Annotated in this window: 78 protein-coding genes and 1 tRNA gene (1 of these 79 only partly in view); 43 read left to right on the forward strand and 36 right to left on the reverse strand. The window is 60.5% G+C overall.

What is annotated here, in order from left to right; genetic code table 11:
* The 8 genes from GGQ68_RS15005 to GGQ68_RS15040 all read left to right on the forward strand — a co-directional run.
* On the forward strand, window positions 1–212 hold the 3' portion of the coding sequence (locus GGQ68_RS15005; protein ID WP_183967386.1) for a SufB/SufD family protein. 1,066 nt of this gene lie to the left of the window's left edge; only the last 212 of its 1,278 coding nucleotides appear in the window; its start codon lies beyond the left edge, outside the window; its stop codon occupies window positions 210–212.
* 3 nt (window positions 213–215) lie between these two features.
* A complete protein-coding gene (locus GGQ68_RS15010) occupies window positions 216–749 on the forward strand; it encodes a YIP1 family protein (protein ID WP_183967388.1) in 534 nt (177 codons plus the stop codon).
* Complete coding sequence (locus GGQ68_RS15015) at window positions 746–1,336, forward strand: YIP1 family protein (RefSeq protein WP_183967390.1); 591 nt, start codon at window positions 746–748, stop codon at window positions 1,334–1,336. Before GGQ68_RS15010 ends, GGQ68_RS15015 begins: the two co-directional genes overlap by 4 nt.
* Window positions 1,329–2,549 carry a cysteine desulfurase gene (locus GGQ68_RS15020; protein WP_183967392.1) on the forward strand — a complete coding sequence of 407 codons (1,221 nt, stop codon included), beginning with the start codon at window positions 1,329–1,331 and terminating at the stop codon, window positions 2,547–2,549. The genes GGQ68_RS15015 and GGQ68_RS15020 overlap by 8 nt, the downstream gene beginning before the upstream one ends.
* A gap of 107 nt (window positions 2,550–2,656) precedes the next feature.
* Window positions 2,657–3,670 (forward strand): methyltransferase, encoded by a 1,014-nt coding sequence (locus GGQ68_RS15025; protein ID WP_183967394.1) that lies wholly within the window; start codon window positions 2,657–2,659, stop codon window positions 3,668–3,670.
* 64 nt (window positions 3,671–3,734) lie between these two features.
* A tRNA-Arg gene (locus GGQ68_RS15030) sits at window positions 3,735–3,811 on the forward strand.
* Window positions 3,812–4,495: 684 nt separating this feature from the next.
* Entirely contained in the window at window positions 4,496–4,891 is a 396-nt protein-coding gene (locus tag GGQ68_RS15035) for a hypothetical protein (RefSeq protein ID WP_183967396.1), read from the forward strand.
* Window positions 4,892–4,946: 55 nt separating this feature from the next.
* Complete coding sequence (locus GGQ68_RS15040; RefSeq protein ID WP_183967397.1) at window positions 4,947–6,365, forward strand: cryptochrome/photolyase family protein; 1,419 nt, start codon at window positions 4,947–4,949, stop codon at window positions 6,363–6,365.
* An 88-nt stretch (window positions 6,366–6,453) separates the two neighbouring features.
* On the opposite strand, the gene GGQ68_RS15045 is transcribed toward GGQ68_RS15040, so the two are convergent.
* Window positions 6,454–6,873 (reverse strand): hypothetical protein, encoded by a 420-nt coding sequence (locus GGQ68_RS15045; RefSeq protein WP_183967398.1) that lies wholly within the window; start codon window positions 6,871–6,873, stop codon window positions 6,454–6,456.
* 179 nt (window positions 6,874–7,052) lie between these two features.
* Between GGQ68_RS15045 and GGQ68_RS15050 the strand changes: the two genes are divergently transcribed.
* The 6 genes from GGQ68_RS15050 to GGQ68_RS15075 all read left to right on the forward strand — a co-directional run bounded on the left by GGQ68_RS15050 (window position 7,053) and on the right by GGQ68_RS15075 (window position 14,243).
* Window positions 7,053–8,261: an SAM-dependent methyltransferase gene (locus GGQ68_RS15050; RefSeq protein ID WP_183967399.1), complete on the forward strand. Its 1,209-nt coding sequence runs from the start codon at window positions 7,053–7,055 to the stop codon at window positions 8,259–8,261.
* A gap of 3 nt (window positions 8,262–8,264) precedes the next feature.
* Complete coding sequence (locus tag GGQ68_RS15055; RefSeq protein ID WP_183967400.1) at window positions 8,265–8,705, forward strand: TrgA family protein; 441 nt, start codon at window positions 8,265–8,267, stop codon at window positions 8,703–8,705.
* Window positions 8,706–8,707: 2 nt separating this feature from the next.
* Entirely contained in the window at window positions 8,708–9,823 is a 1,116-nt protein-coding gene (locus tag GGQ68_RS15060; RefSeq protein ID WP_183967401.1) for an NUDIX domain-containing protein, read from the forward strand.
* Between the two features lie 195 nt (window positions 9,824–10,018).
* Entirely contained in the window at window positions 10,019–11,047 is a 1,029-nt protein-coding gene (locus GGQ68_RS15065; protein ID WP_183967402.1) for a cysteine synthase A, read from the forward strand.
* On the forward strand, window positions 11,044–13,521 hold the full coding sequence (locus GGQ68_RS15070) for a DUF3772 domain-containing protein (protein ID WP_183967404.1): 2,478 nt from the start codon (window positions 11,044–11,046) through the stop codon (window positions 13,519–13,521). The genes GGQ68_RS15065 and GGQ68_RS15070 overlap by 4 nt, the downstream gene beginning before the upstream one ends.
* A complete protein-coding gene (locus GGQ68_RS15075; protein WP_183967406.1) occupies window positions 13,518–14,243 on the forward strand; it encodes an alanyl-tRNA editing protein in 726 nt (241 codons plus the stop codon). Before GGQ68_RS15070 ends, GGQ68_RS15075 begins: the two co-directional genes overlap by 4 nt.
* 58 nt (window positions 14,244–14,301) lie before the next feature.
* Here GGQ68_RS15075 and GGQ68_RS15080 read toward each other — a convergent pair whose 3' ends face one another.
* Window positions 14,302–14,715, reverse strand: a complete 414-nt coding sequence (locus GGQ68_RS15080) for a Fur family transcriptional regulator (protein WP_183967408.1) — start codon at window positions 14,713–14,715, stop codon at window positions 14,302–14,304.
* 122 nt (window positions 14,716–14,837) lie between these two features.
* Between GGQ68_RS15080 and GGQ68_RS15085 the strand changes: the two genes are divergently transcribed.
* The gene (locus tag GGQ68_RS15085) at window positions 14,838–15,719 is read left to right on the forward strand and encodes a DMT family transporter (RefSeq protein WP_183967410.1); all 882 of its coding nucleotides are present in this window, start codon (window positions 14,838–14,840) and stop codon (window positions 15,717–15,719) included.
* A 13-nt stretch (window positions 15,720–15,732) separates the two neighbouring features.
* Here GGQ68_RS15085 and GGQ68_RS15090 read toward each other — a convergent pair whose 3' ends face one another.
* From GGQ68_RS15090 to GGQ68_RS15105, 4 genes are all read right to left on the reverse strand, one after another.
* A complete protein-coding gene (locus GGQ68_RS15090) occupies window positions 15,733–17,151 on the reverse strand; it encodes a protein adenylyltransferase SelO (RefSeq protein WP_183967530.1) in 1,419 nt (472 codons plus the stop codon).
* A 138-nt stretch (window positions 17,152–17,289) separates the two neighbouring features.
* Window positions 17,290–17,736, reverse strand: a complete 447-nt coding sequence (locus GGQ68_RS15095) for a GNAT family N-acetyltransferase (protein ID WP_183967412.1) — start codon at window positions 17,734–17,736, stop codon at window positions 17,290–17,292.
* A 13-nt stretch (window positions 17,737–17,749) separates the two neighbouring features.
* Window positions 17,750–18,694 carry a nucleoside hydrolase gene (locus GGQ68_RS15100; RefSeq protein ID WP_183967414.1) on the reverse strand — a complete coding sequence of 315 codons (945 nt, stop codon included), beginning with the start codon at window positions 18,692–18,694 and terminating at the stop codon, window positions 17,750–17,752.
* 137 nt (window positions 18,695–18,831) lie between these two features.
* Entirely contained in the window at window positions 18,832–19,773 is a 942-nt protein-coding gene (locus GGQ68_RS15105) for a radical SAM protein (RefSeq protein ID WP_183967416.1), read from the reverse strand.
* Between the two features lie 210 nt (window positions 19,774–19,983).
* Here GGQ68_RS15105 and zwf point away from each other — a divergent pair, with 210 nt between their 5' ends.
* From zwf to pgi, 3 genes are read left to right on the forward strand one after another with little or no spacing between them, the layout of a single operon-like run.
* Window positions 19,984–21,438, forward strand: coding sequence for a glucose-6-phosphate dehydrogenase (zwf, locus tag GGQ68_RS15110; protein ID WP_183967418.1), 1,455 nt, complete (start codon window positions 19,984–19,986; stop codon window positions 21,436–21,438).
* A gap of 9 nt (window positions 21,439–21,447) precedes the next feature.
* Window positions 21,448–22,125, forward strand: a complete 678-nt coding sequence (gene pgl / locus GGQ68_RS15115) for a 6-phosphogluconolactonase (protein ID WP_183967420.1) — start codon at window positions 21,448–21,450, stop codon at window positions 22,123–22,125.
* A 32-nt stretch (window positions 22,126–22,157) separates the two neighbouring features.
* The gene (gene pgi / locus GGQ68_RS15120; RefSeq protein ID WP_183967422.1) at window positions 22,158–23,735 is read left to right on the forward strand and encodes a glucose-6-phosphate isomerase; all 1,578 of its coding nucleotides are present in this window, start codon (window positions 22,158–22,160) and stop codon (window positions 23,733–23,735) included.
* A gap of 76 nt (window positions 23,736–23,811) precedes the next feature.
* Here pgi and GGQ68_RS15125 read toward each other — a convergent pair whose 3' ends face one another.
* Window positions 23,812–24,255: a cupin domain-containing protein gene (locus GGQ68_RS15125; protein WP_183967532.1), complete on the reverse strand. Its 444-nt coding sequence runs from the start codon at window positions 24,253–24,255 to the stop codon at window positions 23,812–23,814.
* Window positions 24,256–24,354: 99 nt separating this feature from the next.
* Between GGQ68_RS15125 and GGQ68_RS15130 the strand changes: the two genes are divergently transcribed.
* The 5 genes from GGQ68_RS15130 to GGQ68_RS15150 all read left to right on the forward strand — a co-directional run bounded on the left by GGQ68_RS15130 (window position 24,355) and on the right by GGQ68_RS15150 (window position 29,005).
* Window positions 24,355–24,975, forward strand: a complete 621-nt coding sequence (locus GGQ68_RS15130) for a holin-associated N-acetylmuramidase (protein ID WP_246429380.1) — start codon at window positions 24,355–24,357, stop codon at window positions 24,973–24,975.
* Window positions 24,966–25,523, forward strand: coding sequence for a holin family protein (locus GGQ68_RS15135; protein WP_183967423.1), 558 nt, complete (start codon window positions 24,966–24,968; stop codon window positions 25,521–25,523). The genes GGQ68_RS15130 and GGQ68_RS15135 overlap by 10 nt, the downstream gene beginning before the upstream one ends.
* 134 nt (window positions 25,524–25,657) lie before the next feature.
* Window positions 25,658–27,634, forward strand: a complete 1,977-nt coding sequence (locus GGQ68_RS15140) for a heme lyase CcmF/NrfE family subunit (RefSeq protein WP_183967424.1) — start codon at window positions 25,658–25,660, stop codon at window positions 27,632–27,634.
* Entirely contained in the window at window positions 27,631–28,098 is a 468-nt protein-coding gene (locus GGQ68_RS15145) for a cytochrome c-type biogenesis protein (protein ID WP_183967425.1), read from the forward strand. Before GGQ68_RS15140 ends, GGQ68_RS15145 begins: the two co-directional genes overlap by 4 nt.
* A 130-nt stretch (window positions 28,099–28,228) precedes the next feature.
* Window positions 28,229–29,005, forward strand: a complete 777-nt coding sequence (locus GGQ68_RS15150; protein ID WP_183967426.1) for an enoyl-CoA hydratase-related protein — start codon at window positions 28,229–28,231, stop codon at window positions 29,003–29,005.
* A gap of 249 nt (window positions 29,006–29,254) precedes the next feature.
* Here GGQ68_RS15150 and gltA read toward each other — a convergent pair whose 3' ends face one another.
* Window positions 29,255–30,550, reverse strand: a complete 1,296-nt coding sequence (gene gltA, locus GGQ68_RS15155) for a citrate synthase (protein ID WP_183967427.1) — start codon at window positions 30,548–30,550, stop codon at window positions 29,255–29,257.
* Between the two features lie 83 nt (window positions 30,551–30,633).
* A complete protein-coding gene (gene gltX / locus GGQ68_RS15160) occupies window positions 30,634–32,040 on the reverse strand; it encodes a glutamate--tRNA ligase (RefSeq protein WP_183967428.1) in 1,407 nt (468 codons plus the stop codon).
* A 90-nt stretch (window positions 32,041–32,130) separates the two neighbouring features.
* Here gltX and GGQ68_RS15165 point away from each other — a divergent pair, with 90 nt between their 5' ends.
* Window positions 32,131–34,224, forward strand: a complete 2,094-nt coding sequence (locus GGQ68_RS15165) for a ComEC/Rec2 family competence protein (RefSeq protein WP_183967430.1) — start codon at window positions 32,131–32,133, stop codon at window positions 34,222–34,224.
* Here GGQ68_RS15165 and lexA read toward each other — a convergent pair.
* The 8 genes from lexA to GGQ68_RS15205 form a co-directional block, all read right to left on the reverse strand.
* Window positions 34,218–34,913 (reverse strand): transcriptional repressor LexA, encoded by a 696-nt coding sequence (lexA, locus tag GGQ68_RS15170; protein ID WP_183967432.1) that lies wholly within the window; start codon window positions 34,911–34,913, stop codon window positions 34,218–34,220. The two genes, GGQ68_RS15165 and lexA, sit on opposite strands and share 7 nt — an antisense overlap.
* Window positions 34,914–35,012: 99 nt before the next feature.
* The gene (locus GGQ68_RS15175; RefSeq protein ID WP_183967434.1) at window positions 35,013–36,188 is read right to left on the reverse strand and encodes a molybdopterin molybdotransferase MoeA; all 1,176 of its coding nucleotides are present in this window, start codon (window positions 36,186–36,188) and stop codon (window positions 35,013–35,015) included.
* A complete protein-coding gene (locus GGQ68_RS15180) occupies window positions 36,185–37,087 on the reverse strand; it encodes a GIY-YIG nuclease family protein (protein WP_183967436.1) in 903 nt (300 codons plus the stop codon). Before GGQ68_RS15180 ends, GGQ68_RS15175 begins: the two co-directional genes overlap by 4 nt.
* A 2-nt stretch (window positions 37,088–37,089) precedes the next feature.
* Window positions 37,090–37,566, reverse strand: a complete 477-nt coding sequence (gene moaC, locus GGQ68_RS15185; RefSeq protein WP_183967438.1) for a cyclic pyranopterin monophosphate synthase MoaC — start codon at window positions 37,564–37,566, stop codon at window positions 37,090–37,092.
* Window positions 37,563–38,366 (reverse strand): indole-3-glycerol phosphate synthase TrpC, encoded by an 804-nt coding sequence (gene trpC, locus GGQ68_RS15190; RefSeq protein ID WP_183967440.1) that lies wholly within the window; start codon window positions 38,364–38,366, stop codon window positions 37,563–37,565. Before trpC ends, moaC begins: the two co-directional genes overlap by 4 nt.
* Entirely contained in the window at window positions 38,363–39,007 is a 645-nt protein-coding gene (locus tag GGQ68_RS15195) for a uracil-DNA glycosylase (protein WP_183967442.1), read from the reverse strand. Before GGQ68_RS15195 ends, trpC begins: the two co-directional genes overlap by 4 nt.
* The gene (gene trpD, locus GGQ68_RS15200; protein ID WP_183967444.1) at window positions 39,004–40,020 is read right to left on the reverse strand and encodes an anthranilate phosphoribosyltransferase; all 1,017 of its coding nucleotides are present in this window, start codon (window positions 40,018–40,020) and stop codon (window positions 39,004–39,006) included. Before trpD ends, GGQ68_RS15195 begins: the two co-directional genes overlap by 4 nt.
* The gene (locus tag GGQ68_RS15205) at window positions 40,017–40,598 is read right to left on the reverse strand and encodes an anthranilate synthase component II (protein WP_183967446.1); all 582 of its coding nucleotides are present in this window, start codon (window positions 40,596–40,598) and stop codon (window positions 40,017–40,019) included. The genes trpD and GGQ68_RS15205 overlap by 4 nt, the downstream gene beginning before the upstream one ends.
* A gap of 172 nt (window positions 40,599–40,770) precedes the next feature.
* Here GGQ68_RS15205 and GGQ68_RS15210 point away from each other — a divergent pair, with 172 nt between their 5' ends.
* Complete coding sequence (locus GGQ68_RS15210) at window positions 40,771–42,216, forward strand: divergent polysaccharide deacetylase family protein (protein ID WP_183967448.1); 1,446 nt, start codon at window positions 40,771–40,773, stop codon at window positions 42,214–42,216.
* Here GGQ68_RS15210 and GGQ68_RS15215 read toward each other — a convergent pair.
* From GGQ68_RS15215 to GGQ68_RS15225, 3 genes are all read right to left on the reverse strand, one after another.
* Entirely contained in the window at window positions 42,213–42,869 is a 657-nt protein-coding gene (locus tag GGQ68_RS15215; protein WP_183967450.1) for a DUF1638 domain-containing protein, read from the reverse strand. The genes GGQ68_RS15210 and GGQ68_RS15215 overlap by 4 nt on opposite strands.
* Window positions 42,850–43,023: a hypothetical protein gene (locus GGQ68_RS15220; protein ID WP_183967452.1), complete on the reverse strand. Its 174-nt coding sequence runs from the start codon at window positions 43,021–43,023 to the stop codon at window positions 42,850–42,852. Before GGQ68_RS15220 ends, GGQ68_RS15215 begins: the two co-directional genes overlap by 20 nt.
* A 112-nt stretch (window positions 43,024–43,135) precedes the next feature.
* Entirely contained in the window at window positions 43,136–43,840 is a 705-nt protein-coding gene (locus GGQ68_RS15225) for a corrinoid protein (protein WP_183967454.1), read from the reverse strand.
* A 171-nt stretch (window positions 43,841–44,011) separates the two neighbouring features.
* Between GGQ68_RS15225 and GGQ68_RS15230 the strand changes: the two genes are divergently transcribed.
* Window positions 44,012–45,097, forward strand: coding sequence for a PA0069 family radical SAM protein (locus GGQ68_RS15230; protein ID WP_183967456.1), 1,086 nt, complete (start codon window positions 44,012–44,014; stop codon window positions 45,095–45,097).
* A gap of 22 nt (window positions 45,098–45,119) precedes the next feature.
* On the opposite strand, the gene bmt is transcribed toward GGQ68_RS15230, so the two are convergent.
* From bmt to guaA, 3 genes are all read right to left on the reverse strand, one after another.
* The gene (gene bmt / locus GGQ68_RS15235) at window positions 45,120–46,130 is read right to left on the reverse strand and encodes a betaine--homocysteine S-methyltransferase (RefSeq protein ID WP_183967458.1); all 1,011 of its coding nucleotides are present in this window, start codon (window positions 46,128–46,130) and stop codon (window positions 45,120–45,122) included.
* A 96-nt stretch (window positions 46,131–46,226) separates the two neighbouring features.
* Window positions 46,227–46,853: a YdcF family protein gene (locus GGQ68_RS15240; protein WP_183967460.1), complete on the reverse strand. Its 627-nt coding sequence runs from the start codon at window positions 46,851–46,853 to the stop codon at window positions 46,227–46,229.
* Window positions 46,854–46,903: 50 nt separating this feature from the next.
* Window positions 46,904–48,475, reverse strand: coding sequence for a glutamine-hydrolyzing GMP synthase (guaA, locus tag GGQ68_RS15245; RefSeq protein WP_183967462.1), 1,572 nt, complete (start codon window positions 48,473–48,475; stop codon window positions 46,904–46,906).
* Window positions 48,476–49,460: 985 nt separating this feature from the next.
* Between guaA and GGQ68_RS15250 the strand changes: the two genes are divergently transcribed.
* Window positions 49,461–51,005: a trimethylamine methyltransferase family protein gene (locus GGQ68_RS15250; protein WP_183967464.1), complete on the forward strand. Its 1,545-nt coding sequence runs from the start codon at window positions 49,461–49,463 to the stop codon at window positions 51,003–51,005.
* A gap of 70 nt (window positions 51,006–51,075) precedes the next feature.
* Here the strand turns inward: GGQ68_RS15250 and GGQ68_RS15255 are convergent, their stop codons facing one another.
* Window positions 51,076–51,363 (reverse strand): DUF6477 family protein, encoded by a 288-nt coding sequence (locus GGQ68_RS15255; RefSeq protein ID WP_183967467.1) that lies wholly within the window; start codon window positions 51,361–51,363, stop codon window positions 51,076–51,078.
* A 522-nt stretch (window positions 51,364–51,885) separates the two neighbouring features.
* Between GGQ68_RS15255 and GGQ68_RS15260 the strand changes: the two genes are divergently transcribed.
* Window positions 51,886–52,734 (forward strand): DUF6456 domain-containing protein, encoded by an 849-nt coding sequence (locus tag GGQ68_RS15260; protein ID WP_343055952.1) that lies wholly within the window; start codon window positions 51,886–51,888, stop codon window positions 52,732–52,734.
* A 477-nt stretch (window positions 52,735–53,211) separates the two neighbouring features.
* On the opposite strand, the gene GGQ68_RS15265 is transcribed toward GGQ68_RS15260, so the two are convergent.
* Complete coding sequence (locus tag GGQ68_RS15265) at window positions 53,212–54,705, reverse strand: catalase (RefSeq protein ID WP_183967471.1); 1,494 nt, start codon at window positions 54,703–54,705, stop codon at window positions 53,212–53,214.
* Window positions 54,706–54,998: 293 nt separating this feature from the next.
* Between GGQ68_RS15265 and lipA the strand changes: the two genes are divergently transcribed.
* Complete coding sequence (gene lipA, locus GGQ68_RS15270; RefSeq protein WP_183967473.1) at window positions 54,999–55,958, forward strand: lipoyl synthase; 960 nt, start codon at window positions 54,999–55,001, stop codon at window positions 55,956–55,958.
* 56 nt (window positions 55,959–56,014) lie between these two features.
* Here lipA and GGQ68_RS15275 read toward each other — a convergent pair whose 3' ends face one another.
* Both GGQ68_RS15275 and hpt read right to left on the reverse strand, forming a co-directional pair.
* Complete coding sequence (locus GGQ68_RS15275; RefSeq protein WP_183967475.1) at window positions 56,015–56,896, reverse strand: c-type cytochrome; 882 nt, start codon at window positions 56,894–56,896, stop codon at window positions 56,015–56,017.
* Between the two features lie 137 nt (window positions 56,897–57,033).
* Entirely contained in the window at window positions 57,034–57,576 is a 543-nt protein-coding gene (hpt, locus tag GGQ68_RS15280; protein ID WP_183967476.1) for a hypoxanthine phosphoribosyltransferase, read from the reverse strand.
* A gap of 79 nt (window positions 57,577–57,655) precedes the next feature.
* On the opposite strand from hpt, the gene GGQ68_RS15285 reads away from it, so the two are divergent.
* Both GGQ68_RS15285 and GGQ68_RS15290 read left to right on the forward strand, forming a co-directional pair.
* On the forward strand, window positions 57,656–58,099 hold the full coding sequence (locus tag GGQ68_RS15285; protein ID WP_183967478.1) for a type II toxin-antitoxin system RatA family toxin: 444 nt from the start codon (window positions 57,656–57,658) through the stop codon (window positions 58,097–58,099).
* Between the two features lie 326 nt (window positions 58,100–58,425).
* Window positions 58,426–58,971 (forward strand): hypothetical protein, encoded by a 546-nt coding sequence (locus tag GGQ68_RS15290; RefSeq protein WP_183967480.1) that lies wholly within the window; start codon window positions 58,426–58,428, stop codon window positions 58,969–58,971.
* 74 nt (window positions 58,972–59,045) lie between these two features.
* On the opposite strand, the gene GGQ68_RS15295 is transcribed toward GGQ68_RS15290, so the two are convergent.
* The 4 genes from GGQ68_RS15295 to GGQ68_RS15310 all read right to left on the reverse strand — a co-directional run bounded on the left by GGQ68_RS15295 (window position 59,046) and on the right by GGQ68_RS15310 (window position 62,550).
* The gene (locus GGQ68_RS15295; RefSeq protein ID WP_183967483.1) at window positions 59,046–60,224 is read right to left on the reverse strand and encodes an ammonium transporter; all 1,179 of its coding nucleotides are present in this window, start codon (window positions 60,222–60,224) and stop codon (window positions 59,046–59,048) included.
* A 246-nt stretch (window positions 60,225–60,470) separates the two neighbouring features.
* Window positions 60,471–60,944 (reverse strand): nicotinamide-nucleotide amidohydrolase family protein, encoded by a 474-nt coding sequence (locus GGQ68_RS15300; protein WP_183967485.1) that lies wholly within the window; start codon window positions 60,942–60,944, stop codon window positions 60,471–60,473.
* The gene (locus GGQ68_RS15305) at window positions 60,941–61,423 is read right to left on the reverse strand and encodes a phosphatidylglycerophosphatase A (RefSeq protein WP_183967487.1); all 483 of its coding nucleotides are present in this window, start codon (window positions 61,421–61,423) and stop codon (window positions 60,941–60,943) included. The genes GGQ68_RS15300 and GGQ68_RS15305 overlap by 4 nt, the downstream gene beginning before the upstream one ends.
* A complete protein-coding gene (locus GGQ68_RS15310) occupies window positions 61,420–62,550 on the reverse strand; it encodes a bifunctional 2-C-methyl-D-erythritol 4-phosphate cytidylyltransferase/2-C-methyl-D-erythritol 2,4-cyclodiphosphate synthase (protein ID WP_183967489.1) in 1,131 nt (376 codons plus the stop codon). The genes GGQ68_RS15305 and GGQ68_RS15310 overlap by 4 nt, the downstream gene beginning before the upstream one ends.
* A 239-nt stretch (window positions 62,551–62,789) precedes the next feature.
* Here GGQ68_RS15310 and dusB point away from each other — a divergent pair, with 239 nt between their 5' ends.
* The 10 genes from dusB to hflX all read left to right on the forward strand — a co-directional run bounded on the left by dusB (window position 62,790) and on the right by hflX (window position 75,301).
* Window positions 62,790–63,731, forward strand: a complete 942-nt coding sequence (gene dusB / locus GGQ68_RS15315) for a tRNA dihydrouridine synthase DusB (protein ID WP_425502984.1) — start codon at window positions 62,790–62,792, stop codon at window positions 63,729–63,731.
* Window positions 63,731–64,816: a two-component system sensor histidine kinase NtrB gene (locus GGQ68_RS15320; protein ID WP_183967493.1), complete on the forward strand. Its 1,086-nt coding sequence runs from the start codon at window positions 63,731–63,733 to the stop codon at window positions 64,814–64,816. The genes dusB and GGQ68_RS15320 overlap by 1 nt, the downstream gene beginning before the upstream one ends.
* Window positions 64,816–66,186: a response regulator gene (locus GGQ68_RS15325; RefSeq protein ID WP_183967495.1), complete on the forward strand. Its 1,371-nt coding sequence runs from the start codon at window positions 64,816–64,818 to the stop codon at window positions 66,184–66,186. Before GGQ68_RS15320 ends, GGQ68_RS15325 begins: the two co-directional genes overlap by 1 nt.
* A 195-nt stretch (window positions 66,187–66,381) precedes the next feature.
* Window positions 66,382–68,619, forward strand: coding sequence for a sensor histidine kinase NtrY-like (locus GGQ68_RS15330; protein WP_183967536.1), 2,238 nt, complete (start codon window positions 66,382–66,384; stop codon window positions 68,617–68,619).
* Window positions 68,616–70,034 (forward strand): nitrogen assimilation response regulator NtrX, encoded by a 1,419-nt coding sequence (gene ntrX, locus GGQ68_RS15335; RefSeq protein WP_183967497.1) that lies wholly within the window; start codon window positions 68,616–68,618, stop codon window positions 70,032–70,034. The genes GGQ68_RS15330 and ntrX overlap by 4 nt, the downstream gene beginning before the upstream one ends.
* Window positions 70,035–70,061: 27 nt before the next feature.
* On the forward strand, window positions 70,062–70,670 hold the full coding sequence (locus tag GGQ68_RS15340; protein ID WP_183967499.1) for a hypothetical protein: 609 nt from the start codon (window positions 70,062–70,064) through the stop codon (window positions 70,668–70,670).
* 63 nt (window positions 70,671–70,733) lie between these two features.
* Window positions 70,734–72,110, forward strand: coding sequence for a Trk system potassium transporter TrkA (gene trkA / locus GGQ68_RS15345; RefSeq protein WP_183967501.1), 1,377 nt, complete (start codon window positions 70,734–70,736; stop codon window positions 72,108–72,110).
* 39 nt (window positions 72,111–72,149) lie between these two features.
* The gene (locus GGQ68_RS15350; RefSeq protein ID WP_343055953.1) at window positions 72,150–73,667 is read left to right on the forward strand and encodes a TrkH family potassium uptake protein; all 1,518 of its coding nucleotides are present in this window, start codon (window positions 72,150–72,152) and stop codon (window positions 73,665–73,667) included.
* Window positions 73,668–73,793: 126 nt separating this feature from the next.
* Entirely contained in the window at window positions 73,794–74,030 is a 237-nt protein-coding gene (hfq, locus tag GGQ68_RS15355) for an RNA chaperone Hfq (protein WP_005860899.1), read from the forward strand.
* A gap of 17 nt (window positions 74,031–74,047) precedes the next feature.
* Window positions 74,048–75,301, forward strand: coding sequence for a GTPase HflX (gene hflX / locus GGQ68_RS15360; RefSeq protein WP_183967504.1), 1,254 nt, complete (start codon window positions 74,048–74,050; stop codon window positions 75,299–75,301).
* Between the two features lie 231 nt (window positions 75,302–75,532).
* Here the strand turns inward: hflX and GGQ68_RS15365 are convergent, their stop codons facing one another.
* Both GGQ68_RS15365 and GGQ68_RS15370 read right to left on the reverse strand, forming a co-directional pair.
* On the reverse strand, window positions 75,533–76,393 hold the full coding sequence (locus GGQ68_RS15365; protein ID WP_183967506.1) for a phosphotransferase: 861 nt from the start codon (window positions 76,391–76,393) through the stop codon (window positions 75,533–75,535).
* Window positions 76,390–78,864, reverse strand: a complete 2,475-nt coding sequence (locus GGQ68_RS15370) for a penicillin acylase family protein (RefSeq protein WP_183967508.1) — start codon at window positions 78,862–78,864, stop codon at window positions 76,390–76,392. The genes GGQ68_RS15365 and GGQ68_RS15370 overlap by 4 nt, the downstream gene beginning before the upstream one ends.
* 102 nt (window positions 78,865–78,966) lie before the next feature.
* Here GGQ68_RS15370 and GGQ68_RS15375 point away from each other — a divergent pair, with 102 nt between their 5' ends.
* Complete coding sequence (locus tag GGQ68_RS15375; RefSeq protein ID WP_183967510.1) at window positions 78,967–79,842, forward strand: NAD(P)-dependent oxidoreductase; 876 nt, start codon at window positions 78,967–78,969, stop codon at window positions 79,840–79,842.
* A gap of 90 nt (window positions 79,843–79,932) precedes the next feature.
* Here GGQ68_RS15375 and moaA read toward each other — a convergent pair whose 3' ends face one another.
* Window positions 79,933–80,940: a GTP 3',8-cyclase MoaA gene (gene moaA / locus GGQ68_RS15380; RefSeq protein WP_183967512.1), complete on the reverse strand. Its 1,008-nt coding sequence runs from the start codon at window positions 80,938–80,940 to the stop codon at window positions 79,933–79,935.
* Between the two features lie 74 nt (window positions 80,941–81,014).
* Here moaA and GGQ68_RS15385 point away from each other — a divergent pair, with 74 nt between their 5' ends.
* Window positions 81,015–81,548, forward strand: coding sequence for a hypothetical protein (locus GGQ68_RS15385; RefSeq protein ID WP_246429383.1), 534 nt, complete (start codon window positions 81,015–81,017; stop codon window positions 81,546–81,548).
* 36 nt (window positions 81,549–81,584) lie between these two features.
* Here GGQ68_RS15385 and GGQ68_RS15390 read toward each other — a convergent pair whose 3' ends face one another.
* Together GGQ68_RS15390 and glmS are read right to left on the reverse strand one after the other, a co-directional pair.
* A complete protein-coding gene (locus tag GGQ68_RS15390) occupies window positions 81,585–82,304 on the reverse strand; it encodes a DNA alkylation repair protein (RefSeq protein ID WP_425502982.1) in 720 nt (239 codons plus the stop codon).
* A 157-nt stretch (window positions 82,305–82,461) separates the two neighbouring features.
* A partial coding sequence (gene glmS, locus GGQ68_RS15395; protein WP_183967514.1) for a glutamine--fructose-6-phosphate transaminase (isomerizing) occupies window positions 82,462–84,138 on the reverse strand: 1,677 nt, incomplete at its 5' end.

The following is an 84,138-nucleotide window of genomic DNA, read 5'->3' on the forward strand; positions in this document are numbered from 1 at the left end:
ATGACGTGGCGTGTTCGCACGGCTCGACATCCGGCGCGATTGATGAGGACAGCCTGTTCTATCTGCGGGCGCGTGGCGTGCCGCGCGGTCTGGCAGAGGACATGATGACCGTGGCCTTCATCGCCGAAGCGGTGCAGGAAATCGACGACGAGAGCCTGCAAGACGAGCTGAACGAGCGTGTCACCGCTTGGTTGGCACGGCGGCGCACCTGAGCTTTGGCGGTCTCTTCTGACATCGCGGCCATGTATCGGTGTCCGGCGGAGGTGATCCGCCGGAAGCTGTCTCTTGACGAAAGCGAACCGCGCGCGCTGGCCTATCTGATGGCGGCCTGCGCGTTCATGTTTGTGGCGCAGTTGCCGTCGGTGTCGCGGCGCGTATCTCTGGCTGATCCTGACCGCTGGGCCGGCGACCCCGGCGCTTACCAGCAGGCGCTGCAACCGGCGCTGGGTGGGGCACTGCTGGCGACCATGATCTTTTGGCCGCTGATCCTGTATGCCCTTGCGGCGCTGGGGCAGATGATCCTGCGCGTGCTGAGGCAGCGCGTCTCTGGCTACGAGATGCGGATCGCGCTGTTCTGGGGCCTGCTGTCGGCCGCGCCCATTGCGTTGTTGGCGGGGCTGACGGCGGGCTTCGTCGGGCAGGGGATAGAACTGACGGTGGTTGGGGTCTTGTGGTTGCTTGCTGTTATGTGGTTCGTGGCCACCGGAGTGCGCGTCGCGCGGCGGCAACGGATCGAGGAAACGGTATGACGGCTCAGGGCTTTCTGAAACTGGCGATTGAAAGCATCGGCAGCCCGCGGGATGTGGCGCGTCTGTTGCTGTCCGCCAACATCAGCCGTGAGGCGGTCTGGACGGCCTTTGCCCTGGTGGTGGCGATGAATGCCTTTGTCTACGGGCTGGGGTTGGTGGTTGCGCCACCTGTGGGCGCGCTTCCTGTCTTTCTGGCGCAGCCCATCGGGTACGCCGTGGTCGAATGTGTGTCACTGGCCGGGATGATCGTGTCGATCACGCTGGTCGGGCACATGATGGGCGGGGCGGGGCGTTTGACTGACGTGGCGCTGTTGCTGGTCTGGGTGCAGGCGCTGAACATTCTGGTGCAGCTGGCGTCCACCGTGCTCATGCTGGCGATCCCGCCGCTTGCGGGCATCGTGGGGGTCATCGCCATCGCGATCGGCTTTTGGATATTGTTGAATTTTATCGACGAAGCACATGGCTTGGGCAACATGCTCAAGTCATTCTTTGTCTTCGTGCTGGCGCTGTTTGCGCTTGGCATCGTGTTGTCCGTGGCGCTGACAATGGCCGGGATGACACCGGAAGGGATGATGGGCAATGTATGACGTGAACGAAGTCCGGAAGGACTTCCCGATCTTGTCGCGTGAGGTGAACGGCAAGCCGCTGGTCTACCTGGACAATGGCGCGTCGGCACAGAAACCGCAGGTGGTGATTGACGCCGTGACACGCGGCTATGCCGAGGAATATGCCAACGTTCACAGGGGCCTGCACTATCTGTCGAACCTTGCGACCGACAAGTACGAAGGCGTGCGCGGCACCATCGCGCGCTTCCTTGGTGCGACGTCGGAAGACGAGATCGTGTACACCACCGGCACGACCATGGGGATCAACCTGGTGGCCTATGGCTGGGCGATGCCGCGGATGGAGGCGGGCGACGAGATCGTCCTGTCCGTCATGGAGCACCATGCCAATATCGTGCCTTGGCACTTTCTGCGGGAACGTCAGGGCGTTGTGATCAAGTGGGTCGATGTGGATTCCACCGGCGCGCTTGACCCGCAAAAGGTCATTGACGCCATCGGCCCCAAGACAAAGCTCGTCGCCGTCACCCAGGTGTCGAATGTTCTGGGCACCGTCGTCGACGTCAAAGCGATCTGTGCGGGCGCGCGCGCCAAGGGCGTGCCGGTTCTGGTGGACGGCTCTCAGGCCTCCGTGCACATGCCGGTGAACGTCGAGGAGATCGGCTGCGATTTCTATGCGATCACGGGCCACAAGCTGTATGGTCCGTCGGCCTCCGGCGCGATCTGGATCAAGTCCGACCGGATGAAGGAAATGCGTCCTTTCCTAGGTGGGGGCGACATGATCCGCGAGGTTCACAAGGACGAGATCACCTACAACGATCCGCCGATGAAGTTCGAGGCCGGCACGCCCGGTATCGTGCAGCAGATCGGCCTTGGCGTCGCGCTGGAGTACATGATGGATCTGGGGATGGAGAACATTTCTGCCCACGAGGCCATGCTGCGCGATTACACGGTGAGCAAGCTGGGCGGGCTGAACTGGATCTCGACCCAGGGCACAACCGCAGACAAGGCGGCGATCTTTTCGTTCACGATGGAAGGGGCGGCGCATGCGCATGACATCTCGACCATCCTTGACAAAAAGGGCGTGGCGGTGCGTGCGGGGCATCACTGCGCCGGGCCGCTGATGGATCATCTGGGCGTATCGGCCACCTGCCGCGCGTCCTTTGGCTTGTACAACACGACCGAGGAGGTCGACGCGCTGGTCGACGCGCTGGAGCTGGCGCACGATCTCTTCGGTTAATCCGCAGGCATCTGCCTGTTCTTTTTGCGACCCCAAGGTGTCGTTTCTAGCCATGTGCGCGTGAGTGCGCTACTCAATTGGCATCGAGACACACCTTGGGGGACCACATGACAGTTTTGGAAACGGCCGATCAGGTCTCGGAGATCGCTTTCGGCTTCATGGGGTCGAAGGCGTTGTTCGCGGCGCTCGAAGTCGGCGTTTTCACCGAATTGTCGAAGGGCCCGGCCACGGCGGCCGAGCTTGCCAGCCGCACACCCGTCGATACGGACCGGGCAGAGACGCTGCTGACCGCTTTGGTGGGGCTTGGTCTGGTGACGCGTAAGGGGGAGACCTACGCAAATGCCCCCGCAGCGGAGGCGTTTCTGGTCAAGGGCGCGAAGTATGATTTCGGCGATTACCTGCGTTTGCAGGTGGGGCGGCAGATGTACGGGCTGCTGGATCAGATCGACCGCGCCCTGATGGACACGCTGCCAGAAGGCGCGACGGCCTCTTACGCCGACTGGTTTTCCGACCCGGAGCAGGCGAAGCTCTATTCGGAATCGCAGCACGCCGGATCGCTCGGCCCGGCGCGGCAGTTGATCCGTAAGGTCGACCTGTCCGGGGCGCGCAGGATGCTGGATGTGGGCGGCGGCACGGGGGCGTTCGCGATCACGCTTTGCGGCGCCAATCCCAGCCTCAGCGCCACCATCGTGGATTTCCCCAATGTGGCGGTGTTGGGGCGGAAACATGTGGCAGATGCGGGCCTGTCGGACCGGATCGCCTATATCGAGGGCAATGCGCTGGAGGCCGACTGGCCCGGCAATCAGGACGTGATCCTCATGTCCTACCTGTTTTCCGGTGTGCCGGGCGATGTCCACACGGGGCTGTTGAGACGAGCTTATGAGACGCTTGCGCCCGGCGGGCGGTTGCTGATTCATGACTTCGTGGTGGAGGCTGACCGCAGCGGGCCGAAACTTGCGGCGCTTTGGCAGTTGCAGCATACGGCTTTCACGCCAAAGGCGCGTTCGCTGGATACGGGCTGGCTGACGGGGGCCCTTGCGAAAGCCGGGTTCGAGGCCGTCGAGATCGGAGAAATGATCCCGGAGATGACGATGCTTGCAGTGGGCTGCAAAGCTGTTTGATGCGCGTCGTGGGAGAAGAAACGCACTTGCAGCCGCGCTTCGGGCGCGGTAGATGCGTCCTCAGGCACCCGTAGCTCAGCTGGATAGAGCGCTGCCCTCCGAAGGCAGAGGCCATAGGTTCGAATCCTATCGGGTGCACCATTTGCAAACTAAACTTGTGCCAGAAACCCGCTAACGTCTGCGAAAAAGCAAGCGATAGCGTGCGCGACACGATGCCAAGAACGACATCAGAAGCGTTTTTTTTGAATTAAATTCAAGGTTTTGGTGTTTGCTTCAGCCGGCGAATAATTTCGCCTTTGCCGACTTCTTTTATGCTGATTTGAGAGCCGGAGTGAGCGGCCCTGACGACAACAGGGCCTAGCCGGTGAAGGGTGAATGTCCGGGTGGAAACGCTTTTATGGATGGAGCCTTCGACAGCGGAGAGCGGGTTTGCGTGAGATTTGAACAGGTGTGACCGGGACGGTTGTCGGTAAGTGATGCGCCAAAGGCCAACCCTTGAGCCCTCTAGAGCGCAGGCCAAGCGCGGCTGTCAAGAACAATAGGGTGGTGGCGGGCTCTTCATGCGCAGGGCCGATTCTGCCAGACGACTAAATACTCCGCCTTTTTGCCAAGTTCGCGAGGGTCGCCATTGATCGCGCGTAGGCGGCTGGACGATCCGCAGGCTGAAGCGACTGTTACACCGTCAAAACGACGCCACCGTCATGAGCGCGCGGCGACTAAATTATTGAATAACAATATCTTTATTGCGGGTTGTGGGGCGCGCTTGTGGGTCGCGTCTTGGCGTGTCACATAGTCGGCAAAGCCCGATGACAGGAGGCAAGGCAGATGGCCGATCCAACTCAACCCAGATTGCAAGAGATCGAACGTGAACGCGCCGCCATGTTCCGCGGGCCTTGGATTGCAAAGATGGCGCGCGGCGAGCTGTCGCTGGGAGAAACCTTCTGGGGCGGTTTCCTTGGGATGCAGTTGATCCTCATGCCGCTGTGGCTGGTGCTTGTTGCCTTCTTGCCCGCGTTCGTTCCTTCTGTTGGCTGGGCGACGCGGCTTGCGTTTTTCGTCTTGCAGGCCGTCTGGACGGCTGTTGTCACGCAAGCCGTTTTGCGCGTGGCCCCAAAATCCTACCAGGCTGGCGGCTGGCGCTGGGGCGCAATGATCCTGTCCGTGGTGATCCTGCTGCAGGTGCTCGTTTTGCTCGGAATGTGGTTGACCGGCGCACTCTGACCCTTGTCTTGCGGAGGGGCGCGCTAGGTTCCCCAGCGACATGACAGGAGGCCACATGACCACTTCCCCCACAATTCTTTGGGTGCGCCGCGATTTGCGACTGTCCGATCATGCGGCGCTTACGGCGGCGGTGTCGCGTGGCGGGCCGGTGATCCCGGTCTTCATTCGTGACGGTCTTGTGGACGAGCTGGGAGCGGCGCCGAAATGGCGGCTGGGGCTGGGGCTGGAGGGCTACGGGGAGGCGTTGACGGAGGCCGGGAGCCGCTTGATTCTGCGGTCCGGTCCGGCGCGCGAGGTGCTCGAGGAACTGGTCGAGCAGACGGGCGCGGGCGCGGTGTATTGGATGCGCGCCTATGATCCCGACAGCGTGGACCGCGATACCCGCGTCAAGGAGGCGCTGAAGGCGAAAAATGTCGAGGCCGAAAGCTACACCGGACATGTGATGTTTGAACCCTGGACGGTCGAGACGAAACAAGGCGGCTTTTACAAGGTTTACACGCCGTTTTGGAAATCGGTTGAAACCCGTGAGGTGCCGGAACCGCTCAGCCGCCCGTCTTCGATCCCGGCGCCGGACAATTGGCCGCAAAGCGATCATCTGGACGACTGGCACCTTGGGGCCGCAATGCGGCGCGGTGCAGAGGTTGTCCGACCTTACGTGCAATTGGGTGAGCAGGCCGCGCAGACCCGTTTGGGGGTTTTCATGCGCGACAAGGTGGCGGACTACAATGAGGCGCGGGATCGCGTGGCCGTTGACGGCACCTCGGCCATGTCAGAAAACTTGTCACTGGGCGAGATCAGCCCCGCACAGTGCTGGCACGCGGGATTGCGGGCACGCGACGCAGGCAAGGACGGGGCAGGGACCTTTCTCAAGGAACTGGTGTGGCGCGAGTTTGCCTATCATCTGATGTGGCACACGCCGCGCCTCCTGACGGAAAACTGGCGGCCTGAATGGGATGCCTTCCCATGGAACGAGGACGAGCGCCTCAAGGAGGTAAAGGCTTGGAAACAAGGCCGCACCGGTATTCCTTTCGTCGATGCCGGGATGCGGGAACTCTACGTAACCGGGCGGATGCACAATCGCGTGCGCATGATCGTGGCGAGCTATCTGACCAAGCATTTGATGTGCCACTGGAGCATCGGTCAAAAATGGTTCGAGGACTGTCTGATTGATTGGGATCCGGCCTCCAACGCCTTGGGCTGGCAATGGTCTGCGGGATCAGGCCCGGATGCGACGCCCTATTTTCGCGTCTTCAACCCCGTCACCCAATGCCAGAAATTCGATCCGAAACGTGCATACATTGATCGGTGGATCGCCGAAGAGCACGAGGCGCCGACCGACACCGCGCTGAGCTATTTCGACGCGATCCCCGAAAGCTGGCCCCTGTCGCCGGACGACAGCTATCCGGAGCCGATTGTCGATGTGAAAGAAGGCCGCCAAAAAGCGCTCGACGCCTACCAGAACCGCGACTTCTGACGCGCTGGCGGCGCCTTTGCTTTTCATATGCTCAAAATCGCGGCCGCAGGCCGCGCGGGTCGCCCCGGCAGTGCCGGGGGGAAACACCTTAGCGGGAGACGCCGGCCATTGCATTCATGGCCACCCAACCGCTGCGCCCATTGCCGAAATTCATCATGCACACAGGTTTGTCGTCATCGCAGGTCTGGATGAAGCCCCCTTCGCCCGGAAGCAGTTGCCCGGTCGACGTCGTCCGGTCCGACCCGTCATAAATTGCGATCGCATCGTCACCCATATTGAAATAGGCGATATTGCGCGGCAGATCGCGGCGCCAGTTCTGCGTCTTTGGCGCGGCTTGCTCAATGGGGGCCGGCGCGGAAAGGGTCGGCGTGCCGGACAGGGTGATCGGGCCACCGCTGGAAACAGTCCGATTCTGTGGCTGGGTCAGAGGTGCCACCGCTTTATTAACTTGTCCGCAGCCTGCCACGGTCGCAGCCGCGAGGCATATGCTAAAAATCTGTCGTTTCACGACTGTCTACTCCTGTACGGCATCGCCCGAGCCTCGTTAAGATATTGATCCGCTCGCGCGGGCCAGGCGTATAATTCTTAATAAAACACAAACTTGCCGGAATTCCCAAGCCCGAAGGCTTGCCGGTTTTCCAGACCAACATAAACTTCGTTGAAATAAATGAAAATCGAAAGCTGCACATGCACCTGACCTCACTTCAAGACCAGACCAACTTGCCGCGGTATTTCGCGCAGGTCTTTCAGATGGCCCAGAACATGGAGCGCGGCCGTCTTGACATCGTGTTGCCGGACGGCCGCATGTTTCGCGCCGACGGGGCCGCGCCGGGTCCGGTGGCAGAGGTGCATCTGCACAGCGACGATATTTTTGCCCGGCTGATCCGCGAGGGGGAGCTTGGGTTTTGCGAGGCCTACATGGATCAGGGCTGGACGACGCCGGATCTGATGGCCTTTCTGGACTTGGTGCATGCCAATGAGGACAGCCTGTTCGATGGCTTTCCTGGTCAGAAACTGTTGCAGATGTGGGAAAAGTTCCGCTTCTGGATGCAGCGGAATTCCAAGCGTCAGGCGCGGCGCAACATTTCCCACCACTACGATCTTGGGAATGATTTCTACAGCCTGTGGCTGGATGAAACCATGACGTACAGTTCCGCCCTGTTCGAGACCGGGCAGGAAAGCACCGAAAAGGCGCAAATCGCCAAATATGCCTCCATGGTGGATCAAATGGGCGCGAAACCCGGCGACCACGTCTTGGAAATCGGCTGCGGTTGGGGCGGGTTTGCGGAATACGCCGCCAAAGAGCGCGGTTTGCGTGTCACCGGCCTGACGATTTCCAAGGAACAACTGGTCTACGCGCAGCAGCGGATGCAGCGCGCCGGGCTGTCCGATATGGTTGAATTAAAGTTGCAGGATTATCGTGACGAGCGCGGTCAATACGACGGTATCGCGAGCATCGAGATGTTCGAGGCGGTGGGCGAAAAATACTGGCCGGTCTACTTTGACACGGTGCGGGACCGCCTGAAGCCCGGTGCCAACGCGACGTTGCAGATCATCACTGTGCAGCACAAGCGCTACGAAATCTACCGGCGCGGCGTTGATTTCATTCAGAAATACATCTTTCCGGGTGGCATGTTGCCTAGCCCCGAGGTGCTGCGCCTCGAAGTTGAGAAGGCCGGGCTGCAGGTGGTGCGGTCGCTCGAATTCGGCGAAAGCTACAGTCAGACTTTGCGCCGCTGGAACGAGAGCTTCAACGAGCGGTGGGACGAAATTGCGCAGATGGGATTCGATGATCGCTTTCGCAGGATGTGGAATTTCTATCTCTCCTCTTGCGCGGCGACATTTCACAGCGGTAATTGTGACGTGACCCAGATCACGATGCAAAGGCCCGTTTGATCCATGCCCACAGCCGCAAAACTTGTCGCAGCGATTTGTCTGGCTGTGGTGGCATGGTTTGCGTCTGAGGCAGTGAAACCCCTGTTTCCCGAGGGGCAGGACTTCGGGAACTTCAATTACTGGAACACGGCCATTGGGCTTCTTTGCGGCTGGGTGATCCTAGGGTCGCGGGCCGGGCGCGGCTTTTCCGCCGGTATTTCCAATGGAGCCACAGCCGTTGTGTCGATGACTTTGGTTGCTCTTTTCGTCTATGCCACGGACGAGATGATCAACCGTGCATTTCGCAGATTTTACGATGACCCGTTCGAAGCGGTGGTGGCGATCGCTGAAATGGCGTTGGAATTTGGGGTCAAGATCTTTGACGGGCAGGTCGTTGTCACGCTTCTGGTGGGGGGCATCCTGAGCGGTATTCTTACGGAAATCGCGGCGAAGCGCTGGAGATAGTTTTGAACAGCCTGTTTTGTTTCGGCACTTTGCGCGATGCGGCGCTGCGCGCGATTGTTCTTGGCCGAGACGTGCCTGTCAGTGATGCGTCCCTGTCAGGTCACGAGGTGATTGAAATCAACGGGCAGCCGTGGCCGGCCATGCGCGTCGGTCCGGGGACGGCCCGGGGTGTTTTACTTCAAGGGCTGACGGCGAACGATCATGCGCGGCTGGATTTCTACACGTCCGGGTTTGACTTTGACGCCCGTCCAGTGACGGTTCAGACTGAAACAGGCCCGGTTGAGACCCATGCCTATTTTCCTGCGGGGCAGGCGACGGAGGCGGCGCTCTGGTCGCTGGAGGCATGGCAAGCCTCCTGGGGGGAGGTCAGCCGGATCGCCGCAGGCGAGGTCATGGCGCGCTTTGGCAAACCCGGTGGGGAGAGCGCGGCCACCCTGTTGCCGTTCTTTCGCAACCGCGCCTGGTCTCAGGTGATCGCCCGCAAGGAACCGCCGCGCGAGCTGCGCACCACAATGTCGATGAAAGAAGATGTGGAGGTGCTGGAGACGCTCGACGGCTATGACGGGTTCTTTCGCCTGCAGCCGTTTCGTCTGCGATATCGTCGGTTTGACGGCTCTTGGGGCGACGAATTGCGGCGTGAGTGTTTCGTGGCCTACGACGTGGCGCTGGTGCTGCCCTATGATCCCCAGACCGACAAACTATTGTTGACGGAACAGTTGCGCTTTGGGCCAATCCATCGCGGCGATCCTGCCCCTTGGGTGCTGGAGCCGGTGGCGGGCATGATCGACGCGGGCGAAAGCCCGGAGGAGGCGGCCCGGCGCGAAACGGTGGAAGAGGCCGGGCTGGACCTGGAGGCGCTTTTGCCGATCTCTGCCGGATATGCCTCGCCCGGATACAGCACCGAATTTTACCACACGTTCATCGGCTTGTGTGACCTGTCCGAGCGGGAGGCGCAGTCCATGGCCGGCCTCGACGCGGAGCATGAGGACATCCGCAACCATGTCTTGAGCTTCGATGCGGCGTTGCATCTGATCGAGACCGGGGAGATCAACGCTCTGCCCTTGCAGATGATGATCTTTGCGCTGGGGGCGCGGCGCGCAGAGCTGCGAAAGAAATAGTATTGGTTTTGGGGAATGTGATGCGGGACGCCTGTTGGCGCGGCATTATCTGACGCAGAACCGGCGTCCCTGAGGCGGGCCAAAGCCAAAACGCAAGAACGTGCCCAGCCGGGTCTGGGGCATGGCGCGGCTCTTGAGTTCCCAAGGGCGCAGCCCTACACCTGTCAGCAACACGTTGATAAAGGATCGCAGCACATGCGCATTGCAGCCGACCTCGCCCAGGCCGTTGGGAACACCCCGCTGATCAAGCTGAAGAACGCATCCGAAGAGACAGGCTGCGAGATCCTCGGCAAGGCAGAGTTCATGAATCCGGGTCAGTCGGTCAAGGATCGGGCCGCGCTGTACATCATCAAGGACGCCATCGAAAAGGGCCAGCTGAAGCCCGGCGGCACCATTGTTGAGGGCACCGCCGGGAACACCGGTATCGGTCTGGCACTGGTGGGCGCGTCCATGGGGTTCAAGACGGTGATCGTCATGCCCGAGACGCAGAGCCAGGAAAAGAAGGACATGCTGCGTCTTGCCGGGGCGGAGTTGGTGCTTGTTCCGGCCGCGCCGTACAGCAACCCCAATAACTATGTGCGCTATTCCGGCCGTCTGGCCGAAGAGTTGGCGCAAACCACGCCAGAGGGGGTGATCTGGGCAAACCAGTTCGACAATGTGGCGAACCGTCTGGCGCATATCGAGACCACCGGCCCTGAAATCTGGGAGCAGACCGACGGCAAGGTCAACGGCTTTGTCTGCGCGGTCGGGTCCGGCGGGACGCTGGCGGGTGTTGGCATGGCGTTGCAGCCCAAGGGCGTGAAGATTGGCCTGGCCGATCCTGAAGGCGCGGGTCTGTACAAGATCTACACCGGCGAGGAAAACCCCGGCAACTCCATCACCGAAGGCATCGGGCAGGGACGTATCACGGCCAACCTCGAAGGGTTCACACCGGATTATTGCTGGCGTGTCTCCGACGCGGAGGCACTGCCGGTGGTCTACGACATGTTGCAGGACGAGGGCCTGTGCCTTGGCGGATCGTCGGGCGTGAACGTGGCCGGTGCGATCCGGATGGCCAAGGAAATGGGACCGGGCCATACCATCGTCACCATTCTGTGCGATTATGGCACACGCTACCAGTCCAAGCTGTTCAACCCTGATTTCCTGAAAGAAAAAGGCCTGCCAACGCCGCCTTGGCTGACGCGGGCCCCGGCCTCCATCCCTGGCGTATTCGAGGACGCATGACACGTATGGCTCGGTTGCTGAGCGCGCTGCTGCTTGCGGCGTCGTTTGTCGTGGGCGGGGGTTTTGCCCCCGCCTCGGCGCAGGATGTCACGCAACCCACCTACAGCGAATGGGAACTGCGGGCGCGCGCCGATGAGGTGAAGCTGGATCTGGGCACCGCATCGGTCACGGAGCTGGAGCGCATTCGCGAACGCATGGTGAATTGGCGGTCGCAATTCCTAGATGCGCAAACCACCAACGAGGCACGGATTTCCACAGTGCGGGCGCAGATCGACGCCTTGGGCGCGGCCCCGGCTGAGGGCGAAGAGGAACCGGAGGACATTGCGTCGCGGCGCAGCGCTTTGAATGCGCAGCTGGCGGATTTGCGTGCCCCCGGTCTGCGCGCCGAGGAGGCCTACACACGCGCCGACGGCATCATCCGCGAGATCGACACGATCATCCGTGACCGTCAGGCAAGCGAACTGCTGGAGCTTGGCCCAAGTCCGCTGAACCCGGTCAACTGGCCCGCTGCCGTGACTGGTTTGGTGGGCTCTGCCGTCGCGACATGGGGCGAGGTCAAGGCGAATGTCACCTCGCCCTCCTACCAGATGGAGGCACGGCGCAATCTGCCATTGATCCTTCTGCTTCTGGCGATTGGCGGCATGTTGATCGTGCGCGGCAAGACATGGGCGACCATGGGGGTCGACCGTCTGCGTGGCAACACGCGCCGTGGCACGGGGGTGTTCCGATTTCTCGTCTCTCTGGGTGAAATCCTGCTGCCTTATGCTGGCATCTACGCCCTGATCGAAGCCATTTCGGCCACCGGTTTCAGCGGCACGCGCTGGGAGTTTTTACTCAACCAGCTTCCGATCTGGGCGGCATTGCTGCTTGGCACGCGTTGGCTGGCAAATCAGACTTTTCATGAAATCGGTGACCGCAGCACGGTTCAGCTGAATGATCGAGCCAGGTGGGAAGGGCGGCGGCTGGCGAATGCGCTGGCGTGGCTGTACGTCGTGCGCGCGGTCGTGGAAGCGCAGGGAAACCTCGACGATTACAGCTCCGCCACAACCGCTGTGGTTGAGTTTCCGTTGCTGGTCTTGTCCGCCCTGGCGCTGTTCCGGCTGTGTCGTGTCATCAGCAAGGAAAGCAACGGAGAGGTTCCGGAAGGCGAAGACCGCAGTGTCTTTCGCGCCCGTCTCATGCGTTTGCTGGGCCGCGCGGGCATGGTCGTCGCGGTTGTCGGCGTATTGATGGCATCGGTGGGGTATCAGCGGTTCGGCGAGACATCGATCTATCCGTTTGTCGCTACCTTGGGCCTTGCGGCCTTTGTCATGGTGTTGCAGCGCTTCATCTTTGATTTGAACGACCTGATTTCAGACCGTTTTGGCACTGAAGGCGACGGATTGATCCCGGTTCTTGCGGCCTTCATCCTCAGCGCGGTGGCGCTGCCGTTTCTTGCGCTGATCTGGGGGGCCCGGACGGCGGACCTGTCCGAGGTCTGGACGCGGTTCCGCGAGGGGTTCGTCTTTGGTGACACGCGGGTTTCGCCCACCGACTTTCTGGTCGTCATCATTGTTTTCGTCATAGGCTACATGCTGACGCGGCTGTTGCAGGGGGCGTTGAAATCCTCGGTTCTGCCCAAGACGAAGATCGACAAGGGCGGCCAGACGGCAATCACATCCGGCATTGGCTATGTGGGGATCTTCCTTGCAGCGATCATTGCCATCACCTCTGGCGGGCTTGACCTGTCGTCGCTGGCCATTGTCGCTGGTGCGCTGTCCGTTGGTATTGGTTTCGGCCTGCAAACCATCGTGTCGAACTTTGTCTCCGGCATCATCTTGTTGGTGGAGCGCCCGATTTCCGAAGGGGACTGGATCGAAGTCAACGGCACCCATGGCATCGTCAAGGATATCTCGGTGCGCTCCACGCGGATCGAGACCTTTGATATGTTCGACATGATCGTGCCGAACGCCGACCTGATTTCCGGCACTGTCTCGAACTACACTCGCGGCAATATGCTGGGGCGGATCGTGATCCCGGTCGGTGTCGCCTATGGCTGCGACACGCGCAAGGTGCAGCAGCTGCTGTTGACCATTGTCCGGCGCCACGAGGACGTGTTGATGAACCCGGAACCGGGTGTGGATTTTATCGGATTTGGTGCGGATTCGCTCGATTTCCAGATCCGCGCGGTGCTGTACGATGTGACGATGGGCTTGGATGTCCGGACAGAGATCCGCCACCAGATCACCGAGACCTTCAAGAAGGAAGGCATCGAGATTCCCTTCTCGCAACGCGATGTCTGGCTGCGCAATCCGGATGCGCTGTCGCCAAAGCCCGCAAAACCTTTGCCCGAGGCGAAGGCGGAAAAGCCGACCAAGGACACGCCATTGCCAGACGCCGAGGACAAGCCCAAGCGCGTTCCCGGTGGCGGGCTCGATCTGCCTGAGGGGCGCGGTGATGGCGAGACGAGTGGCGATGGAGGAATAGACAAATGACAAATGGGCGTTTTCTTTACCATGAGGATGCTTACCTGCGGGAAGCACCGGGACGTGTCACCGCCCATACGCCTGAGGGCGGTGTGATCGTTGACCCGCCGCTGTTTTATCCAAAAGGGGGCGGCCAGCCCGGCGACAGCGGCTGGATCGAATGGGACGGCAAGAGCATGCCCGTTGCCACTGCCGTCAAGGCAGAGGATCGGCTGGCGTCGGTTCTTGTGCCGTCTGAGCCCATGGGCTTGCCCCCTGTCGGGGCGCATGTGTTGCAGGTGCTCGACTGGGATCGTCGGCATCGACACATGCGGGTTCACACCGCGCTGCATTTGCTGAGCGTGATCATTGCGCTGCCGGTAACTGGGGGGCAGATCGCGGCACAGGGCGGTCGGTTGGATTTCCTCATGCCGGAGCCGCCTACGGACCGGGAGGGTATCGAAGATGCGCTGAACGCGCTGGTGGATCGTGATCTGGAGGTCAGCGAAGGCTGGATCGCCGAAGAAGAACTGGATGCGCGTCCCGAGCTGGTGAAAACCATGTCCGTCAAGCCGCCGCGCGGTATGGGCAAGGTGCGCCTGGTCCGGATTGGCACCGGAACAGAGCAGGTTGATCTACAGCCCTGTGGCGGGACGCATGTGGCGCGCACCGGCGAGATCGGGACTCTGACCCTTGGCAAGATCGAGAACAAGGGCAAGCAGAACCGGCGCGTGAATATCTCGTTGAGCTAAACGCTGTCAGGGCGCGGGTTGATTGCTCGCGCCTCGGCCCAGCGGGGGCGTTCGCGGGTCAGCGCTTTTTCAGCGGGACGCCGTATAATTCCATGCGGTGCCCGGTCAGGCGATAGCCCAGCTTTTGGGCGATGCGCTCCTGCAAGGCTTCGATGTCGGGGTCGACGAATTCGATGACTTCGCCGGTAGCAAGGTCGATGAGATGATCGTGGTGTTCACGTTCTGCATCTTCGTAGCGGGCGCGACCGTCCCCGAAGTCCACCTTTTCGAGAATACCGCTTTCTTCGAGCAGCTTCACCGTCCGGTAGACGGTGGCAATGGAGATCCGGGAATCGCGGGCGGCGGCGCGGGCGTGCAGCTCCTCCACATCAGGATGATCGGACGCGCTTTCCAGCACCTCGGCGATGGTGCGCCGCTGCTCCGTCATGCGCAGGCCCTTGGCAGCGCAGCGTTCAGTGATTGTCTCGGTCATGATCTGGGGCCGCATCGTGTCGTCGTGGCCTCACTTGTAGGCAATGAGGCCGCTGAGGCCAAGGGGCAGCGGCGCGCGGGCGAAGTGATTGACGCGGCACTCTCCAGCGTGTCCTTGGGCTTATGAAACGCAAGGATTCTCTGGACCTCAATGGGGTCGTTGGTTTGGTTGGCTTTGCCGTTGTGCTGGCTTTCAACCAAGTGGTTATCAAGTTGATGAACGGCGGCTTCGGCCCGGTGTTCGGCGCGGGGGTACGGTCGCTGTTGGCGCTTGTCGTGCTGGGGCTGTGGATCGCCTTTGGCCGTGGGCGGATGGGGGCGCTGCGGGCGACTCTTTGGCCGGGGTTGCTGCTGGGCCTGTTGTTTACGTTTGAGTTTATCTTTGTGTTCACCGCGATGGATATGACGTCCGTGTCGCGGGCGTCCATCACGTTTTATTCGATGCCGATCTGGCTGGCGATTGTGGCGCATTTTGCCTTGCCGGGAGAGCAGTTGTCGCGCCGGCGTGCCCTCGGTCTTGGGTTGGCGATGCTGGGCGTGGGCTGGGCGCTGGCGGATCCGCACAGCCGTGCAGAGGGGGACTTGCGCGGGGATCTTCTGGCGCTGTTCGGCAGTTGGTGCTGGGCGGGCATCGCTTTGACGGTGCGGCTGACGCGGGTGTCAGAATTGCCCGCCTCCGGTCAATTGATCTGGCAGCTTGGGGTGTCGGCGGTGATGCTTCTTGCGCTAGCGCCCTTGATGGGGCCGCTGTGGCGTGATCCGGGGCTGCTGGAATGGTCGGCGATGGGCTACGGCGTTCTGACGGCCAGCATTGGCTTCACGTTCTGGCTGTGGCTTATGACCATCTACCCGGCCTCGGACATCGCGTCCTTCAGCTTTTTGACGCCGGTGCTGGCGGTGCTGTTTGGATGGCTGGTCTTTGGCGAGCCGGTCGGGGTGCAATTCGGTCTGGCGCTGCTTTTGGTGGCGGTCGGCATCGTGCTTATCAACAAGCGCCGACGCTGACCGCCTGTCCAGATCAGGTGCCGCAAAAGGTGGCGGCAACTTCTTCGTCGGGGGCAGGGGCGCGTTTAAGCCATTCGTTGTCGGCGCTGGTCTCGTAGGGGTGCGCCAATGCCGCGTGCAAGCGATGGAATGGGGCATCGTCACCGTTGGTCGCGGATTGAATCGCGGCCTCGATCTGGTGGTTGCGCGGAATGACACGTGGGTTGACCGCGGCCATCGTGACCTGAGGGGCGTCTTCCTCTGTCAGCCGGGTCTGCCAGTCGGCATGCCAAAGGTCGTAGGCGTCGCGGTCGGCGATCTGGTCGCGGGCGGTGCCGTCGGTGAGCGCAGCAAAGGTATTGGTGAAGTCCGAGCCGCCTTTGTGCATCATCTCCAGCAGGCGACCAATCAGCGCTCCGTCTGTTTCACGCGGTGCCGCGATGCCGATCTTGGCCGAAAAACGGCTCAGCCATTCGCGGCGCAACAGCTCTGGCATGTCTTCGATCATGGCCTGAAAACTTTCGATGGCGGCGGCCTCATCGGGCATCAGCGGGATCAGGGCGGAGGCCAGCTGCGCCATGTTCCAGACAATGATGTCGGCCTGCGCGGCGTAGGCATAGCGCCCCTGACGGTCGATGGAGGAATACACCCGGCGCGGGTCATAGGCATCCATGAAAGCGCAAGGCCCATAGTCGATGGTTTCACCGGACAGGGTGCAGTTGTCGGTGTTCATCACCCCGTGGATAAAGCCCACCGACATCCATTGCGTCACCAGTTTGGCCTGCTTCGCAATGGTCGCGCGCAGCAGGTCAGCGGGGGTTTCGGCGTCAGGCGCATGGCGTGCACAGGTGTGGTCGAACAAGGTGCGCAGGCTGTCTATGTCGTCACGTGCCGCGAAATACTGAAAGCTGCCGACGCGGATATGGCTGGAGGCCACGCGGGTCAGCACGGCGCCCGGGAGCGGGCGGTCGCGGATGATCTCTTCTCCGGTGCGAACGGCCGCCAGCGCTCGGGAGGTGGGGATGCCGAGGGCGTGCATCGCCTCGGACACAAGATACTCGCGGATGACAGGACCGAGCCAGGCGCGGCCGTCGCCTCGACGGGAGAAAGGGGTGCGACCGGAGCCTTTGAGCTGGATGTCAAAGCGGCCTTGCGGAGTTGCGACCTCTCCCAGAAGATGGGCGCGCCCGTCACCGAGTTGGGGCGAGAAACCACCGAACTGGTGGCCGGCGTAGACCTGCGCGATGGGCTCCGCCCCTTTGGGCAGCGTATGTCCGGAGAAGAGGCGCGCCAGCGTGGCGTCATCCTCCGAGCCTGTGATGCCGAGGTCGCTCGCCAGCGCGTGATTGAACGCGATCAGTGTCGGGGCCTCTGCGGGGGAGGGGTTCAGGCGGGCGAACAACGGACCCTCAAGGCGGGCGAAGCTGTTGTCGAAGGGAATGTGCAAGGTCATAGGCTGAATATAGGGCGTGGTGCGGGTGCGTGACAGAGGGGCGGTTGCGGTTTTCGCATAAGGCGCACTGTGCCGGTCTTGCTGCATTTCACAGGGACTGCTCGACGAGGCGTGGATCGAAGCGCGCTTTGTAACCGCTCAGAGCACCCGAGACATAAAGATGTAGCGGTCACGCGGCTTGAACCGGGCACGGGCGTAGAACTCTTTGGCGCGCTCGTCGTCGCGGTCCACTTCGAGATGGAGCGCGCGCACGCCCGCGTCCTTGAGGGCTTTGGCAATGCCATCGATGGCATCATGGCCCATGCCCCGCCCGCGCACGGCGGAACGAATGTACAGCTCATCCACGATAGCATCCAGGCCGCCATATTCAACGGACCAGCCAAAGGTGATCGCGATGTACCCCACCGGCGCACGTCGCAGTCCGATCAGCCAGATCGCCCCATGCGGAGAGCCGTCCAGCAGAGGGGCGATGGCACCCTCCTGATGTTCGGCGTTGGTGTCATACCCCATTTCTGCGTGAAACCCGGCGATGAGCGGCAGCAGCTTGGACAGGTCGTCCTGGGTGGCGAGATGGAGCGATTTCATCCGATGTGCTTTCTCAGAGACGTCCCAGACGGTCGGTGAGCAGGTCGAAAAATTGGTCAGCCTCCAGATCACCGATGAAATTGGCGTTGGGCGGACGATCCGTGACGCCCCACCAGTCAGCGACGGTCATGCCCATGGTCAGGGGCGACTGCGTTTCGATCTCGACATTGATGTGACGGCCAGAGAACATATGCGGCGCAAGCAGATAGCCAATGACGCAAGGGTCGTGCAGCGGGGCCCCTTCGGAGCCGTATTTCGCAATGTCGAAGCGTTCAAAGAAATCGGTCATCTGCGCCACAGCGGTGCCGACGGGGGAGTTCAGCGCACGAAAAGCGTCGTTTCGCTGCTTTGTCACCAGTGCTTTATGCGTGACGTCCAACGGCAAGACTGTGATAGGCGCACCACATTTGAAGACGATCTCGGCAGCATGGGGGTCAACGAAGATATTGAATTCGGCGGTCGGGGTGATGTTGCCGACCTCGAAATAGGCCCCCCCCATCAGAACGATTTCCGCGATCCGGGGCGCGATATCGGGTGCCTTTTGAAGGGCCGTGGCGATGTTGGTCAGCGGACCCAGCGGGCAAAGCGTGACGCTGCCTTCCGGCTCATTGCGCAGGGTGTCGATCAGGAAATCGACGGCGTGCTGATCTTCGACCGGCATGGTGGGATCGGGCAGCACTGGGCCATCCAGACCGGTTTTGCCGTGTACGTGTTCGGCCGTCACAAGCTCGTTGGCGAGGGGACGGTCGCAGCCGGCAAAGATGCGGGTCTGCGGCTTGCCTGCCAACTCACAAATGATGCGGGCGTTGCGCGTGGTCAGATCGAGCGGCACGTTGCCGGCGACGGTGGTGATGCCGATCACGTCGAGGTCTTCGGGGGAGGCAAGGGCCAGCAATATGGCGACGGCGTCGTCTTGCCCCGGGTCGGTGTCGATGATGATCTTGCGGGGCTGTGTCATGGTCGTGTCTCCTGTTGGCGAGGTGGTGCCACGGGGAGAGGGCCTGCGCAAGCCGGTGTGGGAGATCGGGCGGGTCGTCGCCGGTCTCCAACGTCTGCGCTTTCAAGCGTTAAACGGACGTGTAGCGGTGCCCCATGTCACGCGGAGCAGCTGGCGCCGCCGAGAACGCAGAATTTCGCGCAATGCGGATGATTGAGCGGGACCGCACCTTCGGCGTCGGCCAGGGTTTCGCCCAGCTCGAACTGCGCATCGTAGGGCAGGAGGGTGCAGGCCAGCACTGCGGGTTTCTCTGCGCCACGACGCTTGACCACCATTCGGGAGGAGGAGCACATGACCGATGTCGGCTGCTTGTCGAGAATGCCCCAGCAGGCGGTGGTGATTTCCGGCACTTCGACGGTTTCGTCCATTTCGGGAAACAGCACACAGATGCCGGGATCCTGGGCGTCGATGTCGAAGCCTTCGGCCTTGAACAAGGCGGCGTAGCCTTCTCGGGCGTCGAGGTCGGTTTCGTGCCAAAGGCTGCGCCCCGCCACGGCCATGCGGACGCCCGCGTCTCGCAGCCAGCGCATGCCGTGAAGGGTCTTTTCGTACGCACCTGCCCCGCGCTCCGCATCGTGGCAGGCCGGGTCATGGTGATCGAGCGAAATACGCAATGTCAGCTTGTCGCCGAAGTCCGCCTGCAGAGCGGTCAGACCGTCCAGCACGCGCTGCCGCATCATCGGCCGCATGGCATTGGTGAGGATCAACACCTCGTACCCACGCGAGAGGCTGGCGCGGGCGATCTCGATCATCTGCGGGTTCATGAAAGGCTCGCCGCCGGTGAAGGCGATTTCGCGCACGCCCCACTTTCGATCTTCCAGTTGGTCGAGGTAGTCTTCGACCTCGGACTTGGTGATGTAGACCAACCGGTCGTTTTCGGGGGAGCTTTCGATATAACAGTTGGCGCAGGTGATATTACACAGCGTTCCGGTATTGAACCAAAGGGTCTGCGGGTCGCTCAGCGCCACATGAGCGCGGTCCTGACCGTCGGCGGTGACCTTCGGGTTCTGAAACTTTCCGGCGTTGGCGGTATCTTTCATGCCTGTCTCCCTGCTGCCGTTTCTAGCTAGGGCACCTAGGACAAAGGGGCCAGCCCCAAGAATTTTCCCCACGCCATTGTGAAGCGTGACATCGCTGTTAGACTTCCCCGCAAACATAGATTAAACGAGCCGCAACAGGCTGCGTTACCGCTAACATGATCTGCGTGCGGGTGGGTCGCGTGGCTCGGACAAGAAAGAGGACCAACCGTCATGGTGTCACGCGTCATTCCTGTAGACCCTTTTGATCTGGTGATCTTCGGCGCCACCGGCGATCTGGCGCGGCGCAAGATCCTGCCGGGCCTGTTCCGGCGCTATTGTGCCGGGCAGATGCCGGAGGAGGCGCGAATCATTGGCGCAGCCCGGTCCGAAATGGACGACGACGGCTTTCGCGATCTGGTGCGCGAGGCGGTGCGCAAATTCGGCGGCGGTCGGGATTGCTATGATGAAGCGCTGGAGGGCTTTCTGGCGCATGTGGGCTACGAGCACGTCGATGCCATGGGCGAGGGCGGCTGGGAAACCCTGAAGGCGCGGCTGCGCGACGGCATGGTGCGGGCGTTCTACTTCTCCGTGGCGCCGTCGCTCTTTGGTGCCTTGGCGGAGCGGTTGCGCGGCTTCGGTCTGGCGGATGACGACAGCCGGGTGGTGGTTGAAAAACCGTTCGGCAAGGATCTCGCCTCGGCGCGTGCGCTGAACAGCACGCTGGCGGAGCATTTCGATGAAACCCAGATTTATCGCATCGACCATTATCTAGGTAAGGAAACCGTCCAGAACCTGATGGCCGTGCGCTTTGGCAACATGCTGTTCGAGCCGCTGTGGAACGCGCAATTCGTCGATCACATCCAGATCACCGTGGCAGAAACGGTCGATGTGTCCGGGCGCGGCGCCTACTATGATACCTCCGGTGCGATGCGGGACATGGTGCAGAACCACTTGATGCAGCTGCTTTGCCTGATCGCCATGGAGCCGCCCGCGCGATTCGAGCCGGATTCGGTGCGCGACGAAAAGCTGAAAGTTATCAGGGCATTGGACCCGGTCGACTATCACCATATCGTGCGCGGCCAATACATAGCGGATGAAAAGCAGCCGGGGTACCGGTCGCATGTGGAAGACCCAAGGTCGACCACCGAGAGCTTTGTTGCGATGAAGATCAGCATTTCCAACTGGCGATGGGCGGGCACACCGTTCTATTTGCGCACCGGCAAGGCGCTGAAGTCGCAGGCCTCCGAAATTGCGGTGGTGTTCAAGGACGCCCCGCATTCGATCTTTGGACCCGAAGCGGGACGTCATGCCAATGTGCTGGTGATCCGTTTGCAGCCGAATGAAGGCATGACCCTTGGCGTGACGATCAAGGAGCCGGGTCCCGGCGGGATGCGTCTGAAGGACGTGGCGCTGGATATGTCGTTTGCGGATGCTCTGGGGCCGGACGCAGAAGATATCCCCGATGCGTACGAGCGATTGATCATGGATGTGATCCGAGGCAACCAGACGCTGTTCATGCGCGGCGACGAGGTCGAGGCGGCCTGGACCTGGACCGATCCAATCATCGAAGGCTGGCAACGTCGCGGAGAAGTGCCGAAAGAATATGATGCCGGATCCAGCGGCCCGGACGATGCGTTGATGTTGATGCATCGTGACGGTCGCAAGTGGCGCGACATCAAGGCGTAAGGACAACCTATGACCTACGAATTCATTGAATATGCTGATCGAGAAATGCTGTCCATCGAACTGGCACAGCGTCTGGCGGGCGATTTGCGCTCCGCGCTTCAGCACGAAGATCGTGCTGCTCTGGTGGTGCCTGGTGGGACCTCTCCCGGCCCGATTTTTGATGACCTTTGTGCGGCCGACCTGGATTGGTCGCGGGTGGATGTTCTGTTGGGAGACGAACGTTGGGTGCCGGAAGACAGCCCACGGTCGAACACCACGCTGGTAAAGACCCGGTTGCTGGTTGAGCGTGCAGCAAAGGCGCGTTTCCTGCCGCTTTATGCCCCCTACGACACGCCCGAAGAAGGTTTGGCCGAATTGGGCCGCCCGATCGAAGACGTGCTGCCGCTGGCAGTTGTGCTGCTCGGGATGGGCGCAGATATGCACACGGCCTCGATCTTTCCGGGGGCGGACAAGCTGCAAGAGGCGCTGGCCCCCGACGCCCCGACGTTGCTGGCGATGCGCGCGCCGGGGGCGCCGGAACCGCGCATCACGCTGAGCGCACCGGTGTTGGACGGGGCCATGGCAAAACACGTTCTGATTTTTGGCGACGAGAAGCGCGCGGCGCTGGAAAATGCACGTGGCAAGCCGCCGATGGAGGCACCGATCAACGCGGTAATCTCCGATTCCAAGGTGCATTGGGCGGCGTGAGCCATGACTTTCATACAAAGACGGGGACGGGCATGTTCGACAAGGTAAAAGCACAGGCGCAGCGCGTTGCGGGGCATCGGATCGAGGACCTATTCGCGGATGCGGGGCGGGCGTCGGAGTTCAGTGTCGACGCGCTTGGAATGCTGTTTGATTATTCCAAGACGCAAATCGATGCGGACGCCCGCGCAGCCCTTCTGGAACTGGTCGAGACGGGGAGCGTTGCCGAACGGCGTGACGCCATGTTTTCAGGCGCCAAAATCAACGAGACGGAGGGACGTGCGGTGCTGCATACGGCGCTGCGCAATCTGGACGGCGGGCCGGTCATGGTCGATGGCCAAGATGTCATGCCGGAGGTGCTTACCACCTTGGCGCGCATGGAAAAGCTGACCGAAGAGTTGCGTGCCTCCGATGTGACGGATGTGGTGAACATCGGTATCGGCGGGTCCGATCTTGGTCCGGTTATGGCAGCTTTGGCGATGGCCCCGTATCACGACGGCCCACGCTGCCATTTCGTGTCGAACGTGGATGGCGCCGACATTGCGGACACGCTGAAGGGCTGCGACCCTAAGCGCACGGCTTTTATTGTTGCCTCCAAGACTTTTAGCACCATTGAAACCATGACCAACGCGCGCACCGCAAAGGCTTGGTTGGCGGAGAAGGGCGTGTCTGACGAGGGCAAGTTTATCGCTTTGTCTTCCAACAAGGCGGGCGCGGCGCAATTCGGCATCCCCGAAGATCGCGTATTCGGGTTCGAGGATTGGGTCGGCGGGCGCTACTCCGTCTGGGGGCCGATTGGCCTGTCGGTCATGATCGCCGTCGGCCCGGACAATTTCCGCGCATTCCTGCGCGGGGCGCAGGCAATGGATCAGCACTTCCGCTCAGCCGCGCCGCTGGAAAACCTGCCGGTGATGCTGGCATTGGTCGGCATCTTCCACAATCAGGGGCAGGGGCACGCGACCCGTGCAGTGCTGCCCTATGACAACCGCCTGATGCGGCTGCCCGCCTACCTGCAACAGCTGGAAATGGAGAGCAACGGCAAGGGCGTCAGCATGGACGGAGCCGACCTGTCCTACGACAGCGGCCCCATCGTCTGGGGTGAACCCGGAACAAATGGTCAGCACGCCTTTTATCAGCTGATCCATCAGGGCACGCGGGTCGTTCCCTGCGAATTTCTGGTGGCCGCGACGGGCCATGAGCCGGATCTGCGCCATCATCACGAATTGCTGGTGGCCAATTGTCTCGCCCAGTCCGAAGCGCTGATGCGCGGTCGTTCACTGGACGAGGCGCGTGCCAAGGTCGCGGACAAATTCGAAGGCGATGAGCTTGAGCGCCAAGCGCGACACAGGGTGTTCCCGGGCAATCGTCCTTCGACGACGTTGATTTACGACAAGCTGGACCCTGAAACGCTGGGCAAGATCGTGGCGCTTTACGAACATCGCGTGTTCGTCGAGGGGGTGATCCTGAACATCAACTCTTACGATCAATGGGGTGTTGAACTGGGCAAGGAGCTGGCAACCGCGCTTGGCCCGTTGGTGAGTGGGGACGCCCCGATCGCCGGCAAGGACGGATCGACGACGCAGTTGCTGAACTACGTGCGCGCCCGGGCCTGATATTTCGCGCACCGCCTGGGCGCTGGATGACGAGATGACAAAAGACCCGGGCCGCGTGGCCTTGGGTCTTTTGCCGTTATGGGATGTCGAAACCGGGTGCGGCGAGGTCGAACCCTTCGAAGCGGAAACCCGGGCTGACGGTGCAGCCCACGAGCGCCCACCCGTCCAGAGCGTACGCGGCTTGCCAATGATGTTCTGGCACAATCAGCTGCGGCTGTTGTCCGGCAGTGATGTCCGGGCCAAGCAGATCACGCCGGCATGGACCTGCGTCGGTGGGTGCTTGGGACAACTCCAGTGGCGAACCTGCGTACCAGTGCCAGATTTCGGTGGCGTCTACGCGGTGCCAATGGCTGCGTTCGCCGGGCTTTAGCAGAAAATAGATGGCGGTGCCTGTGGGGCGTGCGCCGTTTTGTGCGTCGGCCACCCAGGTTTGGCGGTAGTGTCCGCCTTCAGGGTGGCGTGAAAGGCCAAGGCGATTGATGATGTCGTCGGGGGAAACGGTCCCCAGCGCGGGGGTCATGAGGGGCAACGTGCGCTCCTGTGAAGATTGGTTAACCGCAAAAGCACAGCCTGCTGGCCATCGAGCGCGGCTCGACGAGCAGAACAGGAGGCTGAAACAATGGCCACGACACATCACGTTCGGCAGATGGCCGAAGAAATCGTTGCCCGTGAAGGCGGCTATGTCAACGATCCCGACGACCCCGGTGGTGCGACCAAATACGGGGTGACGATCCACACGATGCGACGGCTGGGCCTGGACCTGGACGGCAATGGGCGCGTCGATGTCGAGGACGTCAAGCGCATCACGCGCAAACAGGCGGTGGACCTGTACCTTGACCATTATTTTCTGCGCCCACGCATTGCGGAGCTGCCGGAGGCCCTGCAGGCGACGGTCTTTGACATGTATGTGAACGCGGGCAGCGATGCTGTGAAGATCCTGCAACGGCTGCTGAACCAGATGGGCGAACGCTGCGGCGTGGATGGTGGCATCGGGCCAGAGACCATCGGCGCTTGTGCCCGAGCCTATGCCAAGGCGCCGCATCACATGGCAGATGCCTACGGTATCGCCCGGCGCAATTATTACTTCCGCCTTGCGGATCAGCGTCCGGCTTCGCGCAAGTATGCGCGTACGCGGGCCGGGGGCAAAGGCGGCTGGATCAAGCGCGCGGAAGAATTCATCTCTGCGAAATATCACATGACGGACGGGGAGTTCAGCGCGCGGGTGGCGGCATGGGAATGATTCAGGCTCTCACTGGTTTGCTGTTCGGCTCGGGCCGCAACGTGGTGACGGAAACCGCGGAGGTGTTTCGCGTCAACGCAGAAAAGGAGGCCATGCGCGGCGCCACGGCACAGGCGGCGGCCTTGTCACAATTCGGGGCGGAGTTTCGCGTGACGGAGCGGTCCGTGTTCGACCGTGTGATGGATGCGCTGAACCGCATTCCGCGTCCCGCGATGGCGCTTGGGACTTTGGCGTTGTTTGTGTCCGCGATGGTGGACCCGGTGTGGTTTGCAGCGCGCATGGCGGGAATCGCTTTGGTGCCGGAACCCTTGTGGTGGCTGCTGGCGGCCATCGTGTCGTTCTATTTCGGCGCGCGGCATCAGTCGAAGGGACAGGATTTCCAACGTGAAGTCGCCGCCACCATGGCGGCTGTGCCGGGCGTCGTGCAAACGGTGCGCGACGTGGAGGCACTGCGCGATGTGACGCCGGGACCGGTGGTGGAGACTGAGAGCTTTGCCGAAGCGGGTGGGAATCCCGCGTTGATGGACTGGCGACGCGGCCAGGCGTAAATGAAGAGGGGCGGGGTCGATCCCGCCCTGAACCCGCGGGACGCGTCGGCGTTGCGGTGCCCCGCGACAAAGTGAACACCCGGCGGTGGCGATTTCCATTGGCCGAAATGCACCTGTTATCTATAACGCTGCATATGATAGCAGAACTCGGCCACTTCGCCCTTATCCTCGCCTTTCTCGTTTCAATCGTTCAGGCGGTCGTGCCGCTGATCGGTGCGCACAAACGATGGCCGGGATGGATGTCCGTCGCAGAACCCGCCGCGACAGCGCAATTCGTGCTTGTTCTGGGGGCTTTTGCGGCGCTGACCTATGCGTTCGTGGTATCTGACTTCTCTTTGCGGCTGGTGGTGCTGAATTCTCACTCGGCCAAACCGATGCTCTACAAGATCTCAGGCGTTTGGGGGAATCACGAAGGATCGATGCTGCTTTGGGTGTTGATCCTGGCCCTGTTTGGCGCGATGGCTGCATGGTTCGGTGGCAATCTGCCGCCCACGTTGCGCGCGCGCGTTCTGGCGGTTCAGTCGCTTGTGGCGACGGCGTTTTATGCATTCATCCTGTTCACCTCCAACCCGTTTCTGCGCATGGCGATACCTCCGATGGACGGGCAGGATCTCAACCCGTTGCTGCAAGACCCCGGTTTGGCATTTCACCCACCGTTCCTGTACCTCGGCTATGTGGGCCTGAGCATCTGCTTCAGCTTTGCCGTCGCCGCCCTGATTGAAGGTCGCGTAGACGCGGCGTGGGGCCGGTGGGTGCGCCCGTGGACGCTGGCGGCCTGGATCTTCTTGACCATTGGCATCGCGCTTGGGTCCTGGTGGGCCTACTATGAGCTTGGCTGGGGCGGTTTCTGGTTCTGGGATCCCGTGGAAAATGCCTCCTTCATGCCGTGGCTCTTTGCTGCCGCGCTGCTGCACTCTGCCATCGTGGTGGAAAAGCGCGAGGCACTGAAAAGCTGGACCATCTTGCTGGCCATCCTGGCCTTTGGCTTCTCGCTGATCGGGACGTTTATCGTGCGCTCCGGCCTTCTGACATCGGTTCACGCCTTTGCCAACGACCCGGAGCGGGGCGTCTTTATCCTGATGATCCTCGTGTTCTTTACCGGCGGGGCGCTGACGCTGTTTGCAGCACGGGCCAGCGCGATGGAGGCCAAGGGCGTCTTTGGCGTGGTGTCCCGCGAATCCGCGCTGGTTGTGAACAACATCCTTCTGGCGGTGGCGTCTTTCGTGGTGTTTGTCGGCACGATATGGCCGCTGGTGGCGGAGATGGCCTTTGACCGGAAGTTGTCAGTGGGGCCGCCATTTTTCGAGATGGCCTTCACCCCCTTCATGGTTTTGCTCGGGTTGGTTTTGCCGCTTGGATCAATGCTGGCCTGGAAGCGCGGATCGCTGTCGCGCGTGGCGCGACAACTGGTACCTGCGCTGATCCTTGCTTTGGCGTTGGCCGGTCTTGTCTGGACGATGCAGACAGAGCGGTCGATGCTTGGCCCGATTGGCGTGTTTCTGGGCACATGGTTGATCGCCGGAGCCTTGACCGATCTTTGGACACGGACCGGTCGCAATCGCGATCTGACCCGACTGCTGCGGCTGCCGCGCGCGGATTGGGGCAAGACTGTCGCGCATTCGGGGCTCGGGATCACGATGCTTGGTATCGCGGGCCTGATGGCGTGGGAACAGGAAGACATCCGCACCGTGCAGATTGGGGCGCCCTGGCAGGTGGGCAAGTTCGAATTCGAATTGCTTGACGTGACACGCGAGCAGGGTCCGAACTACACCGCGACGCGCGGAGAGGTTTCCGTGCGTCCCGCGGGTGGGGATGGCAGTGAAATCGCGCATCTTTACCCGGAAAAGCGCGTCTATCCGGTGCAGCAGATGCCCACCACAGAAGCAGCGATCGACTATCGGTTTTTGCGCGATGTTTACGTTGTTGTGGGGGATGCACAGCCGAACGGCGGATGGGTCATGCGTATTTATATCAAACCGCTGGCCAACTGGGTCTGGGGCGGATGTATCCTGATGGCCCTTGGCGGACTTTTGAGCTTGTCTGACCGCAGGTATCGTGTGGCCGCTGGCGCGCGCAAGACAGCATCTGTGCAAGGGGTCCCTGCAGAATGACGGGCTTTTTGCGCCAAGGTGTTTTGACGCTGGTGTTTTCGCTGGTGGCGACGCTTGCCTTGGCGGTTCAGCCAGACGAAGTCCTCGACGACCCCGCTATGGAATCGCGGGCCCGTGAGATCTCTGCTGGGCTGCGCTGCCTTGTTTGTCAGAACGAAAGCATCGACGAGAGCAATGCCTCGCTCGCGAAAGATCTGCGGCTGCTTGTGCGTGAGCGGCTGGTGGCTGGCGACACAAATCCGGAGGTGGTCGAGTACATCGTGGCCCGGTACGGCGAATTCGTTCTGCTCAAGCCCACCACAGGGGGCTGGAATTGGCTGCTCTGGGCGGCTGGTCCGGGGATGTTCCTCATCGCCGTTGTGTTAGGCGCAGTGTACGTGCGCCGGCGTTCAAAGGCGGTCGCCCCGGCGGAGCGGCTGAGCGCCGATGAACAAGAGCGTCTCGACGCGTTGCTCAAGAGGTGAACCTCTGAAACGAGCGCATGGCTGCGCTTTGGACGTAGCGTAGCGGGGCAGGGTTTCACATTGCTCCCGGTGTCTGTGCGGTGTTTCATAGCGCCAAAGCGCGGCGCCTACGCGCGGGAGAGGAGACCCCATGATCTACGACACCATCACCTACGAGGTGGCGGAGAATATCGCCACTGTGACGCTCAACCGGCCCGACAAGATGAACGCGCTCAACACGCAGATGCGGGCGGAGATCACCGATGCCGTGGCCCGCGGCGGACGCGAGGCGCGCGTTGTGGTGCTGACCGGGGAGGGGCGGGCCTTTTGTTCCGGCCAGGATTTGGGCGACCGCGAAACCGCTGCGAACCTCGATCTGGAGCGTGTTTTGCGCGATGAATACGTGCCGATGCTGAAGGCGATTTACGACTGCCCTGTCCCAACAATTTGCGCCGTGAATGGTCCGGCGGCCGGGGCCGGGGCGAACCTTGCGCTATCAGCTGACGTGGTCATTGCCACGGAAAGCGCTTTTTTCATGCAGGCATTTACGCAGATTGGCTTGATCCCGGACGCAGGCGGCACGTGGTTTTTGCCTCGGCAGATGGGGATGGCAAAGGCCATGGGCGCGGCGCTTTTCGCGGACCGGATATCAGCCGCGCAGGCGGATGCCTGGGGCATGATCTGGGAGCACGTCCCGGATGAGGCGTTCCGCGCGCACGTTGGCAAACGCGCGGCGCATTTGGCGAATGGGCCGACGATGGCCTATGCTCGGATCAAGCAAGCGATGTTTGCGGCACAGGACAATACCCTCGAGGCGCAGCTTGGCGTGGAAGCGAAACTGCAGGGTGAATGCGGCAAGACGCGCGATTTCAAGGAAGGCGTCGTTGCCTTTATGGAAAAGCGCCCGCCAGTATACGAGGGACGCTGAGCGCCAGACTTCGCAGTCGTGCGAAGGGGCGGACCGATATCGGTCCGTTCTTTGCTGTAACCCTTGGCGGTTGTCTGAATGACGCTGCCGAGGCATCCAAGGCCCGCATTTTCCGAAAACCGACTTCTAAAGGCTGAAGTTCTGCGGAAGAACTTCAATTAAAATCATTGGATGGATCAGGTGATACCTGACCAAAAAAGCCCCCGGTGCAGAGCACCAGGGGCCTTCAAAGCAACGCCGTTCCAACGATCAGCGGTTTTCGATATCTACATAGTCGCGCTCTGTTTCGCCTTGGTACAATTGGCGCGGGCGACCGATCTTCATCTGCGGATCGTTCAGCTGCTCTTTCCACTGCGACACCCAGCCAACGGTGCGCGAAAGTGCAAAGATCGGCGTGAACATCGAGGTCGGGAAGCCCATCGCTTCGAGGATGATACCCGAGTAGAAGTCCACGTTCGGGAACAGCTTCTTGTCTGCAAAGTAGGGGTCCGCGAGAGCGGCCTCTTCCAATGCTTTCGCAGTTGCAAGCACGGGGTTGTTTTCCACGCCCAGCAGGTCGAGCACCTCGTCTGCGGACTGCTTCATGACCTTCGCGCGCGGGTCGAAGTTCTTGTAGACCCGGTGACCGAAGCCCATCAGGCGGAACGGATCATTCTTGTCCTTGGCGCGGGCGATGTACTCCGGAATGTTTTCGGGAGACCCGATTTCCTTGAGCATTTCGAGGCACGCCTGGTTCGCACCGCCATGCGCCGGACCCCAAAGGCAGGCGATGCCAGCGGCGATACATGCGAACGGGTTTGCACCAGAGGAAGACGCAAGACGCACGGTCGAGGTCGAGGCGTTCTGCTCATGGTCGGCGTGCAGCGTGAAAATGCGGTCCATGGCGCGCGCCAAGACCGGGTTCACGTTGTACTGCTCCGCTGGCACGGCAAAGCACATGTGCAGGAAGTTCTCGGCATAGGTCAGATCATTGCGCGGATACACAAACGGCTGGCCGATGGAGTACTTGTAGGCCCAAGCTGCGATCGTCGGCATCTTGGCGATCAAACGGTGCGATGCAATTTCGCGCTGGCGCGGGTCCGAGATGTCGGTGGAATCGTGGTAGAAGGCCGCCATCGCGCCGACCACGCCCACCATAGTCGCCATCGGGTGCGCATCGCGGCGGAAGCCACGGAAGAAATACACCATCTGTTCGTGGATCATGGTGTGGCGTGTGATCGTGCTTTCGAAGCTTTCCAATTCATCGGAGGTCGGCAGGTAGCCGTAGAGCAGCAAGAAGCAGACTTCGAGATAGTGCGATTTCTCGGCCAGTTGGTCGATCGGATAGCCGCGATGCAACAGCTCCCCCTTGTCACCGTCGATGAATGTGATCGTGGAATCGCACGACGCGGTGGAGGTGAAGCCGGGATCGTAGGTGAACACGCCCGCCTGGCCGTAGAGCTTGCGGATGTCGATGACGTCCGGGCCTGCCGTGGGCGTGTGGATCGGCAGATCGTAGCTTTGGCCGTCGATCGTGAGTGTTGCGCTTTTGGGGGTCTCAGCCATGCTTGTCATCCTTCCTGAATCGGTGGGGCCGGGCCGCTGCCGCGCGGCCCGACAGGTCATCGCACATGACCGAGCCGTGCCGGTCAGGCAGGGATCTCGGCCGCTTGGGACAGACGCGCGAGGCTTTCGTCGCGGCCCAGTACCAGCATCATATCGTAGACGGAGGGTGTCACGGCCCGACCAGCGAGAGCGGCCCGCATAGGCGCTGCAAGCTTGCCGAATTTGGTCCCCTGTTCGTCGCAGAAGCGGGTCATCGCCGCCTCCAATTCTTCTCGCGTCCAACTAGCATTATGCAGATGCGGCGTCAACTTGCCCAGTATACCACGGGATACAGCGTCAAGCGCTTTCGCGGCCTTCTCGTCGGCTTCTACCGGGGTCTCAGTTAAGATAAAGTGACCTTTTTCAAGAAGTTCCGGGAAGGATTTCGCGCGCTCCTTCAGGCAGTACATGCCGCGTCCCAGACCGTCGCGCTGCGCCTGTGTCAACGCAATGCCACCGGAAGCAGCAAGAAATTCCTCTATTTCTTGCAGCAGCGCGGCATCCTCAGCCACGGCGATATGCTGGCCGCACAGGTTTTCCAGTTTCTTGAAATCAAACCGTGCGGGCGACTTGCCGATTCCGTTGAGATCGAACCACTCTTTTGCCTGTGCATCGGTGAAAAATTCGTCATCACCGTGGCTCCATCCCAGGCGCGCAAGATAGTTACGCATACCTGCGGCCGGATAGCCCATCTTTTGATACTCATCCGCGCCAAGTGCGCCATGGCGTTTGGACAGCTTTTTGCCATCGGGTCCATGGATCAGCGGGATATGCGCGTAGGTGGGCAGGTCCCACGCCATAGCGGTGTAGATGCCCATCTGGCGCGCTGCATTGTTGAGGTGGTCATCCCCACGGATGACATGCGTCACGCCCATGTCATGGTCGTCCACAACCACTGCAAGCATGTAGACCGGCGTCCCATCAGAGCGCAGCAGCACCATGTCGTCCAGCTGGTCATTGCGGATCACCACCTTGCCCTGAACTTCGTCGTTTATGGTCGTTTCCCCGTCTTTTGGGGTCTTTAAGCGCACGACGTAGGGCGCATCCGGTTGGGTCGCGGGATCAGCATCGCGCCACGGGCTTTGAAACAGGGTCGAACGCCCGTCGGCACGGGCCGCTTCGCGGAAGGCTTCGATTTCTTCCTGCGTGGAAAAGCATTTGTAGGCCGCGCCCTTGGCGAGCAGCGCGTGCGCCACTTCGGCATGGCGGTCGGCGCGGTCGAATTGGCTGACAACCTCTCCGTCATGGTCAAGGCCGAGCCAATCGAGACCTTTCAGAATCGCTTCCGTTGCCTCTGGAGTGGAGCGGGCTCGGTCCGTGTCTTCGATCCGCAGCAGAAACTTTCCGCCACGCCCACGTGCGTAGAGCCAGTTGAACAGGGCGGTGCGCGCGCCGCCAATGTGCAGAAAGCCGGTGGGCGAGGGCGCAAAGCGGGTCACGACTTGGGTCATCTTGGTTAACCTTTTTCTAACGGTGGCAAGGTAGCCTTTGATGGTTCCATACCCAGCCCCGCGCATCGGGGCAAGCGGAGGGCCGGTGTCATGGTGCGTTACCTGCTGGATCTGCCGCAAGCTTTGCTGGGCGGTCAGCGTGGGCATTTGTTCGCATGGACGCCTGTTCTGCTGGCCTGTGGGATCGGCATCTATTTCTCCCTGACATGGGAGCCGCCGGTCTGGATGCTGTGGACCGCGCTGCTGGCTGTGGTGTTCGTGCCAGCGCAGGCGCTGATCGGTCCACAGCCTGTTCTTGGGCCGCTCGTGGTGGCGCTGAGTCTCATCAGCGGGGGCTTTGGATTGGCGGGGTTGCGTGCGCACCAAGTCGCCGGACCGGTTTTGCACTTCCGATATTATGGTCCAATCGAGGGCCGCGTCGTAAATATTGACCGATCCGCGTCTGACGCAGTGCGGCTTACGCTGGATCAGGTGGTTTTGCAGGATATGGACCCGGCGCGTGTTCCCGTCAGGGTTCGAGTGTCTTTGCACGGGGGGCCGAACATCTCTCCGCAGCCGGGGATGGTGGTGATCCTGACCGGGCACCTTGGCCCCCCCGGGGGCGCGGTCGAGCCGGGTGGTTTTGATTTTCGGCGCCATGCCTGGTTTCTGAGACTTGGTGCTGTGGGATATACCCGGACGCCTGTGTTGATGTTGGAGCCACAAGGGTCGGGCCTGACCGTGTTTAGGGCGCGTATGTCTTTGTCGGCGCGGGTTCAGGATCAGCTACCGGGAGAGACCGGAGCGTTTGCGGCTGCCGTCATGAGCGGAGACCGCTCAGGCATGGCGCAGGGCACGCTCAGCACATTGAGAGACACCAATCTGGCGCATTTGCTGGCAATTTCCGGACTGCATATGGGGTTGCTTGCGGGGTTTGCTTTTGCGTCGTTGCGGATTGGCCTGCTGTTGGTTCCCCGGTGCCGGCATTATTGGCCGGTGAAAAAGCTCGCAGCGGTGGGCGCCTTGGGCGCAGCGGCCGGCTACTTGGCGCTGTCAGGGGGCAACGTCGCAACCGAACGTGCTTTTATCATGGTGGCCGCTGCCCTGACGGCACTGATGCTCGACCGACGTGCCCTCTCGCTGCGCTCTGTCGCGATGGCCGCATTGATTGTCTTGGTCTTTATGCCGGAAGCCCTTTTGGGACCGGGATTTCAAATGAGCTTTGCCGCCACCGTCGCGCTGGTGGCAGCCTTTGAGCAGGTCACGACTGCGCAACGCGGCCACCGTTTGCCGGGCTGGGTCTCGGCGGTGCTTTCTGTCATAATTTCCTCCGCCGTTGCGGGTGCCGCCACGGCGCCGGTGGGTATGGCGCATTTCAACCAGGCATCGGTCTACGGACTGTTGGCCAACCTGGTGTCTGTGCCGGTGATGGGGGCCTTGGTGGTCCCATTTGGAGTTGTCGCGGTCTTGCTGATGCCGCTCGGGTTGGAGTGGGCGCCACTATGGGGGATGGGTTTGGGATTGGACTGGATTTTGCTGGTGGCGCAGCACGTTGCGCAGTGGGAGGGCGCGGTACGCCCGGTCGTCGCACCGGGAACAGGGGTCCTTGTGATCATCGCAACGGGCGGTTTGATCCTGTGTCTTTGGCGTGGATGGGGGCGCTTGGCTGGCGTTTTGCCTTTGCTACTCGGGATGTTATTGTGGAACGGCGCGGCGCGACCAGAGATCCTGATTTCGGACACAGGAACGCTCGTGGGCGTTATGACAGCGCAAGGACGGGGCCTGTCACGAGAGACTGGCTCAGGATTCATTGCGGACAATTGGTTGGAAAACGATGGTTTTGGCGGCGATCAGATGCGGGCGGCCGCGAGATGGCCGGGTGCGGTGCAGTCCCGTCTCGCAGAGGCATCTGTCTTTGGCAGGCAAATTTTGCACGTTCAAGGAAAGCGCGCGGCGCGGCAGATCAGCGGATGTGAAGCCGGCAAAATCGTTGTATCCAGTGTACCGCTGTCGCTGGAGGGCGATTGTATGATCTTCGACCCAGAGCGTTTGAAACGCACAGGGTCTATCGCATTCTGGAAAACCGAAAACGGCCTTGAGATGGTCACGGCGAGCGACGTCTCTGGCGACAGGCTATGGCACGACATTCCGAAAAAGCGCGCCGTCGACGACGGTGCCTTGCGCCGTGCGAGGATCGATCAATAAGTCCGGATCAACCCGACCAGACGACCTTGGATGCTGACATCGCCGCTTGGCAGAATGCGCGGCTCGTAGGCGGGGTTCGCGGCTTCGAGCATAATCATGTTGCCCTTGCGGCGGAAGCGTTTCAGCGTTGCTTCGTAGCCTTCGATCTGCGCGACGACTATGTCGCCTTCTTCCGCGTCAGAGGTTTCACGGATCACCACGACGTCACCGTCATTGATGCCGGCCTCGATCATTGAATCGCCTTTCACCTCAAGCGCGTAGTGATGGCCGTTGCCCTTCAGCATCGAACCGGGCACCGCAATCCCAACTGGCTGTTCATTGATCGATTCGATGGGCACACCTGCAGCGATACGGCCCATGATTGGCAATTCGGCGACACCGGACGACGACACCTCAACTGCGGCGCCTGGAATGCGATCCGGGCGGTCGCCATCAATCACCTGTGGCGAGAAGCCCAAAGGCTGTCCGCCAAGGCTTTCGGGAAGTTTTACGATTTCGATGGCGCGGGCGCGATGCGCGAGGCGCCGGATAAATCCACGTTCTTCGAGCGCTGTGATCAACCTGTGGATGCCAGACTTGGAACGCAGATCCAGCGCGTCTTTCATTTCGTCAAAGGAAGGCGGCACGCCGTCTCGTTGCATCCGTTTGTTGATGAAGTTCAACAAATCGAGTTGTTTCTTAGTCAGCATATGCGCCCCCGTGAACAGTCGCTGCCCGAATGATCGGCAGGTGTCGTGGTTTGTTCTACGCCTGTTCTTGTTTTGTGTCAACTGCGCTGCGTTGGCAAACTACAATGGCAAGTAGTCTACGACTTCATTTTTGGCGCGTGCGGGATCATGCGGAGGGCGCACAAGCAGCGCGTTGGCTTGTCCCAAAACACTCAGTAGGCTTGAATCCTGGCGATCAAAGGCGGTCAGCCCTTCCTCCGTCAAGGTGGCGCGCATGTAGTGTTCGCGTGGGCCGTTTTGGCCAAGTTCTCGCGCCAGTGGTGCCCGCAGACGCGGCGCGGCAACCGGCGGCAGGCCCAGCATCACGCGCACGACAGGGAGGACGAACACATGGCCGCAGACCATGGCGGAGACCGGGTTGCCCGGCAGACCGATCATCATGGCCCCGCGTTCGCCCGAGAGGCGACCAGACATCAGCGGCTTACCGGGACGCATGGCAACCTTGTGAAAGGCCCGCTGCATGCCTAATTCCTCAGCCACAGGCGCGACCAGATCATGGTCGCCCACCGAGGCGCCGCCGATGGTGATCACGAGGTCGGCGTCATCCACAAGGCTGAAGGCGTGTTTCAGAGAGGTTGCATTGTCCCGCGCGATAGGCAGCAAACGCGGGTTCGCGCCTTCGCTGGAAAGCAACGCGTGAAGGCCAAAGGTATTGGACGCAATGATCTGGTCCGGGCCTGGCGTCTCGCCCGGCATGACCAATTCGTCACCCGTGGAAATGAGAGCGACCTTCGGGCGCCGTGCCACGGGAACGCGGGCAATGTTCATAGACGCCAGAAGAGCAATGTCACTGGCGGAGAGTTTGCGTGGCGCATCAAATTGGGCACCTTCGGCAAAGTCACCGCCCGCAGGCCGAATATTGTCACCGGAATCGAGGCGATCACCGATCAGGATGGTGCTGTCCTGCCGGGTGACATCCTCTTGGATGACGACGCGGATTGCACCGGCGGGCACAGGCGCTCCAGTGAAAATGCGCACCGCCTCGCCGGGTACGACGGGCCGGTCAAATCGATGGCCTGCCGCGCTTTCACCGATCACTGTCAACCGATCCCCCGGGGCCGCGGAGGCCACTGCGTAGCCATCCATGGCGGAGGACGCGAAGGGTGGCTGCGTCCGGCGCGCCGACATAGGGCGCGCGAGGATGCGACCGGCGGCCTCTATCAGCGGAACCTTCTCCACGCCGGTGGGTCTGGCAAGGGCGAACAGCTGATCGAGGGCCTCTGTGACTGTGATCATGATGGGGCTCCACGTGTGATAGCCGAGAGTTTTGCGTCTTCCCACTCAGCGAAGCTGCGACCGTCTGGTAGCTTCCATTCGGTCCGCCCGTTAGAGGACCGGCCCGGTATGACTGCCGCTGCGGTGGACAGGCTGGAGAAGGCGTAGTTTGTTCGAAGGGAAGAGAGCGGGCTGCCCAGGCTCACAACATCTGAACCGATCAGGTCAGCGTGTCGTTTTTGATAGCCGACGCTGTGCTTGCGACTGCCCACCCAGTCTGTCACCATTTGCGATCCGGCCGCGACGATGACCTCTCCGTCGACCAATCGAGCACGTGCGGTCAACCCTTTTGCGGGGGAGGTCAGGATCAGGGAAAGTGTTTCTTCTGCGGTGTCTATGGCCTTTGGAGGTGGCGTGCGTCGCGGGCTTTGAAAAAGGTCCAGCCGGATCGCTGGTAGCACCATCTGTAAAGTGTCGAGAAAACTCTCCATGTTTGCTGTGGCTGCTTCGTTCAAACTGGAACGAGGCGGTATATTTCCATTTTCCAAATAGCACTGATCTGCTGTCTTGGCGATTTCCACGAGCCGGCTTTCAAGATATTTGACGTGCGCCTTGTGCAGGGCGTCTCCCGCTGTGGTGATGAGAACCGCTGTGTCCCACCAATCCTTTTTGGCAGCGTGGTCTTTCAACCGGCTCGCCATGTCCTCGGCTTCGCCGATATAGGCGAGTGGGCCATCTTGATTTTCGCCGGACAGGATATAGACGCCGGTTTGTCGTGCTTCCGGGCGCGCTAAACCTTTGGTCAGTTGGACCTTGGGGATCCTGAGCACATGGCCGGTCCAATTGAAGACTTCTGCAGTCAGCATCCCATCGGGCCTGCCATCAACAAAATACAATTCAAGGGAGCGGCCGGTACTCATGCTTAGCCGGCCTCGTAGCGCCCTGATTTCCCGCCGTCTTTGAGGGTCACGTGGATGCCGCCGATTTCCATGCCCTTGTCCGCGGCCTTCACCATGTCGTAAACCGTCAGCGCACAGGTGGAGACTGCGGTGAGCGCCTCCATCTCGACGCCGGTTTGACCTGTCGTTTTTACGGTGGCCTCGATCCGCAGGCCGGGAAGGTCGGGGTCGGGGGTCAGGTCAACGGAGACTTTTGTGACCGGCAGCGGGTGACAGAGCGGGATCAGATCGGGGGTCTTTTTCGCCCCCATGATCCCCGCCAAACGGGCGACGCCAATCACATCGCCTTTCTTGGCTTCACCGGAAGTGATCATATCGAAGGTCTCTTGCGCCATCTTGACCCAACCAGCCGCTGTGGCAACGCGTGAGGTTACGGCTTTGTCCGAGACGTCGACCATGTGCGCCGCGCCGGAGGCGTCAAAATGGGTCAGTTCACTCATGCGAGCACAGGATCTTTAAGCAAGGTTTTCGTCGCTTCCTGCACGTTCTCTTGCCGCATGAGGCTTTCCCCGATCAAAAAGGCGCGTGCGCCGTAGCTGGCCATGTCAGCAAGATCTGCGGGCGTATTCAGCCCGGATTCAGAAACTAAAAAACGGCCGTCAGGCACACGTTTTGACAACTCGCGCGTGGTGTCCAGCGTGGTCTCAAACGTTTTGAGATTGCGATTGTTCACGCCGATCAGCGGGGATTTCAGGGTCATGGCGCGGTCCAGTTCAGGGCCGTCGTGCACTTCGATCAGAGCATCCATACCCCATTCGAAGGCGGCGGCCTCCAGTTCGGCGGCCTGAGTGTCAGACACTGAAGCCATGATGATCAGGATGCAGTCGGCGTTGAGCGCGCGGGCTTCGGCCACTTGATATGTGTCGTACATGAAATCCTTGCGCAGCGCGGGAAGCGAGGTCGCGGCGCGGGCCCGTACGAGGAAATCCTTGGCGCCTTGGAACGAAGGTGTGTCCGTCAGCACTGAAAGACAGGACGCGCCACCTGCCTCATAGGCCTGCGCCAACGTCGCCGGCTCGAAATCGTCGCGGATCAAACCTTTGGAGGGGGAGGCTTTCTTGACCTCCGCGATCAGCCCGTATCCTGCGGTTGCAGCCTTGGTCAGCGCGTTTGCAAAGGGTCGAACAGGGGCGGCGGCGCGTGCCTCTTCTTCGACGTCGCTGAGGGATTTCGCGACCTTGTCGGCGGCGATTTCCTCCAGCTTGTAGGCTTTGATTTTGTCGAGGATCGTTTTGGTCATGGCACCTCTCCGGTCCAATCAATTTGGGGTTGGCCTTGGGTCATAAGCCAGTCGTTGATGCGCGAAAAGGGGCGGGAGCCGAAAAAACCGCGTCGCGCCGACAGCGGAGAAGGATGGGCCGTCGCCAGAATCAAGTGATTATCGCCCTCGATATGATGGGCAAACGATTGCGCATGCTTGCCCCAGAGCAAAAAAGCGCGCGGTCGATCCGACAGGCTGGCAAGAACTTGTGCGGTCAAGGCGGACCACCCCAATTTCGCGTGCGCGCCTGCCTGTCCAGCCGGAACGGTGAGCGAAGTGTTCAACAAAAGCACACCTTGCGCGGCCCAATGGCGCAAATCTCCTGTCGCTGGATGCGCCCCGATGTCCGCGTCCATCTCTTTGAAAATATTACTCAGGGAGCGCGGCAGTGGGACCTCAGGCTCTACCGAGAAGGCAAAGCCATGGGCGTGACCCGGCGTGGGATATGGATCCTGGCCAAGGATGACGACGCGAGTTTGCTCTGGCGGGCAGGCGTCAAGGGCAGCGAACCGTTGGTCCGCAGGCGGCAGAATATTGGCTTCATCGACGAGAGTGCCTTCGATCCGGGGCAGATCATGCTCGAAAAATGGCAGATTCTGCCAATCGGCAGGGGGTCTCATGCTCCCTGCGTGGCCTTCGCCAGCGCCTCGGCTTTGGCCAGTGCTGCCCCACTGTCTACGGCTTCGGCGGCGATTTCCACGCCCTCGCGCAGGCTGGACGCTTTCTGAGCAATTATCAGCGCGGCGGCTGTGTTGAAAAGCACGGCGTCGCGGTAGGCAGATTTCTCCCCCTCAAATAGCGCGCGCATGGCTTTGCCGTTCTCGGCGGGCGTTCCGCCAAGGATTGCCGAGAATGGGTGCGTTGGCAGACCGGCGTCTTCGGGGTGGATTTCCAACGACTTGATCAGCCCGTCTTCCAGCGCGGCCACCGACGTCGGCCCGCAAATGGTGATCTCGTCCGTACCGTCGGAGCCGTGCACAAGCCACGCCCGATCGGACCCGAGCTGTTGCAGCGTTTCCGCCATGGGAAAGATCAAGTCGATGGCGAAAGCGCCGGTCAGCTGACGCTTGACACCTGCGGGGTTTGTCAGTGGCCCAAGAATGTTGAAGATCGTTTTGCAGCCGAGTTCCGTGCGCGTGGGCATGACATGCTTCATCGCAGGGTGGTGCATTGGCGCCATCATGAAGGCCATGCCACAGGTGTCGATCACACTCTGGACTTTATCGGCGGGCAACATGATCTCGATGCCGAATTCGCTCAACACATCAGCAGAGCCGGATTTGGACGATAGGTTGCGGTTGCCGTGCTTGGCCACAGGCACGCCCGCGGCGGCCACAACGAAGGCCGTCGCAGTGGAAATGTTCAGGGTACCTTTGCCATCGCCGCCAGTGCCGACGATGTCCATCGCGCCGTCAGGCGCCGTAATCGGTGTACACTTCGCGCGCATGACAGAAGCCGCGGCAGCATATTCAGATACGGATTCGCCACGCGCGCGCATGGCCATGAGCAAGCCGCCGATTTGCGAGGGCGTCGCCTCTCCGTCGAATAACAGGTTGAATGCGGCTTCGGCTTGAGCGCGGCTTAGCGGGCCTTCGGAGGCAGCGTAGATCATGGGCTTCATGGCGTCACTCATGCGGGCACCTTCAGGATATCGAGGAAATTCTGGAGCATGGCGTGACCGTGCTCCGATGCGATGCTCTCGGGGTGAAATTGTACCCCATGAATTGGCAAGCTCTTGTGTTGCAGACCCATGATCGTGCCATCCTCAAGTTCTGCGGTGACTTCGAGGTCTTCGGGCAGGGACGCGCGGTCCACTACGAGGCTGTGATAGCGGGTCGCTTGCAGGGGCGAAGGAAGGCCTTTGAACACGGATTTTCCAGCGTGTTGGATTGCGCCCATCTTTCCATGCACGATTTCGGTATGTCGCTGCACAGTCCCACCAAAAACCTGGCCTATTGTCTGATGGCCGAGGCAGACCCCAAAGAGCGGAGTGCCTGTTTCTGCGGCAGCCTCTGTAAGGGCGCAACAGATGCCTGACTGCGAGGGAGTGCCTGGCCCGGGTGACAGTACGATGCCTGCGGGTTTCATGGCGATCGCTTGCTGCACATCGATCGCGTCATTGCGCCAGACTTGAACCTCTGCTCCCAGCTCTCCAAGGAAATGCACGAGGTTGTAGGTGAAGCTGTCGTAATTATCGATCAGAAGCAGCATGATGAGCCTTTCTCAGAGGAACTGGGGCTGGCGGGCAGGCCCCCGGTCGCGGTATACATGCGCAGGCGGCGCTTGGGAGGTCAAGTGTCACCGGGGCGGACCAGGGACGGACGACGAAGCCGAAACCTGTTCACGCAGCGCCAAAGTGAACGAGCGGTAGGGAGCACAGGGTATGGCACGCGGATTTCTGGCAGGTGTGATCTGGGGAACAGTGGTGACCACAGCGGGGGCCGGCGCACTGTCTCTGATGGTCGATCGCTCTGTCCCGTCGGGGCCAGATGTGGTCACCGAAGCTCCGGACGTGGCTGACCCGGAAAGCGTCCGACCGGTCCAGATCACCGTAAATGAGGACAATGCTCCCGAGGCGGTAGATCCTGAGAGCATGCGAGAGATGTCGCGAGACGAAACGCCAAAGCCGGCGGCGCAGACGCCTGTGCCTGAGGTCAGCGATACCCCTGAGGCGCTTGCGCAGGTCGAACCCATCGGCGACGATGTGGCCATGGTTGTGACAGGGGATGATGCGCCTACTGTGCAAGATAATCTGGAAGTCGTGCCAAACATGCCCTCAGCCGACGTGGAACCCAACGCCGCAGAGGAAAGCGCACCAGTGGAAACCTCGAAAGAGGCCCCGGAAACGGTTCAGGTGGTTGAGCTTGACACGCCACCTGTCGGGCCCGACGCGGAGGCTGACAACGCACCCAGTGTAGAGGCGCCAGCGCTTGCTCCGGAACCCGCTCCCGAGGATGCGCCACGCGCTGCGGTGAACGAGGTTTCTGATCGGCCACGCATCGGAAAGCCCGCCGCGTCTTTGACAGAGCGTGACCCGGCAGTGCCGCAAGGTCGGTTGCCCGCTGTGACGTCTTCCTCTGAAAAGGACGAAGCACCGGATACTGGTGAACCTGCGGCGTTTGGCGCCTTGTCCAATGATAGCCCGTTGGTAAAATTCTCGGTGCCTTTCAAGCCTGAGGATGGCGTCCCGCGCATGGCGATCGTCTTGATCGACGACGGCAGCGGTCCTATGGGCCCGCCCGAATTGGAGACATTCCCCTTTCCGGTGACGTTTGCCATCGACCCGGCGCACCCGAACCCTGCGGAGGCAGCACGGGGCTACCGCGAACGTGGTTTCGAGGTTCTCGCGTTGGCCGATATGCCTGATGGCGCTCAGCCATCCGATGTTGAGGTGACCTTGGCAGGATTGCTCGATACTGTGCCTGAAGCGGTCGGCGTGCTTGAAGGGCCTTCGGGGGGCTTGCAGAGCAGCCGAGCTATTGCGTCTCAGGCCGCGGCTTTTTTAGGTGCGTCTGGCCACGGTTTGGTCATGGAGCAGAATGGACTGAACACTGCGCAGAAATTGGCGGCTAAGGAAGGAGTGCCTTCTGCTTCTTTGTTCCGTGATCTGGACGGAGAGGGGCAGGATCAGGCGCTGATCCGACGCACCTTGGATCAGGCGTCGTTTCGTGCCCGGCAGGAAGGTGAGGCTGTTATGCTAGGCCGTATCCGGGCCGATACCGTGTCTGCGCTTTTGCTTTGGGGCCTTCAGGATCGCGGTAACACGATCACTTTGGTGCCGATCTCAACGATCCTGCAAGAATCCGTCAAGAACGTATCTTCAAATTAACACACTGCCCAGCGTTCCAGAGTGGTTGCGAGCTCCCCGTATCCAGTAAAGCGCCGCTCGAACGCTAAGCCCATTCGATCTGCGGCCTGTCGGGCGCTGGCGGTCAAGACCGGGTCGTCGGTTTGTGCCAGGTAAACCAGCGTCTCGTAGTGGCCGAAGTACATATCCAAAAGCTCTGGATGGCGGTCCAAACCCAATGGTTTCCAAACAAAAGCGTCGAATTGTCGGGTCAGGAAATCGGTAAGGTAAAACGCAGTAAGTTCTTCGCGGGCGGCGAAGCGGTGGAGCCCGTCAAAGAAGGCATAACAATGTGGGCCGGGAACCATTTCGACGCCCATCTCATTGCAGGCCTGCTCAAGCAGCCCGCCTGTGCCGCAGTCGGCGTAGACAATGGCCACACGACGATAGTTACCTCTGTGGCGCGCCACGGCATCGCGCACCGCATCAGTAATTTTCTCGGGATGATTGTGCAGAATGGCTGGCAAACACGTTAAGTCGACCTGAGACCAGCCGTTCATACGTACCAAGGCCACGACTTCTCGTGCCAAGGCGCCGCATGCGATGAGAAGAACGCGCCCATCGCCAGAGGGTGCCATTCCTTGGGTCGTCAGGGTGCTGTCGGTGGGAAGCGGGCTATGTTGTGCTGTCGTCATTTGGCATCGGAGCCGCGGCCCACAGGCCGAAAAGCACCAGTCCAAGGATCACACCAAGTACAGTTAACGCACCCCAGCTCGATAGCGCCCAGAGCGCAAGAACAAGCGCAACCAAGGCCGACAGGACCAGAAGGGCGAAAGACGTGACAGGCATACCGTTCTCCTCTTGTTGAAGAGTATGGTGCAAAGGTGGAAAAAGGAAAAGGTCCCTAAGCCGAAAAGGGACCTTTTGTAATGATTTTCCGCGACGTCATGGCGAAGGAGCGTCAGCCCGCGGCCATCTGGTTGTGCTTGCGGGAAATGTACTCCTTGGCCGTTTCAACGGCCACGGCGGCATCGCGACAATACGCGTCGGCGCCGATTGCCTTGCCAAACTCCTCGTTCAGCGGTGCGCCGCCGACCAGCACGATGTAGTCATCGCGGATACCTTGCGCGATCATCGTGTCGATAACGACCTTCATATACGGCATGGTGGTGGTGAGCAGCGCGGACATGCCGAGAATGTCTGCCTCCTCCTTGGCGATGGCCTCAAGGTAGTTTTCAACGGGGTTGTTGATCCCAAGGTCGACGACCTCGAACCCGGCGCCTTCCATCATCATGGAGACGAGGTTTTTACCAATGTCGTGAATATCGCCCTTCACGGTGCCGATGACCATCTTGCCCTGTTTGGGCGCGCCGGTCTCTGCCAACAGCGGCTTGAGGATGTGCATGCCACCTTTCATCGCATTGGCGGCCAGCAGCACCTCGGGAACAAAAAGGATCCCGTCGCGGAAGTCGTGACCGACGATCGTCATGCCTCCGACCAAGGCCTTGGTCAGGATGTCATAAGGTTGCCAGCCGCGCTCCAGCAGGATGTTGACCGCTTCTTCGATCTCTTCCTTGAGACCGTCGTAGAGATCGTCGAACATCTGTTGGACAAGCTCCTCGTCATCGAGTTCGGAGAGGATGATGTCGTCTTCTTCGTCGGACATTGTGCGTTTCCTTTCTGCGGGCGCAGCGGTCATAGACCTGTTCTGCGATTAGTTGTCATTTTTCCCCTGCCTCAATTGGCAGATTGCGACATGGGACAAGGCCAATCCGACTTTGTGCACGGAGATTAGGCAGAGATTGTAAATGTTCCATTTATGTTCTAGTTTTACAGAGTGGACCATGAAGAGAGGATCATAGCGCCCGAGCAACGGCGCGGCAGGGGGGCAGCCACCCGCGAAACCGGTCGATTCGAACGGTTTAGCCGTATAGGTTGCAGTGACGGTTGGGATATCCCCGAAGAGCAGCGTGTGCTGCGCACTGAAGTCAGACCCGAACAGGCGCGGACAATCATCAACTACGTCCGCTCGCCGGATCTTCCATTTGACCGTTCGCTGAACCCTTATCGGGGCTGCGAGCATGGCTGCATCTACTGCTTTGCCCGGCCGACACATGCCTACATGGGACTCTCGCCGGGGTTGGATTTCGAAACCAAGCTGACCGCCCGTCGAAACGCGCCGGAAGTCTTGGCGCGAGAACTGTCGGCCAAGCGCTACAGCGTCGCACCTCTGGCCATCGGTACGAACACGGACCCCTACCAGCCGGTCGAGCGGGACGAGGGTGTGATGCGAGCCTGCCTTGAGGTTCTGCGGGATTTTCGCCATCCGGTCGCCATCGTCACCAAAGGCACGCTGATCGAACGGGATCTGGATATTCTTGCGCCCATGGCGGCAGAGGGTTTGCTGCGTGTTGGCATTTCGGTCACCTCGCTGGACCCGGATCTGTCGCGTCGGATGGAGCCGCGCTGCCCCGCGCCCGCGCGCCGTCTGGCGACAATCCGGGCGTTGGTGGGGGCTGCCATTCCGGTGCGGGTGATGGCCTCGCCATTGGTGCCCGCGCTCACTGATCCTGAGTTGGAGCATATCCTTGAAGCCGGAGCGGACGCCGGGGCGACCTCCGCCAGCTATATCATGCTGCGGTTGCCGCGCGAGGTCGCTGATCTGTGGCAGACGTGGCTGGAGGAGCATTATCCGGACCGTGCTAAGCGCGTGATGGGGCATGTCAGGGACATGCACGGGGGTGAAGTCTATTCGGCGAAGTGGTTCCACCGGATGAAAGGTGAGGGCGTTTACGCAGAGTTGATCGCGCAGAGATTTCGTCGTGTGACTCGGGCGCTTGGTCTGGATGAGGCACAGCCAGCGCTGCGCTGCGACCTGTTTCGAGTGCCGCCCAGGGAAGGTGATCAGTTGAAACTCTTCTGAGCGCCTTGGGTCCACGTCTCGTTTAACTGCGACGACGGCCGCGACGCTCGCGCGTTTTGGTCGGCTCGCCAGTGCCGTCACTGTCTGAGGAGAAACCGCCAAGCTTTTCAGAGATATCTTCCAACGAGGGAGCCGCGCCACGTGGGCGCGTTTCCAACGCTTCACGCATGGCTTTGAGGTGCTCGGGCAGGGTGCCGCAGCAGCCGCCGATGATACTGACACCGGAATCCCGCGCGAGGCAGGCGTATTCGGCCATCAGTTCTGGCGTTCCGTCGTAATGGATATGACCATCGACATATTTCGGTATGCCAGCATTGCCCTTTGCGATCAGGGGGCGTTTCGTTCCGGTGGCGGTGAAGCCCAAAACGGTGCGCATCAGATCGGACGCGCCGACGCCGCAGTTGGCACCGAAGGCAATGGGCGGTGTCGGCAATCCTTCGACCATCTCAACCATCGCAGGGGCCGTCATACCCATCATTGTACGGCCTGCAGTGTCAAAGGACATGGTTCCACACCATGGCGCTCCGATATTGTTGAAGGCTTCGGCGGCAGCTTTGTATTCCTCGGGGGCGGAAATGGTTTCGACCCAGAGCACATCAGCGCCGCCGTCCATCAGGCCTTTTGCGGTTTCTTCGAACATCGCAACCGCGTCGGCGTGGCCGAGCGATCCGGCGGCCCCCATGATTTCGCCCGTCGGCCCGACGGAGCCCGCGACGATGACCTCACGGCCTGCGGCATCGGCCACTTCGCGTCCCAATTCGGCGGCAATCTTGGACAGCTCGTAGGCGCGATGGCCCGCGTCGTGCAGTTTCAGCCGCGAGGCATTTGCACCAAAGGAGTTTGTCAGGAAAAGATCTGACCCGGCCTCCACTGCGTTGCGATAAAGTGTACGGATTTTCTCCGGCTCGTTTTCATTCCAGAACTCCGGCGCATCGCCAGATTGCAGCCCCATGTTGAACAGATTGGTGCCGGTTGCGCCATCGGCCAGCAGCCAGTCGCGGGTTTCGAGAGCACGGGACAGTGCATTGGTCATGTGAAAGGCTCCTCGGGGCTTTGACAAGTCGTGTTCCACATCGGGCAGCATGACGCAAATGCATAATCTGCATCATTGTCATGAGGTTGATATGGCCTACTGCAAGATCCACAGAGGCAGTCGGTCCTCGGGCACAAGCCAGGCCGCCATGGTCCAGCCAGCGGCACGCGGTATGTTTACGGCCCACGCGGCCACTTCTCGGACACGCGCGCGGAGGGTGCCTTGGCCGGGGCGTGGCACTTTGGGGGTGGCGCAGACGGAAACCGCTTTTCCGGCCCAAAGGAACGAGGCCGCCCCTCGAAGCGCGTGAAACGGTTCGGTGACGACGATAAGGCGTGTATCTTCCGGCAGGATCTCAAGGCTGAAGCGGGCGTTTTGCAGAGTGGACTGCGAGGCAGGTTCAACAAGGATGCCCTCGGAATCGACGCTCATGTCGCGTGCTTTTCGTGCCATGGCTTTGGCGGTTGAGGCCTGACCCAGCGCGCCGGCCCCAGTCATCAACAGGCTGTCGACAGTCCCGGTCTGGTAAAGCCGTACGCCCGCAATGACCCGCGCGGCGGAATCGATGGACAAGCCGTCGGTTGTGCTTCCGCCGCCAAGAACAACGGCCACGTCGAAATGCGACCGCAGCGCATCACACCGCTGGACCAGATTGATCGACAGCAGAACCAAGGCTGTGCAAAACAGGATGTAGCCGGCAAACAGTTTGATCAGAAGACGCATGGTCGTTCCCTAAAACAAAAGACCCGGCGGTGAGCCGGGTCTCAGGTTTCTTACTCCAGCTCGATGGTCCCTGGGGGCTTCGAGGTGGTGTCATAGAACACACGGTTGATTCCGCGCACTTCGTTAATGATCCGAGTGGAGGTCTCGCCAAGGAAATCATGGGTGAACGGATAGTAATCCGCAGTCATCCCATCGACCGAGGTCACGGCCCGAAGCGCCAGCGCATAATCGTAAGTCCGACCGTCACCCATCACGCCGACGGTGCGCATGGGCAAGATTGCGGCGAAGGCTTGCCAGATTTCGTCATACAGATTGTGTTTGCGAATTTGGTCGATGTAGACGGCATCGGCCTTTCGCAAGATCTCCAGCTTTTCGCGGGTGATCTCGCCGGGGCAACGGATCGCAAGGCCGGGACCGGGGAAGGGGTGCCGGCCGATAAACGACGCGGGCAGGCCAAGTTCCTGACCCAGCGCGCGGACCTCGTCTTTGAACAGCTCGCGCAATGGCTCCACCAGCTTGAGCCCCATCTTCTCTGGCAGGCCACCGACGTTATGGTGCGATTTGATTGTGACCGAGGGACCACCGGAGAACGACACTGATTCAATAACATCAGGGTACAACGTTCCCTGAGCTAGGAATTCAGCGCCTTCAATGCCGTCAGCGTATTTCTGGAAGACGTCGATGAACAGCTTGCCGATGATCTTGCGCTTGGTTTCGGGGTCAGAAACGCCCTCAAGTTCGCCGAGAAACAAGTCGCTTTCATCAGCGTGGATCAGGTTCAGGTTGTAGTTGTCGCGGAACATAGCGACAACTTGCTCGGCTTCGTTCTGCCGCAGCAAGCCATGATCGACGAAAACGCAGGTCAACTGGTCACCGATGGCCTCGTGCAGTAGAATGCCGGTCACAGAGGAATCAACACCGCCCGAAAGCGCGCAGATCACCTGTTTATCGCCCACGTCTTCGCGGATCTTCGCAATCATCTCTTCGCGGTAGGCGCCCATGGTCCAGTCACCGTCGAAGCCAGCCAGCTTGACGAAGTTTTCGTACAGCGTCGCGCCGTTCGGTGTGTGATGCACCTCGGGGTGGAACTGCACGGCATAAAAGCGTCGATCCAGGTCGGCGGTCATGGCGAAGGGCGCACCGGTCGAGGTGCCGTAGACCTCAAATCCAGGTGCCAGCTCGGCCACATGGTCACCGTGGCTCATCCAAACCTGTTCGCGGCCGGTGCCGTCCAGGAACCAGCCATTGAAGAAGTCGGTTGTGCGCTCGGTCGGTGCGACCCATGCGCGGCCGAACTCTGCTGTGTGGCTCTCGCCGGCTTCGATGCGGCCGCCGAGGTCTTGCATCATCACCTGTTGGCCATAGCAGATGCCAAGGATCGGCACGCCGAGGGTGTAAACGGATTTTGGTGGACGTGGCGACCCGTCTCGGGTCACGCTGTCAGGGCCGCCGGAAAAAATGACGGCCTTTGGGGCGAAGTCCCGCAGAAACGCGTCTGTCACGTTCTGATAGGGATGGATTTCGCAATAGACGTTCAGTTCGCGGAGGCGGCGCGCGATGAGCTGCGTCACCTGGGAGCCAAAGTCGATGATAAGGAGGCGCTGGTGCTGGATCTGGGTCATGGCGCATGCCATAGGCCGCACGTCACGCGCGCGCAAGAGGCAGGCGGTATCCTGGCATCAGTTCAACGTTTAGAGACGCTCTGGCGCACGCCGTGGCTGTGGTCTTCTCGGAAAACACCGCTGCGCTCCGCCTAGGCATGCAGCGAGGTTGGGCCGACACGGGCAAAGATCGGCTGCACCTTCCATGTGACTTGACATGGAAATATATCTCCTGAGAGTACTTCGGTGCTGAGGTTGAACCATGCAACGCCACAGGGCGCCCGGTGCAGGTTGGACCTGCCTTGGCTTGATGGGGGGGGGGCTCGGTCCCGCGCGTCTCTGTTCTCTGACCTTCGCCCATCGTGCTCGACCCCATGGCCATAACTTGGGAAACCGGACAAGATATTGTTTTCACTTGTCATTTAAATGCCTCCGGAGACACATTCGATCTGAAATCTGACGAATAGCGTTTTCGTTCGGTCATTTCTGTACGGTCTCCCTGAGGCGCTACAGCTTAAAGAGCGGTCCGAAACCTGACTATCATCATCGTAAACCGGTTTTTGACCATCCTCACTGCTAAGCTCCCTGCTCGGCTGCGCAAGCGAAGCCAGCGGGCCTGGGGATGGCAAGGCGCGCAACGCTGTCAGTCTATGGCCGCGGCGTGCTTTCCAAGGTGATTTGCCATGCATATGGACTGGGGAGTAGTCGTATGTGGCAGTGCCATGACAAGCTTTCCCATAATGCTTGCTAAGGTTTTCTGGAAAACGGGCACCGAGAAATCATGGTATCAAGCATCTGGAAAGATTTCTGTGGCACCTAGAGGCCACCTGAAATTTGCGTGCGTACATGGTTGATTAAGGATTCGATGGCGCTGGCGGCTTTTCGATGTCGTTTTCAGGTCTGACACGCCGGAAACGTCCAAGGCCGGGACTGGTCCAGTCGTTACAAAAGGTTTAATCACGGGGGACGACGGTCGCCCCCCGGCCAGCCGCGAGGGCATGATAAGATGGCAGAAGCAGCAGCGCGCAAGCGGGGCAAAGGTGGCGGTGGCGCGGCGCGTCGGGCGGAGCGCACATCCACGGTGATCGACACGGCGCGATTCATCGAACGCAACATTCCCAACTTCGAGGTGCTGAACGAAGAAGCTCTGCAGATCATCGAAGAGAATGCGGAAACGGTTCTTGAAGAAATTGGGGTAAATTTTGTTAACAACCCCGCTGCGCTGGAACGTTGGCGCGCCGCCGGTGCAACGATCGAAGGTGAACGAGTGCGTATTCCGCGAGGGCTGGCGCGCAAACTCGCCTCCACTGCGCCGTCGCAATTCACGCAGCATGCTCGCAATCCTGAGAGAAACGTCGAAATCGGCGGAAAGAACCTCGTGCTGGCGCCAGTGTATGGCCCACCTTTTGTGCGGGATATCGATGGTGGTCGCCGCTACGCAACGATCGCAGATTTTCGCAAGTTCGTGAAGCTTGGTCAGCAGTCAAAATGGTTGCATCACTCTGGGGGCACAGTCTGCGAACCGACGGACGTCGCAGTTAACAAGCGCCACCTGGACATGATGCTGGCACATATGACGCTGTCAGACAAACCGTTCATGGGCTCGGTGACTGAACCGAGTCGCGCGGCGGATTCCGTGGAAATGTGTGAGATTCTGTTCGGGAAACAGTTTGTTTCCGAAAACACGGTAATGACTTCGCTGATCAATATTAACTCGCCGCTGACCTTTGACGACACGATGATGGGGGCGCTCGAAGTCTATGCCGCTGCCAACCAAGCCTGCATCATTTCGCCCTTTATCGTGGGCGGTGCGATGGCCCCTGTGTCTATCGCGGGAACGCTGACTCAGGTCCTGGCAGAGGTGCTCGCCGGGGTGGCTTATAGCCAGTTGATCCGCCCCGGTGCGCCCGTGATCTTCGGTGCTTTCGTGACGTCGATCGACATGAACTCCGGTGCTCCGACCTTTGGTACGCCAGAGGCGTCCCACATCACGTACGGCGCAGGGCAGTTGGCGCGCCGATTGGGACTTCCGTTCCGTTCCGCTGGGTCTTTCTGCGGATCGAAATTGCCGGATGCACAGGCCGCGTATGAGACTGCAAATTCGCTCAACATGGGCCTGCTTGCGGGCGTCAATTTCATGCTGCACTCGTGTGGTTGGCTCGAAGGTGGGCTGGTGGCCTCGTTTGAGAAATTCGTCATGGATGCCGACCAGCTTGGCGCGTTGCACGGACTGGCCAAAGGTGTCGCGATGGACGAAAATGCGCAGGCTATGGATGCCCTGCGTGAAGTTGGTCCTGGCGGTCACTACTTGGGATGCGCGCACACTCAGGCAAACTTCAAAAGTGCCTTCTGGCGCTCAGAAGTTCTTGATTACAAACCGTTTGAGACATGGTCAGAAGAAGGTGGGCGTGACACGGCCACTCTTGCCCAAGCGCGAATGGAGAAGCTGCTGAGCAGCTATGTGGAACCCGCGATGGATCCCGCAGTGCGCGAAGCCTTGCATGACTATGTAGCGGAGAAGAAGGCTTCCATGCCTGATAGCTTTACCTAAAAGCGCGTGTCGCAAAAATCTCATGGTGCGGCCCTGGTGGGCCGTCCATGACCTCAATGTAGATGAAGCGTCAGCGTGCCGTGTCTCCGAGCAGACGGGCCTCTCCCATCATGGCTGTCAGAACCTCGACATGGCGGGTGACGCTGTAGCTGGCATCGGCGGTGCGACGTTGTTCGTCGATGTCTGCTTCGATCTCGATCAAACGCATGACAGCTTCACCCGGTCGGGGCGTCTGACCCTGGCCTAGTATGCGGTTCAAACACGAACTGCGACGGTAGTCCTGCACCCCGATCCGCGCTGCGCGGATCAACAGTTTCGGTCGGCGCAAGTCATTTAGTATACCCAGCAGATCTTTCATTTTCAGCCTCCTCGTTGTGGGGCCCTCCTCCTGTGGAAAACAGCCCGACCTCAACCCAAGATAGGCACACACGGAAAGGGTGTTGCGTACACACCGACTGCTGCGTTCGAGTGATTTACGTTTGATTATCTATTGTTAGGAAAGATCAGACTCGAGAAATACTGTTAACCAAAGAGTAACCTGAACACCCATAGGTTGCGATTTAGTAAATGGGGATAAGTCTGTGCAAAACCTTCCGCGGACGGGATGCTTCAAATGAAGGTAACGCCGTCTGATAACTCGGATCGACTGCTGCCTAGATGGGTACCTGATGAGGTGCGCCTCTACATGGAGCATACCGAATTCGGACGGTCCATTCGGGAACTGGCGCGTCAATCGGCACAGTATCCGTCGACTATTTCGCGGCAAGTCCGGAAGATCGAGTCGCGTAGGGACGATCCTCTTGTTGATGCAGCTTTATGCAACCTGGGGGCAGCCGGGGACTGGAACCTGGCATCAACGACCAGAAAGGACGATGAGCTTATGACTGCTGCCGTTAATATGCCGGCTCTGCCGGATGAGATCACTCTGACGCGTGAAGCGCGTCGCATTCTGCGCCGCCTGTGCGAACCGGGCGCCATTCTTGCCGTCGCCGCGGAGATGGAAAAGGCGGTTGTGGTGCGGGACACCGGCGACGGGGGCAGCGCGCGCACCGCTGTCACCGATATGTCCATTGCGCAGGCCATGGCGCTGAGGGAATGGATCACCTGTGATCGCCCCGCGCGCATTTCCCAGTATCGGATCACCCCCGGCGGACGGTCAGCGTTGAACCAAATGGTGGCGCAGCAGGAAAACCGGGTGCGCGGCTTTGCTGAAGCGCAGGCAGGTTTTGACAATGGACGCGCCGCCGAAGCGGCATTGGACGAGGTGGATCGCGATCCACGCGTGCGCAAGGGCCGATATCTTTTGGCTGAAAGCCCTCTCACCGCGTTGGGCAGACGTCGTGACCGAGATGGTCAGCCTTTTTTGACAGAGGAGCTGATCAGCGCGGGCGAGCGGTTGCGCGAGGATTTCGAGTTGGCACAGATCGGGCCTCGCACAACGCAAAACTGGGATCAATTTCTAACCTCTGGTATTACGACATCGCTGTCCGGTGGTGAGGATGGCGCCACGGAGGCACAAAAGCGACTGCAGTCGGCTTTGCGCGATTTGGGTGCGGGGTTAGGGGACGTCGCACTGCGCTGCTGCTGCTACCTTGAAGGGTTGGAAACGGCGGAAAAACAGCTTGGGTGGTCCGCGCGATCCGGAAAGATCGTCTTGCGCATAGCCTTGCAACGGCTGCGCCGCCACTACGAGGAACGTGGTCGCGGAGGTGGTGATTTGATCGCCTGAAGCTGATCAACTCACCCTTCATATTCGATGAGAGGCTGCAAAATTCCACATCTTCAGTGGGATGATTTCCGCGAAACGCTTGATGCATTAAAGGTCTGGCGTGCTTTCAGCCGCAGGGGGATACTTAACAAGGACATTTCGGAAGCGATTGTACCGAGAGAGCATGGTCAGGTGCAAAGGGGGCTGCAAACCGCGTTAGGAGCGTTCACGGCGAGAATCTTGTGGAGGGGGGATGGGGAGAATTGTTTGCGCACTGTTCTGCTGGCCAGAGGATCGTCGCCTTCGGGGCTTGAGCCCGTCGATATCGGGAATCTTGTGCATCTTATTGGTTTTGATCGGAAATGTTACCGGAAAGCCGTCGTCTCTCGTTAAACCTCTGTGGTTCGACCGGATGGGAGGCGATGCATCGCTAGGGCGATCGGCCTGCATCTGAAATTGCAAAGGGCGGCCCCATACACAGGGCCGCCTTTTGATTTTCTATTCAGCTGCTTTGACCGGTGTGTCATCCGTCACTGGTAGGGCGGGAGCGCTCTCGACCGCTTCGCGGACACCTTTGGCGTAGTCAGGGTGGACCCGTTCCAGCACTGCGTACCAGCGTTCCTTTACACTGTCGGAGCATGGGGCCATGGCCCCAGCCATGTTCTGGTGCAAACGCACACGTTCGTCGTCGGTCAGAACATCTTTGTACAAAGCACGCGGCTGCACAAAGTCCACCTCTTCCGTTTCTTGCGGATAGCGGTAGGCCTCCGGATCAATCTTCAGAGGAGGTTCCATGACGGACGGATCGGGGCGTGGTGCGTCTTCGTATTGATTCGGTTCGTAATAGGCGTTCGAATTTCCCGTATCGTTCTGGAAGAAGCGCATTGCGCCGTCCTTGTGATAGTGCGCGACGGACGCGGCCTTCGGAGCGTTGGCTGGCAACGCTTCATAGTGTGTTCCCAGCCGATAGCGGTGTGCGTCGGCATAGGACCAAACGCGCGCTTGCAGCATCTTGTCCGGCGAAAAGCCGATGCCTGGAACGACGTTGGATGGCGAGTAGGCTGCGTTTTCCACCAGTTGGAAATAGTTTTCCGGCACGGTGTGCATTTCCAGCTCGCCCACTTCGATCAAGGGGAAATCCTTGTGCGGCCAAACCTTTGTTACATCAAACGGGTTGAAGTCGAGGCTGGCGGCCTGTTCTTCTTCCATCACTTGGATCTTCAGCGTCCACTTTGGGTGTTTGCCCGCTTCGATCATGTTCCAGAGATCTTCCTGATAGCTTTCACGGGTTTGACCGATCAGCTCCTTGGCTTTCTCGTTGGTGTAGTAATCGTGGCCCTGATGGGTTTTGAAATGAAACTTGACCCAGTAGCGCGTGCCCTCGTGGTTCCACATGGAAAACGTATGCGAGCCGTAGCCGTTCATATGCGTCGGGTTCTGAGGAATGCCCCGGTCTGACATCAGGATCGTCACCTGGTGTACGGATTCGGGCTGACCAGCCCAGAAATCGAACATCGCCTCGGGGGAGCGCAGGTTGGTCTTGGGGTGACGTTTCTGCGTGCGAATAAAGTCCGGAAACTTGTAGGCGTCACGAACGAAAAAGACGGGCGTGTTGTTGCCCACCATGTCCCAATTGCCCTCTTCGGTGTAGAACTTCAGCGAGAAACCGCGGACATCGCGTTCTGCGTCGGCGGCCCCGGCTTCCCCAGCCACGGTGGACCAGCGAGAGAGCACTTCAGTTTTTTTACCAACTTCAGAGAAAATCTTCGCGCGGGTGTACTTCGTGATATCGTTCGTCACGGTAAATGTGCCCTGCAGGCCCCAACCCTTGGCGTGCACAGTCCGTTCGGGGATGCGCTCGCGGTTTTGATGAGCGAGCTTTTCGATCAGTTGGTAGTCTTCGAGAAGGACTGGACCGCGTGGGCCGGCCGTTTTCGATGTTTCGTTGGTGGGGACGGGCGCGCCGGCTGTGGTGGTCTGGCGTTGGGACATGAGGTCCTCCTGTAGAGGTTGAGATCTTATGGGTTCAACGGGCCGACCGCATCGTGGTTCCATCATAGTTTCGGTGGTGTGCGATAAGTTATTATTATCGGTGTGAGGGGTATGAGTGTTGCTGTTGCGAAGAGGGTGTCGCGCTGTAGCCGTCGAACGTGGAACATCTCAAGTTGAGGCCGACGCCCACGCACAGCCGCCATGCATTGGATGCAAGGCGATCAAGGGTGGAAAAGCACGTCATATGTGCGTAGATACATCCGCAACCCAGTCTTTGCGAAAGGCCCAGAGCCATGCGCGATCTTAAGATCCCCGGCGAACGTCACCCTGAAAAGGCGCACCGCCCCGACAATGCCCAGCCCAAGAAACCGGATTGGATCCGCGTCAAGGCGCCCGGCGGCGCGGGCTATGCCGAGACACGGCGCATCATGGATGAGCACAACCTCGTCACCGTGTGCAAGGAAGCGGGCTGTCCGAACGTCGGCGAATGCTGGAGCCAAGGACACGCCACCATGATGATCATGGGCGAGATTTGCACGCGCGGATGCACGTTCTGCAACGTGGCGACGGGCCGCCCCGACACCCTTGACGTGTTCGAGCCTGGCAGAGTGGCGGATGCAGTGCAAAAGCTGGGTCTGAACCATGTGGTGATCACTTCCGTGGACCGCGACGATCTGGACGATGGCGGGGCAGAGCATTTCGCCCAGACCATTCGCGCCGTGCGCCACCGTGCACCGGGCACCACGATCGAGATCCTGACCCCGGATTTCCTGAAGTGCGCGCCCGAGGTTCTGAAAACCGTCGTCGACGCAAAGCCGGACGTTTTCAACCACAACCTCGAAACCGTGCCGGGACTTTATCCGACGGTGCGTCCGGGCGCGCGGTACTTCCACTCGCTGCGCCTTTTGCAGCGGGTAAAAGAACTGGACCCGTCGATTTTTACAAAGTCCGGCATCATGGTTGGACTTGGTGAAGACCGCCAATCTGTTTCGCAGGTCATGGACGACATGCGCGCGGCGGATGTGGACTTCCTGACCATTGGACAGTACCTGCAACCAACGCCGAAACATCACCGGGTGGACCGTTTCGTGACACCGGAGGAGTTTGCAGGTTATGAAAAGACCGCTTACGGCAAGGGTTTTCTAATGGTCTCCGCCACGCCTTTGACGCGCTCTTCGTATCATGCCGGCGACGATTTCGCCCGTCTGCGCGACGCGCGCAAGGCCAAGCTGGCAGGCCGAACGCCTGCCTGATCTGACAGGACTATTTGACGTTTTGACGCGGCTGCTTTGACAGTCGCGTCTTTTCGTCAGTCGGACGCGGGCAGTGCCTTGACGTAGGCGGCGACGGCCTCCCGGTCCTCAGGGGTCAACTTGGAGAAATTCTCCACCACCTCGGCCATGTGTCCGCCCACGCTGTCGTAATCGGGGGTGAATCCCGACTCAAGATAATAAGCCACGTCCGTTGCTGACCAATCCAGTTGCGTGGGCGTCAGTCCGGGGATCTCGCCGCGACCCGACGGATTCGGCGCCCCGGCCATCCAGCGGGAGGTGTCCAATCCACCAATAGCATTTCGGGGCGTATGACATTCGGCGCAATGGCCCAAGGTTTCCACCAGATCCCGCCCGCGTTCGGTCACACCCTCCGGCAGATCGGTCATGACGTAGTCGTCGGAGAAGAAAAGCAATTTCCACCCGCCAAGGCTACGGCGAATATTGAAGGGGAAGCCCACATCATGCGGTTGTGAGGCCGTATCTGAAGGTGGCAAAGTCTGCATGTACGCGTGAAGGTCAGCGACTTGCTGGTCCTGCATCTTTGTGTAGGCCGTGTAGGGGAAGGCCGGGTAAAGATGTTCTCCCGCTTTTCCAACGCCCTGCTTCACGGCATTGGCGAGATCGACCACGGACCAGCCTCCGATCCCAGCGTCTGACGGGGAGATGTTTGGTGCATAGAATGTGCCGAAGGCAGACGCAAAAGCCTGCCCTCCGCTCAGCAGAAGTTTGTTGTCAGAGCCCGAGGCATGGTGACACGACGCACATCCGGCGGCGGTAAAGATCGTCTGGCCAGCATCAGCATTCCCGGTGAGAGCTTCGAACCTGGCGGCGTCGACCTTTGACGGAGCTGTAAGCCAGACGCCTGCGCCGACCCCGAGGACCGCCAGCGGCAGGAGAATTTTCAGCGCCCGGTTCATGGCTGCACCTGAGCGAGAAGCGGGCAGGGAAACGCGTTGGACATCAGGTATCTCCGTTGAGACTTCATTCGCAGGGCAGAGGTTAAGCCTTCACCGATGATCCTAACATGCCGAGCGCGCGGGTGGGGATGAACCGCCTAGACGTCGGTGAACCGGACCTTTCCAATGAACGGCAGGTTACGATTACTCTGAGCAAAGTCGATGCCATAGCCCACGACGAATTCATCGGGAATGTCGAAGCCTATCCAGTCGGCGCGGAAGTTCACCTCACGACGCGTCGGTTTGTCGAGGAGGGCGATGGTCTTCAGCCGTGCGGGTTTGCGCGCGCGCAGCATGTTCACAACGTGGTTCAGCGTGTGGCCCGTGTCGACGATATCTTCGACCACCAGCACCTCGCGCCCCTCGATTCCGGAGCGAAGATCTTTCAGAATGCGCACCTCGCGGGAGCTTTCCATGGCGTTGCCGTAGGAGGAGGCTTCGAGAAAATCGACCTCCACATCCAAGGACAATTCCCGCACGAGATCTGCGATAAATATGAACGACCCGCGCAGCAGGCCCACAACCACCAACTTGTCGGTATTGGAAAATTCGCGCTCGATCTCCATCGACAAAGCTTCGACCCGCGCGGCGATGGCCTTTGCAGTGATCATTTCGTCTACGACATAAGGACGCTCTGGCATCACAACCTCTTGATTTTCCGTACGTGGCGTACGACATCCATCTTGTATTGTCACATGAAAGAAGCGCGCCGCCAAGCTGATGCCGACCCATTCCGAGACCCGCAAATTGCCCTACACGGCGCAACAGATGTACGATCTGGTGGCCGATGTTGAATCCTATCCAAAGTTTTTGCCGTGGGCAGCTGCGGCTCGCATTCGGTCACGCCAGGACGAGGGCGACCATGAGGTCATTCTGGCGGACCTCATCATATCCTTCAAAGTCTTCCGCGAAAAGTTCGGGTCGCGCGTGACGCTCTATCCCGAAGACATGCGCATCGACACGGAGTATTTGGACGGTCCGTTTCACCACATGGTGTCTAACTGGGGCTTCAAGGATGTGGAGGGTGGCTGCGAGGTGTCTTTCTTCGTCGATTTCGAATTCCGCAATCGCATCCTTCAGGGGGCTGCCAGCATGTTCTTCAACGATGCCATGCAGCGGATCGTGAGAGCGTTCGAACGACGCGCGGCTGAGCTTTACGGTTAAGGGGACTGTCGACCACGCGATCAGGTGACAGGCAGGTGCCGCTGCATTTGACATTGCATCGGTCTCCGCCCTGTTGACGAGGGTCTCGTGAGATCAATCCTCTCGTCAGTGCAACGACTTGCGTGGTCAGCGCCCGGCTTTGCAGCCCTCGCGCTGCTGCCTATGTGGTTGCGGCAGACTGACAGGCAACACTCGCTCGACCCTGAACATCAGGTTAACCAGCGACGGAAGTTTCCTGCGGAACACGGGGCCTTTGCCCCCGTTTCGCCTGATTCTGAAGGCATCCCTAATGCACGAGTGACACAGCTTACGAAGGGATGACCAAGATGCCTTCACTTTTTTCGGCACCGACTTACACGCCCGGTGCGGCCCTGCCGCAACGGTCCATTCAGGAACTGCAACAAACTCCCGCTGCGCAATCGCGTGAGGCCGCGAGTGGGTCCTCATACCGCGAGTCGCCGCAGGGCGCAGGGTTGCCCGCTGCCACAGGGGCGACGGCAGAACCGACCCCTGTCACGCCTGAACCTGCTCCTACGCCGGCCGTTTCCACATCGCAAACAGGGCGCATGACGGCCCTGGTGATAGATATGCAGGCGCGGCAAGACGCTGTTGAAACCGATGAGCAAGATGCAGAGGCCAGCGAAGCACAATCTGAAGCCATAAGGGAAAGCGCCACGCCGCGTGGGACCGATCAGCAATCCGTTGAATTCCGCGAGCGACGCTCGGAGATTGCCGAAGCTGGCGGCCCGGATGAAACCTCGGTCGGCACCTCCGAGGCAGAGGATCCGGCGCGTCAGGCGGCTCAAAACTACAGAGATGCCAACGAGACAACATCCGGCGTAGAGCCTGCCAAACTGCTGATGGACGCCTGATCATTTCATGTTGGAAATCAGTCGATGGCAAAGGGGCCCCCGTAGGGCCCGTTTGCCTTCATGAATATCCTTAATCAGGATGCGTGATCGTAGGCACGTTCGCCATGGACTGCGAGGTCGAGGCCGGTGACTTCAGTCTCTTCATCGACACGCAGTGGTGTGATGGCCCGCACCACAAAGATCAGCGCCACTGTGACCACAATGGTAAATCCCCCAACGATCACAAGCGCACCAAGCTGCGCAGTCCACGTACCAAGCCCAAAGGCCGCGATCATGATCGTGCCGAAGATGCCACCGACACCATGCACGGCAAAGACATCCAGTGTATCGTCGATCTTCAGCCTGTTACGGATCAGGTTCACCGCTTCCTGACAAAGCACGCCTGCCACCAAACCAATGATCAGCGCTTGCACCGGGGTCACGAATCCAGAGGCTGGCGTGATAGAGGCAAGACCGGCAATCGTGCCGGTGACGAGGCCGACCAGGGAGGCTTTGCCGAACTTGATCTTCTCCCACAGCGCCCAGGTGAGCGAGGCCGCCGCCGCAGAGATATGCGTCACGGTCATTGCCATGGCTGCGCCGCCGTCCGCTGCAAGTTGGGAGCCGCCGTTGAAGCCAAACCAGCCAACCCATAGCATTGATGCGCCGATCATAACGTATCCTGGGTTGTGCGGCGGTTTGGAGTGTTCTTTGCGCGGACCGAGAAATACGGCAATCAAGAGGGCGGCCAGACCGGCGGTTTCATGGACGACGATGCCCCCGGCAAAATCCTTTACGCCGACCTCACCGAAAATGCCGCCGTCCGCCATCATGCCGCCGCCCCAGATCCAATGTGTCACGGGCGCATAACACAGCAGCATCCAGAGGCCGGAAAACAGAAGGACGAATCCAAACGAGATCCGCTCTGCGTAGGCGCCGACGATCAGCGCGGGGGTGATGATGGCAAAGGTCATCTGAAAGGCGAAAAACAGCACTTCGGGAATAGTGCCGGCGAGGGTTTCGGCGTCGATTCCGTTCAGGAACATCTTGTCCAGACCACCCCAAAACCCGTTGCCTTGGCCAAAGGCGATGGAATACCCGGCTGCAAACCAAAGAATGCTCATCAAACACGCGATTGCATAGCAGTGCATGAACACGCTCAAGACATTTCGGCCACGCACAAGCCCACCGTAAAACAATGCAAGCCCCGGCAGCGTCATGAACAGCACCAGCGCTGTGGCGACGATGATCCAGGCGGTATCCGCTCCAACCATGAAGGTCTCCTTCCCTCGGACACGCGGCCATTTACGTAGGCCGCAATTTCAGTCCGCGTGCGGTTAGGAGAATTTCCGTGCTGAACAAATGGTCAAAGGGGCCATGGGGCGATTAATTATCACGCGATTTTTCAAAAGCCCGCTGATAGGGCGGTATTTTCAGAGTGAGCATCATTTTTGAGCGTTTTAAAAAAGCCTACGCTGTGCTCCATCGCATCCGTTCTGCCGTCATGGGTACGGCCTGCATTAGCCGTTGGGGAGCGCGTCTCGTAATAGTTTCAGTGCATGCTGTGTGGCGGCAGCGCGCACATTTGCCCGACCTAAAGCGCCATGGTCGATAGTCTCTGACGAGACGGAAGAGGCCGTGGCAACGGCATAACAGACGCGACCTTCAGGCTTGTGTTCTGATCCGCCGGGGCCCGCGATGCCGCTTATAGCCACGGCGATATCCGCCTTGGCGGCCTGTCGCGCGCCTTCTGCCATTTCGCGCGCCACCTCTTCTGACACAGCGCCGTGAGCTTCAAGCGTCTCCTCCTGAACCTCAAGCATTTCTGTCTTGGCGGCGTTCGAATAGGTGACAAAACCACGCTCAAAGACCACCGACGAACCGGGCACATCGGTGATGGCGGCCGCGACCATGCCGCCGGTGCAGCTTTCTGCGGTGGTCACGATCGCACAGGCCGCGCGGGCACGTTGCAAAAGATCCTCGGCAAGGGTCACATCAACACTCCATGCGCCAGACCGGCAAGGACGATGGCGACAGCGGCGGCAAAAATGCCCGCGATGACGTCATCGAGCATGACGCCCAAGGCATCACCGCGACGGTCTGCCCATCCAACCAAAAGCGGCTTCCAGATGTCGAACAGCCGGAACAATACAAATCCTGCGATCCAGCCCGGCCACAGTCGCCAGATCTCGACCCCCATCATGCCCGCACCGTAGCTTACGGGGAATAGGGCGATCCATTGGCCGACAACTTCGTCAATCACCACCCAGGAGGGGTCGTGATCATCGCCTTGAGTGACTGTCTTCGTCGCCCACCAACCGAGCCCGAAAACAAGCACGGTCGCTGCCAGCAGGAGGCCGAAACCGCCAAGCTGATGGATGAAGTAGCCCAAAGGCAGTGCTGCAAGCGATCCCCAAGTGCCGGGAGCAGGGCGCAAGTATCCGACGCCCGCGACGGAGGCCACCCACCTCACGATGCCACCAGCGTGGCGGTTGCGATGGCGGCGATGCCTTCTTCGCGGCCGGTGAAACCCAGCCGTTCGGAGGTCGTCGCCTTGATCGAGATGCGTCCGGGGTCGAGATCCATGATGCGGGCCATTTCCTGTGTCATCGTATGCGCGTGCGGACCAACCTTGGGGCGTTCGCAAATCAGGGTCACGTCGATATTGCCGATCCTGAACCCACGCTTCGCCGCCAGATCGACCGCGTGCTTTAGAAATATCTCGGATGCTGCGCCTTTCCACTTTGGATCGGTCGGCGGGAAGTGGCGGCCAATGTCGCCCTCTGCCATGGCCCCGTAAAGCGCATCCGTCACGGCGTGCATCCCGACATCCGCATCGGAATGGCCCTTGAGCTTGCGATTGTGCGGAATGCGCACACCGCACAGGATCACATGGTCACCCTCTTCAAAGGCGTGGACATCATATCCATTGCCCAATCTTACATCCATATTGCCTCGCAACAGTTTTTCTGCGCGCAGAAAGTCTTCTGGCGCCGTGATCTTGAGATTGCTTTCGCTGCCGGTGACGATTGCCACATCCATACCACTGGCTCGGGCGACTTCCACGTCATCGGCGGTGGCGAAATCACATGCACGGTGTGCCGAAAGTATTTTATCGAAGTGAAACCCCTGTGGCGTCTGCGCACGGTATAGGCCGCTCCGGTCTTGGGTCCCGGTCACAATGTCGTCTGTGCCCGTCCACAAAGCATCGCTGACGGGTAGGGCGGGGGCGGCACCGGGATGGGTGGTCAGCGCATTGCGCACGGCCTGCACGGTAGACGGCGGCACGCAGCAGCGTGCGACATCATGGATCAAGACATATTTTATGCCTTGTCCCACCAGCGCCTCCAAGCCGCGCCTGACCGAGACGTGGCGCTCCGCTCCGCCATCTACGAGCAGGACATCCAGACCGTCACATACGGCTTCCGCGTCTGTTCGATCATCGGGGTGAATGACCATCACCAACCGCCCGAAAGGCGCCAACGTGTCCAGTGTCCAGCGCGCAACGGGTTTTCCAGCGACGTCTCGCCACTGCTTGGGAACGCCGCCGCCTGCGCGTTTACCGCGCCCGGCGGCGACGATGACGATTGCCGTGTCCATGCGTCTGATATCCTTCGCTTTCCTTGTCATAGGGGGGCATAAGCCGCGGTGCAACCGTGGCGCTGGGCGATTAAAAAATAGGCGAAGTTTTTCGAATGCACGCAGAACAGGCGTCAAAACATTGAACAAATACAAGAGCACGTCTACTTCGGACAAGTAAGGATGCAGTTTTGCACCTCCGCACAAGGACTAGGCAATTGGCCCTTTCCATAGGAAACCGTTCGATAAATCCGCCCGTTATGCTCGCGCCGCTGGCGGGAATCACTGACTTGCCGTTTCGCACTTTGGTGTCGCGGTTCGGCGCCGGCCTCGTTGTGTCGGAGATGATCGCGTCCGGCGAGTTTCTCACTGCGCGTCCAGGCACGCGAGAAAAAGCCGAATTGGGCGCGCAGATTGAAAACACCTCTGTGCAGATCGCGGGGCGAGAGCCTGACGCGATGGCAGAGGCCGCGCGCATGGTTGCGGATATGGGCGCGAGACTCATCGACATCAACATGGGGTGTCCCGCCAAGAAGGTCACAGGCGGCTGGTCTGGGTCGGCGCTTATGCAGGTGCCTGATCATGCCTTGCGTTTGATCGAAGCCGTTGTGAACGCGGTCGATCTGCCGGTGACGCTGAAAACACGTCTGGGCTGGAATGATGAAGCGCGCAACGCGCCGGATTTGGCCCGTCGGGCAGAAGGGGCCGGGGTGCGCATGGTCGTGATCCATGGCCGGACCCGCTGCCAGTTTTACAAAGGCTCCGCCGATTGGGCGGCCATCCGAGACGTGCGCGATGCGGTCGATATACCGGTCGTGGCCAATGGCGACATCATCGACGCCGATACGGCTCGTTTGGCGCTGAAGCAGTCCGGCGCCGATGGCGTGATGATCGGACGTGGCGCGCAAGGGGCGCCTTGGGTTCTGGCTCAGGTGGCGGCTGATCTCTACGGTGCGCCGCCCCCCGATATTCCAAAAGGAGACGATCTGATTTCGATGGTTTCAGAACATTACGAATCTATGCTGGATTTCTACGGTCCGACCTTGGGCAACCGCGTCGCCCGAAAGCACCTTGGCTGGTACATGGATCACGTGCAGACGCCGCCGGAACTGCGCACGGCGCTGCTGACGGAGCGGGACACTACCAAGGTTCTCCGGCTGATCCCGGAAGCATTGTCCGCGCAAGCGCAGGCGGTCGCGTGATGGAGAATGCACAGGACATGACGATCTGGTCGTCGTTGCCCGTTCCGGCCATCCTGATCGACGAAAAGGAGCGGATCGGAGATTTGAACCCGGCTGCCGAGATTTTTCTCAACAATTCGGCCAAGTGGTTGCAGGGCCAGCCAATTTGGGACCGCCTCGCTGTCGATGATCCGTTGGAGGAAAGTCTCAGCCGGGCGCGGGAGCATGGCACGCCCTTGTTTGTGAACGATGTCTACGTCGGGACCGGCAGCCGTGCGCCCCTGGTTTGCAATCTGCAAATTGCGCCACTGCAAGGGCGCGAGGGGTGGATGGTCATGCTGATCTCGCCGCGTGAACTGGCAGGCCGCATGACGCAGAATCACAGCGTGAAATCCGCTGCCAAATCCGCCATTGGCATGGCCGAAATGCTTGCGCATGAAATCAAGAACCCGCTGGCAGGCATCACCGGCGCCGCGCAACTTCTCAGCATGAACCTTCCAAAGGAAGATCTGGAGTTCACGGATCTGATCGTGGCCGAGACGCGCCGTATCGTGAAACTGCTGGAGCAGGTGGAGCAATTCGGCAACCTGTCAGCGCCCGACCGGCGCGAAGTCAACATACATGACGTTCTGGACCGCGCCCGCCGCTCCGCTTTGCTGGGGTTCGGCGCACATATGAAGATCATCGAAGACTATGATCCCTCACTTCCGATGGCATGGGGGGATCCCGATCAACTACTGCAAGTGGTGCTGAACCTGATCAAAAATGCATCCGAGGCCGCTGATCCGATCAGCGGCGGCACCATTCGTCTGCACACATATTACGAACACAGCTTTCGCCTGCGCCGTGCCGATGGCAGCGGCCAGACGCTGCCGCTGCAATTCGAGATCATTGACGATGGTCCCGGCCTGCCGCCCGCAATCAGGGGGGACATCTTTGACCCCTTTGTGTCGGGCAAGGAAAACGGCACGGGTCTCGGGCTCGCGCTTGTGAGCAAAATCATATCCGATCACGACGGTTGGATTTCCGTGGACTCCGTACCTGGACGTACGGTGTTTCGCATATCGCTGCCCCGCCCCCCCAAGGCGAATAAGGAGAAGAGCTGATGGACGGCACCGTTCTTGTCGCGGATGACGACCGCACGATCCGCACTGTGTTGACGCAGGCGTTGACGCGCGCTGGATGCAAGGTGCACGCGACCTCCTCGCTGACGACATTGATGCGTTGGGTTGGCGAAGGGAAGGGGGATGTGGTCATCTCCGACGTGATGATGCCCGATGGAAATGGCTTGGAGATGTTGCCGAAGATCAGGGAGGATCGTCCCGGCCTGCCGGTCATTGTCATTTCCGCCCAGAATACGATCATGACTGCCATTCAGGCAGCGGAGGCGGAAGCCTACGATTATCTGCCGAAACCCTTCGATCTTCCGGACCTGATGAAGCGCACGGCCAAGGCTTTGGACAGCCGCGGCCGCACGCCGCGCCGTGACGAGCAGGTGGTTGGCGCGGACGAACCTGACGAACTGCCATTGGTGGGCAAAACACCTGCGATGCAGGCGCTCTATCGTCTGGTGGCGAAGGTGATGAACACCGATTTGCCGGTTTTGATCACGGGCGAAAGCGGCACCGGTAAGTCATTGATTGCAAAGGCACTGCACGATTTTTCTGACAGGCGTACTCTGCCTTTTGTGACTGTGACGGCAGGCGATTTGTCAGACCTGGACGGTCCGGCTCGTGTCTTGGCGCGGGTGAAGGGCGGCACGCTGTTGGTGGATGAGATCGCAGATGTGCCCGATGAAATTCAGGCGCGCATTGTCCGCATGATGGATGTGCCGGGCGACCACGTGCCGCGCTTCCTCGCGTCCAGCCAAATGGATCCGCAATCGCTTATCGAAGGCGGCAAGGTTCGGCAGGATTTGTTCTACCGTCTCGACGGCGCCGCCATTCAGGTGCCGAGCCTGCGTGAGCGGGTTGAGGATATCGCCCTGTTGACGGAGCATTTCCTTGCGCGAGCAGAGCGCGAGGGGGCGCCGAAACGCTGGCTCTCGGAAGGGGCCGTGGATCTGTTCCGCGTCTATTCGTGGCCGGGCAATGTGCGCCAGTTGGAAAACGCTGTGCGCCGTCTCAGCCTGACCAGCCGCTCCGAGGAAATCGCGCGCAACGAAGTCGAAGCGGTTCTGGGCAACCAGCCTGAAACTGGTCCTGTTCTGCGCGGTGGTGACAGCGACAAGCTGGGAGAAAGCGTTGCACGCCACTTGCGTCGCTATTTCGATCTGCATGGCGCGATGCTGCCGCCTCCGGGATTGCATGGCCGTATTATCCGCGAAGTCGAAGCCCCGCTTATCGAAATTGCGCTGGAGGCCACGGGCGGGAATCAGGCGAAATGCGCCGATCTGCTGGGCATCAATCGAAATACTCTCAGGAAAAAGATCACAGATCTGGATATTCGCGTGACACGGCGCCGCAAATTGATGTAAAACAGCCACAGTAAGTGTGACCCCGCCGCAATGCTTCGTGAAAATCTTCGCGGGCGGCGCGGTGAGAAGGTGCACGATAAATGGCGGTTTTCGCGCAGATGACCTGAAAACAGGCATCCGTCGCGACATTGATGAGGGTGGGCTGTGGCCACGCGGGCACGTATTGCGTTCCGGTCTCCGACATGGGCTTGGCTCATGCGGATGCGCCGGAGACGGTGGTTTAACAACCTCATGACCTTTTTGTTGGTCGCGCTTGGGCCTGTTTTGGCGTTGGCGACCTTCATGGTTTTGGGGCCGTTGGACCGGGGCACTTCGGCGCTTAGCCTTCGGCTGGTGCTGTTGGCGGATCTTGTTTACGTGCTGTTGCTGGCGGCACTGGTTCTGACGCGCGTGGCGCGCATGGTGTCTGCGCGGCGAAATCAGTCGGCCGGCTCGCGCCTACACCTGCGTTTGACCGCAGCGTTTGTTCTGATGGCCCTTCTGCCAACGATCACGGTTGCGGTATTTGCCGTACTCACAATCAACATCGGTCTGGAAACGTGGTTCTCCACACGTGTGCAAAACGTGGTCAGCGCGTCACGCGCCGCCGCTGAAGCCTACGAAGACCAAACCCGCGACGGGCTGGCGCAGGATGCTCAGGCCTTGTCGCAGTATCTTGATATGAACCGCCGCGCGACCGTCATCGTGGACGATGGCGCGCTGAGGAGGTTGCTGGGGCAGGGGCAGGGGCAGATCCAGCGTGGATTGCGCGAGGCCTTCGTAATCAACGGGGCAGGGGACATCCGGGCCCGCGGCGAGCGGTCTTACCTGTTTGACTACGAACAGCCAAGGCCGGAAGATTTCGCCCGTGCCGAGGCCGACGGCATCGCATTTGTCACAGATTACGACATTAACGAACTTCGCGCTCTGGTCCCGCTGGAGGCGTTCGTCGATCGCTACCTTTATGTCAGTCGTGATGTCGATGGAAAAATCCTGAAACTGCTCGACGAGACGCAGGAGACTGCGCGCTTTTACCAGCAACAGGAAACCGAACGAGGCCGCCGCCTCTTCGACTTTGCCCTTCTTTATCTAGGCTTTGCCGTACTTTTGATACTCGCCGCCACCTTGGCCGGTCTGTGGTTTGCAGAGCGTCTAGCCCGACCGGTAGGGCGTCTGGCCGGTGCCGCGCAGGAGGTCGGGCGTGGCAATCTGGATGTGCAGGTGCTCGAAGAAGAGACCGACGACGAGATCTCCATGCTGGGCCGGTACTTCAACCAGATGACCCATCAGCTGAAGGCGCAGCGCGAAACGCTTTTGGAAAACACCCGCCAGATTGAGCGCCGCCAACGCCTGTTCGACTCGGTCCTGACCAGCGTGACATCGGGCGTTGTGGGGCTGGACCCGATGGGAAAGGTGACTTTCGTCAACCGTTCGGCCGAGCGGTTGTTGGGATGGCACGATAACCACCGGTCTGATCCGATCATGGTGGCTGTGCCGGAATTCGGCGAGCTTTTTGAAAAGCTACGCAGCGAGAACCGCGAGATGATTCAGCAGGAGATCAAAGTCGTGCGCGAGGGGCGTCTGGAAAACCTGTTGGTCCGGGTGTCCACGCGCCGGCGCAGAGACGAAAGCCTCGAAGGTTATGTCATGGCCTTTGACGATGTGACCGACCTTGTCAGTGCGCAGCGCATGGCGGCTTGGGGCGATGTGGCCCGTCGGATCGCACACGAGATCAAGAACCCGCTGACCCCGATCCAACTGTCGGCTGAACGCATCAGGCGCAAGTTCGGAAGACAACTCGACGAAGAGGACGCAGAAAAACTTGAAGACATGACTGGCGTGATCATCCGACAGACGGATGGGTTGCGTCGAATCGTGGATGAGTTTTCCAAATTTGCGCGGATGCCGGAACCCGAACGGCGTCCCGAAGACATCGGTGATCTGCTGCGCGGCGCGGTTCTACTGCAAGACAGCGGACAGCCAGACGTGCGCTTTCACAGCGATATTCCAAAGGGTAAGATGCGATCTGAGTTGGACGCCGGCATGATTGGACAGGCTTTCACCAACTTGATCAAAAACGCAGGCGAGGCCACGCAAAGTCTGATTTCGGACGGTGCGCCGGATGATTATGAGGCGCAGATCCGTATCGCGGCCGAGGTTGATGGCAGTGACGCGGTAATCCGCATCATGGATAACGGCATTGGTCTGCCAGAGGATCGCGCCGCCTTGTTTGAACCTTACGTCACGACACGGAGCGAAGGTACCGGCCTTGGTCTGCCTATCGTCAAGAAAATCATAGAAGAACACGGCGGTACGCTGAGTTTGGACGACGCGCCCCCCTTTGACGAGGGGGGGCACCGTGGCGCGATGGCAACCATCCGGCTGCCTCTGACACCGGCTGCCGGGCAGCCAGACACCGACTTTGAGAACGAAACCATGGAGAAAACGGCATGAGCGATATTTTGATTGTCGACGACGAACGCGATATCCGTGAATTGATCGGAGATATCCTCGAGGACGAGGGGTACAAGACACGGCTTGCTGGAAACTCCAACGATGCCATGGCCTTGATCAACGCGGAACCGCCTTCGCTGCTTATCCTCGACATCTGGCTGAAGGACAGCAAGATGGACGGGATCGATATTCTCAAAACCGTCAAGCGCGACAATCCTGATATCCCGGTAGTCATCATTTCCGGCCATGGCAATATCGAGATCGCGGTCGCAGCGATCAAGCAAGGGGCGTATGATTTCATCGAAAAACCCTTTAATATTGACCAGTTGCTGGTGGTGATCCGTCGCGCGATGGAGGTCTCGACCCTGCGGCGCGAAAACCAGCAGCTTAAGCGTGGTGAAGTCAAACAGGCAGAAATGATCGGTGAAAGCCCGTCTTTCCGTGGACTGCTCAGCCATCTTGAAAAGGTGACGAAGTCCAACGGCCGCGTGATGCTCACGGGTCCTGCCGGTGCGGGCAAAGATGTGGCGGCCCGCTACATCCACTCTAATTCAGCGCGCGCCACGGCGCCATTTGTCACCGTGAATTGCGCAGGTGTCGAACCGGAGATGATGGAGGCCATGCTCTTCGGCAAGGAATCTGCAACGCGCGGCATCGAGCCGGGCCTGTTGGAGCAGGCGCATGGCGGCGTGGTCTATTTTGACGAAGTCGCGGACATGCCACTCGGCACTCAATCAAAAATCCTGCGCGTATTGGTCGATCAGCAATTTCAAAGGGTTGGCGGAAACGACAAGGTGCGTGTGGATCTACGCGTGATTTCCTCGACCAACCGCGATCTGCAAGAAGAAATCGCAGCTGGTCGTTTTCGGGAGGAACTGTACCACCGTCTGAATGTGGTGCCGATCGCGGTCCCCTCGCTTGCCGAACGGCGCGAGGATATTCCGGTTCTGGCGCGTCACTTTATCGAAGGATGCAATGCCTCCCAAGGGCTGCCAATGCGTGACCTGACCGACGACGCTGTCGCATTGATGCAGACGATGACATGGCCGGGCAACGTTCGGCAGTTGAAAAACCTGGTGGAGCGTGTGCTGATCCTCGGGGATGGGAATGGCCCGATCGAGGCGCGCGAACTGCCGCAAGAGGCCGGTGTCGAAGAGGCCGGAGAAGGGCGTGTGGTGCTGTCGGGAACGCTGGCAACACTGCCGTTGCGAGAAGCGCGCGAAGCGTTTGAGCGGGAGTATCTGCTGACTCAGATCAATCGGTTTGGCGGAAACATCTCGCGGACGGCGTCATTTGTTGGCATGGAGCGTTCTGCTTTGCACCGCAAACTGAAATCGCTGGGGGTTGTCACCTCTGCCAAAACCGGCGCAAGGGTCGCCCACGTCAACGACGACCACGTTCAAGAAGTCGGTTAGAGCACGAAAACCGGCAGGAAAGATCATATGAAACAGATGATACGGGCCGTAGCGCTTTGCGCCCTGACGGGGCTTGCCACCGGCTGCACAATGCCAAAGACGGACGCCAGTATGCCGAATTTGGCGTTTTCCGAGCAACAAACGCCGGAAGCGGCCAAGGTTATGGCTTTGAAAGCGGATTTGCTGGCGCTTGGTCCCGGTGTTGATCCGGACGAGGCGCAGCGTGTCGCTGAAGTCGCCGTGATGGAGCCTCTCGAGTGGGCCCAGGAATGGAACGTCGAAGATCCGCCGCTCCTCCACAATATGAAGGTCAATCACGGCCTGCGGCCACGCGGTTTGTGTAAGGACTGGGCTGATGATCTTCAGGTCGCCATGTGGGGACTTAATCTCCAAACCATTGATTTGCATCGCGCAATCGCGAACTCTCGTAACATTAAACTGGAGCACTCTGTTCTGATCGTCTCTGCCAAGGGCGCGGCGATGGAGCAGGGGATCGTACTCGACCCATGGCGGCAAGGGTTGGGGCGCCTTTGGTGGGGGCCTGTTCTAGAAGACCCGCGCTATCATTGGGATGCGCGCGAAGATGTCTTTGCCTGGAAGCGGGAATGGCAGGCGCGCGTGGCTGAAGGTGGGTAACCTGGTCGATATTGACGGCGCACGGTGCCCGTGCAATGCCAAGCCAAAGAACTGGAGGCGGCCATGAAGGTCATTATTTGTGGCGCGGGTCAGGTCGGATGGCAAATCGCTCGTCATTTGTCCGGTGAGCGCAACGACGTGACAGTCGTCGACAATAATCCCGATCTTGTGCGGCGCGCGACCGATACACTGGATGTTCAGGGCATTAGCGGCTTTGCCTCCTATCCGGATGTTTTGGATCGGGCCGGCGCAAAAGATGCGGACATGATCATCGCCGCGACCTTCTCGGACGAGGTGAATATGGTCACCTGCCAGGTGGCGCATTCGGTGTTTGCTGTTCCGCGCAAGATTGCCCGATTGCGTGCACAAAGTTACCTGACCGCGATTTATTCAGACCTTTATCGCCGTGATCACCTCCCTATCGACGTCGTGATTTCCCCAGAGCGGGAGGTGGCTGACGCCGCCTTGCAGCGCCTATATGCGCCTGTGGCCTTTGACACCGAGAAATTTCTCGATGGAAAGGCCCAGCTTATGGGCTTGGCGATCGAAGACGATTGCCCCATCGTCAACACGCCACTTCGCCAGCTGTCCGACCTGTTTTCGACACTTCGCGCCGTGGTCGTTGGCGTCCGTCGAGAGGGGACCTTGTTTGCACCGGAAAGCGCCGATCAATTATTCCCGGGCGACAGCTGTTACATCATGGTCCATGCGGAGGACGTGCAGCGAACGCTGGAAATTTTTGGCAAACAGGTACGTAAACTGGAGCGTGTCGTTATCGTCGGAGGCGGTAATGTCGGCCTTTCCGTGGCGCGTCAGCTGGAAAAACGGACGCAACGGGTCCGGGCCAAAGTCATTGAACGCAGCCGAAAGCGCGCGGAACAGGCCGCAGAGGCCCTGGAGCGCACCATCGTTTTGCATGGCGACGGTTTGGACCAGTCGCTGTTAAGCGAAGCAGGCATCGAACGCGCCGACGCTGCGCTGTGTGTCACAGACGATGACAAGGTAAACATGTTGACGGCCGTGCGCGCCAAGGCTGCTGGCTGCCGGATGGTGATCGCGCTCATCAACGATCCGACTCTGGTGCCGCTGATGGAACCGCTCGGTATCGACGCCTATATCAACCCCCGCTCCACCACCGTTTCCTCGATCTTGCGGCATATACGGCACGGCAAGGTCAGTATGGTCTACTCCATCGGGGATGCTGAAGCTGAAGTCATCCAAGCAGAAGTGCTCTCGACCTCGCCAATCAGCGGCGCACTAATACGGGACATTGATTTTCCGGAAGGTGTGCTTGTTGGCGCGGTCCGCAAAGGCGATGAAGTGGTCAGGCCCAAAGGCAGCCTGCGCATTGATGAGGGTGACCAAATCGTTTTGTTCTGCCTGTCCGGTGACGTTCCCGAAGTTGAGCGTCTACTGCAGGTGTCGATTGATTTCTTCTGACCACAGAAGGGGTTACCCCATGTGTGCTACTGATATTGTGTGCCCGCGGTGAAGACGCTGTCCCGTCTTCCATTGTTCTTGTCCCTGATGGGACTGGCCTCTTTGTCGATGCTGCTGCCGGCAGGGTTTGCCCTAGCGATTGAAGAACATCACGACGCGCGTACATTCCTGTACGGTGCAATCATTGGCAGCGTTTTAACGGTGCTGGTCGGCATTGCCCTGTCCAACCGAAGCCACAACCGCAGCCCTTTGCGACAGCTTCTGGCACTCGCCGCAGCATTCGTATTCCTGCCCCTTTTCATGGCGATACCCTTCCAGGAGGCGGTACGCACCACAACGTTTGCCAGTGCTTATTTTGAGATGGTCTCGGCGTTTACCACCACCGGTGCCAGCCTCTTCGATCCGGTTCGATTGTCAGGGCCTGAACATCTTTGGCGCGCGCAAGTTGGCTGGATGGGGGGGCTTTTGATGTGGGTCGCGGCATCCGCAATCATGGCGCCTCTGGCGCTTGGCGGGTTCGAGGTGACAGCGCGTGGTGAGCCAGGTCAATCGATTTTGACCGGAGTGGTGCGCAGCGGTGTGAGCGACCCTCAGTTTCGGCTTTGGCGCAGTGTCGAAGCTTTGGTTCCCCTGTATTTTGGCCTGACGCTGGCCCTGTCGGTCATGTTGCTGGTGGCGGGCGACCCACCTCTGATCGCGCTGACACACGCGATGGCAGTGCTCTCCACATCCGGCATTTCGCCTCTCGGGGGTGTTGAGACTGCGCCCAGCGGCATTTGGGGCGAAGTTATCCTCTTTCTTTTCTTGGGCTTTGCCCTGTCCCGGCAGACCTTTTCCAATGACACGCGGCAAGAGCGCGGCCTCTGGTATGACCCCGAATTTCGGCTGGGCCTTATCATCGTAGTTGTCGTGCCTATCGCGCTATTTTTGCGGCATTGGGCAGCGGCATTCGATGTGGGCGACGAGCAGAATTGGCTTGCCGGTTTGCGCGCGCTGTGGGGCGGGCTCTTTACAGCGGCGAGCTTTCTGACAACCAACGGGTTTGTCAGCGCCGATTGGGACACTGCGCAAGACTGGTCCGGATTGCCTACACCAGGCATCATCCTGATGGGCCTGGCATTGGTGGGTGGCGGAGTTGCGACCACTGCAGGCGGGGTAAAGCTGTTGCGTGTGTACGCGCTTTATCTCAATGGCAAACGCGAGATAGAGCGATTGGTGCATCCGTCATCCATCGGCGGTGCCGGCCTTTTGGGGCGAAGATTGCGGCGCGAGGGCGCGTTTATCGCGTGGGTGTTCTTTATGCTCTTCGCTGTCACGCTGGCAATTATGACAATGATCCTAGGTATTTACGGGTTTTCCTTCGAGCACGCGATTGTTGTGACAATTGCCACGCTGGCCAACACTGGACCACTGATCGATGTCGCGCCGCAGATTGCACTGGACATCAGCGCACATGCTTGGCACGCAAAGGTTCTGCTGTGTGGGGCAATGGTGCTGGGGCGCTTGGAATTGCTGGCGGTTATTGTCATGCTCAGCCCGGACAGCTGGCGGAGTTGACCCTATGGCAACAGGTGCCATATAGGGTTAATTTTTCGTCTGGTATCTCCGGCACGTGTTGGACATACTCGCCGACGCGTGGGCGGCCCAGAGGGACGGGCTAAAGGCAAGAACAAAGGCAAACCAATGGCTTCCGACAGACAGAATCTCCAGGATGCGTTCCTGAACCATGTGCGCAAGACAAAGGTGCCGGTCACCGTCTTCCTCATCAACGGCGTTAAACTCCAAGGTGTTATCACTTGGTTTGACAATTTTTGCGTGCTGTTGCGCCGCGATGGTCAATCACAACTTGTGTACAAGCATGCGATTTCGACCATTATGCCGGGCCAGCCGATCAACCTTTATGACGGTGAAGACAACTGAACGAAAATGACACACCAGTGACCCGCGCCTGGGTCCTGCATCCCGATATCAAGGCTCCTGGGACACGTCGCGCCGCCGATTTGGCCTTGGAAGAAGCCGTTTCTCTTGCTTTGGCGCTCCCCGATCTGGAGGTCGTGGGGGCCACTGTTGTTCCATTGCGCGACCCGCATCCCGGGCATCTGTTTGGTACCGGAAAGATCAGCGAACTCAAAACCTTGCTAGAGGATAATGAGATCGAGCTGGTTCTTGTCGATGGCCCTGTCACGCCTGTGCAGCAGCGAAACCTTGAAAAGGAATGGAAGGTCAAGCTGCTCGACCGGACCGGCTTGATCCTGGAGATCTTTTCGGATCGGGCTGCGACGCGTGAAGGCGTGCTTCAGGTCGAGATGGCGCATCTGAGCTATCAGCGCACGCGTCTGGTGCGGGCCTGGACCCACCTGGAGCGGCAGCGAGGCGGGCTTGGCTTCGTCGGTGGCCCCGGTGAGACACAAATCGAGGCGGACCGTCGCGCGATTGATGAGCAGCTTGTGCGCCTGCGTCGCCAGCTCGACAAAGTGGTTAAGACACGTGAGTTGCACCGCAAGGCGCGGGCCAAGGTGCCGTATCCCATCGTTGCTTTGGTGGGCTATACGAACGCGGGAAAATCCACGCTTTTCAATCGTTTGACCGGGGCGGAGGTGATGGCGAAAGACATGCTTTTCGCCACGCTGGACCCGACCATGCGGGCCGTTCAGCTTCCCACCGGTGCGGATGTGATCCTGTCTGATACCGTGGGCTTCATCAGTGATTTGCCGACCGAACTGGTGGCCGCCTTCCGTGCGACGTTGGAGGAGGTTCTGGCCGCCGATGTGATCGTGCACGTCCGAGATATCTCGCATCCGGAGACAGAAGCGCAAGCGAGGGACGTTCGGACGATCCTTGACGGCCTCGGCGTCAATGAGGAAACGCCGCAACTGGAATTGTGGAACAAAATCGACAAGTTAGATGACGAAGCTCAGGAAGTTTTGGCGACGCGCGCCGCCCGTGATGACACGGTTTTTGCCACTTCCGCCATCACGGGGGCTGGGTTGGACGCCTTTTTGGAGGCCGTCACGTATGCGCTTGGCGAAGAACGGCGGCAGGACGACCTGCGTTTGAGCTTTAGCATGGGGCGTCAACGCGCCTGGCTGTTCGAGAAGGGGCTGGTCGAAACCGAAACGCAGGATGAGGACGGCTATCTTCTGTCCGTCAACTGGTCTGCGAGGGATCGGGCGCGCTTCGAATCGCTTTAACCTTTGGCAGAATGAAGGCAGCGCGCGGTGGTGTTAATCCACCGCGCGCTTCTATTTTGCCTACCAAATGTTGGGGAAAGCCAAGCCGCGCGACACCACGCGGAAGATTTTCTTCATTGGTCTTAACGATCTGTAAGGTCTGAACCGACCGGTTCCGGCGCTTAACCGGTCGGTTGTTCACACTTGCATCCAACCGACGCAAAAAGTGGTTAATGCTGGTCAGTCCAAGCGTCAGAGGATCAGGACATCGCTGTCCAGAAGCCCGCGAGCAAAATCCAGCCTGCGGGTTTGCCGCCGCGACGGGGCGGTGGGCGTGTTTGCCCAAACCCAATGACAGAAACAGCGTTGCAGGAAGAGCCGCACAGGTGGCGCGGTGTGGCGGTCGGCGTAGGCTGCCCGCAGAGATGCCAATGACGACACATTTCCGATGGTGGCGATGTCCAATGCCAGCGTGAAGAGGTCACGGAGGGGTTCGTCTTCGCGCATGTTTTCGAAATCTATCCCTAGAACACGTGTCTCATCGCGGACGAGGTTCGACAGGGTCATATCCCGGTGCGTGACGGCGCGGGTGGCCTTTTGTTTTCGCGCCGCCTCTGCGTATTCCCGTGTACGGTTTGCGGCCTGACGAAAGGCGGCTTGGTCGGGAATGTGCCTTTCGCCGCTGTCGGCCTGGTCGAGCAGGCGGGCCAACCATTTAACATGCCCCGCCGGGCGGAACGGAAACCGGCGAAGCGTCAGGGCATGATAGGCGCGCAGCCATGTGCCTGCCTCAACCGCGACGCTCGCATCTGCCTTCTGCCAGAGGGTCGCCAGATCTGGGCCGCCAAGGTGGGGCATGGCGAGGATTGTGTTTTGTTGAAACAGGATTGGCGGAGCAAGGCCGCTTTGCGCGACGTTGGCTTGTGCCTTCGCCTGTGCTGTGGCGCGGGTCAGCGCGTCCGGGGCGTAGACCTTGTAAAGGGTTCTGCCGTCACTGAAGAGTTGCGCCTGCGCCGGAGGCCGATCCGGATCAAGTGGGCGCGGGTCCGACGTAACGCCCTGTACGGAAAGAGCCTCCCGCAGCAGAGCGTTGGCCGCTGCGACGTCTATCACGGTTTGACAAGTCGGGTGATGCCGGTGGCAGCAGCACGAGCGAGGTCGATGTCGAGCGACATGGGGATATACTCGCCACGCCGCCAAAGCTGGCCAAGGTCATCGTAGTGGCGTGACAATGGGTGGCCGGATTGCCCCGTTGAGGTGATGAACACCGAACTGTCGGGATCGGCGAAATCATAGACCCCGCGATAAGCGGCAGAATGCACGTTGGAGAACGGCTCTGGCCCGGTGCCGGCGGTGCGCCCACGCAGCAGGGTGAAATCGCCGCCGGAGGTGTTCTGGCGGATGTTCACGATGCTGCGCAGAATAGGCGTATCGCCCAGTACGGTGTGCTTGTGAATCGCCACATGGGCGTCCCCCCAGCGCAGGGATTCGAGCTGTGTGCCGTAAGTCTCGTCGATCCACACCAGCGCATCGTCGAGCGCAAGGCGAGAGATGTCGGAGCAACTTTCGATGCGGGCGGAGCGAATGATGTCGCACCAGCCCGCAGCGCCGTCCACATTGCGAAACACTCGCTCGATGAAAAGCGGCTCGATATGAGTGTACTCTTCGGCCAGCGGGCCGAGGTCGTCGCGGATCAGCCGCTGCTGAAGGAAGCGCAGCCACGCGGAGTAGAGCAGCGGTTCCGGCATATGTTCGTTCATCTCGCCGTTCCAGTCGGCGAGCAGGGCAAGCGCCTGCTGGCGGCGGCGTTCGGGCGTGCCTTCGGGTGCGGATTCACCCGTGTACCAAAGGTCGCGACCGATCAGCGGCAGCAGGGTGCGCGCGGCCGTGGAGACCGTGTCGAGCTGTCCTTCGATAAAGCTGTCACGGGTGTGGACCTTGCGGCCCTGCATCAGGGTGCGCCAGCGTTGTACCCGCTGGCTGTCGCCCCAGTCGAAGGAGACGTGATTGGGAAACGGCCGGTCGATGACCTTGTTGTTGGTGTTGCCGACGATGCCCCCCTCGGGCGCGATAAAGGCCGGATTCGAGGAATAGGGCAGCACGCCCTGCCAGCGGTTCTGCGCAACCCAGCCGGGCGCGGGCATGCGGCCAAGACTTTGATGGTTCGGGTCGCGTTTGGGCATGTGGCCGACGAGCTTCATCGCGACGGTGTCCGCATCGACCAATGTGAGATTTTGGGAGGGGGCGACGAAGTTGCGCGAGGTCTCGATCGCCTCCGGCACGTCGCTGGCCATCATCAGCCCGACGGCGGCGGACATCGACGTGTCCTCACCCGACAGCGCCGTCCAGCCGAGGGAGACGACGTGGCCGGGCGGTGTGATCTTGTCGATATCGAACTGTGAGCCGGGCAGCACGGGACCATTTTCGGTGAAGCGCAGGGTTATGGTGATCGGTTGAGCATCGTCGATGTCGATGATCGACTTGCGGGTCTGGAAGCGTTTCCAGCCGGTGGGGGTGCGATATTGTTCGGGGTCGTCAGGGTTCACCTCCTCAAAGAACAGGTCCTGATCGTCGAGGTAGGAGGAGGTCAGCCCCCAGCCGAGCTTTTCTGACCGGCCGACCATGATCGCCGGAATGCCGGGGATCGAGCCGCCGATAACGCCGCCGGATTGCAGTTCCATCCGCGCGAGATACCAGATCGCGGGCGCGGTCAGGCCAAGGTGCGGGTCGTTCGCCAGAAGCGAGCCGCGCGACGCCGAGCGCCCCGGCGCGGCGGCCCAGGCATTCGATGCGCCAGACAGGCCACGGCGCGGGCTGGGCGGCAGAAAGGAGTCTTCGGCCTCGGAGGCGGCGTATCGTGGGATGGTGTCGAGGTCCACGCCGGGCAAGAGCGAGGCCACGTCGGGTAGGGCCGCCACACCGTCGCCGGGAATATCCGGCAGGATGTCGGACAAACGGCGCTCGTCGTCCAGCGTCAGCGCGGTGCGAAACCGCAGCACTTCTTCGCGCAGGTGGCCGGTCAGCTGCAATGCCATGAGTTTGACGATGGCGATGGAATCGGCGGGCTGCCACGGCGCCATGGCGGAATCGAACAGGAAGAATTCCGGCGCGCCGCGCCCCAAAGCATCTGTGTTGATCTCCTGGATGCGGGCGTTGACCCCGGCGGAATAAGCCTCCAGCGCGTCGAGGGTGCGCGGGTCCTGATGCTGCACCGAGGAGACGGCCAGCGGGTAAAGGTCCAACCGCCGCAGCAGTGTGTCGGTGCGCACGGTGCGTTGGCCGAAGATCTCGGACAAACGCCCTTGGGCGGTGCGGCGCATCAGCATCATTTGCCAGAGGCGGTCCTGCGCGTGCACATAGCCAAGCCCGAAGAACGCATCGCGGTCGGACAGCGCCATGATATGCGGCACGGCGTTGTTGTCGCGTATGATTTCAATGTCGGCTGTGATTCCCGCAACGGCGCGGGTCTTGTCGTATTCGGGCAAGGAGCGCAGCGCCAGATGGCGCACCAGAACGAATCCCAGCAGGGACAGGATCAGAAGCGCCGTCGTCAGTCTGAGAAGCCAGCGGAACAGTCGGGCCATTTCCCTCTCCTGCCAATTTGGGGTAATTGGGATGGCACTGGACTTAACTTGCGGGGGGCAGCTTGCCAAGAGGCGGGGCCCGAAGCACGACGGAGGCAAGATATGGCGAAACTGGCGTTTTTGGGCCTGGGCGTGATGGGGTATCCCATGGCAGGACACCTTGTGAAAGCAGGGCACGAGGTCTGTGTGTATAACCGCACCGCGGCAAAGGCCGAAAAGTGGGTCGCCGAGCACGGCGGCGCCATGGCGGCGACCCCGCGCGAAGCGGCGCAAGGTGCTGAATTCGTGCTATCTTGTGTGGGCAATGATGACGATCTGCGGGGCGTTTGCCTTGGCGATGACGGTGCATTTGCAGGGATGAGCGCGGGCAGCGTTTTCGTCGATCACACGACGGTGTCGGCCTCGGTCACGCGCGAGCTGTACGCGGTGGCCAAAGATGCGGAGATCTCTTTTGTCGACGCGCCGGTGTCCGGCGGACAGGCCGGTGCAGAGAACGGTCAACTGGTTGTGATGTGCGGCGGCGATGAAGACGCCTACAACCGCGCCGCGCCGATGATTGATGCCTTTGCGAAGCTGTGCAAGCGGTTGGGAGAGACCGGCGCCGGTCAGATTTGCAAATCCGTCAATCAGATTTGCATCGCAGGCTTGATGCAGGGTCTGTCCGAGGGGCTGCACTTTGCCGAGAAGGCGGGCCTGGACGGTCGCGAGGTCGTCGAAGTGATCGCGGGCGGCGCTGCCGGGTCGTGGCAGATGCAGAACCGCTTTGAGACGATGCTGGACGGCCATTTCGAGCATGGCTTCGCCACCGACTGGATGCGGAAGGATCTGGCGATCTGCTTGCAGACGGCGGAGGAAAACGGCGCGTCTTTGCCGGTGACGGCCCTCGTGGACCAATTCTACAAAGATGTTCAGAACATGGGCGGCGGACGCTGGGATACGTCGAGCCTGTTTGCGCGGCTTCGGAAGCTGGCAGACTAAGCGCCGAGGGGCGATCGTCTTTCTGGATGTCAAAAGACAGAAACGAGCGCGGGGCGCTCGTTTCCTGACAGCCTGCGGGTTTGGCTGGGTTTATCCGCCGGTATGGCTCATGTGGCGCGACACACGTCCGTCGACCGTCTGACGCGAATAGTCGAAATCATGGCCGAGGGGCTTCAGCCGGATGGCGGCGCGAATGGCGTCTTCCAGCGCGGCATCTGATTCCGGGTGGTTTCGCAGCGCGCTGCGCAGGTCTGCGTTGTCCTCCTGGCCAAGACACATGAAGAGTTCACCGGTGCAGGTCAGGCGGACGCGATTGCAGCTTTCGCAGAAGTTATGCGTCAGCGGCGTGATGAAGCCGATTCTCTGACCCGTTTCCTCAAGCCGCACATAGCGGGCCGGGCCGCCGGTGTTTTCTGGCAGGTCCGTGAGCGTATAGCTTTGCGCCAGTTGCGCGCGCAGATCGGTGAGCTTCCAATACTGGTCAAGCCGGTCTTCGTTGCCGATGTCGCCCATGGGCATGACTTCGATCCAGGTCAGATCCATGTCCCGCTCGGCGCACCATTCGGTGATGGAGACCAGTTCGTCGTCGTTGAACCCCTTGAGCGCGACGGCGTTGATCTTGACCCGCAGGCCAGCGCGTTGTGCGGCGTCGATGCCCTTGAGCACCTGGGGCAGACGGCCCCAGCGGGTCACATCGGCAAACTTTTGTTCGTCCAGCGTGTCGAGCGAAATATTCACCCGGCGCACGCCAGCGGCGTAAAGATCGTCGGCGAACCGCGCCAGCTGTGAGCCGTTTGTGGTCAGTGTCAGTTCCTTCAGCGTGCCGGCGTCCAGATGGCGCGTCATGCTTTGGAAGAAGGTCATGATATCGCGCCGGACCAAGGGCTCTCCGCCGGTGATGCGCAGTTTTTCCACACCCAGCCGGACGAACGTGGAACACATGCGGTCGAGCTCCTCCAGCGTGAGGAGTTCCTTCTTTGGCAGGAAGGTCATGTTTTCCGACATGCAGTAGACGCAGCGAAAATCGCAGCGGTCAGTGACGGAAACCCGAAGGTAGGAGATCGGGCGCTGGAACGGATCAATCAGGGGTGCTGTCATAAGGGCAAGGTAGGGCTCGGCGATATTATGAGCAAGGGGTTGCGCGCGATTGTGTACGAAAGGCGGATACGTGTATGGAGGACCGCAAGAACCAGTACATGAGGGATACGATGCGGACGGGAATGATGGTTGGGCTGATGGCAGCGGTTGCGCTGGGGGCCTGTTCGGACAGCGGCATGTTCAAACCGAAGAAAGCGCCGGTGCAAGAGGCCTCGGCAGAGCAACGCCGCCCGGAAGCGCGTCCCGCTGGTTCGACGGCGACCAAGCCGCCGGCCAATGCACGCACGGCGGCGCAGTTCGATACGGTGTCCGAGGAGGAAAAGCAGGCAGCCAAGGCGGCCCCGGCGGATCCGTCCGGCGAGCGCGCCTTGGGGGATACGGTTGTGTCGCTTGGCGATCCGTCGAAGCCGGGGCTGTGGCTGGAGACACCATTGGTGTCCAGCGTGCAGCAGGGCCGCGTGGCCTACAAGGGCGAGAGCGCCAAGATGGAGCTGCGGCCCATTGACGGCGCGGCCACGGCTGGCAGCCGCATGTCGCTGTCTGCGATGCAGTTGATCGGCGCGCCCCTCACGGACCTGCCGACGGTTCAGGTTTTCGTCGGCGGCTGAGGCGCGACCGGTCAGGGGAGGGCGCGCCCGTCCTCCCTACGCTGTGCCGGGCAACTTGCGGGCAGCGTCCTTATGGGCGAAGGGCTTCATCTTGCTGCCGTGCTCGGCCAGGAACATCCGGCAGCGTGCCGCATCGTGCCCCGACAGATCGCGCAACCACCAGGCAACGGCTTTTTGGATGAACCACCGCTGGTCGGTGGTATAGTCGGCCATCCAGGCCAGAACGCGTTCGCGTGCGGCCAGTTGCTCGGAATTGGGATGGTTGAGAAGCGCAAGGGGCAAGGTCATCACGAGCGCCGCCCTTTTCGACCAAAGATGGTCGGAAGTGGTCCAGTCTTCCAACGTATGGAGCCGTGACAGATCGGCCATGATGCGCCGCCCGCCCGATGAGGCCGCATGGTCCGCCACCGCCCAGCCGTCGAATTGCGGCACCCAGCTTTGGATCAACTGCCAGGCGTGCTCGTCCGAGGGCCGCATCCGCGCCTGTGCCAGAAGCTTGGCCGCCGCAATGCGCGCCTCGTGCACGTCCGTGTCCCAAAGCCCGGCGGCCAGCGCCAGCCGTTGGTCCAGCGTCAGCCGGTCGCGCCATTCCTTGACCAGCGCATTGAGCTGCGGCATCGCGGTCCCAAGGTAGCGGCGCGTTGCCTTGTGATAGCTGGCCATGCCAACGGATTTCTCGGGATCGCCGGCGGCTTCCAAGGCGGCAAGCGCCGTGTCCGGGGTCAGATCCTCCGGCAGGGGGAACGTTTGTGTCATGAGCCTCTTTTCAGTGAATGCAGGTGTCGCGTGCGATGCGACAGGAACGGGTCGAGGGCGCAGCCCCCCGCGCTCAGGTGATGGCGTGGCATCGGGAAAGCGAACAACTCTTTTTATATTATAGGGACCCCGGATGGCGAAGCCCGCCTGAGGCGGCTCATTCCACGGTTACGGATTTTGCGAGGTTTCTGGGTTGGTCGACGTCTGTGCCTTTTGCGACGGCGGTGTGGTAGGCGAGCAGTTGCGCGGGCAGGGCGTAGAGGATGGGGGCGAGCAGGTCGGAGACCTCGGGCATCTGGATCACGCGCCAAGCCTCGGCGCCGGCGCTTTCGGCCCCTGCGGCGTCGGTGATCAGCACCACGCGGCCGCCACGGGCCATGACCTCCTGCATGTTGCTGACGGTCTTGTCGAACAGCCGGTCGCGCGGGGCCAGGACCACCACCGGCACATGCTGGTCGATCAGCGCGATCGGCCCGTGTTTGAGCTCTCCGCTCGCATAGGCTTCGGCGTGGATGTAGCTGATTTCCTTGAGCTTCAGCGCGCCTTCATGGGCCAGCGGGTACATCAGGCCACGCCCCAGGAACAAGATGTCGCGGGCCTCAGCCAGCTCTTGGGCCACGTTCTCGATCACCTCGTCGCGGCCAAGGGCGGTATTGAACACCCCCGGCAGCGCGCGCAGGTGCGTCAGGATCTCGTCGCGGGCGGCAGGCGGCAGATGGCCACGGTCCTCCGCCGCCTTCAGCGCCAGCAGCAGCAACACGGTGAGCTGGCAGGTGAAGGCCTTGGTCGAGGCGACGCCGATTTCCACACCGGCGTGGATCGGCAGGGCCAGGTCGCTTTCGCGCGCGATGGAGGATTCCGGCACGTTCACCACGGAATAGAGCGCGCTGGCCTTGCCCTTGCAGTAGCGCAGCGCGGCGAGCGTGTCGGCGGTTTCCCCGGACTGGGAGATGAACAGCGCGGCGGTGTTCGGCGTGATCGGCGGCTCGCGGTAGCGGAATTCAGAGGCCACGTCGACTTCGACCGGCAGGCGGGCGATCTGCTCGAACCAGTATTTCGCGGTGAAGCCCGCCAGGTAGGCGGTGCCGCAGGCGGTGATGGTCAGCCGGTCGAGCGCGGCAAAATCGATGCCCGGATCGGGCAGGGCGATGCCGCTGTCGGTCAGGTAGGCGTTCAGCGTGTCCGACAACACCGACGGCTGTTCGGCGATTTCCTTGGCCATGAAGTGCCTGTGCCCGCCCTTGTCGACGCGCGCCGCATCCATGGAGATCTTGCGCATCTCGCGGGTCACCCGCGCGCCGGTCAGATCGCGGACCTCCAGCGAGGTGCGGGTCAGAACGGCAAAGTCGCCCTCTTCGAGGTAGGTGATGCGGTTGGTCATGGGGGCGAGCGCGATGGCGTCACTGCCGACATACATCTCGCCCTCCCCATGGCCGATGGCCAGCGGGCTGCCCTTGCGCGCGGCGACCATCAGGTCTTCCTCGCCGTCAAAGAGGAACGCCAGGGCAAAGGCGCCTTCGAGCTCGTCGATCGTGGCCCTGGCGGCCTCCACCGGGGATTTGCCCGCGTTCAGGTGCAGCTGCGTCAGCATGGCGACGGTTTCGGTGTCGGTGTCGGATTCCGGCGTCTGACCGGCGGCGGCCAGCCTGGCGCGCAGATCCTTGTAGTTCTCGACGATGCCGTTGTGGACCACGGCGACGGGTCCGGCGCGGTGCGGGTGGGCGTTGATCTCGTTCGGAGCGCCGTGGGTGGCCCAGCGGGTGTGGCCGATGCCCGATTTGCCCGCCAGCGGCTCATGCACCAGCAGATCGGAGAGGTTGACCAGCTTGCCCAC

Source organism: Sagittula marina, from assembly GCF_014196795.1.
GTDB lineage: Bacteria > Pseudomonadota > Alphaproteobacteria > Rhodobacterales > Rhodobacteraceae > Sagittula > Sagittula marina.

What these genes read in the sequence shown, in the direction of transcription:
- GGQ68_RS15100 (WP_183967414.1), bottom strand. Translation starts at nt 18,694, where the DNA reads ATGACACAGCCCCGCAAGATCATCATCGACACCGACCCGGGGCAAGAC.
- gltA (WP_183967427.1), bottom strand. Translation starts at nt 30,550, where the DNA reads ATGGCTGAGACCCCCAAAAGCGCAACACTCACGATCGACGGCCAAAGC.
- GGQ68_RS15135 (WP_183967423.1), top strand. Translation starts at nt 24,966, where the DNA reads ATGGGAATGATTCAGGCTCTCACTGGTTTGCTGTTCGGCTCGGGCCGC.
- GGQ68_RS15390 (WP_425502982.1), bottom strand. Translation starts at nt 82,304, where the DNA reads ATGACACAAACGTTCCCCCTGCCGGAGGATCTGACCCCGGACACGGCG.
- GGQ68_RS15035 (WP_183967396.1), top strand. Translation starts at nt 4,496, where the DNA reads ATGGCCGATCCAACTCAACCCAGATTGCAAGAGATCGAACGTGAACGC.
- pgi (WP_183967422.1), top strand. Translation starts at nt 22,158, where the DNA reads ATGTTCGACAAGGTAAAAGCACAGGCGCAGCGCGTTGCGGGGCATCGG.
- GGQ68_RS15310 (WP_183967489.1), bottom strand. Translation starts at nt 62,550, where the DNA reads ATGGACACGGCAATCGTCATCGTCGCCGCCGGGCGCGGTAAACGCGCA.
- GGQ68_RS15370 (WP_183967508.1), bottom strand. Translation starts at nt 78,864, where the DNA reads ATGGCCCGACTGTTCCGCTGGCTTCTCAGACTGACGACGGCGCTTCTG.
- pgl (WP_183967420.1), top strand. Translation starts at nt 21,448, where the DNA reads ATGACCTACGAATTCATTGAATATGCTGATCGAGAAATGCTGTCCATC.
- GGQ68_RS15290 (WP_183967480.1), top strand. Translation starts at nt 58,426, where the DNA reads ATGCCTTCACTTTTTTCGGCACCGACTTACACGCCCGGTGCGGCCCTG.
- GGQ68_RS15075 (WP_183967406.1), top strand. Translation starts at nt 13,518, where the DNA reads ATGACAAATGGGCGTTTTCTTTACCATGAGGATGCTTACCTGCGGGAA.
- guaA (WP_183967462.1), bottom strand. Translation starts at nt 48,475, where the DNA reads ATGACCCAGATCCAGCACCAGCGCCTCCTTATCATCGACTTTGGCTCC.
- GGQ68_RS15295 (WP_183967483.1), bottom strand. Translation starts at nt 60,224, where the DNA reads ATGGTTGGAGCGGATACCGCCTGGATCATCGTCGCCACAGCGCTGGTG.
- GGQ68_RS15130 (WP_246429380.1), top strand. Translation starts at nt 24,355, where the DNA reads ATGGCCACGACACATCACGTTCGGCAGATGGCCGAAGAAATCGTTGCC.
- GGQ68_RS15205 (WP_183967446.1), bottom strand. Translation starts at nt 40,598, where the DNA reads ATGCTGCTTCTGATCGATAATTACGACAGCTTCACCTACAACCTCGTG.
- GGQ68_RS15175 (WP_183967434.1), bottom strand. Translation starts at nt 36,188, where the DNA reads ATGATCACAGTCACAGAGGCCCTCGATCAGCTGTTCGCCCTTGCCAGA.
- GGQ68_RS15095 (WP_183967412.1), bottom strand. Translation starts at nt 17,736, where the DNA reads ATGAAATCGCTCCATCTCGCCACCCAGGACGACCTGTCCAAGCTGCTG.
- hfq (WP_005860899.1), top strand. Translation starts at nt 73,794, where the DNA reads ATGGCTTCCGACAGACAGAATCTCCAGGATGCGTTCCTGAACCATGTG.
- trpD (WP_183967444.1), bottom strand. Translation starts at nt 40,020, where the DNA reads ATGAGTGACGCCATGAAGCCCATGATCTACGCTGCCTCCGAAGGCCCG.
- GGQ68_RS15275 (WP_183967475.1), bottom strand. Translation starts at nt 56,896, where the DNA reads ATGAACCGGGCGCTGAAAATTCTCCTGCCGCTGGCGGTCCTCGGGGTC.
- GGQ68_RS15025 (WP_183967394.1), top strand. Translation starts at nt 2,657, where the DNA reads ATGACAGTTTTGGAAACGGCCGATCAGGTCTCGGAGATCGCTTTCGGC.
- lexA (WP_183967432.1), bottom strand. Translation starts at nt 34,913, where the DNA reads ATGCTGACTAAGAAACAACTCGATTTGTTGAACTTCATCAACAAACGG.
- GGQ68_RS15325 (WP_183967495.1), top strand. Translation starts at nt 64,816, where the DNA reads ATGGACGGCACCGTTCTTGTCGCGGATGACGACCGCACGATCCGCACT.
- GGQ68_RS15255 (WP_183967467.1), bottom strand. Translation starts at nt 51,363, where the DNA reads ATGAAAGATCTGCTGGGTATACTAAATGACTTGCGCCGACCGAAACTG.
- GGQ68_RS15375 (WP_183967510.1), top strand. Translation starts at nt 78,967, where the DNA reads ATGGCGAAACTGGCGTTTTTGGGCCTGGGCGTGATGGGGTATCCCATG.
- lipA (WP_183967473.1), top strand. Translation starts at nt 54,999, where the DNA reads ATGCGCGATCTTAAGATCCCCGGCGAACGTCACCCTGAAAAGGCGCAC.
- GGQ68_RS15195 (WP_183967442.1), bottom strand. Translation starts at nt 39,007, where the DNA reads ATGAGACCCCCTGCCGATTGGCAGAATCTGCCATTTTTCGAGCATGAT.
- GGQ68_RS15330 (WP_183967536.1), top strand. Translation starts at nt 66,382, where the DNA reads ATGCGGATGCGCCGGAGACGGTGGTTTAACAACCTCATGACCTTTTTG.
- moaC (WP_183967438.1), bottom strand. Translation starts at nt 37,566, where the DNA reads ATGAGTGAACTGACCCATTTTGACGCCTCCGGCGCGGCGCACATGGTC.
- GGQ68_RS15385 (WP_246429383.1), top strand. Translation starts at nt 81,015, where the DNA reads ATGGAGGACCGCAAGAACCAGTACATGAGGGATACGATGCGGACGGGA.
- GGQ68_RS15125 (WP_183967532.1), bottom strand. Translation starts at nt 24,255, where the DNA reads ATGACCCCCGCGCTGGGGACCGTTTCCCCCGACGACATCATCAATCGC.
- gltX (WP_183967428.1), bottom strand. Translation starts at nt 32,040, where the DNA reads ATGACCCAAGTCGTGACCCGCTTTGCGCCCTCGCCCACCGGCTTTCTG.
- GGQ68_RS15210 (WP_183967448.1), top strand. Translation starts at nt 40,771, where the DNA reads ATGGCACGCGGATTTCTGGCAGGTGTGATCTGGGGAACAGTGGTGACC.
- GGQ68_RS15150 (WP_183967426.1), top strand. Translation starts at nt 28,229, where the DNA reads ATGATCTACGACACCATCACCTACGAGGTGGCGGAGAATATCGCCACT.
- ntrX (WP_183967497.1), top strand. Translation starts at nt 68,616, where the DNA reads ATGAGCGATATTTTGATTGTCGACGACGAACGCGATATCCGTGAATTG.
- GGQ68_RS15055 (WP_183967400.1), top strand. Translation starts at nt 8,265, where the DNA reads ATGCCCACAGCCGCAAAACTTGTCGCAGCGATTTGTCTGGCTGTGGTG.
- GGQ68_RS15070 (WP_183967404.1), top strand. Translation starts at nt 11,044, where the DNA reads ATGACACGTATGGCTCGGTTGCTGAGCGCGCTGCTGCTTGCGGCGTCG.
- zwf (WP_183967418.1), top strand. Translation starts at nt 19,984, where the DNA reads ATGGTGTCACGCGTCATTCCTGTAGACCCTTTTGATCTGGTGATCTTC.
- GGQ68_RS15080 (WP_183967408.1), bottom strand. Translation starts at nt 14,715, where the DNA reads ATGACCGAGACAATCACTGAACGCTGCGCTGCCAAGGGCCTGCGCATG.
- GGQ68_RS15165 (WP_183967430.1), top strand. Translation starts at nt 32,131, where the DNA reads ATGGTGCGTTACCTGCTGGATCTGCCGCAAGCTTTGCTGGGCGGTCAG.
- dusB (WP_425502984.1), top strand. Translation starts at nt 62,790, where the DNA reads ATGCTCGCGCCGCTGGCGGGAATCACTGACTTGCCGTTTCGCACTTTG.
- GGQ68_RS15220 (WP_183967452.1), bottom strand. Translation starts at nt 43,023, where the DNA reads ATGCCTGTCACGTCTTTCGCCCTTCTGGTCCTGTCGGCCTTGGTTGCG.
- GGQ68_RS15040 (WP_183967397.1), top strand. Translation starts at nt 4,947, where the DNA reads ATGACCACTTCCCCCACAATTCTTTGGGTGCGCCGCGATTTGCGACTG.
- GGQ68_RS15340 (WP_183967499.1), top strand. Translation starts at nt 70,062, where the DNA reads ATGAAACAGATGATACGGGCCGTAGCGCTTTGCGCCCTGACGGGGCTT.
- GGQ68_RS15320 (WP_183967493.1), top strand. Translation starts at nt 63,731, where the DNA reads ATGGAGAATGCACAGGACATGACGATCTGGTCGTCGTTGCCCGTTCCG.
- GGQ68_RS15260 (WP_343055952.1), top strand. Translation starts at nt 51,886, where the DNA reads ATGACTGCTGCCGTTAATATGCCGGCTCTGCCGGATGAGATCACTCTG.
- GGQ68_RS15145 (WP_183967425.1), top strand. Translation starts at nt 27,631, where the DNA reads ATGACGGGCTTTTTGCGCCAAGGTGTTTTGACGCTGGTGTTTTCGCTG.
- GGQ68_RS15140 (WP_183967424.1), top strand. Translation starts at nt 25,658, where the DNA reads ATGATAGCAGAACTCGGCCACTTCGCCCTTATCCTCGCCTTTCTCGTT.
- GGQ68_RS15090 (WP_183967530.1), bottom strand. Translation starts at nt 17,151, where the DNA reads ATGACCTTGCACATTCCCTTCGACAACAGCTTCGCCCGCCTTGAGGGT.
- GGQ68_RS15265 (WP_183967471.1), bottom strand. Translation starts at nt 54,705, where the DNA reads ATGTCCCAACGCCAGACCACCACAGCCGGCGCGCCCGTCCCCACCAAC.
- trpC (WP_183967440.1), bottom strand. Translation starts at nt 38,366, where the DNA reads ATGACCAAAACGATCCTCGACAAAATCAAAGCCTACAAGCTGGAGGAA.
- GGQ68_RS15180 (WP_183967436.1), bottom strand. Translation starts at nt 37,087, where the DNA reads ATGAGTACCGGCCGCTCCCTTGAATTGTATTTTGTTGATGGCAGGCCC.
- GGQ68_RS15250 (WP_183967464.1), top strand. Translation starts at nt 49,461, where the DNA reads ATGGCAGAAGCAGCAGCGCGCAAGCGGGGCAAAGGTGGCGGTGGCGCG.
- GGQ68_RS15085 (WP_183967410.1), top strand. Translation starts at nt 14,838, where the DNA reads ATGAAACGCAAGGATTCTCTGGACCTCAATGGGGTCGTTGGTTTGGTT.
- trkA (WP_183967501.1), top strand. Translation starts at nt 70,734, where the DNA reads ATGAAGGTCATTATTTGTGGCGCGGGTCAGGTCGGATGGCAAATCGCT.
- GGQ68_RS15015 (WP_183967390.1), top strand. Translation starts at nt 746, where the DNA reads ATGACGGCTCAGGGCTTTCTGAAACTGGCGATTGAAAGCATCGGCAGC.
- GGQ68_RS15065 (WP_183967402.1), top strand. Translation starts at nt 10,019, where the DNA reads ATGCGCATTGCAGCCGACCTCGCCCAGGCCGTTGGGAACACCCCGCTG.
- GGQ68_RS15240 (WP_183967460.1), bottom strand. Translation starts at nt 46,853, where the DNA reads ATGCGTCTTCTGATCAAACTGTTTGCCGGCTACATCCTGTTTTGCACA.
- GGQ68_RS15020 (WP_183967392.1), top strand. Translation starts at nt 1,329, where the DNA reads ATGTATGACGTGAACGAAGTCCGGAAGGACTTCCCGATCTTGTCGCGT.
- moaA (WP_183967512.1), bottom strand. Translation starts at nt 80,940, where the DNA reads ATGACAGCACCCCTGATTGATCCGTTCCAGCGCCCGATCTCCTACCTT.
- GGQ68_RS15105 (WP_183967416.1), bottom strand. Translation starts at nt 19,773, where the DNA reads ATGAAAGATACCGCCAACGCCGGAAAGTTTCAGAACCCGAAGGTCACC.
- GGQ68_RS15215 (WP_183967450.1), bottom strand. Translation starts at nt 42,869, where the DNA reads ATGACGACAGCACAACATAGCCCGCTTCCCACCGACAGCACCCTGACG.
- GGQ68_RS15050 (WP_183967399.1), top strand. Translation starts at nt 7,053, where the DNA reads ATGCACCTGACCTCACTTCAAGACCAGACCAACTTGCCGCGGTATTTC.
- hpt (WP_183967476.1), bottom strand. Translation starts at nt 57,576, where the DNA reads ATGCCAGAGCGTCCTTATGTCGTAGACGAAATGATCACTGCAAAGGCC.
- GGQ68_RS15285 (WP_183967478.1), top strand. Translation starts at nt 57,656, where the DNA reads ATGCCGACCCATTCCGAGACCCGCAAATTGCCCTACACGGCGCAACAG.
- GGQ68_RS15225 (WP_183967454.1), bottom strand. Translation starts at nt 43,840, where the DNA reads ATGTCCGACGAAGAAGACGACATCATCCTCTCCGAACTCGATGACGAG.
- bmt (WP_183967458.1), bottom strand. Translation starts at nt 46,130, where the DNA reads ATGACCAATGCACTGTCCCGTGCTCTCGAAACCCGCGACTGGCTGCTG.